This window comes from Paenibacillus sabinae T27, from assembly GCF_000612505.1.
Lineage (GTDB): Bacteria > Bacillota > Bacilli > Paenibacillales > Paenibacillaceae > Paenibacillus_AQ > Paenibacillus_AQ sabinae.
This window is the reverse complement of the sequence record NZ_CP004078.1, coordinates 4,372,936-4,488,278: the sequence shown is the minus strand read 5'-3', so window position 1 is coordinate 4,488,278 and position 115,343 is coordinate 4,372,936. Positions and strand designations below refer to the sequence as shown.

Here is a 115,343-nt window from a genome sequence, read left to right as displayed (position 1 = left end):
TAGAAAGAACACGCTCACCTTCGAAGATGTTACTCCGCAAGCCCAACCGGTTTATGCCGTCGACGACTTCGATAGCGCTATGGATTTATTTTTGCGCGACGGTAAAATCCGGAATATTAGCCCGCATACACTCGGATTCTACCGACAGGAACTCGGTAAGTTCCGGCGTATCCTCGACAAGCAACGTATGCCCACCGATCCAAGCAAGATAACGGAGAAGACCGTAAAAGAAAACGTAATCCTCTATTTGATGGACGACGGCCAGAAAGAAACGTCTATTAATTGCGTACTCCGGGCCGCCCGTGCGTTGTTCAACTTCCTCGTACGGGAGGGTTATTTAACGCAGAGCCCTATGCGCAAGATGACGCTAATTAAGCAGAAGAAGACCGTCGTCGCTACGTTTACCCCGGACCAGCTTCGCCTATTAATCGCGCAGCCGGACCAGAAGACGTTCGTCGGCGTTCGGGACCGTACGATGATTATGCTATTTGCGGAAACCGGCGTCCGCGTCCGCGAGCTTACCGAAATCAAGACGACCGATATTAACTGGCGTGACGGCGTAATCAAGATCGACGGAAAGGGCTATAAGCAGCGCCTCGTACCGTTTCAGGCGACCATGCGTAAAGAACTTGCGAGGTATCTAAATCTACGCGGAACGCTTGAGCACGACAACCTTTTCGTCACGATCGATAACACTCCGCTGACCGTACGACAGGTGCAGGAACAAGTCGCGTTCTACGGGCGTAGAGCGGGCATTAAAGGAGTCCGGTGCTCACCACATACCCTGCGCCATACGTTCGCTAAAATGAGTGTTCAGAACGGCGCTGATGTGTTCGCGCTGCAGGCTGTGCTCGGCCATGCTACGTTAGACCAGGTGCGTACGTACGTGAACCTATTTAGTAATGAGGTGCGTGACGAGCATCGGAAATTCAGTCCGCTTGAGCGGATGTACTAAGTATGAAAAGTCGAAATGGTAAGCGTCTAACAGACCGCCTTTGCTACTATACCGGAAAACTTGAACAGTACGGCGGCCGACTCCGTGCTGACCGTAATTATGACGCTAATTATATGCGGCGGTCCCGTCTAATGAGTTACCGTAACCGAACGTTTAAGCTACTGAATCTGGAAAAGGTGCGGGAGCTTAGAAAGGCGCGAAGGGAGGGGCGGTATTGAACGTTATATTACGCGAACTGACCGCGTTAATGCCGGGCGAAACGCGTATCATTTTCGTATACGGTCGGGCGATAGCGGTCAAATTGGCAGACGAAACTGATATTAAGGAAGTGTTACAAGAATGGATTACAAAGAAAAAAGAAAAATGATACTTGAAACGCGGGGAGCGAAAGAAAAGCTAGACATGCAGTCCGCTACCAATATGTTTATTAGATCACGCAAACTCAAAAACCTGACCGGAAACACGGTAGCATCCTATGAGCAAGCTCTAGCAAAGTTTAACGCTTTTATGGATGAGAATGATATTGGAAAAGTTAATGACGTAATCCTAGAAGACATCCAAGAGTTTATACAAACGAGGCATGACGAGGGGAACAGCGCACCAACAATCAATAAGTATATCCGAAGTTTGCGCGCATTCTTTAATTTCTTATTGAGTTCAGGGTACCTATCAGAGAATCCAATGGAGGCAATCGATAAGCTCGTCGAGGAGAAACGGATATTGCGTACGTTGAGCCGCGAGCAAGTTATGGCTCTCCTTGAGGCCCCAAACCGATCAACGCCCGCAGGCTACCGTAATTACGTTTTCATACTGCTGTTGTTGGATACGGGTATGCGCCTAGAAGAAGCGCTGACTTTCCGCGTAAACGATGTATTTTGGCAGGAGCGCGTAATCCAGGTCTTCGGAAAATGGCGCCGAGAGCGTTTAATTCCGTTTAGTGACGTGCTGTCCGTTCATTTACGAGAGTACCTGGAACTGCGCGGTGATTCCGAAAATGACGTATTCTTCTTAAACGTAGACGGGCAGCCGCTAAAACGCCGGACCGTACAGGAGGAGATATCGGATTATGGAAAATTGGCGGGGATCAAGGGCGTCCGCGTGTCGTGTCATACGTTACGTTATACATTCGCGCGAAATTACGTACTCAATTCTGGAGACGTAGTAAGCCTAATGCGGATCATGGGTCATAAATCGCTACATATGGCCCAACTCTACACAGAGATGTTCCAGACCGATATCTCAAAGCAACACGATAAATTTTCACCAGTCAGTTCGATCTTTAATTAACGTAAATAGCAGCACAAAACTATAACAATAGCGCTCGGTCCTTCGCGGATCGGGCGCTATTTTTGCGTAATCCCTTTATCTCCCGTACAATCAACGTTGGTATGTAAGGGAGGAGACAACGTGGACAGACGAATAGGTAAACGTTACAAATTTAATCGGGACACGAAGGGAGCGGATAAGCAGCTAGACGATTTATTTGCAATTTTTATTAATGCCAAAGCTTCCGAAGGTCGGTCTAAGCGTACTATTGAATCTTATACGGAATATTACCGTTACTTCTGCAATTATATGGATAGTGTAGGAATTGAGCGGACATTTACGGCCGTAACGCCGAACGCGTTGCGGGCGTACATGAACTGGATGCTGCACGGACAACGGAAGTGGGAAGGCCACCCACACAAGTCGGAAGAGAATATGACGCTGGGGCTGTCTCCAGTCACCGTCAACACGAAGATGAAGGCGATTAAAGCGATGTTCCGCTTTCTGCATGAGGAGGGCGTTATCGACTATAATCCGGCCGCGAGAATCGGGAAAGTTCCGGAGCCTGAAAAGAAGATACGGATACTCACCGTAGATGAGATGCAGCGATTACTTGATGCGCCAGATAAGCGGACTTATGCCGGCTTTCGGGACTATACTGCGATGCACGTCCTTATTGATTCGTTCGCGCGCGTTGGAGAGTTATTGTCGCTCCGCGAGTCGAGTATCGACTTCAAGATCGGGATGGTTCACTTTGACGCGGAGATCGTTAAGACGCGGAGGGGGCGGTCGGTCCCGGTTTCCGACTACACGCTGCGATTGCTAAAAGAGCTTATCAAAGAGAACGCGGACTTTGAATCGGATTATCTATTTTTGTCCAACTACGGCGAGCCTTTGCGGGATGACCGGCTGCGCGACCGAATCAAACAGCACGCGAAAAAGGCCGGCATTGACGCCAACGTGTTTTTGCACCTGTTCCGCCATACATCCGCGACAATATTCATGGAGAAGGGCGGTTCACTTCGCCATTTGGCCGCGATATTGGGCCATACGGACCCGCGATCGACGATGCGCTATACAACGCCGTCTGACCGGGCATTGAAGGCGCAGCATAACGCGTTTTCACCGTTAAATGACGTCCTGAGTCCGCTCAAAAAGCCCCGCAAGACCAAACGTAAGCAATAACGAAAATAGCCGGAAAGCCCCGCGAGGAGCCGACCGGCTTTTTCTTCGTTTAAGGGGCGTATACGTTGACGGTTATAACGCGCTCTACTGCTCGTCGTTATCGACATTGTCTTTAATATTAATAATCCCAAAATTTCTGATGTATTCTTTAAGAAGTGGGTCAACAAATGCGTAAACGCCTTTGTCAACACGAGTAATCGTTTCTCTTTCGATCAAATTAGATATATTTGTGCTAAATTGTTTTTGATCGTAGCCTATGTGTCGAGATATGAAATCTAATGGAACATAAGGCCCTTCATACTTTGCCATCGCTTCAAGTATTTTTTGATATTTACCATAGCCTGCCTTTTCGAGCAGAGATTTTAGTTTATTCTTTTTCACGTCAGTTACAACTCGTTTTTTAGCCTTATTAAAAGTCTCTATGGTGATTTGCTTCGAACTAGCTTCAGACAGCATTTCGCTCCCAAGAATGTGAACCGGTTCTGGAAACCCCGATGAGAGTTCAAATACAGCATCGAGCACAATCCTGTCAAATGTAAATCCAACACCGCAGAACCCTGTGGAAAGAATATCAGAGGTTTCAGATTTAGTTAGTCTTGGGATTGGAACGTCTCTAAACGTTCTAAAAACAGATCCGTGGTCTACCTCGAGTTTTTGGATAGCTCCCGTAATCCCTGCACAAAAGAACCCAACCTTTTTTATTCCTTCCCTACTAAGTTTCTCAGTAGCAAGCTTAAAGAATGTCGCTATCCCAGAGTCTGGGCGTACCCTATCCAGTTCATCAATGAAAAGTATTATCCCCTGTTTTTTGCCGTCTATTACTGCCTTATAGCTTTTCTTTATAATGTCGCAAAAGTCATTGACTAGGTCTGCCACAGTCTTTTCCTTCTGAACAGATGATCCTACTTTGAGACCATATAAATCAAGTTCAAGATTGAACTTACCGAATAGCTTTGAAATATTTCCTTCGAGGTCTCTCAGTAGTCCAGATACGATATGCTCAGGTGTTTGATCATAGTTAGCGTCGTGCCACGCGATAATGTAATTAAAAGCATCATAACCAATATCGATATCAAGCTTATTAACGAGGCGGTTGTCACCTGTCGCAAGCATCCGCGTCTGTAATAGGAGTGAACTTTTTCCCATTCCCCGATCGCCTGTGATAATGGTGTGTTTTGGGTTGCTGTTCGCAATCTGAAAAAGTGAATCGGCGACTTCATCGACTTGGATTTCTCTTCCAGAAAATCTATCGGGATCGTCAACAGGCCTATTTGGGAAAAAAGGATCAACGAATCTTTTCTTATGCATTTTCTGCGCTCCTATAATATTGGATTCACTGCTATTACTTCTATTATACAACATTTTATTTCTATAAAAATACAATTGGTAGTGTCGAAATAGTTTCGGATATGTATTAACAATTTAACGAGAGTCAGGCGCTTTTCGTCGTTATATTACCGTTGATTTTCCGTTGAATTAGCCGCGTACAGCCTTCCGGAGTATTAGCAGAAGGGTGAGGAGTATAGTCGCTGATTTCACAGTGATTCTACGCAAAAAGACCGTCCGTTAATCGGCGCGGTCCTCTTCGTCTTCTATGTATTCGATCAAATCGCCGGGCTTAACTTTCAACTTGCGGCATAGTTTGTCAAGCGTCGGAAAGTCAATACGATTGTTCGCGTTGTTTGCGAGCGCCTTGACCGTGTTCCGATTAATCTCGGTGATCTCCACAATATCCTTCTGTTCTAATCCCCGCGCCTTCATCAGCTTATCCAACGAAAATCTAATCACAGAAATTCCTCCAATAAATTAGCGTAAACTAGTTGACAACATTACGAATAGGCGTTAAGATGATATCAAGTTAACAAGTAATCTAGTTTACATGATATCTTGTCAAATAGTTATACGCCGATTGTACCATAAGGTTTCACCATTATAAAGGAGGATTCCGCAATGCCTAATCTTATCTCAATTCTGACTGCTGTCGAAGTCTCCCCGTCACCTAGCCGTGCCTATTCCCGCGTAGCCATACGTAACCGCCGCTCCGCACTCAAGTCCGCGTTATGGTTAGTCCTCAAGGCGTCAGCAACGTTGTCCGCCGTATTTGTCCGTGAATTATTCCTTTAATAACGGAGGTAAAACGCATGAAACTCGAACTTGATTTCGCGCTCGAATCGATTCGTAAAGCAACGCCAGACTGCCGCGCAGCCGCGCTCGGAGTGATTACGGCAGTTGTCAACGCGGACCATTCGCCATTTGCGAAGGTGAGTAACGTTAAGACCGTACTGGCCGCGCTCGATACTGTACTGGCGGAGAACAGACGGAGTCAGAAGGTCGCGCAATGAGCATAAAGCCCATAACGCTGACCTACGTTTACAACGACGAAGAGGAGCCGCTGACCGAAACGCTGCCCGCGTACCTTATCGGAGAGGACCGCGCGATGTTCGTGTCCGACCGGTTGCTATGGGCGCTAGAAGTACGCCAGAGCGATACTGATCCGGATACATACGTCGGAGGTGACGCGGATGCCAGCTTGATTATCGCGGAGGACGTAGAGGGCTCGGCCGCCGACGTTATATTGCCGCTGATTGAACGGTGGAGCGGGATGACTGCGCTGGATTTCATTTTACGCGACCTGATTGACGCGCCGCTTCTGGAACTGGGGCTGCAGATATGAAGCCGTCTAGCGACCGCTTTCACGCAGATTGACACCGCCTGATGAGTCCGCAGCGGAGCGGACGAAACCGGGGCTAGCGCTTCCGGTCGCGGACTTACCGCAAATCATATTATAGCCGACGGGCTCAAAACGCTAGGAGGTCATCTTGGAACGAACGTTTGGGATTTCATTTTACCGTCAACCTCGTCTTGATCGTCACTTCATCGTACGCTACGCCCACGAACAAATCGCAATCCCCGCGGACTTCTTCTTCGGCGCTCTGCCTGACGTAGACATGTGCGCCACAACTGGTTTCACCACCGTAACCGCTTCGCAACTCCTCGAACTCGGCCTTGGCCTACCGGCCGGCAGCGTTAAGTATTTCCGTGTGTTCCCCGCTGATGCCGCCGATCGCTCACTATATTTCGCCCATCTATCCGGAACAAAACAGAATATCGTTGTAAGCCGCGCAGCCCTCGCTAAAACGGTTGGCATTACCGGTTTTGCTGACGTTGGCGTTACGCCAGCCTTGAGCACAGCGCAGGTTTATGACGTTGGGTTCGCGGTGCCAACCGCAGAAATGGAGGTCGCCGCCAATGACTGCGCCATTCCAGCCTAAAACGTTCCAATGGGTAAGCGGCAGCAATCCGGAGGACAACGATTTCTTTACGGGTATCATTGTCTCCGAGTTCAACGGACAACTAGCCGGACTCTACCGTGTACAAGACGGTAATGCCGAAATTGCCGTTGTTGAGCCGACTGCGACTGCTGGCCTCTACCGTATTGTAGGCGCTGGCCTCATTTTGCAGACGCGCGAACCACTGGATACGCTGGCTGCACGCCTGCGTAATCTCTCCGCGCTCGATATGCTCGCCTTTACGCTTGCGCCGTGCTACGACATGCCGGCGGAAATACCGGTCCCATCCGCTTACGCCGCGATTGAGTCCGTACAACTCGTAAGCTAAACCGTATTCCCTCGATTAAACTCGGGGTCGACGTCGACCCGAAGGCGCGCCAACGATTGACGGTGTGCTTAACTTTCAGCAGACCCATGTCCGCGACTTCCGGTTGCCGCCGGAGGATAAGCCTCGCGGACCGATTCACACCGCCGATTTACGCAAACACTTCGGCAAACAACGTAACACTCCGGCCTTTAGCGCCAACTATTGGCCGGACCCAATTACGCTTACTCCTGCGGCTGCGGGTTTCTAGGGCCCGTTCAGGCACAGCCGCGTTATTGATAGAGGCGGACGACTTCGACATGGCAACGTGGTCGTCCGCTTTGTGTTATACCGTTAAATACGGAACGAGTGTTCGATTGGTTTCAATCTTTTCAAGATTTTTGCGGTAAAGTGTGCGAAACAGCGTCCGAGTGGCGGATATATAAGTGTACAACAAAGCGAAAGGCGCTGACGCACGCATGAACAAACGCACACCGCTACCAAACGGCAAACAAACACTGATCGCCGGACGTGTTGTACACAGAATAGACATAATTATCGTAATAACAACGTACCTAAGTACGAAATTAGCGTCCGTATCTAATTATACGGATAAAGTTTCCGCAAATGGTGCGGGGAGCCGATCTGATTACCAATAAGGAAGGGTAGAACGAAAAAAGTTCTGCGGTAAGTGTGCGAAACGCTATCGGACGTCGTTGAAGTAGGTAGACGTGTGGGATTCCGCTTGACTATAAAATTTGAAACGATAAGGGAGACGATCGACGTGACAATCATCTCTAAAGGTGAAAATGGTGTTACAACATGAAAGGAGTTGACACACATGAACGGACGAGGGCCGCTTCCTAACGATAAACAAACGCTGCTCGACGGACCCGGCGGATTTGAAGTCTATAACCGCGAACTCGTCCGAAAGGTATTCCCGCGCATCATCCGAGAAGTTTACGACGACGTATATGCAGACGCACGCCGTAAGCCTGAAATACGCGACCTATACGCGTTCTACTTCACGTTGCAGTCGTATATCGACGGAAACTACCTTCGGGCTGATGGAACGGTAAATGACCGTTTTGGGGCGTGCTTCATCGCGTACGACATGCTGACGAGTACGCTACGTATCGATCGCAACCGGATTAAGTTTCTCGCGGACGTGCTTGAAACTAACGGGATTATCCGGACGGCTACGCATTACGAAAGGCTGCGGCGCTTCAAATGGTATTTTCCGTCGTACTGTCCGCGAATAACGGATGACGGATACATTGTCGACGAGGACGGCGCGATTGTTACGCCGGACTTCGGAGTCTACCGGAAGAAGGCGGCCTAGCACGGTAGTATGTCCAGGACGGACTTACCGTAGTATGCGCAGGACATACGAAGCTTAGTATGTCCTAGACGGACTGTAAAGATAGAAAGGTTGTAAAAGAGAAAGGTGTAAGAGAGAAACAAAACATTACGCGTCGTCATTCAGTCGCTAACGCTCCTTCATTCCTAGCGGCCGACAATACCTAATACATTTTGAGCGCGTAAAATAGTTCGGACGCGTAAGCGGACGATGAGGAACGAAGTGACGAAGCAGAACGAGAACGCGAGTAATATCCAAAGGTTAATAATCGGGAAATGCGCTGTTCTGCATCCCGTTAACATAGATCATTAAACAAAAAGGAGGATTACCAGTTGCTTGACGTACTAGAACGGCCGACCGAGATTCACTATGTACCGCCGTCATCACTTGTTGAACATCCGGAAGCCTGGCGCATCCCGGAAATGTCTCCGGAGGAATGGGCGGATTTCAACGAAAGTGTACGAAGCCGTGGCGCAGTCACAGACCCGGTATTCGCGTTGCCGGACGGGCGCGTTTTTGACGGAAGGCACCGTCTGCGCGCCGCGAAAGAAAACGAACTGCCCACGCTTCCCGTGATTACGTGGGACATAACGGAAGACAATGCGTTAGATCGGATGCGTCAGTCAGCCACAGAGAGGAGGTCGTTACTTACCGGGCAGAAGGTAATGATTAATCTTGAATTTGGGGAACTTCTCCAAAGACTCAGGGAAGAGGCAAGAAACCGCCAAGGGGAGCGGACCGACTTGTCTGCAGTATTGCGGGGAAGTTCGGGAGATAGCGACGAGCGTACGAGCGAGGTGGCGGAGCACATTGCGCAGTTGTCAGGCACCTCGGCGCGAAACGTCTACAAGGCGCAGGCGGTATTACGCGAGGCTCCCGATTTGGCGGAGCGCATCAAGTCCGGAGAAATCACGATCAATCGCGCGGAGACGGAGTTACGCAAACGGAAGCAGTCGGAGCAACCGGCTGACGAACCAAAGCCCCCTCCCAAAGCCCCGAGGTCGCCCGAGCACGAGAAGCTCGGAAAGATTGGACGGGAAATAGAAGCGCTAGGCACGCTGCAGCCTATTCCCGGCGAGTCACCGCTCAGCCCGAGCAACCTCGTTCGATACCACCTGGACAACGACGTACTGGCGTTTGCCCGGGGCATGTGCGTAAGTTTCGAGGCATTCTACGACGGCGTCGACGATGAGACTACGGAACAATACGTCACACGTATTAAACGCATAATGCTCGGCTGTTCGCTAATCGTGAGCAAGTTTGATAACGACGAGACTGTGCGCGCTCTGTACGAGCAACTGGCGTATTTGGTAGAGGGTACGTGTTCAGACGAAGGTACCGCCGCAATTACAAAAACCATAACCGAAGGGAGAAAACAAAATGAAGAACGAGAGAATGGCTGAGGGAATCTTTAGGGATTTTGAAAAGAGAGTCGAGGACAAAACTAAGACGAGCTTCGCCTTAGTAGCAGAGTCTACGGCTTCCGATTTGGTGCTAAACTCCCCTTACGTATCTGATCACTTCGTTAAACACGGTCTCTTTGACAGAGGGGAGCATACGCGATTCGCACCGGTATTTTCAGCTAATCTGTATACGCAGCTCTACGGAACGAGCGAAGGGCGTGGACATAAACTCACGACAGTTACCGCTAACAAAAGAGCGGAAGCCGTCACGGGGCACGCGTTAAGAAATTTCCGAACGCTTACAGCCAAAGTGAAGGCCCGGCGTAAAACGGATAACGACCTTTACCTCGGAATACGTGACGCTGCCCTCGTAGAGAGCATTCAATGCGACTTTATCGCAGGCACGCCGCTCAGCGAACAGGCGGAGGCGGCGGCCGGTATATCACTAATGCGTCGTTTCTCGCGCGAACTACCGAAATTCCGCCAGTTCTTAGCGTTGCTGGGCGTCGACACCCGCGATGCAGCGGCCTTACGGCAATTTGCGAGCGAGGGTAAACTGCGCGAATACCTGCAGTATTTCTACAGTGATTCGCTGTACTTCCAACGTCGTCAGGGAATCCTCGTACAGAAAGAAGCACTCGCGGATACGACCGATACTGCGATCGCCCTACGCAGAACCAAAGGCGCGATCTTTACGGAGGGAGCGATTGCCCACGCAATAGACAAGCTGGGGCTTAGCCATGACGCGATATTTGAGCGGTTGGAAAGCCGCCGCGCGGCGTAGCTCGGTTAGCGCTGAATAACATCTGCCGGCGAGAGCCGTTAACATAGATAACAAACCTAAAGGAGCGATTTTTAATGAACAAAACGATTACAGAGACGATGACCATTCAGGAACACGAAGCGCGTGAGGCAGCGGTGGCACAAGCGTATGCTGCGCAGGATGACTATTTCGTGCTTGGGGAGTGTATCGTCGGTTTCATTCACGATAAAGGGTTAGGGGATGAGTTCTTGGCCTACCTAGCATCTAGGGACGGGCGAACTGATGGCGTAGTCGTGCCGGCTGACCTGTTGTCCAACATTGCGGAGGCACTACTAGTGTGCGCAGAAGAGAGCAAGAAGTAGCCTGTTAAAACGAGGGGTCTCTGCGGATTCGCGGATACCCCTACTATGTAATTCGGAAGAATGCGCCTGACTAACCGGGAGTGGACGCCGACGGCTGCGGACTTACTACGGGAGATTAGCGCAGGAAAGCGTGAGGATGGCGTAGGGTATCGGATCAGCGCGAAGGGTGGACGTAAGGTAACGGTGATAGCGGACGAGAGCGGGCGGCTTGCGTATGTGGAGGCGTGGCATTTAAGACCGGAGTGATCGAAGTCCCATAACTTACCGTCTCTCCCCGGTGCACCAACGCGCTATAATCGGAGTGGAGGCGGTTTTATGTTCATATCCCCGATGTTACTCGAAACAGCGGTCGCCCCGTTCTCAGACTCGCGCTATATTTTCGAGCCGAAGATTGACGGACACCGCTTAATATACTCGCAAGATACCGGCAACGTGCGCCTATATACACGCCATAACAACGAATGTACACGCCAATATCCGGAAATAAACGGCTCTACCGGCACACTATTCCCGTATGATGTACTACTTGACGGTGAAATCGCGTGCGTAGATCCGCTGACCGGCGCGGTTGACTTCGAATCCGTAATGTCGCGTTTCCAGGCGAAACGGGCGGATAAGATACGGCAGCTCACGAAGGAATTGCCGGTCACGTTCGTTGTATTCGATATTCTGCGCTATAAAGGCGAAGACGTGCGTAACTTACCGCTTCTGGAACGGAAGGCCATACTCGCTAGGCTATCGTTGCCTAGCGCTAATTTCGGCGTGATCCCATACGTTGAGGGAGCGGGCGAGGCGCTGTTTGCACAGATGCAGGCGCGCAACATGGAAGGCGTGGTCGCCAAGCGGAAGGACAGCGTATATGTCAGCCGCCGGCACTCCGCGTGGCAAAAGGTCATTAACTGGACGTACGCCGACGTATTCATAACGGGCTACCGTAAGGGTGATTTCGGATGGCTGGCGTCAGTTGCGGACGATCGCGGAAAGTTACGGCCCGCCGGCATAATCGAGTTTGGCGCGACGCCTACGCATAAGCGGGCGTTCTATGGCGTTGTGAAGCCGCTAATTACCGGCGAGGACCGTGAGTTTGTGCGCTTGGAGCCGCGCATACGGGCGCGTGTTAAGATACGTAATTGGACAAAAGCGGGGATGCTGCGTAGTCCGGTGTTTACGGAGTTTATCGTTTAAGCCCTTTATATTCGTATGGGATTGCGTTAGGGAAGGCGCGTTTCCACAGTTCGAACGTCTTAAAAAGATTCCTTTACATCGTTTTAAATTCGTACTCGCTGCGCATATAGTACGTGCCGGCCACTTTAACGCAATTTGGCGTATACTTCTCAATCACTCCGCTACGCTCCGGGGCTTCGTTACGCCCGTCCTTCTCGCGCACAGTGACGCGGGCTTGCGCTAGGGCTGCCGCAAATAGTTCGATAAAACCGTCCTTTCTGCGGTTGTATTACGTTAAATATTCGCTGTGATGACGCTAGGCTCCTTCCGGGAGACGGCGTCTTTTTTGCGTTGTAGGGAACGGATGAGGTTGCATTTTATGCAATCTCAAAGCTATATAGGCGAGGCCCGGTAAAATCCGGGCACAACCCGTTTGGGCTTTGCGCCCGAACTTGTGAGGCTTACGAACGACGCGGGTAGACTCCGGTTGCCCTTACGAATATTTGAGAGGAGAGTGCGAAGATGAAATATGCTATCAAGGTGATTGACGCTAAAGGAAACGAATTTTTGCTGTGCGAAGAGGGGAAAGATTCGTTCCAGACGTTCGAGGAGTATGCCGACGCTGACGATTTTAACTACGACTTTGAGCAGACGCTTGATTCCGAAATGAGCAGCGTTGTTGTCGAGTTTAACTAAGGGAGGGCTTACGTATGGGAAACGCTTATCTTTACTGCTATTCGCCCGCTATGTTCCACTTTCTACGAGCGGCCGGACACCGATATATCTGCGTAGGGCTAAACGAGAAGACTGGCGGACGCTTCTGGCTGTTCGCAAAGGACGACGCGGTTAGACGAACGCTTGACGAATATGACGCAAATAAGTAACGGATAAATTTACGTGGAGTGTGGAGTATGAGTAAACAATTCCGCGCGTTGGCCGAAGAAGCCGCGCATAAAAAATCAACGTGTCTGGACCGTGGGCATTACGCTCCGGTCCCGCACGACCTGTTCCGCCGGTTAATACCGATCGCGCGCGAGTACGATAAAGGCAACGTTCACATGGCGGCGCTGTATACGTACCTGCTAGCGATGGTTAACGGACAGCCGGACAATGACCGGTACATGAGCGCGTTCCCGTCCGTACAGCGTATTGCTGACGAGACAGGGATCGGGCGTAACCGGATTAAACCGTTGTGTGACGTGCTGGAAGCGGTCGGGCTCGTTAAGTCTGCGATGGACTATACGTCGAACAAGCGCGACAAGCTGTATTATCCGCAGTATTATAGCGCTCTGACTGACGAGGAGATTCGCGCCAATTTAGACGTTCTATACGGTCATTCACCGGAGAGTGATTTACCTAATGCACTGTAGAGTGAATTACCTAAATCACCGGAGAGTGACGGTAATAAGAACTAACGTAATAATAACGAACATGTAAGAACAAACAAAACATTACGCGTCGTCATTCAGTCGCTTACGCTCCTTCATTCCTAGCGGCCGGTAAGTAATAGTAATTTAGTGCGCATAAAAGATATTCCGAAGGAATGTAAGTGACTGAGGGGATGAGGGCAAAGCCCGAATCCAAGGAAGTTAAGAGGAAACCTTTGTTAGCAATATACATGAGGATTATTCAAGGAAGTATCTCATGTAGGCAAAGACAAAGAATAGCGCAGATAAAGAAACGGAGGAACGCGTAATGTACTACGTATGGGTAGCGTTATGTATCGTTCACGCTGCGTTAGCTGCAGCGGGATTATACGCAGACTTACGCTTTAGACTGCGGTACAAGGAGCGCGTAGATTACTTTAATCTAGCGTTTATATGCGTACTGCCTGCGTTATATTGGGCGCTTGTGTACGTGTTTAGTCGTTACAAAGGCGGATGGATTTAAAGCGTTAATATACGTCGTTCTTACGCTTTGCCTGAGCGTGAGAGCGGCGCTTTAATAGCGCGGAAGTATAAACGTTAGAGTCACGTACATGAACGCTAATACACAGCGATAGAAAGCGTCAGTGTAACGTAGTCAATAAGTATAGCGTTTATACTTGCGCATTATTAGAAGGAACGCGACTAAGCGGGGAGAGCGTAGGGGTTCCGTTCGGTAACGAGTAAGTAGCTAACGACTGCTGGCGGCTCCGGCCGGACGCCCTACGAAAACTCACGGGGTCATAGAAAAGAGCGCCTTATTGACGCTCCTTCAACGCTCTATATAACGTAGCCTTTGTCACGCCGGTCATTTCCGTTATCTCCGTTACTGTGTGCGCTTGAGTATCGTACAGCTTAACGGCTTGCGCTACCTTCTTGCGGTCCGTCTTCGGGCGTCCACCGTTACGGCCGCGTGCTCTACTGGCGGCTAGGCCGGCGCGAGTACGTTCAACGATTACGTTGCGCTCGAACTCGGCGAATACAGCGAGCATACCGAAGAACGCGCGTCCTACAGCGGTAGATGTATCGATATTATCGTTGAGGCTGACGAACTCGGCACCGCGCCTTTGTATCTCATCTAGCGTTGATATTAGCTTAACGGTTGAGCGCGCTAGTCGGTCGAGTTTATATACGACAATCATGTCGCCGGCTCGCAGTAAGTCCATTACACGCGCTAGTTCTACGCGATCATCCTTTGAGCCTGAAGCTTTCTCCGTATAGACGCGTTCACATCCGGCAGCGGTCAACGCATCTATTTGCATATCTAACGATTGGTCAGCGGTTGATACCCGAGCATATCCGATCTTCACTATGTATCGCCTCCGTAAATGTATCGTATCATAAACACGTATGGGAATGCAACGTATATATTGATACGGGTATTGAAACGATTATAGTACGCGATGGCACGCTTATTGGGCGTGTTTATTTTCGTTGCATATACGCTCGTTTTTGGAACGTTATAAACGCCTGCTTTAGTACGGTGACGCCCCCAAGCGGTACAGTGATAACGCCCCGACTGCCGTTCAGAATTTGCGCACAAAATTTTTAACTCGGGCAGCAACGGAGCCCCACCGCTCACGCTCCGCATTTCTGCCGTAAATCCACGTCAAATTAGCGCGTTTCGTACGTTCTGGGACTATTCGTACTCCCACGTACGCAAGGCGCTAATTTCACGTTAAAAATCAACGAAGGAGGAACGCAGTATGTCCGATAAGAAAAAGGCCGCTCTCGAATCGCGCTTAGATGGCCGCCAAATCAAGGCCGCGCTACTGTGTGTAGAGCGCGAATTTTCCGCCGAAGAAGACCGCTTAACATTCGATGAGATCGCGGCTGAAATCGGCGTATCCCGCAAGACGCTGCACCAATGGCGGACGCAGAAACGTGCCTTTATCGATTACGTCAACTATCTAGCGGATGACTTTTTAGCGGCGGATCGCGCGAAAGTATACCGCCAACTCATGCGCGCTATTGACGGACAGCAACCGTCGATCAAGGCGATTGACCTTTTCTTCCGCAGATTCGGCCTTATTACGCAGCAGGTCGCAGTCGAAACGAAAGAGGCCGGTAGCGCTCGGTCAAACGAGGAACTGGCGGCTGAACTTGACGAGCTTGACGAATTGCTCGGAGAGACACCGGAAAATTAACGAAGGAGGTGCGTTCGCATCGCATGGGTAAACGATGAGTGGCTCGATAAACTGGCGCGTGCCGAACGCATCAAACTCGTATCGGAACGCGCTAAGAAACTGCGCGAACTCGTACGGACCGGTCGCGCAACAACGTATCACGAAGAGTCATTGCGGGCGGATATCGCGGAATTAAAGCGGTTGAAACGGATTGACCGCGCAGAGGATGACGTCGCTTACTTTACGTACGAGTACCTATCGGACTCCGGAAACCCGGATAACGAGGACAACATCGTACGCAACGGGGAGGACGGAACGCCCCACGATTCGCTCGATGAAATAGCACCGATACACGCGGAGTTCTTTGCGCTATGTAATCACGTCGATCACGTTGAGCGTAATGCGCGTTTAGCAATCGCGGCGGCGCGGGGTCATTCTAAGTCCGGCATGTTCTCGAACTCGTTTCCGCTGCATCAGGCCGCTTACCGAAAGCGGCGATACATACTTGTCATATCGGAAACGGACACGCTATCGAAAAAGCTGATTGGCTGGATAAACAAGCAGCTTAAATTTAACGAAAAACTGCGCGCTGACTTTGGGCCGCTCCTCCACGAGCGCAATAATCAAAACGAGAAGGACAACGAAGAGGCGTTCATTACGTTATCCGGTACGCTCGTTGAGGCGTCATCTTCTGGCAAACAACTACGCGGTAAGCGTCACGGCTCCTACCGTCCAGACCTCGTTATCGTCGACGATCCATCCTCGCAAAATAACGAAAGCACGAAGGAAGCGCGCGAGAAGTTGATTCACTGGTTCAACTCCGTAGTGGTTCCGATCGGAACGAAAGCGACCGCAATTATACTCGTCGGAACGATGGTTAGCGCGACCGGCCTGCTTAATCACGTTCTCAAGCGCCGCGACTTTGAATCGTCATTTCACGGTGCGGTCGTATCGGAGCCGGAAAATCCGCAACTTTGGGAGCAGTATTGCGAAATATACGCACGCTGCGAAGACATGGCGGAGGCCGACACATTCTACGCGGAGAACAGGGAAGCGCTCGAAGCTGGCGTCGAACTGGCGTGGCCTTGGCGCTGGACCTATCGTGCGCTCATGCACGAAAAGGTTAACATGGGTACGCGCGCTTATAATAGCGAATTTCGAAACCTGGCGTTCAGCGAAGACGAGCAATTCTTCTTCCCGGACACGTACGGCTACTATCGGTTTGAATACGAAGGTGGACACCGATATATCCGGTACGAAGACCTACGCATACCGGTCGAAGACTTAACGGTATCAGGTGCGTGGGATATTGCGCAAGGGAAGAACGCGCGGTCCTGTTACAACGCGGTGATTACGGTCGGCCGTCACGAAAAGACCGGACATATTTTTGTCTTGGACGAATACGCGTCGAAAGAGCAGCCGCATAAATATATCGACTTAATCATCGAGAAGATGCGCGAGTTTAAGCACGCGGTATTCTCGGTAGAAACGATAAACGCGCAGCACGAATTTTACCGGCAACTACAGGAGCGCATGAGGACCGAAGGCATTTACAGAACGAGGCTCAACGATATCAAATCCTATAAATCCTCGAAGGAGGAGCGGATTGAATCGTTAGAGCCTCTTTTTCATAACAAAACGCTAATCCTCAACGCCGGACATACGATGCTTATCGATCAACTCGCGCAATATCCGCACGGTGATTATGTGGATTCCTGTGATGCTCTGCAGCTTTCTGTCGAGAACGTAGCCAAGGCGAGACGGAGAGTCCGCAATAAGCCCGCATGGGCCTAACACATAGCGAAGGAGGAACGCAGATTTGGCGAAGTTATTCGAAACGGGCGGTATCTACCCTCCGCCTTCACATATTCCGCGCCTGGCCCGCTATAAGCGCGGACGAACGATATTTGACGGCCGGCATCCGGAAATATACGAACGGGCGTCGTCGCTGCTCAAGGATACGCCGCACGCTGCGCAGCTCAAAACGTTATTCATCGCGGTGAATTTGATGGACATTTTGCTGACGAAGCCGGCGGACTTGCTAACCGGTGAGCCCCCGACGTACGAGAGCGGCAAAGGACCGGGCTCACGTGAACAGGAACGCCTCGACTCGATCGTTGAGGAGAACGACCTGACGCAAATGACGCACGAACTCGTCATCGGCGGCGGCTATCGCGGCGACTCGTTTATAAAAGCGTATTACGCAGCGCGGGCGGACACCAGCGAGACGGAAGCCATTGCGGAGGAACTCGGCCTGACCGCGCCTGAATCGCGTCCTGAACCGATTATCGAAGCGGTCCCGGCGAACATCGTGTTTCCGGAGTTGTCCGTAGGCTCCCGTAAGAAATTCCGCGCGATTAACGTTGCCTGGATCGATTGGGTCGAAGAGCCCGGCGGAAAAGTTGTGCGGTGGATTTACGGTAAGGCCGAATCGTATGTACCTTATCTCGTAGTCGAGCGGTACATTCCGGGCTATATCATTTACGAGCGCTATAAGCTTTCGGAGGGTCACGTCGATACCGAATGGGGCGTGCCGATTTCAACGTATACGATCGGCGAGCAGGTCGCAACCGGCCGCGAGGTCGACGTAGTTGAGACAGGAACGCCCGAGTTGCTTATCCGGCATATTCCGTACAAGTCCGTTGATGACCGTTGGGAAGGAATTAACGGAGTAGAGAAGCTGGAAAGCGTATTGAGCGCGATTAACGAGCGCTTGGCTCAGATCGACTACATCCTCTGGAAGCACAGCGACCCTACATCGTACGGACCGGACGTTGACGACGGCGGGGATACTACGCGCTTCGGCGGACGCTACCTGCCGCTCGAAAAGGACGACGTGACTCCCGGGTACATGACGTGGGACGGGCAACTAGACGCCGCTTTCCGCGAACTCGATATACTCCTCGGCCTCGTCTACCAAATGTCGGAAACCCCGCAATGGCTATTCGGCACGACGCTCGCCAACGATAAGGGCGGAACCGGCACGTCACACACGGACAGCGGCGCTATTAAAGCCCGCTTCATGCCGATCCTGGCGAAAGTCAACCGTATCCGGGCGCACGTTGACCGCGCTCTCCGTGACGCCATCTGGACCGCGATGCAGCTCGAAAACTTCGCGAATAAAGGCGTTGACGGATTCGAGCCGTACGAGCCTATTTATCCGCGTATCAACTGGCGCGATGGCATCCCGATCGATGAAAAAGAAGCGGCCGAAGTTGCGAACATCCGTACGGGCGGCAAGCCGACGCAATCCGTACTCGATGCAATCAAAACGCTTGACGGCGTTGATGAAGCGATGGCGTCCGAAATGATAACGCGTATTGACGCGGACGAAGAGCGGACAATGGGAACGGTCGACGCTTCGGTATTTAACGATGTGGGCGGAGGAACAACCGGAGGGGCTGCGTAGTGGCCGCGCCTATTCCCGATCCGGACTACGATTACGACGTTAACCTGCTCGTTAAAGCGTTTAAGGACGCACTCTTAGCGATAGCCGGCGAGTTATCGCGCTTAGATTTAACGGGAATCTCCCGCGCTAATGCGAAGGCCGCACTCGCCGAGGTTGCGGCTATTTTGCGTGGGCTTAACACTGAGTCGGCGGCATGGGTCGAGAAACACGTACCAAAAGCGGCAACCGACGGAGTTATCCGCGCTATCGTAGACCTCGGCGCAGTGGAAACGGTAGAGGAAGCGGAGAAGATTGCGAAGTTTAATCGGATCAATCGCGAGTTTGTAGCGGCAGCCGTTGCGGATACACAAGCGGACATCTTGGCCGTTACCCAAAACGTAGACCGCCGCGTTAAGCAGGCCGTACGCCAGGCAACCGCTGAATCCTTGCGCGCTAATCTGACGAAAGGCGTTAACGGCCAACGCACCCTAAACGCCGACATGCTGCAGCGGATGAGGAAAACGTTAGGTAGCGCGATTGATACCGGGATTGTGGATAGCGCCTCGCGTCGGTGGTCGCCTGAAAATTATGTTCAGATGCTGACACGGACAAAAATGTCGCAGACACACCGCGAAGCTACAACGAACGAGGCCGTTTCTCGCGGCGCTTATTATGCAGTGGTATCAAGGCATGGCGCTAAGGATGCATGCTCTAAGTATGAAGGAACAATCGTCAAACTAACTCCTGACGCACCGGGTTCCTATCCGTACGTCGGAGACATACCACGACGCGAGCTTTTTCACCCGTGCTGCCGGCACACTTTAAGCCCAATAAGAGATCCGAAGGAGGTTCGTAGGCTTGAAGAAGAGATGGGACGCTCAAATGGTATTACGAGAATTTAGTCTTTTCGTACTATCCGGGGAATCAATCACGCCCAAAAATATGAAAGCCAAACGTAACGACCTTCTAGTCCAAATACGCAGAAAGTTTGGTAGTTACCAGTCCTTCGTTGAGCGCCTCGGGTATGACTACGAGGAGGTTATCGGTTTCACTGTTTGGTCTAAGGACCGCATAGCAATGGAGATACAGGCTCGGCAGGAAGAAGGTAAAAGCGTTAAGCGGGCGGACATGGAAAAAGAATGCCCCGCACTTCTGAGCGCTGCAATCAAGTATTTCGGCTCCTTCAAGGCCGCCACGGAAGCGTGCGGCCTTCCTTATGAGGAGAACCTCGGGTTTACCTGGTGGGATCGAGGCAAGGTTATTCGAGAGTTCTTACAAATGTACGGAGACGAATCCGTTACCACGGTAAGCCAACTCAGGGACAAGAATCGCGGGCTGGACCATGCCATTAGAAAGATTTTTGGAACGTATGACGCGATCTGCGAGGAGTTAGGTCTCGACGTAACAAAAATCAGGCCGGAGGTATACGAGTGGTCAGCGGAGGACTTGCTTCGTGTTCTTAAAGACTGCCGGAGTAAGGGAATGCCTTTGAACGTCATGAGCGTTCATTCCGTTTTTCCAAGCGCTGTAAAGGTAGCGACAAGACACTTCGGCAGTTATGCAGCAGCTCTATCCGAAATAGGGGAGGAATACCCACTTCACGCGGAGGATCACTTGCGAACTTCCGCAATGGGCCACGAATTTGAAAGTCTGCTGGCGGAGGCATTCACATTAATTAGACCTGACTTCCAGTATCACTACCGTGGATTTGCCGGAATCGTTCCTGACTTTTACGGTGCTGCAACGAGACAGATAGTAGACGCAAAATTGTCGTCTTGGTCGATATTTAACTGCGACACGGTGAAAAAATACACGCCGTACTGTACAGACTTGACGGTTGTGTATCTTCGTGGCCCGGATATTAAGCATGGAATTGACAACCTGACGTTAGTCCCCGTGAGTGATTATTACGAGGAACTGAACGCAGCAGGTCACGCTGGCATGGTAGCTAAGTTTGAACGCATCCGTCGCACGATCCCGGAATGCGCAGCCACTCCGGAACTTATCGCAGCTTAATAGGAGCGCTAGGCTCCCGTCCAGACGTGAACGACACTAAACTTTACGGATACTATGCGCTACGCGGCGCTTAAACGCGGAAGGAGAAACGCTATGAAAAACGATAACGAACGCTATAGATATCCGCTTAATCTGCAACTGTTTGCGGAGGGCGATCCCGACCCGGACCATAATCCGCCAGCCGATCCGCAAGACCCGCCAAAGACGTTTACGCAGGACGAACTCGACCGTATTGTAGCGGACCGAATCGCGCGTGAACGTAAGAAAACGGAGAAATTCGCAGATTACGACGATATCAAAGCGAAGTTGTCCGAATTTGAAAAGTCCGAAGCCGAGCGCCAGAAAGCGGAAATGTCCGCTACCGAACGCTTGGAAGCGGAAAAAGCAGAAGCGCTGAAAAAGGCGCAGGAAGCGGAAGAACGCGGTAACGCCGCACTTACCGCAGCGAATCAGCGCCTGGTTAACGCGGAGTTTAAGGCGCTGGCCCGCGACGCTAACGTGCCTGCTGACCGCTTGGCCGCTGCGCTGAAACTGGCGGACTTGAGCGAAGTAACGGTCGATGACGAAGGGAATCCGCAAGGAGTAGAGGACGCGGTAAAGGCGTTGATTGAGGCTAATCCGTACCTGGTGGCGGAGACGAAACCGAAGGAGATCGGCAAGCCTAGCGGCGGCGCTGATCCGCAAGACAAAACGAAGGAGCAATTGCTCAAGGAAGCCGCAGAAAAGGCGCGGAAGACCGGACGGATTGAAGACCGAATGGCGTACTCGGCGCTCAAGGACGAACTGAACAAGTAAGCAATTAAATAACGGAAATAAAGTCGCGGGCATTTGGCGGCTTATTTTATTGCGCGGAAATTCCGCAGCACTTATTAACAGGGGGAAATACAAACAATGGCTAAAATTTATGACGCATCTATGGTCGGAAAAAAGGAATCAGTGGTAGATGAACTTCTGCTACTCAATCCGCATCAAACTCCGTTGCTGAACATGCTTGGTTTTGCTGATCCAGTTACAGCGGTAGAGCATATTTGGTTCGAAGATGAAATGTTTCCGGACGAAACGGTAACTACCGCATCCGCGCTGATTGACGCTACTTCCGTCGTGGTAGCGGACGTAACTCCTTTCCGTGTCGGTTCCGTAATCAAGATCGGCGACGAGCTGCTGTACGTTTCCGCAATCGACCCCGGTACTAAAACGCTGACTGTTACGCGGGCATACGCTTCGACTACGGCCGCTGCGGTATCGTCTGGCGCTAAAGTCGAGTTCCTGTTCGACGAAGGCGTAGAAGGCGCGGACGCTCGCGCAGCCCGTTACAAAGCGCGCGTACGTAAGTCCAACCTTACGCAAATCTTCACGGATTCGGTTGAGCTTTCCGGAACCGCAAAAGCCGTCGCTCAGTACGGAATTAGCAATCTGTACGAGTACGAGAAACAGAAGAAACTGCTTGAGCTTGCGCTGCAGGTGGAAAAGGCCGCGATTAACGGCGTTTCTTACGAATCCGGCCAAGTTCGTCAAATGAAAGGTATACGCCAATTCATCACAACCAACGTTACCAACGTAGGCGGAGCGCTTACACTTTCTGCGATCAATACCTTGGCACAGACAGTATACGACGCCGGCGGTTTTGCGAACGGTGGGAACTACAAAATTATGGTTCCAGCTAAGCAAAAGGTCGCTCTTTCCGCTGCGGATGCGAACAAAGTAACCTTGACTCGCGGTGAAAACACTCGCGGACAAGTCGTAGACTTCGTCGTAACTGATTTTGGACAGTTTGAGGTTGCCCTTAACCAAAATCTCTCCCCTGACGAGCTTTTCCTTGTAGACGCTAACCGCATTGCCATTCGCCCGCTGGTAACGCGTGACTTCACGCATACCTATCTTGGCGTGAAGGGGGATTATGAGACGGGCCAAATCGTCGGCGAGTACACACTGCAACTTGAACAAGAGAAAGCGCACGGCCGTCTGAAAGGTCTGTCGTAATAAAACGGAGGTATACGATGGCAACTTACGAATCACCGCGCTATAAAGAACTCGGATTTTACGTAGACGGAGGCTTCCGCAGATTTAGCGGGGGCCTTTTTCATACGGATAATCCCGCTGAAATAGCCGTGCTCGACGCGCTTGTTGACGTCGTACGGCAACCGGAGGAGCCGCAAGCAGTTGCGGAGGTAAAAGAAAAGCCCGCGTCTAAACCGCGTAAAACCTCCGCTAAATAAACGGAGGTGTAGCGCATGGCAATTACGGTAGAGGACGCAAACACGTATATCAACACAAATTGTATTGATGTTGACGACTGGACTAGCGCAGACGAGGCGAAAAAACTACGAATAGTAAACGTCGCATCTCGCGATCTCGCTCGGTACTACTCGCAATATACGATACCGGACGCGGCTGTATACGAATTTGCGAACGTGCTGGCAGCGGTTTATAGCGATACGACGGGCATAGCGCAAAAAGGCGTTATCTCAACGTCGGTCGGCGGAAGGGTGTCCGTCAGCTTTAAGGACAGCGCGGTTACGGGTCCGGGCGGAAGTACACGGCGATTTGTACCGCAGGCTGCGCTCGACCTCATAGGCGCAGAGAACGGCGTCACGCTTTCGAAGCGCGGCGTTAAATGGACAGTCTTATGACGGGAGTGATGTAAATGGCGTTCATACCGATGCGTCAGACCGCCGTTATCTCGCCGTTCACCGGTAACGACCCGGACTATAACGAGCCGCAATACGGGGCCGACTACACGCTGAAATGCCGCTTTGACGAGGGCGTAAAACTCGTCCGCAACCGCAACGGAGAGGAAGTCGTCAGCGTTGGCGCATTCCTTTTCGATAAGCTCGCGGCCATTTCGATTAACGACCGCCTCACGTTTACCAACGAATTAGGCGCGGCCACGACCTACGATCCATTAGCAATCGCTGTGATACGGGATTTGAGCGGTCGGCCGATCTTAACGGAGGTGAGCGTGTAATGGCGAACAGTATCGAATTTGACATTAGCGCGTTTGAGAAAAAGCTTACGGCATCTAAAGCGGAATTACTGGCGGGCGCTATTTCCGGAATGCACGACGCTACCGACCATTTACTAGCGGTCAGCCGCGATGAGGCTCCGCTAAAGTCGAGTACATTGCGGACAACGGCCGGGAAGGAAGTAACGGTCGATGGCGATACGGTAACGGGCGAAGTTTATTACAGCGCCACGGAGACGGACACGAACGGCGAGCGGTATAACTACGCGCTCCGTGTCCACGAAATGGGCGAGTATAAGAGTCCAACAACGCCCGGTACTCGTCCGAAATTCTTATCGCGCCCACTCAAGGTTAACGCGAAACTTTACCGGCGGATGCTTATAGCCGGCATGAAGCGGGGAGGTGGCGGCCACGATCACCATAGCGGACACTAACGCGCTGCTTCGCGTACTGGTTCCCGGATTCACCTTCGTCGGACTTGAGTTCGCGACAGGCAATCCGGATGACTGCGCATATACGCGGATAAACGGAGGCGACGCGCCGAGCGAATGGACGCCGAAATCCTACCCGTCGATTCAGATCGTATTGCGTGCGAAATTGGCTGCGACGGCTGAAACGAAGGCTAACGCGATTTATGCGGCGCTGCACGGTAAGACCGAGTTTACTATCGGAACGCAGCGCGTAGTTAAATGCGTGGCCGAACAGAGTGCGCCGTGGTATCTCGGCAAAGACGATAGCGCGCGGTCAATGTATTCGCTCAATTTTACGTTAACGACAATTTAATAACGATTCACTCAAGGTTGTCCGATTACGGGCGGCCTTTTTACATTCCAAAGGGGGAAATAAAATTGGCTCAAAATATCGAGAAGATCGAGCTTGGACCGGCAATCGTCGAGTTCGGAACAGGCGTAGACATGGTAACGTTCGAAACTACGATCGGCGGCGTAGTCCTGACGACCGAAACGGCGTACCGCGAGCAGCGTACGGACCAAACCGGAGAGACTGTCGTAGGCAAGCGTGTCACAGGACGGAACGTCAGCGTAACGATTCCGTTCGGAGAATACGATCTCCCCACGATTCCGAAGATCATGGTCGGCGCGGAAGCCGTAACGGACGGAACCGATACGAAGATTATCGTTAAGACTGGCGTCGGGCTGAACCTGCTGGACTCCGCTAAGAAAGCGATCATCAAGCCGATTGCGCACAAGACGGACGCTAACTATTGGGTAACGTTGCCGCTCGCGTATCCGGAAACGGACCTGTCGTATTCGTACAACAACGAGAACGAACGCATCACCAACGTTACGCTCCGGTCGACTCCGGACGCTGACGATATCGTAGCTATCCTCGGTGACGAGACGGTTACAGCAACACCGTAATTTAACGGGCGGGCTTCGGTCCGCCTTCTTTATTTACACGATAAGGAGCGATAAGAATGCAGCTATTTAAGCGCACGGAAAAAGCGGTAATTCCGACACCTGCGTTACCCGGTACGGTAATCTTCGGCGAAGGCAGCGCGCAGCCCAAAACGGTACAGGTGCGCAAGATTGTGATCGCACAGTGGCGGGAGCTTTTTGGCGCAATCCAAACGTTGCCGCAACTGTTGATTAGCGTAATCTCCGCACCGGCAGATCAGCGGGTAGCCTTCGCACTCGTCGCGCTTGAGCAGTCGCTTAGCGATTTCGTACGCATCGTATCCGTACTGACGGGGATTGACGCGGAATGGATCGACGAGAACGCGTCCGTTGACGAAATACTGGCGTATCTTACGGCGGTGGCGAGCGTGAACAACTTTGGCGAAATGCTAAAAAACGTGCAAGGCGTCCTGAGCCTGGGAATACCGAAAGCAGCGGAAGCGGCGGAACAGGGCGCGGCGTAACAGCGGAACAGTTTTTTATCGATGCGGCAATTAAACTCGGAAAAACGCAGATCGAATTTGAGCGCGGCTATTACGTCATGGACATCCTCGACGTGATTGACGCAGCCGACCGCTTTAACGCGCAGCGGCAGCTAGCGGACTTGAATAACGCGGTGATGGCGCAAACAACGAACGTTGAGGACTTCCGGAAGTATACGGGGGCTCTGCAACAGCGGGCCGGATACGGTGAGGTGCCGGATAAGCCTGCGTTCGATAAGACGGGATTTGAACGCATGAAAATGAAAATGAAACTCGGAATATAGCGCCTTTAACGGGCGCTTTTATTTTTGCCCGGAGAGGTGATTACGATAGATACCGCAGCAACAGAAGTCGCCGGCATTAGGGCGGTCATAACCGCTGATATCTCGCAATACACAGCCGGCGTAGAGCAGGCGAAGAAGAAGGCGTCAGAACTCGGCCACTCTGCGCACCAGGCGGAAGCGTCGTTCATGGGCCTTAATATGGCGCTCAAGGATGTCGGTGCATCTTCCGCTCAGATTACGAAAATTAACGATGCTCTCCGCCGGTCGAATCCGGAATTACTCCGCAAACAGATCGCAGCCGTTACGGACGAGATGCGTAAGCTTGGCGCAAGCGCAGCGGAAATCGATAAGGTCGCGAAGGAGATCGAACGGAACGCACTATCCACACACCGGACAGCGAACGAAGTCAAAGCGTTAGGCGCGGCCTATATCGGACTTGCCGTTGCGATGGCGGCGATTATTACGAAGTCCGTTCAGACAGCGGCGTCGTTCGAGCAGGCAATGGCGAAGGTCAAGGCGATTACGCAGGCGACCGGAGCAGAGTTCGAGCGGCTACGTGAGCAGGCGATACAACTCGGAGCGTCAACGGTATTTAGCGCTTCGCAAGCGGCAGATGCGCAGGCCCTCTTAGCACAGGCGGGATTTAAAACGAATGACGTTATGACGGCGCTGCCTGGCGTACTGTCGTTAGCTGCCGCTGGTCAAATGGACCTTGCGACAACGGCTGGCATTGCGTCAAGCGTCCTGAACGGGTTCCGCTTAGAAACGGAAGAGACAGGGCGCGTCGTTGACGTACTGGCGAAGGCGTCAATCGACTCTAACGCAGACATTTCGGACCTGGGCCTAAGCATGAAGTACGTCGCACCGGTTGCTGCAAATATGGGCCTGTCCATCGAAGAAGCGTCGGCAGCAGTCGAGGCGCTATCCAACGCCGGTATTCGCGGTGAGCAAGCGGGCACGTCATTACGCGCTATCCTTCTGCAACTCGCGTCGCCGTCCGAAGAGGCTGCGTTTTACATGGATAAACTCGGCGTTTCAATCCAAGACAGCGCCGGAAACGTCCTCCCATTCGCACAGATCATCGGTCAGATGCAAGGGGCCTTTTCCCGTCTGACTCAAGCGCAGCAAGCGGACGTCGCCGCAACGCTCGTCGGCCAAGAGGCGGCAAGCGGATTCCTAACGTTGATTTCTAACGGCCAGTCAACGCTCGAGTCGTACACGGCATCGCTTCAAAACGCAGGCGGTACGGCCGAACAAGTCGCCGGAACGCAAATGGACACGCTCAAAGGCGCGGCTAACGAGATGCAGTCCGCGCTCGAATCCGCCGGTATCACGGTGGGCGATAAGTTTGCGCCAGCCGTCCGGTTGGTCGTCGAGCAGATTACGGGCCTAATCAACGGATTTACGAATCTGAATACGCCGATGCAGGGCGCAATCATCGCGTTTACTACAGCGGGACCGATTATAGGCGGGTTGATAGCGGCTGGGGTTTCGCTCGTTGCCGTATTGAAAGAGGTTGCAGCTTCCGCAACTATTGCGGGAGTCGGTATGCGGGCTTTTACCGCAAGCATCCCGATTATCGGCGCAATCTCAATCGCCATTTCCGCGTTAGCAGCGGGCGCAGCAGCACTCGCGGGCAAATACGCAGAGACGAAAAAGGCTGCGGAAGACTTTGCGGCAGCACAAACGTCTCTGAACGATGCGCTCAGTAAGTCGCCGTTAACGCGAACAACTGGCGATCTCGAAGACTTGCGCGGCAGAATCGAAGAAACTACGCAGGCACTACGCGACCGTGAAGCGATCGAGCGGAGGATTGCGAACCTGAAAGGCGGAAATACCGGAAAGGACTGGCGGGCCGGAGCTGCGGAACTCTCGAAGCTGAACGATGAGCTCGACGCTGCGGACAAGAGATTGCGCGATTTGGGGTACGCGAGCGGCGAGGACGCAGCGGGCGGGATTGCGAAGATGAACAAGGCGATTAACGACTCGGTTCCGGCGTTATTGCAGGAGGAGCGCGCCAATTTGCAGGCAGCAGCCGCGAGTAACGAACGGTTAACCTCGATTGAATCGAACATCGCTACGTATAAGAAGCTCTCTAATGCGCAGAAACTCGACGCCGGCCAAAAAGAACAATTACAAGCCGCTACCGCTGCGTTAATCAAGCAGTACCCCGGACTACACACGGTAATGGACGAAGAGGGCAACATCCGTATTACGAATATCAATCTAGCGGAGACACAGGCGAATGCCGAACGCAGCTTACTCGATGGTACGCTTAAAGTCGAAAAGGCACGCATAGAGCAGATGGAACGTACGACGAAAGCGCAGAAAGCCGCTATCGAGGCGCAAATCGCGAACTATCAAGCGCTGCTAAAAACGATGAACGCCGTTATTAGCGCATCCGGAAGTTCAGCGCTAACCCATCCGGACTCGCTCGCGTCTGAGAAAGTATACGCTCGCGGGCAGCAACGACTCAACGCGCTATATCCGGAACAGAACCAAGTACAATCGGCGCTTAACGAATTGGAAGCGCAGAGGTCCGCACTAACGAGCGGAAACTTGGACGCATTTTCCGGCAGAACGACCGGGGCTGGCGTTGACCTATCGAAGCCGAAAAAGCAGAGAACAACGAAGCCCAAAACGGGTAAGACGCCGGAAGAGCTCGCAGCCGAAGCGCGTAAGGCCGCGTACGAAGCCGATCTTAAAACGGTACAGTTCCAATCGGAGTTTTACGATTTATCCGCTGATGCGCAGATAAAGAAATATGAAGAACTGCGGAAGAAACACGCACAATTCCTCAAAGAGTCCGTTGACGATGCGCGAACACTGACGCTTCAAATCAAGAAGCTGCAGGAAGACAGCGTCCAATCGCGCTATGACTTCTCGGCAACGTGGATCGATGCGGAGGAAAAGCGTATGGAGGACAGCGGTAAGACCGAGCTCCAAATCGCAGAAACAAAGCTCGCAAGTTGGACGCGTCTCCGTAACCGCTACGGTAAGGACTCCGAATATTACAAGAAAGCGGACGAACAAGTGCGCCAATCCCGTAAGGACGTAGCGGCCGCGCAGGAAAAGGAAGCGCAGGACCAGTACGATGCTTCTGCGAAGTTTATTGATGCAGAGGAACGCCGCATGACAGACGCCGGCAAGTCCGAATCGGAAGTCGCGCAAATGAAGATCGATGCGTGGACTCGGGTTCGAAACAAATACGCCGCGAACACGGAGTATTACGAACAGGCCGATAAGGAGCTGTACGAAGCGCGCAAAGACCTGGCGCAGCAGCGTATGGAAGTCGTTAACGCCCTCGTTGACGCGGAAAAGAAAGCGATCGATAAGGCGAAGCAAGCGGACATCGACGCAATTGAAAAGCGCAAGAAGGCGGCACTCGACGATTACGACGCGCGCATTAACGCTATCCAGAAGCTACGCGATGCTAACAAAACGATCAATTCGGACGCCGACTATGCGACGCAGCTTGCGGAGAAAAACGCACGCCTCTCCGAATTGCAGTCCGCAGTCGGTCAGCCGGGCATCGATGAACGCGACGCGCTGCTTAAAGAGATCGCGCAAATGCAGCTCGAACACGACCGCGACTTAGCGGACCGCACGCTCGAAACGCAGCAGCAAGCGCTCAAGGACGAAAAGGATGCGCAAGAGGCCGCGTTCGACAAGGAGAAATCCGATACCGAAGCGCAGTACGACGCGCTCATGGCCGCCTTTGACTCGTATAGCGGCGATATCAAAACGATTGAAGCGGGCATCTCGGCGTTCCGCGTGTCTTCCGCCGCCAGCGCTAATGCGGATATTCTTACGGGACTCGACGCTTTCGTAACGGAATACAGCGCGAAGATGGCGGTAATAACGGCCGCCCGAGCCGAGGCGCAGGAAGCGCTAGACATCACGGAGTATAACGCGAACAAGGATGCGTATAACGCGGCGAAAGCGGCCGGCAACACGGCGGAAATGGCGAGGTTATCGGCGCGGAATGCGGAGTTACGCGCGAAGTACAGCGTTACGAAGGACACCGGTAAGCTGCAGCACTTCGCGGACGGCGGCGTTGTTAAGGGTGCGTACGGCCAGGCGGTTCCAGTCATCGCGCACGCACAAGAACTTATATTAACGCCGCAACAACAGAGTGTGCTATTCAGCATGCTCTCCGTTCCTAAACTAGCAGCGCAGGCTCCCGCAGCACCGACATATATTACGAATAATATCGACATGGGGGCTAACGAGGTTGTTCTTACGGATAAGGTCGATGTTCAGACGTTTTACGACGAACGCGTCCGGGCTGCTTCGAGGCTGCAGTCGATGGGAATCAAAGATGTTTAATGAGCACGGGTAGGGACGCTAGAAGTAGCGTCTCTTTTCTTGTCCGAAATGCGCGTAACCTGGCGCGACTATGTATAGGAGGGAGGCGGATCGGTGGGAGGTTGGAATCGTGTCCAAACCGTGACACTGACTGTGGACGGGAAGGAGTTAATCGGAAAGACGTGCACTAAGTGCGCTGTAGTAAGACCTCTTAGTGACTTTGGTCCGCGAAAAGAAGGATCGGGAGGTAGGGCCTCTGTGTGCAGGGGGTGTCTGCGCAAGCCGGGGGCTCGAAAAAAGGCGACGTGGACAAGCGAGGCATACGCACGGCATGTTGAAACCAGCACTGGGGGAGAGTATGTACTTGTGGGTCCGTATATCGGCTATGGTACTAAAACCGCGCACAGACATACCGCCTGCGGAGAAGTATGGGACGCGACACCTAACAGCTTTCTAAGAGGGCACGGCTGCCCTCGGTGCCACACAAACGCGATGAGGTCGACGGCTCAGTTCGAGGAGGAAGTCGCAGCGCTTGAAGGCGACGCATACTCGGTACTGGGCGAATACGCAGGCGCACGTACGCCAATCTTGATGCGCCATAATGTTTGCGGCTATGATTACACAACTCCTCCGGGGCATTTTCGTGCAGGAAGACGTTGCCCCGCTTGCGCAGGAAATTTAAAAAAGACAACGGAACAGTTTAAACAAGAAGTCTTCGCGGCAGTTGTAGACGAGTACACGGTCTCCGGAGAGTATAAAAATGCCCATACAAAAATAACACTTCGGCACAGTACGTGCGGACGCAAATACCAAGCAAGTCCACACGAATTCCTCGGAGGGAATCGTTGTCCATACTGTGCTTCGTCGCGCGGGGAGCTTTCTATCCGGGCATACCTTGTAGATCGAGGATATACGTTCACCGAGCAGCACAAGGTTGCTGATTGCCGCGACAAACACCCACTACCGTTCGATTTCTCCGTGTGTCTCAAAGATTACGATATACTCATCGAGTACGATGGAGAGCAGCACTTCCGTCCGGTGGATTTCGCTGGAAGAGGTGCAGACTGGGCAGAGAGACAGCACCTGGCTACGAAACGCAGGGACGCAATTAAAACCGCTTACTGCATGGCGCACGGAATCCCGTTAATTCGTATTTCCTACGTAGATTTCGACCGGATCGACGTCATCTTAGACGAAGCCTTGGCGCGGTATTCCACCAACACGTCGGAGGTGGCGGCCGCATGAACTACGACGTTGCGGTTAATGGCGTTTGGCTATCAACGCAAGGGGCAGCGCTCTATGAACGGAAATTGCCCGTCCTGCCGGAAATGGACGACAATACCGTGAAGATCGCTGGCACAGACGGCGTTATCGATTTCGGCGGGTCGTACAGCGCTCGGCTATTGAATCTTACGTTCGAGATAACGGTAAGTGGTGCGGACTTTCACCGGACCGTGGCGTATCTGGCGCGAACGTTTAACGCCAAGCGCGGCGAGATTACGCTAGAGTTTTCGGACATGCCCGGAAAGTATTATCGCGCGATTTATGCCGGGACGTTGGCGCTAGGCGAGACGGGCAGCCGCTTGATTGACGTAAGCCTGCGAATGAACGACCCGTGGCCGACCGGCGACGAAGTTGTAACGGAGTTTATGATAACCGCGTCTCCTACTGCGGTCCAGATCGAATCAGAAGCGGACGTAAGGGCGCAACCGGTTATCACGGTTACAAATACCGGCTGGAACACGGTCAACGGATTTACGGTAACGAACGAATACGAATATCAATAAAACAACGTGCAGACAGGCGCTCGGTCATTACGGCCAAGCGTCTTTTTCATGCGCCAAAAAGGAGAACGAATATATGTCGATGCAAATTTCGAATTGGCTTTCCGCTCAACTACTTAACGCTGCTCTGCGCAATGTAACGTTTGATGGGCCGGACACCGTCTATATCGCGCTTTACACGTCAGACCCAACGCAGGCGGATACAGGAACGGAAGTAAGCGGAGGTTCTTACGCAAGGCAAACGATCGCGTTCGGCGTGCCTGCGGTTATCAGCGGCAAGCAAACGGTCAGTAATAGCGCGGAGATCGTATTCCCCGTTGCGACTGCGGACTGGGGCCTCGTAACGCACATCGGATTACGTACGGCGGTATCAGGCGGTAATCTGCTGTGGTCGAAGGCGCTGGATAATCCGCGTACGTTGCTGACTGGCGACCGTCCGCGCTTTGCTGTCGATGCTGTATCGGTCAAATTTACGCAGTAATTACGAGAGGGGGACGAATAGATGGCGCAATTACCTATGTACGCGGCGGCACCGAATAGCCCCGCGACTGAACTAGCGGCGGCAATTACGGACGTCGCGACGACAATCACCGTCCTGGATGCGTCGAAGCTACCAGACGCTCCGAACCTCGCGACGATTGGCGTAGATGAGACGGCGGAAACCGTGCTGTATACGGGAAAATCCGGAAATGACCTAACGGGATGTACGCGCGGATTTAGCGGGACGGTAGCGAAGGCGTGGGCGATGGGAGCGCAGGTGGCGCGGTATTTTACGTCGTACGATGCGGATGCTATGCGCGGGAATATCGAGGAGCATAGCGCGCAGTTGGCGGAAACGGCGACTCGTTTCAAGACCAAGCAAGCAGTATTTAGCAGCAGTAAAATTCAAAGACCGTTATGTACTATTATTGATGACGACGGCCATTTGTTTACATTAACAAACCTAAAGCCTCTGCTAGACACGTATGGATTTCCGGGGTGTGCTGCTATTGTCACTGACTATGCGGCAACAAGCAGTAATCACATGAACTTTAGCCAGATCATCGGTCTACAAGCCGCAGGCTGGGAAATTATGTCTCATAGCAAGACGCACCCGCATTTGCCGGACTTGTCAGAAGCACAGATCATTTCGGAAATCAGTCAGTCGAAGGCGGAACTGATTTCGAATGGTTTGGATGTCAAGGGGATTGTATACCCATATGGCAGCAATAACGGACTGGTAAGGACGTTATCTAAAGAATACTACGAATATGGATTCGCACAATATGGTATAAACTATCCGCCTCTACACTCCATGCGAATTACGCGCATTACGCTCGGAGAAGACGAAAACTTAACACTAGCAAATTTCAAAGGCTATGTCGACACAGCAATTGCCAATAATGGATGGTTCGTACTCTGCTTGCATTCTTATTCTGTTAGTGAAACACAATGGGATAACTTAATCGGGTTGATAGATTACCTTGACGAAAAACGCGCAGAGATAGACGTTGTTACCGCAAATGAAGCGATGTCGGCATTTGGAAACGTCGTCGAAGCTTGGAACGAAGAGACTGATGATTACTTTGCTGTCGGGGCTAACGGAGAGGCTTACAGCAATGCGATCTATAAAAACTTTCAAACAAAGTATAACACCGGGCTTACAGCGAGCAGCCCTATATCTTCGTTTGATCATGACAAAGTAACGGTGACCACCTTTCTGAATGCAGATAATAGCGGGTTCCCCAAACAATCAGCCGGGATACTGTACACCTATCGAGATGTGAGATACGATGATTTTTCGTACCAGAAGTGGTATCCCCTAGGACAAAACTCTGTATACGTTAGATTCTGGAATAACGTATCAAATGCGTGGCAGAACTGGAAAGAGTACGGGGCGGGTGTTTTCACAACAATAGATACGATTAACGCTAGAACGGCCAGTGATTTAGCCTCTGCATATCCCGCAGGAGCCATTACTCACACGGTTATTTCAGGAGTTGGACAAGGGTTCCCCACATCCTCCGGGAGACTCGTCACCGATAGGATTGATTCAGCAGACAACGGATTCCAATATCAGTACTGGTACCCAGCAGGGTCTACAGATATCCAATTTAGGGTTACTAATTTCAGTGGGGCGTGGACGAGCTGGGAAACGATCGCCACAAAACGCAGTGCTACGCAGAACATCGCTTCTACAATCATTCCTGCTCATAGCAGTGTAGATAAAGTTGTTACGGCAAACGGCACGACGATTAATAGCTTGATCCAAGCACATCCTGTTGGGGGGTTAGAGGCGGGACTTGTGTTCAGCGCCTATTACTACAGTGATGGTAACGTCGTTATAAGACTTGCGAATATAACAACGGCCAGCATTACAACAGCGGCGCGGGATTGGCAGATTGTTAATGGGTAGGACCCTACTGTGCAGCAACACGCACACCCACACGCAAGCCCTTCGCTCTCACGCGCGGGGCTTTTTCTGCTGCGCAGATTTACGTTATTCCACACGAAAGGAGCACGCACACATGTCGTTCATCGGCGCATTCAACCGCGCGCCCTTCAGCCGCCCTTACGTAATCCAAACGTTCTTCAACGTTACAATCGAATCTGCAACGGAACCGACCGCACGTCTCAACGCAGACTTTGCGGTTTTTATTTTGTACGAATCGGCCACGGAATTTAACGGGGCGCCCACACGTGATACCCCGGCGGCTGCAACGTTCGAATCTGCTACGGAACTGCTGACGTCAATGATCCGCGATCGACTCCACGCAGCCGGCTTCGAAACGGCTACGGAGTTTATTCCGAAAGTCCGCTATATGCACGTCGATTCCCTTACGTTTACGGGCGATTTGGACCCGGGAGACAAACTCGTTATTGATACGAAGAAGCAGACGATCAAGCTGAACGGAGTCAACGCGATCCACTTACTTGACGGAGACTTTTTCGAACTCGGACTCGGAATGAACGAAGTAACGTACACGGATAACGAATCAGCGCGCCAACTTCTAACGCGGATTACGCACCGTGACCGCTATCTCTATTAACCGTAAAGGAGGTGATTGCGATCATTAACGGAAACGCCGCTACACTACAATCGTACGACCGCCATTTCCAGCGGATCGGAATCTTACGCGACGCTTACGATATTACGCGGACCAGGCGGATTAACGCAGACGATACTTTAACGTTCTCGGTCCCGATGTCATCCGATGACTTCCGCGATAAATTACCGCTCAAAGGTCACGTTAAGGACGAGCGCGGCCAGTATTACGTTATCAATAGCCGCCAGCGTAACCGTGAGGACCGTAAGCTGACCGCTCAGATATCGTGTTCTCACGTTATGTTCAAACTGGCGGATTACAAGTTTCCGTACGCGTCCTACATGGCGGAAGGGTACGGTATCCATATCACGCAATTAACAGCGCTCATCCAGTCCGCAACGGGTGGGCGCTTTTCTATTGCGGTCGATGACACGTTCGACCTAGCGGACGTCAAGGCGTTCGGCGGCGGCAATTGTCTCGAATCACTCAACGCAGTCCTGACGCTATACGGAGCGGAAGTCGAACCGGATAACTTTACGCTGCATGTCCGCAAGAAGATCGGAGACTCCGCGTCGGATTACCGCGTCCAGGTTACACGTAATCTGCTGACCGCTTCATTTACGGACAGCGGCGCTTCTTTGTGTACGCGATTATTCTGCGAAATGAAAGACTCGCGGACTTGGATCGGACAGCCTGCGTCAATTTTAACGCCGGAAGAACGGTCGCGTTTAGAGGCGATACCGGGCGCAATCGACGGCGCAGGCAATCTAGCGGTCAACTATCTTGTATCGCAATATGCTGCGGATTGGTCATCGGATAGCGTTCCGTATTATGACGATTTATTGACGGAGCAAGACGTTACCGATCCGCTAAAACTGCTCGAGGCGGCGCGCTTACGCTTGGCTGAACGCGAAGTACCGGCGCTCGAAGTCAACGTATCGGCTGCAGATTTATTCAAGATCGATAAGGACGAAGCGCGGCCGGGCCTCGGTGATACCGTTACGCTCGTCGATCCTGCGCTCGGCCTGACCGGAATTACAGCGCGAATCACGGAGATGACAGAATATCCGTACGCGGCCGACCAGCATACGCAGCTTACCGTTGCGAACGTCATGCGGCGAGATTTTACGCAGATTCTAGCGGACTTGGAGACGAGTAGACGGACGGTCGACAACGTGTTCAGCGGTGGGCGGATTCGGGCGGACGTGTTCGAAGAGTTCGCTCGGTTGGCGGTAATAGACGTGACCGCGTCTAAAACGGAGGTCAAGTATGATACGCGCGGGATCGTCCTGCAGTCGACAGCGGACGCGAACGACCTCGTACTATTAACGTCGAACGGCATCGTTATTTCGACGGACGGCGGAGCTACGGCCCGGACAGCAATTACGGCTAACGGAGTCGCAGCGGAACAGGTTATCGGCCAACTCGGTAACTTCGTCAGCATGGTTATCGGCGCAGACAATAACGTAGTCAAGATCAACACGAACGGAATTAGCGCAGGCCATGCAGACTTCAACAGCGCACCGTTCCGCTTGGACATGGCCGGAAACCTAACCGCGAACAGCCTGACCGCCAACTATGCGCATATCAATTCGTCAAACTTTACGGACGGTGCGATCGTCGGTTCGTCGATTAACGTCGGCAGCGGTATGTTCACCGTTACAAGCGGCGGAATCATGAGCGCGGTAGACGGTAACTTTAGCGGGTCGATATCAGCGTCAACGATTAGCGGCGGTACAATAACCGGGGCACACATCAGGACGGCGGCTGGCGGTGTCTATCCATGCGCTGAGATCAGTAACACCGATAATTTATTCGCGGCATATCGAGACGCAAGCAACTACGTCAAGATCGAGACGGATATATCGGGAGCGCCGGGCGTACGCTTTGTAGCTGGCGGAGTGGTCATCGGATCACTGGCGACTTATCCGGGTTACCTCGATATATGGGGACCGGAGACATTATCGTTAAGAGCTCCGAATGTCTTAATAAACGGCAGTAACGCGGTTAACGAACCGATGCTCGAACCCATTTACGAAGAGTTAGATAACGTTAACAGCCTCGCGACCGGAATCCAGTACAGCGCCGGCGTTAACCTATCCTACGATCCTTCGACCGGTAATTTAAAGATGTACAACACATTCGGAGACCAAATCGCAATGGTCAACATACCGTCAGCCTAACGAAGAAAGGACGTAATTAAATGAAAGCACGCGCACTACTTGAATGTACGATCGATACCGCAAGCCCAGCCGCAGAACTATCCGCGACCATTAGCGCAGTTCTGGCGGTCCTACCATCCGCTGAACAACGCCTATCCGTTCTGCGCTCGCTCGATGACGAAATCGGCCGGGCCTTGGCGGAGTTTGAAGCGGCGAGTAAACCGCAAGAAACGGAGGATGCCGCTTAATGGACGCAGTATGGGCCGAAGTAACAAAGAACGGAATATTTGCGATTGCGGCCGCTGTTATCGGTGTCGCGCTATGGAAGCAGATGCAACGCATATCGGACGAAGCACGGGCGCGGGAAGAGCGTATAAGCGCGGAAGCCAAGGCGGAGCGCGAACTTATGCACGCGGAGGCGATTGCGCGAGAAGACCGCTTGATGAAACTGGCGGAGGGTCTGACGGACAGGTTCGAAGCGCTGGCCGGCCAATACGAAAGCCTGGCGCTGGATGTTCACGATATCAAAGCGAATTTGAACGGAAAGGATGCTGCGTAAAATGGGCGATAAATTAACACTCGAACAAGTACGCGCCAAGTCCGCTAGTAAGTTGAGCGGGCTTCTTTGCGCTGACCGGGCGGCAGCCGAGGCGCTGATTGACTTTGCGTACGCGTGCGGAGTGCCTATCGTAATCACGCAGGGCCTACGGACAATCGACGAACAAAACGCACTCTATGCGCAGGGGCGGACAACGCGCGGCCAGATCGTAACCAATGCGCGCGGCGGCTATTCGTACCACAACTTCGGAGTTGCGATCGACTTCGCGCTGCTGCTTCCGGACGGCGGCGTAAGTTGGGACACGAAGCGCGACGGAGACTGCGACGGACTGGCGGACTGGGGCGAAGTTGTTGCGCAGGCAAAGCGCCTCGGATGGGATTGGGGCGGAGACTGGCGTTCGTTTACGGACCTGCCGCACTTCGAAATGACATTCGGACTGTCGACCGCAGATTATCGCGCCGGCAAACGACCGACACAGGCGCAGCTTGACGCGGCCCTAGCGCGGGTTAAGGCGCTCAAAGAAACCGAAGGAGAAGATGACGAAATGACCACGGAAGAAAAGGCGAAGATCGCGGAGCAATTTAAGGCGCTGCAAGAAACGGTAGAGACGCAGACTAAACGGATTGAAACGCTCGAAGCCCGCGCGAAGATGGGCGCTATTCCTACGTGGGCTCTGCCCGCGTGTGAGAACGCGAAGAAAGCGGGCTTTATCGATACGACTGCGGACGGTAGCTACGATTTCTACCGGTTGGTGACGCTGCTGGATCGCGCCGGCATGTTCGTAAAGAAGGGAGCGTAATATAATGAAGAAACGTTTACTCAATCCGGTATTTATCGCAGCGGTGGCGGGCCTGACGTATCAACTCCTCGTTAAGTACGGGGCGGCCCCGGAAGCTGGCGTGTACCAGGCGGCCGTCGATATCGTAACGTATGCGGTGATTGGCGTCGGGATATATAAAACGTTCCCGGCGGAGGATGCGAAGTAAAACGTAGGGAATAAAAGTGCAGTCTTAGCGGATAGGGTTCCGTTAGGGCTGCGCTTTTTTTCGTTTATTGTTAGTTACGAAGAGGTATTATTAAGTTCATTCGCCATATCTCTAAAAATTGCGTTGGTATTTTCTTTTAGTTCTGCTAGCTGTGGTCGGTAAGTTTGGTAAAGAAGAGCAAATCTATCACAGTAATAATTAAATAAAACATTTTCCCTAAAACTTTGGATAAACGAAAGACTTAACAACTCATCATCTTGACATAGAGCATTCAAAATATAGCCAAAATTACTGATCTCATCTATGGTCTCTAGAAGCAGTGCAGGGTATGCTATAGAAACATCCCCGTACATATGCTTAAGTTCTCCGTCTAAATTGAAGGTGAAGTGTGTAGAAAAGGCAGCATTAAACGATGAATGCAGTGATTCAGATAGGAATCTCTGTTGATACTCACGTCTGTTATCAAATTCCGCTACAAACTCATCGTCTGCGCCTAATACTCTGTAAAGTTGATGGATATACTTTCTAATCTTATTGCCTTTGCCCTTTCTGTACCAAAAATCGTTATTGTCATAAACTTCGGTAGTATTTCCATATTCTTTTGAAAAATCGGGATTGATAAGGCTAGTATAAAAAGTATCAAAAGATTCTAAAAGCGGGCGTAATAAACACTTATACGAATCGGATGAGCCTGAAAATAACACACTCCTCATACCTAGCATTAGTGAAAATATCTTGGAGCTAAGTACGAGGAAGGTTATGTTCTCGTGGTTTGATTTTGCATCTGACTCGAAGGTTTTATAGATAGTTTCAATCAGTTGTAATGAGCTGTCAAACAGTACGAGGCCGTCTTGTAAATGCTTATTTAACGATTCTAAAATTTTTTCCCCATGTTTTTGTAGAACCTCTGAATAATTAATAATAGGATTAATTCCTGTAGTTTTGTAGAAGGCATCGTCATATAGGTGTGCAGCTATCAATGCGGTAATTTTCTGATCCATTATCGCCTCTCCTAGTAAAAGTGATTTTCAAACAAACAGATCGCATATGTTATGAATTTAAAGTCGAGACTAACTTTTGAAGGTACTACTCATGCACAGATTCCTGTATTTTTATTTAAGTCCGTACTGCGCTTTTGAAACGACCTTACCGTCCGTATATGTAATTATTGCGTTAGCCCCTAAATCACCTACGCCTTCATAAGAGTATATCTCTGTCCCGTATCCTTCCGATAGAAGTTCGCCCGTGCCGCCTACTATTTTCACCACGTCATATAGCCGCATCCCTTCCTTAATACTTAAAAAGTCGGCCATTGTCATTTTTGCGTTGTCGTCTACTGGTATCCAGTCGCTTGTATCTGTCGGCTGTGCGTCCGCAGGAGTGGGGGAAGGAGTTGGTGGAAAGTTGCCTTGTCTGATAGCTAATTTCTGCGCCTTTTCCTCAGCGCTGACTCCTTCTATAAACTCAATGGCCGACTTTGCCTCTTTGGCCTCTTTCGTCTCTGGATAGTTATTTAATATCTGATAAAACATTTTCCGAGCAGTCAACGGTCGGCCTTCGTTAAGTTCTGTTTTAGCGCTACGGAATAACTCGTCAGGTGGGAGGGAAGGTTCTGGAGATGGCGACGGGGATGGCACTACAATCGGTTTCGGCGAATGGCTGGGCGTTGGTGACGTTTGTTCTGTGACGTGTCCACAACCGGCCAAGAGAAGGAAAAAAATGAGCACGAACATACTACGTTTCATTGTTATCTCCTTTAGTTTTACAATGTTTCTAATATTATACGGAGATACGCTGTTTCAGTGTCAATGATATTTCCAGCTCATGCCGATAGACTGACCGGCGTAAGATACTCGCTATCATACCGCCAGCCAACGAACACGCGCGATCTCCAACGCCCCGGTTCAAGATTAGCGCACGAGGGGACGAAACAGGCCGTATTTTAGTTTGGTAACTCGAACGTCAGGTACTTCCGCATAAGAGATACCGCAATCTCCGCGATCTCCCTGTTTTCTAACGTCATTTCCCCGCCGCTGCCTCGATAATGGAACTTCACGACAATGCCACTGCCCGTCCGTTCGTTCTTGTATATATTAAGCCCGCGCTTCAAAGCTTCGTAGCGGGTCAGACGTGTCTCGTGGCACAGACGTTCACGGGCCGCATGTATCCAGTCGACGTACGGATCGGGTGAGCGTAGATTGAGGAAAACGCGAGTGTCGCGTTCGAATGCGTGAAGGACGAGCGGAAGGATTACGTACGGTTTGATTAGCGCCCGGTCTTCTTCCGTGATTGAGGTCGGTGTTTTCATATCGCAAGCCTCCGATAATAGCGAATATATGTTCGTATTATAACGTAGAGACGGGCGTTTATCAAGCGAACAACCTTTGCGCTGCGGGTGCGTCCGAGTTATACTTATCAGTACGTTGAGGTGCGCACGACCCGGAGGCGCATACGATTAGATTATCGTTGATTGACCGGATGATTGACCGTAGTTGTACGATTAAAACCGAATAATACGCGGTACAACAGCGTTAAAACCCTTATGTGACGGGAGGTGTGGCGGAACTGGCAGACGCGCGCGACTCAAAATCGTGAGGGAAACCGTGGAGGTTCGAGTCCTCTCACCGGCATCATTCAAATAGGCTCATAAGATTGCTTTAGCGATCTTATGAGCCTATTTATTTTTTTCTTTTTTTTGAAACTGATGAATGCTAAATAAATGAAAAATGTTATAAATGATGAGGATTAATTATGTTTAAATATAAATAGATATAAACTGTGTGATTGGAGGTTATCTGATGCATCATTCCGGCTTATTTGTTGAACCTGCTTGCGAGCACAATCATTGCCCGGATAAAATGGGCTGCTCCAGTCCCAAACCCGGGGAGCGGACACAACCCTGCGCTTTTCAGGGCTCACAGTCGGTATTGATGCCGATCTTGGATACGGCGCATCTGGTTCATGGCACGGCAAGCTGCCTCCAGAACGGTTGGGGAATGCTGAAGGCCCAGTCGCCTGGCGCATCTTTGTCCAAGCTTGTGTTTTCCATGGGAATGACGGAGGAAAATATCACGCTCGGCAGTGAGAAGAAACTTCTGCAAATGATTGGCCAAATCATCAGGAGGCACCATCCTCCCTGTATTTTTGTATATGCAACCTGCTCTACTGTTTTTGCTATGGAGAATTTAAATGCTGTGTGTGAACAGGCGGAGAAGACATGGGGGATTCCAGTCATCGCCGTTGATAATCCGGGATTATCCGGGGGGCCGAACATAGGGAACCGATATGCGGGGGAAGCCTTATTCAAGAAGGTGATCGGTGCGGCAGACGTTGAAGTCCAAGAATGTACTCCGTTTGATATCAATTTAATCGGCGGGTATCCGTTTGCGCAAGAGATGAAGGAAATTGAAGGCTTGCTGTCCGAGGCGGGAATCCGTGTAATGACGCGAATCGGGGGAGATTGTTCCTTTGATGAACTGCGTGCGGCACATCTTGCAAAGGTCAATATGCTTGTAGGCGGAAGGTCGATGCTGAATTTGGCCCGGCACATGAGGGATACGTTCGATATACCTTTTTGTGAGGGATCTTTCTTCGGGTCCAATGAAATCCGGTTCTCTCTGCGTCAGCTGGCGTATTATTTTCAGAATGCAGAGCTGGATGACAGGCTTCAACGGTATATGCGCAAGGAGGAGGCGCGGCTTCGCAAGGAAATATCTTTGACCTGCAAACCACTGAAGGGGAAAAAAGTCATGCTCTTTACGGAAGGGTCAGAGAGCTGGTTGTATATCTCTGCGCTGCATGAGCTCGGTCTGCGGATTACGGCTATAGGCACCCATTCGAATGCGAGGGAAGATGTATCGCGAATCAAGGAGAGAATCAAAGAGGATACGCTGATCCTAACGGAAATTGATGAAAAAAGCATGCTTAAGCTGTACGAGTCACGGCAGGCTGATCTGATGATCGTCAGCGGACGCAGCGCCTATGTGCCTTTGAAAGAGAAAATACCGTTTCTGGATATTGATGAAGATCGCCGGAAGACGTATTCGGGTTACGCCGGCTTGCGGAGAATGGCTGAAGACCTTATGGATATTTTGGAACAGCCAGTTTGGCAAACGGTCTGCCGCCGTCCGCCATGGGAGGTGTAAGCCATGTCTATACCATTCAGGTCGAGTGACGAACCGCTGCCAGACAATCTCCTGCTGGGTAACCAGACGATCGGCGGCGTGCTTGCCCTTCAGGGGATTTACCGCTCCCTGCCACTTCTGCACGGGGGCTCGGGATGTGCTGAAGCCATCCGGACCGTTATGTCACGCCACTTCAGGGAACCGGTGTCCATACAAAATATATCGATTCAGGATGCCGATGTCATCCTGGGCGGTAACAATGCGGTCTGTGAAGCGCTTCAGCATGCGATCGCAGGGGATAACCCGGATGTGATTGCGATTATCGGTACTTCGTTAACGGTTGCGGCCAGAGAGGACTTGGAGGAAATAACGAAGCGTTATTTGGATGAAAACTTGCAGGCTTTTGAAGACAAGCTGCTGTTGACCTTGTCGCTGCCGGATGGTGAGGGCTCGATGGAATCGGGCTACGCTCAGGTTGTCCAATCCGTGATCGAAGAAATCCTCCGTTCCCGTCCCAAAGCACTGCCCAAAAAACACCGTAACCGGATCAATCTCCTGCCTGGTCCTCACCTGACACCGGGAGACGTGATGGAATTAAAAGAAATCATCGCCTCGTTCGGCATGGAGGTGATCGTACTTCCCGACCTGTCCTCCTCGCTGACGGGCCATCTGCTGACAGGCCATACCTCATTATCCCGGGGTGGTGTTCCCTTGGACTATCTGAAGGAAATGCTCGGTTCCGGCTTCACCGTAGCGGTTGGACGATGCATGGAGCCCAGCGCCAAGCTGCTCCGCAAAGAGCTTAACATCCCTTATCGTGTATTCCAAGGAATAACCGGTCTGCAGGAGACGGATGAATTTTTTCAATTCCTGCTGGAGCTGAGCGGAAACGAGGTTCAGGTTAAATACCGCTGGCAGCGGCAGTTCCTGCTGGATTGTATGCTGGATACCTGCTCAACGTTTAGAGGCAAGAGAATAGTCGCGGCGCTAGAGGCCGACCATTTGCGCTCGCTGTCCCAGTGGCTTTCGGAAGTCGGTGTTAAGTCGTTTGAGCCGGTGTTTTCTTCGCCATTGTCCGCGCAAATCCACGACCGGCGGATATTGGAACAAGAACCGGTGCAGGCTGCCGATTTATGGGTCGGAAGTTCGTACAGCGAATCGATGGCGGAAGAATGGGGTATTCCTTTTATCCCCTTCGGCTTTCCCGTGTTTAACCGCTTTGGTTCGTCATTTCAGGTTAGTGTCGGCTACCGGGGGACGGCGGAATTGTTGAATTATTTCGGAAATGTTCTGTTGAATGGAAGAGAAATCATTCGATAAGCGCAGCCTTTGCGCTTTTCTTTTTAACAATGTAAGCGATTAATTAGAGAAATGAAAGCGCATCATCGCAGCTTTATGTGAGTTAATATGACGCAGTGTTTGAACGATTTGTCAAAGAGCAATGTATGCGCTTTAGCGTCATTGACAGCTTTTGTCTTCAAAGTCTAATATGGCTCTAACGAGTTAAACCAACTCTCGCAAAATGTTATGTAATATTACACGGGACTTCTGCAATGCTTGTCATTAACCTTTCTAAAGGAGGCGTTTCAGTGGAAACAATTGACGCCGCCGATGAATCGAGCCGTCAAACGGCTAAGAAGCAGCAGGCGGACGAAGGGCAGACGCCTAAAACGGCTGAGCTTCCGGCATCCGAACCTGCGGCGATCCGAATAGCTGTTGCAACACGGGGCGGCGGAAAAGTTAATGTGCACTTTGGTCACGCGAGCGAGTTTTGGATCTATGACGTCTTTGGACAAGAGACGAAGCAATTGGAAGTGCGCCAGGTTGAAGCGTATTGCACCGGAAGGATCGAGTGCAGCAGTCCGGATGACAAAAAGAAGATTTTTGACCATACGGCGGCTATGCTCGGGGATTGCCAAGTGCTATTGTGCTCGGGAATCGGCGATTCGCCGAGGCGCAAGCTTTTGCAAAAAGGGATTGTGGCACTTTCCGGTAAAGGCGGCATTGAAGAGCTGCTGCTGGAGAGCGTCGAGTTCTACAAGGATTTAGGGATTTGACGACGACGGCGGCTTCAGAAATTGGTATCAATAAAACAGTTTAAGTATTCTAATATATTGGAGGATGATTATTCATGAGTAAGAAACCAAGACAAATCGCGTTCTATGGTAAAGGCGGTATCGGTAAATCTACAACTTCCCAGAACACGCTGGCTCAGCTGGCAACGACTTTCGGTCAAAAAATCATGATCGTAGGCTGTGACCCTAAAGCCGACTCCACTCGTCTGATCCTGAACACGAAAGCTCAACAAACTGTACTTCACCTCGCTGCTGAAATGGGTTCGGTTGAAGATCTCGAACTCGAAGACGTAGTATCAACCGGCTTTGGCGACATCCTCTGCGTTGAGTCCGGCGGTCCGGAACCAGGCGTGGGCTGCGCAGGCCGCGGTATCATCACTTCCATCAACTTCCTGGAAGAGCAAGGCGCTTACGACGGTATGGACTTCATCTCCTATGACGTACTCGGTGACGTTGTATGCGGCGGTTTCGCAATGCCTATCCGCGAGAACAAAGCACAAGAGATTTACATCGTCTGCTCCGGTGAAATGATGGCTATGTACGCTGCCAACAACATCGCACGCGGTATCCTGAAATATGCGCAAAGCGGCGGCGTTCGTCTGGGCGGCCTGATCTGTAACTCCCGTAACACCGACCGTGAAGACGAGCTGATCATGGAACTTGCGCGTCGTCTGAACACGCAAATGATCCACTTCGTACCTCGCGACAACGTCGTACAACATGCCGAGCTGAGAAGAATGACAGTTACTCAATACAACCCTGAGCACAACCAAGCCAACGAATACAAACAACTGGCTGACAAAATCCTGCACAACGAAATGCTGACCATCCCAACTCCGATCGAAATGGACGAACTGGAACAACTGCTGATCGAGTTCGGTGTGGTAGAAGACGAAGAAACAGCTATCAAGAAGCTGGAAGAGAAAGAAGCAGCAGCCAACGCCTAAGCGAAGAGAAGCCCTAGGCTGAGTATGAAATCATAATATAATGAAACAGGCTTGTACAACGGCGAATCAGCCGTAGGTACAAGCCTGTTTGTTTTATTCGGTTAAGGTTATTTCTTCAGCCCGCAGGTGGTATAGGCCGGGATGGTGATGTTAAGCTGATCGCCGGCTTTCTTGATTTTCACTTCATTAGAAGTGGAGAATTCGAGCTTTCGGCCCTGCCATTCTTCGTTGGAGATTTGGATTGTTACGGTGTCTGCACTCAAATTATGCAGAACGAGTACGGAGTCATCCTCAAAGGTTCGGGTGTATCCCATAATGCGGCTGTCTCCAGTCGTCATCTCCTGAATGTCGCCTTTCATTAGAGCAGGACTCTCATGACGGAAGCGGATCAGCTCCTTGTAATGGGAGAGAAGGGAGTCCTTATCCTTCTCCTGCGACTCTACGGAGACGGCGTCCGGGCCTGTATTATCGCGGGAGGGCTCCCAATCCGTCTGTCCTTCTCCGCTTCCCGGGTACCACCGGAACGGCTCGCGGATATTCTCGTCCGGCTTCTCACCAAGCATACCGATTTCCTCTCCATAATAAATGAACGGGTTACCCGGCAGGGTGAGCAGGATGGAGGCGGCGGTTTTGGCTTTATTCACGTCCCCATTCAATAAGGACATTGTCCGTTCCTGATCGTGATTGGTCAGGAACGGAGCGTCGATAGGGTTATCGGCATATTTGCTGTACAAGTCCAGCGTATTCGAAGCAAAACCAGCAAGTCCGTTATCCGAGCCGCTTTGCACGGCGTCCAGAATCTTCGAGGACAGGTCGAAGTCGAAAGAAGAATCCAGCGCCTTGTAGTAAGGAGCGATATTGTTCGGGCGGTCCCACACCTCGCCGACCAGATAAACGTCCGGCTTGACCTCGGCCAGTCCCCGCTTGAATTCATCCCACCATGCAACGTTCTTGCTCACTTCATCAGGCTTGCTGTAGATGTGCATAGCTGCGTCGAGACGGAAACCGTCGACTCCCTGGTTCAGCCAATGCTTGCCGACATTGATCATTTCTTCACGTACTTTAGGATTATCAAAATTCAAATCTGGCATGAAATCAATAAACAGGGCGTAGTAGTAGTCCCCGGAACCCGGATAGGACTCGTGCCAGAGTTGCTGTCCCCACGGCCCTTTTTCATTCAGGTCGGTGTTCTCGTCAGCCCAGATATAATAATCCCGGTACGGACTGTTCTTGTCCTTGGCGGCTGCCTGAAACCACGGATGCTTGTTGCTCGTGTGGTTGAGCGCAAGGTCGATCGTCACCTTCATTCCCCGCTTATGCGCTTCTTGCGTCAGGCGGCGGAAGTCTTCCGTGGTGCCGTACGCCGGATCTACACTGTAGAAATCGGTTGTATCGTACTTATGGTAGCTGGGGGAAGAGCCGATCGGCATCAGCCACAGCGAATCGACGCCCAAATCTTTCTTCGTATGCGGATTTCCGTCATTGAGATAGTCCAGCTTTTGCAGGATGCCGTTCAGGTCGCCTTTACCGTCGTTGTTGGAATCAGAGAAGGAATTGACATAAATCTCATAATAGACGCCAAGGCCCGAGTCACTCTGAATTTGCGGTTTTGCAAGAGCACCGCTGGCGAAGCTGAACAGCAGGGGTAGGGTTAAGGCCATGGATGTAATTTTTTTCATCGTAGAAACCTCTCTTCCTTAAAAATAATGGGGTTATAATTGTTAATTTGCAGCGCCGTAATCGGCATCAATGATCGAATCCAGGGAATGTCCGCTTTCCGTTAGCGTTTCAACTACCGGCCCCAAATACAAATCGGTCTGCCAATACCCGGATTCCGGCAGGTCAACGTGAACGGTATGCGTTCCCGGTCCATAGGTTTCGGTCACATTATCGTACACATGCTGATTCTCGTAAGGCTTGCCGTCTTCCTGTGGAATGACGCCTTCCGGATAGGTGTAGCTGGAGAAGCTGATCTCGATTTTCCCGATGCCTTCAGGGACCGTAAATGTCGCCGTTCCGCCTTGAACATCGGAGTTGAAATACTGATCGAACGGACGCTCGGGCTGGTTTGATTCAGCGTCCACGCGGGTTTCTTCTACGGTAATGGAATCGCTCCACAATACGCCGGTTCCTGGATGGCCTGGACGCTGATAGGCTTTGAACATGTAGTTGCCCTGTTCGAGTACTGCCGGCGTGAAGGTCAGTTCCTGAGATTCGCCGGGAGCGAGTGCCCCGATTACGCCTGTGGCAACGACTTCGCCGTTCTTTGGATTACCGGTGTCGCTGCGGAATACCTCATAGACGGTTTCGCCCTGCATCCCGGAGCCGCCGTTTATAACGGTCGCCGAAATTCCGGCATAGGTCGTTTCTTGGACGGTAAAGTATAAGGTGCTTTTGTCCCATGCCGATTTAGCCGGTTGGGCCTTGCTGTTTAGCTGGCTTTTCGTTTGTCCGTTGTTGATTTTTTCAGCAGATGCGGTATGTACAGGTTGGACAAGCGGAAGGGTCAATAACGACAGGGAAAGGACTGCAGCGGTGATGGTTTTGGTATGCTTCAAATTAGGCACGCTCATTTCTTCGGATTCTGGCTCATGATGATGCGGCATCGCCTAAAGGATAGGAAAACGGGTGAAGCCGAAGATGCTTACCCGTTTTCCTTTTCTTCCGGCAATAACCGAGAAATCGTTATTATTGAATTTTTACGCTGTGGTTCTCATTGGCCGGGATCTTGACATACAGAACGCGTTCGGCCGAATCGAAGAAGTAACCACTTTCCTGTCCGTTCAATTGCTCCAAGCTGCCAGCTTGATCGTACTTGCTGCCGGCTGCCTGAACTTTCTGAGGCTGCTCGGCATCGTGCAGCTTAAGCGTGTAGGACTTGATGTCGGAAGCGTAGTTTTGAGCTTTCTTGTCCTGCTTGAACTCGATGTGGTTGCCTTTCTTGTCCACCTTGAATTCCGTGATATTGTATTCGCCTTGCTTGTAATCCAAAGTCTGAGCATCGTCTTCGTAGAAGCTGTAGCTGGCTTGATCATTCAGATAGGTGTCGAGGATCAGGTTTTCCAGCTTCTTCTCATTGGTGGATTGCTCCACTTCCTGACGAGGGATAATCGAATTGTTTTTCACGAAAATAGGTAGTGTTCCAAGAGCGGCGTTAACCGTGATCGACTGGTTGCCTTCATATTTTTTGCCTGTCCAGTAATCGACCCATGTCTCGCCGGCCGGCAGATACACTTCGCGGCTCGTTTGGCCTTCTTTGACTACAGGGGCAAGCATCAGCGAATCGCCGAACATAAACTGATCTTCGATGTTATACGTCTTCGCGTCGTCCTGGAACTGGTAAACGAGCGGTTGTTGAACCGGTTGACCGTTCTCCGCGGATTCCTTGAACTGGTTGTACAGGTAAGGCAGCAGCTCATAACGCATGGAGATGTATTTGCGGCTGATATCTTCAACCTCTTTGCCGAAATTCCAAGGCTCTTGTCCGCCTGCCAGTCCGGATTTCGCACTGTTGTCGTAGTGGTCGCGGGCAAACGGCAGGAAAGCGCCGACCTCGATCCATCTTGCGAACAACTCAGGCGTCGGAACATTGCCCGGCGATTTCGCAAAGCCGCCGATATCATTGCCGACAAACGGAACACCGGACAAGCCGACATTGGAGTTCATCGGAATCGACATTTGCAGATGCTCCCAGTTACTTACGTTGTCACCGGTCCAGAGTGCCGCGTAACGCTGCGTTCCTGCGTACATGTCGCGGGTTAACACGAACGGACGGGTGTTCGGTTTGTTTTTGAGGAAGCCGTTGTAGGTCGCTTCGGTTTCAAGATGTCCATAAAGATTGTGGACTTCCGTATGCAGCTTCTTCTCTCCGTTGTCGCCTTCGAACACGACATCCAGCGGCATCGTATGGAAAGGACCGTCAAATACGGCAGGCTCGTTCATATCATTCCAGATGCCGTCAACACCCTCATTCAAGAGTGTTCCGAGATTGTTCGCCCACCAAGTGCGGACATCCGACTTCAGGAAGTTCGGGAAAGCGGATCTGCCCGGCCATACATCGCCGAAGAAGGTAGTGCCGTCCGGATTTTTCGCCCAGTAATCGTTGGCGGTTCCTTCCTGATACATACGGTAATTCTCGTCCTGCTTGACGGCCGGGTCGTTGATAGTGATGGCGTGGAAGCCTTCATTTTTCAGCGTCTTCAGCGCTTGTTTGTACTGGTCGTTCCAGGTGAACACGCGGTATCCGTCCATGTAGTCGATATCAAAATGCATCGTGTCGAGCGGGATTTTTTTCTCGCGGTAGGTTTTGGCCACATCCACGAGTTCTTCCGGTGTATAGCCCCATTTACTTTGATGGAAGCCCAGGGACCACATTGGAGGCGTCTCGGATTTACCTGTCAGCTCGGTGTACCGGTCGATAACGTCGCCGATTTCCGGACCGTTGATGAAGTAGTAAGTCAGAGTGCCGCCGTTGGCGTAGAAGTAGTAATAGTCGTCTTTTTCGCTGGCCATTTCATAATAAGAGCGATTTGTATTGTCGAAGAAAATGCCATAGGCTTTTTTGTCCTTCAGGCCGATGAAGAATGGAATGGAGGTGTAAAGATACTTGGTGTTCTTGTTGTAGGAATAAGCGTCCGTGTTCCACATGCCAAGGCTTTTGCCGCGTTTGTTCAGCCCGCCGGACTGCTCGCCGAAACCGTAGAAGTTTTCACCGGAATCCGTCTTTTTGAACACATAAGGCTTGCCGTTTTCATAGCCGGTCCCTTGAGCCGCGTCTTCGTTGATCACGTTTCCTTGCTTGTCCAGGAATTTGACGCCGAAAGGCTGTTTGTTAATTTTTACGGTGAGCTCGCTGGTAGAAAGGATGTATTCTTTATCCGTTTCCTTGGTGCTGAATTTAGGCGTCTTCCAGTCTTTCTTGGCAATTCCCGGAGAGATGAACTCATCTTCACCGTTTTTAACGACCGAGATCTTGGCCATGTCCTCCGAGAAGAGGCGGATAAATCCCTGATAATCCCCCAGGTTCAGTTTAACCCCGTTCTCCAGGGCTTCTAGCGATTGTACGGATAATGGCTGAAGATTCTGTTTGTTTAACGGGGTATCAGCCTCAGGCTGGGTTTCCGCAAAAACCACATTGGCCGGCAGCACCGCAGATACCGTTCCCGTCAATAGACTGAGGCACACAGCTGCTTGCGCCAGTTTCTTCGACATCCGTGAAGCTTTTAACCTTTTACGCATACATTTCTCTCTCCCACTCCGAAATAGTTTTTGGACAGCAGGCCCTCCGAGGAGTGTTACGCTCCCGCTTTCCGGCTGCCCTTTTTCAAATTAGCAAGGAACAACTGTGTGAACAATGGGGAGAACCTCCTACAGGATTGTCGAAAAAACGGAAACGGCATTTATGAAATCGATTCCATAAATGGGGGGCGAAACTGCGAAAACCTTGCCGGACAAGGAGTTCAAGTTTTTTTCGCTTTTATTTTCCCCGCCGATGAATGATTCAATTTATTACCACTAATATGGAAAAATATGAATATTTATAGTTCCGCAGGTCTAAGGGACTGCAGCTTAGAAGCTCTGCCTGCGAAAGAGTCAACCTCTTAAATTATTGGATATGGTGAAATTGGACACTAAAACGGGCTGATCTTGCAAAGAATACACAATTTTCAATAAAAAAGTTCAATTTTTAAAAAATCAAGAGGGGGTGCAATATCTTTTGTGAATTCGTAAAAATAAGACACCACACAAAATTGTTAGCGCATACAATGTTGATATGACAACAAAAATGCGAATTGCCCGTTAAAAATCGCCATTTGATCTGAAGGAGGGTTTCCCGGATAATGAACAAAAACTATGAGAACAGGAAGTGGGAGAATGAAACGCGCCAGGTGGATGCGGATGGCCGGGGTTGCTGCGGTCTGCGCGGCTATAACGTTAACTTCGGCCTGCCAAAAAACTTGGAATACCGCCGAGACCCCGCCAAAGCATGTGGTCATTCATAAAGGCTCTCTACTGAAAGGATTATCCACGGATAAAGCGGCTTACTGGCCCGGAGAAGATGTCCGGTTTGAGCTGAAGTTCAAGCGGCCCGAACCGGGCGGAACCGCAAGTATCCGTTACCTGCATTTGGACAGGGTCATAAAGGAAGAGAAGCTGCAAGCTGAAGGGGACAAGCTGGTCTGGAGCTGGGAGCCGCCCCGGCAAGAGGGACAAGGCTATATGGCCGAAGTCGTATATGAGCGGGACGGTGAGGCGGATCAGATGAACATTGGTGTGGACGTATCGTCCGATTGGGGGAAATTCCCCCGGTACGGATATCTGGCCGATTTCTCAAACATGAACACAGGTGAGAAGTCGCGGGTCATCGAACGGTTGAACCGTTTTCATATTAATGGCATCCAGTTCTACGATTGGCAGTACAAGCATCAGGAACCGATTCGGTGGGAAGAAGGCAGGCCGGCGGCGGAATGGAAGGATATTGCCAACCGCTCCGTATCACTTAGTACGGTAAAAGACTACATCGATCTGGCTCACGGTCACGGCATGAAGGCCATGAACTATAACCTGCTGTTTGGCGCTTATGCGGACGCGGAGCAGGATGGCGTGAACAGAGACTGGGGCTTGTTTAAAGACCCGGGCGGCACCGAGCAGGATCATCACCCGCTTCCGGACGAATGGGCGAGCGATATTTATCTGTATGATCCCTCTAACCCGGATTGGCAGAATTACTTGATCGAAAAAGAAAAGAAAACGTTCGACACGCTTCCCTTTGACGGCTGGCATGTGGATCAGCTGGGAGACAGGGGGGCATTGTGGTCTCGTGACGGCAGAAGCGTCAATCTCGCCGCGACATATCCGTCGTTCCTGAATGCGGCCAAGGAGAAGCTTGATGTGGATTATGTGATGAACGCCGTCGGCCAGTTCGGTCAGGAATCCATCGCGAAGGAAGCGCCCGTCAAGTTTCTGTACACTGAAGTATGGGGCAACCATCCGCAGTACCGGAATTTAAAAGATATCATTGACGAGAATTCGAGATTCAGCGGAAACCTGCTGAACACGGTGCTTGCTGCTTATATGAATTATCATTTATCCGATGCGCCGGGAACGTTCAACACGCCGGGAATTCTGCTGACAGATGCGGTCATTTTTGCCTCGGGCGGGTCCCATCTGGAGCTGGGAGAGAATATGCTGTCCAAAGAATATTTTCCTCATAAAAATTTAAGCGTATCCCCGGAACTGGAAGAGCAGCTCGTTTCATACTACGATTTTCTGGTGGCGTATCAGAATCTGCTGCGGGATCACCCGGTAAAATCCAGCCTGAAAGCCGAAGGGACGAAAGAGGTCGCGATATCGGATCAAGCGGAGCAGGGCAAGGTGTGGTCTTTCTCCAAGCGTAAGGATGGAAAAGACATCGTTCAATTTATCAATTTCAGCGATGCTTCCGCCATGGACTGGAACGATGATCGCGGAACGCAGACGGAACCGGCGGAAAAACGGAACGTTGCCGTATCCGTCAGAACGGACCGCCCGGTATCCAGAGTATGGTTTGCTTCTCCGGATCATAACGGAGGATCGCCTCAGGCGCTGCCTTTCACGCAGCGGGGCGGCGTTGTGAAATGGAAGCTGCCAGCGCTGAAATACTGGGATATGGTCGTTATTGAATATAAGAAATAGAAGAGTTTCTTAATTTTCCTATATATAACATTGGTATTGGGCTTTACATCTAGTACACTTTTAGATAGAAACGAAATAGGAGAGGCTGTATGCTGCGAACACTGACAATTTCCAAAAGCTTCACCGCCAAAATCATCGTGGTTCTCCTGCTCGTTATTTTGATTCCGACCGTCTTCACAAGCTTGTCCTTCTACTGGGTGTCGGACTCCATTCTCAAAAAGAACGTTAGAGAATCCACGCTCCAGATTGCGGAGCAGACGGCGGATTCGCTCTCTTTTATATTAAATGTGGGGATTGATACCTCCGACTTTATTTCCAGCGATCCCAACATCCAGCGCGCCGCCTTGCAGGTGAACGGCGATCCAACCTATGAGGATAACTGGAATTATCAGTACATCAATACGCTGCTGAACAATTACGTGTATTCGAACTCTTTTGTCAAAATCGTGTATTTATTGAAGGAGGAAGGAAAGGGATGGGGCAGCGGAACCTTTTCGGACACCGAGCTTAAGCAGATCCGCCTGTCCGACGAGGATTGGGTGAAGGAAGTGAAGCGCAAGGACGGAGAGCTGGTGTGGCAGGGCCTTCAGTACGACCACTTCAGCGGCGGCGGAGAGAATACGGATCTGGTTCTGCCGGTGGGAAGAGTGCTGAAGGACTTTGACACGATGAACAATATCGGACTGGTGCAGGTTCATTTGGACGGGCAGTCGATCCTTGGAACGATCCGGAAGCTGAAGCTTGGGAATACAGGCAAGTTCTTCGTCGTCGATTCCGAAGGGAGGATCATGATTGATTCCAACCTTCAAATGATTAACAAGCGGGTGCAGAATCCCGATTTGTACAGTAGCATTGTGGACAATGACAGAGTTGAGTTCGAGTTCGAAATGGACGGCATCCCCTATTACGGGGTCAAGCAGCTGCTGACCAACGGCTGGATGCTTGTCGGAACCGTTCCTGTGAATGAAATCAGCGGGCAGCTCGAGCAGCTTCAGACCCGAATTCTGCTGACCTCAGCCTTATTCTCCATGATCGCCGTCGGCATCGGCCTTTTCGTGGCCGGGATGGTGACCAAACCTGTTAAGCAGCTTACCCAAAGCATGCTCCGCGTGCAGCAAGGCGATTTGGATACGAGGACGGACATCCGCACGGCCGATGAAATCGGATTTTTAAGCAAGCAGTTTAACAAAATGGTGCATGAAATCGGGAATTTGATGCGGCAGGTAGAGAATGAGCAGAACGAGAAGCACCACGCGGAGCTTCGGGCGGTCATGCACCGGATTCACCCGCATTTTCTGTTTAACACACTCAGCACGCTGCGGTGGCTTATTGATTCCGGCCAGAACAGCCGCGCATCCGAGGTGTTGTCGGCATTAAATCATCTGCTTGAGGCGAACATGGGCAAGAACGGCGTCATGATTACAGTGGATGAGGAGCTCGATATAATCCGTAAGTATCTGATCATTCTGGAGCTGCGTTATGAAAAGAACTTTCATCTGGAGCTGGACGTCCAGCCCGGGACGGAGAAGATCATGATTCCCCGCATGCTGCTGCAGCCGCTGGTGGAGAACGCCATCTTCCATGGAATCGTTCCGAAAAATACGGCTGGCAGAATCTCGATAACGATCCGAAAAGGCGCCGAGGGACTCGAATTCCGGGTGGAGGACGATGGCAGAGGGATTGGCGAGGAGAAGCTGAGGCAGTTAAATGAAGCAAAGGCTGCAGTGGACCAAGGTGGAACCGGCATCGGTCTGCGCCATATTTATGACACGCTGCGGCTGTATTACGATCAAAATTGGGAGTGTTCGATGGTCAGCGTTCCCGGGCAGGGAACGACCGTACACATTTTATTAAAAAAGCCGATAGAAACGACCTCTTAGAACCGGCAAAAAGCGGGAGGAGCACCATGTATAGAGTACTGATCGTAGATGACGAACCGGTAATCCGCCATGGAATCAGCGCGTTTATCGACTGGGAACAGGAAGGGATGTCTGCGGAGGACCACTACGCGAACGGTGCGGAGGCATTGGCTGCGCTGGAACGCGAGTCCTTCGATATACTGATTACGGATATCAAAATGCCCTTGATGAACGGCATAGACCTGATGAAGCAGGCACAGGCGCTTTGCCCTTGGATCAAGGTGGTTCTGATCAGCAATTACAGTGACTTTGAATATGTCAAAGAGGGGCTGAAGCTGGGCGCCGTCGATTATCTGCTAAAGCTGACTTTGAAAAAGGACGATCTTCTGGCCGTCCTGCACCGGAGCATTGCCATGCTGGAGGACGAGAGGAAGCAGGATTCCGAGCTGATCCAGTATCGGCAGAGCGCTCTTTATCTCGAAAGGAAGCGCGAGGAGCAGGAAATCAAGCGGTGGATCGTACAGGAGCAGATCACGCCGTCCGCCGCGGCGGGCGCCCCGGAGTGGCTGGAAGAACCCTATGCCGGTGTCTATCTTATGTTGGACGGAGCTGAGGACTGGAAAGAGAATAACGGCTATTTATATGTTCAGCTCTTGCTTGAGGACCTGCAGGAAGCGTTCTATGAGCGGATGGAGAAGGGAAGCGCACTGCTGGTCGCGGAGAACAGCCTGTTCCTGATCTTTCCGGAGCGCGAGGGAGAAGCGGTACGGCAGTTTCAAGTGTGGAAGCAGGGCGTCGAAGCGGAATGGAGCATTTCCACATCGGCAGGGCTGGCTATAGGTCAGGAAGCTGGTTGGCTTCTTCAGGGATATGCGGAGAGCCGCTTGGCCTGTCAGCAGCGTTTTTTCAAGGGGCTGGGCGGATGGTTTGAGAGCGGGAGACCGGAGAGCAAGCGTGAACTGTCGCCGCCGGACCTTGTACAGGCCGAGGATTGGGAACCGTTTTATGAGATGATCCGAGGCGGAGAACCGGCTTCCCATGCGATTGATTTCGCGCTTGAACGCTGGAAGAGCCGGCTCTTGAGCCCGGAGCAGGTTCAACAGGAGGCCTGTATGCTGCTTGCCGGTACTTACCGGCTGCAGGCGGGCGCCGAATCACTTCCTCCCGAAGAGCAGGAGCTGATCCGCAAGACGGAAACCTTGGAGCAGTTGGCCGCCTTCATGGTTGGCGAGCTGGAGCAGAACGGGATGTCCATGATTCCTCAATTGTCTGATAACGGTTACGGGGGACAGATAATCACGAGGGCACTGGAGCACATTGCCGCCCATTTCACCGAAAACTTGACGCTTCAGAGCGTGGCGGATACCGTGCATCTAAGCAAAAGCTATTTCAGTCTGTTATTCAAAAAACAAACCGGGCGAAACTTTATCGATTATGTGATCGAGCTGCGGATTCGGGAAGCCAAGCGGCTGCTTGCCCAGGATGACAGCCGGATCTATGATGTGGCCCAAGGCGCTGGATTTAAGGACGTTAAATACTTCAGCAAGGTGTTCAAAAAAGGAACAGGGCTCACTCCGGTGGAATACAGGGAAAGCCTGAAGTGCAGCGCTGAACCGTAAAGAGAGGGGGAGATTTCCGTCTTTGTATTCCGGTGGTTTATCTTTTTGACAACGATTGTGTTAACAGCCGGTTGCGCCGGCGCGTCCGTAATCTCGGAACCGGGCAAGGTCCAGACGCTTCATGGGAATGACAAAACGGTCATTACCTTCTGGCATACGTACAATGATAGGGAAACCCGTCTGCTGGTGAAGAAGCTCATCCCGGCTTTCGAGCGGAACAATCCCGATATACGGGTGAAATGCATCAATCTGGCTAATTCCAATGAACTGAAGTACAGCTTGATTGCGCGCGCCTCCTCCAACCGAGGTCCGGATGTGGTGCGGATGGATATTGCCTGGGTGCCGGAATTTGCGCATAAAGACCTCCTTGAGCCGCTGGAAGGATTTCCGGGGTTTGAGCAGCTTGAGTATGCGTTCTACAACAAAGGGCTCAGCATCGGTTTTTATCAAGATGAATACTATTCGTTGCCGCTTAACCTGTACACCAAGACGGCAATCTTTAACCGGAAGCTGCTGAGGCAGGCGGGGTATTCCGAGCCGCCCGGCACCATGGACGAAATTTTAGAGGTGGCCCGCGAGCACCGCTTTACGATTGGCCTGGGAGGATTGGACCCTTGGGACACGCTGCCCTATATCTACAGCCTTGGAGGTTCGTTCATGGACCCCGGGTTTACCGGGGCAACGGGTTATTTAAACAGTCCGGGCACCGTTCGTGCGGTAGAGAAGCTGACAGGCTTATATAAGGAAAAGCTTATTCATCTCTCGGCGGTTACGCTGAACAGCGATAACTGGGAGAAGGTGAGGAATGGAAATATGCTCATTACCGACGACGCACCGTGGTTCTACAGTTTATTGAAGCATTCGGAGCTTAATCTTGCTCTTGAGCAGACCTTGCCCGTTCCCTTCCCGCGCTCCATCGTCCCTTCCTCGATTATCGGCGGCGAGAATCTGGTCATTATGAAGGGCAGCCAGCATCCTGCCGAAGCTTGGGCATTTATTCAATGGATGACCAGCAAGGAAGCGCAGCTCATTATGTCCCGGTCGGGGTTAATCCCGGCGAACAGGGAAGCGCTTAAGGCGATGAAGGTCAGTCCGGATTCCTATCTTTATCCCTATGTTGAAGCTGTGGACGAGGGCTTTTTGCGTCCGACGGTCAAGAACTGGGACAAAATCGAACTGGTGTATACGTTATACCTGAACAAAATATTCCTGGGTGAATTACCCGTACAGCAAGGTCTTGACCTTGCGGCCGCCGAGATCGACGGCCTTTTGAAAGATACGGAATACTGAAGGGAGACCCTGCGAAGGGTCTTTTCGTATTATTAGGTCAGCCAGAAACTTCTGGTTGGCCTAATTTTGTAGTTGTTTTAAGATGGCGGTAGCCGGGAGAACGAGGGTCTTTTAGGGGAATATACCCCGGAGCAAAAACTGTTCTCCCACTGCCTCCAATGACCATGTTTGAGCTGGTAGGGGCAATGGACCCCGCATCACAAGCGAAGCTATGGGTTTGGAACCATCGTGGGAGTGCCGGCGAATACTGAAAGAGTGGAGGAAATTATGGAACCGGTTATTGGACTGGATGTTTCGAAGGGAAGTAGTGTATTTCAAGCCTTTACAGGGCGGAATGAAGCGTGGGGGGAAACCGAAGTCATGGTTCATGAAGCGAAAGGGTTTGGACGGTTGAAAGCATGCGTAGAGCAACTGCAGGAACAGACCAGCCAAGAGCCCGTGGTTATTCTGGAGGCGACGGGACATTACCACCGGGGACTAGTGAACTTTTTGGTACAGCAGGGAATCCGGCATTGTATCGTAAATCCCTTGCAGTCCAAAAGAGCGAGAGGAACCAAGCTCCGGAAAGTCAAGACGGATGCGGCGGATGCCTGGCATCTGGCCGAGATGTATTACCGGGGTGAAATCCTGCCTCACCGGACTCCGGAAGACGTTTATACCGAGCTTCAGCATGTAACCAGACAGCATGAATTTGTGACGGGTTTATATGTACAGGCGAAGCTCAATACTCGGGCCCTGCTGGATCAGGTGTTCCCTGCGTTCGAGGGAATATTTTATAATCTATACTCGGAAACGGCACTGCGAGTGCTGGAGTGTTGTTTGCGGGGTCAGGAAGACCGGGTGTACGAGACGATGGAGAAGACGGCAGGACAGTCACATGCCAAGTGGTGGGTGGAAGAAAAGGCTCAGCGTGTGGAGGAGGCCTTGAGTGAATGGCACCAGGTCAAAGTGAGTTCATCTCAAGTCTACATTCTAGAGGGGATGCTTTCCCTACTTCATTCCTTGCAAGAGCAGTTAAAGCGCTTAGAGAAGCAGATGCAGGAGCTTTCGATGGGAATGCCGGAAACAGAACTGCTGAGAACGATTCCCGGGATTGGAGAAAAACTGGCAGCTACGCTTGTAGCGGAATTGGGAGACATTCGGCAGTTTGAAAGCCCGAAACAGTTGGTGGCTTATGCAGGGCTGGACCCTGGGGTATTTAATTCAGGGAAATTCACCGCTTCCAGCAACCGAATTACCAAGCGAGGCTCCAAACGTCTGAGAAGGGCCTTGTATTTAGCTGTACAATGTAGTCTCAGGCGAGGCGACTGCTCTAAACTCAGACCTTATTACGACAAGAAAAAGAAAGAAGGCAAGCCCTACAAGGTCGCGGTGATTGCTTGCGCCAACAAGCTGCTTCATCACATATACGCGATCCTAAGAAAAGGCCAGCCTTACCAGGTATAATCCCATATTAATCCAGCAACTCTCCACGCCAATGGAGGTTTTTTTTGCTGTGCTCAAAAATAACTATACCAGCAATTTTTAAATTCTCCAAGACTGGATGCTTGACAAACATTAGCTGGTTTTTGCGTCCTGAGCTGTGTTCCGGGGCGCCTATCGCTGATTGAGGAACGGAAGTCTTAATGCCGCCCCGCCTTAGGTCCAGTTTCAAAAACCGTCCCCGGTCCGTTTTGAACGGCCCCGATTTTTCCTAAAATAAGAGCATAAGGAACAGGACATCGAAAGGCGGTGAGAAAGAATGCACAGAAACAGAGGAAACGGCCTCGCGTTCATACTGATTACCATCGGTGCGATTATGCTGCTGGGGTTGGCGCTTCCGCTAATCCACGGAATTTTCAGACTTCTCTTCCCGGTGCTGCTGGTGGTTCTCGGCTACTACGGAATCAAGAGCGGACGCAAGGTGATCGGCTGGATCGTGATGTTTATCGGCATCATGTCCCTGATCAGCAAGCTGGCCTGGCTGATTGGACCGCTGCTTGGCATAGCGCTGGTCGTGTGGGGAATATCGGTACTTAAAGGCAAGAGAAGCACGCATTATTAATAAATGAGAATTTAACTTAAGCGGCAAGGAGGGAGCAGTAGACAATGAGCGTTTTTCGACGAATGCGGGACATTACCGTAGCCAATTTAAATGAAAAGCTGGAACAAAGCCAGGACCCCGTGAAGCTGATCGATCAATTTCTGTATACGACCCGCGAGGAAATAAGCGAAGCCGAAAGATTGTATCAGCAGTACGCGAATCATACGAAGCAGCTTCAAAATCAGGTTGACCAGGCGGCTTCCATGAGGAACAAGCGGGAGGAGCAGGCGCTGCTGGCGCTCAAGGCGGGCGAGGATAATCTCGCCAAGCTGGCTCTGCAGGAGAAAATTATTTTTGAGGAAAAGCTGGAGCAGTACGGCGGTCTGCTGGAGCAGAGCCGGCAGTCTCTGCTGGAGCTGGAGCAGCAGCTCGGCGAACTGAAGCTGGAGTATCAGTCGGTGTACAGCAAGCGCCAGTATTATGCGGCCCGGATGGAGACGCTCCGGCTGCAGCAGCGGATGAATGAGCGGGCCGCCGCTTACGGAGGCGGTGACATTCCCAAAATGTTCGGACGTCTGGATGACCGGCTTGCCGACTGGGAGCTGGAGGCCAAAAGCCTGCGCGACCTGCGGCGGATGGGCCAGGAATACGCGGTCCAGGCGGGCGAGACGGTCGCCGGCGTTCTGGAACGGGAGCTGGCCAAGCTGAAGGATAAACTGAACAAGGAAGGAAAGGAGTAGCGTTATGACGAGGTTGTATCGATCTACCCGCGATAAAGTACTTACAGGTCTTACCGGCGGATTGGCGGAAGCGATCGGCATCGACTCCACGCTGCTGCGGATTGTGCTACTTATCAGCATTCCCTTTACGGGCGGCGCCGTTATACCGGTGTATTTCATCGCCGCGCTGATCTTTCCGAAGGAGCCGGGGCCTTATCCCCCTTACGGCTTCGGGCCCGAAATGGCGGACGGCGGCTATGGTCCGCATCACAGAGGCGACGGTGGTTACAGCCGCCGGGGCTGCGGACATCGAGGTCCATTCGGCCCGTCCGGGCCGCGGCCCTATGGCCGGGACGGCCATTATGATCCGCGGTACGGCCAATCCGGAGGCCATGCCGCGCAGGAATCCGCTCTGGACGACATGATGAAGGACATTGAGAAGAAAGCGATGCAGAAAGAAATCGAAGAGCTTAAACGCAAGCTGTCCAAATACGAAGACAAGAAGGGAGAAGTGTAAAACATGGGAGTTTTCAAAAGAATCAAAGATATGACCAAAGCATCCGTCAACGATCTGCTGGATAAGGTGGAAGACCCGATTGTTATGCTGAATCAGTATTTGCGCGATATGGAGGCCGAAATTCACGAAGCGGAAGTTACGGTTGCCAAGCAAATGGCAAATGAACGCCGGATGAAGCAGCGTGTGGACGAAGCAGCGAAGTTGTCCGGACAGCGCGGCGCCCAAGCCGAGCTTGCCTTGAAGAACGGCCAGGAGGAAGTGGCTCGCAAGCTTCTGGAAGAGAAAATTTACTTTGACCAAAAATTCGGTGAATACAACGAGCTGCATGCGCAGGCGGAAGTCCATGCCAAGGAACTGGTGCAGCAGCTGCATGACATGAAGGATGAATTCTACAAGCTGCGCAACAAGCGCAACGAGCTGGTGTCCCGGGCCCAAATGGCCAAGGCAAAGAAACAGATGTCGCAAATCAGCAGCGTGCACAGCATCGAGAGCGGCAGCGCGTCGCTTGGATTCCACCGCATGGAAGAGAAGATCATGCAGCTTGAAGCCGAGGCCGATGTGCTTCGCGCTCCGTACCGGCCTTCGGCCCCTGCCGCTTACAGCCCGATCGACGCCGAGAAGCAGCTCAAAGTGGAAGAGCAGCTGAACGCGCTGAAGAGCAAGCTGAACGGTTCGGCCGAAGCTTCGAAAGGCACGGAAGAATAATAACCGGGCATAGGCTGGGATCGGGATAATGCCTGTTCCATAAATACAGGCCGATATGATATGCTGTAACGAGAGGAAAGCCATACGGATGGATTACCATACCGGCATGGCTTTTCCGGCCGTTTGGTGCCGGGCCGCCCGAAGGTACGGCCGGCTAATCTAACCATAAAGGAGGTGCGAAATGGAAAAGCGAAACCGTTTGATAGCCATAGGACTGATCGCTGTCGGATGCTTGATGATTTTTGGCAGATGGATCGGTTTCCTTTCCATTGTCGCCCTTTTACTTCTGCTGCTGGGCATCTTCCGGACGAAATCGGGGAAGATCAAGCAGGGATATACGCTGCTGGGTATCGGCGCGGTGCTTCTGCTGCTGGATCATCTGGTGCTAGTGCTGGGCATTTGCCTGATCTCGCTGGGCATGTTCTTCGTCAAATCCAAAGGCTTGCAGCAGGGGAGAAATCATCTTCAGAAGCAGAATTTCTCCTCAAGCTTTAACTGGGACCGGTCACCCTGGGTGATGCACAGTCTGAGCGCCTGGCATGTGCTGGGCGAGACGGATCTGGATCTGTCGCTGGCGATGGCGGAAGACAAGGAGACGGTCATGCTGTTTCAGGGGATTTTTGGAGATGTGGATCTGCATTTGGCTGACGGTTACGGCGTGGAAATCGAAGCGTTCGTGCTGTTCGGCTCCATCGAATTCGGGAGTCAGCGCGATGCGGGGATGATGAACCGGCTGAACTGGAAGTCTCCGGGCTACGAAAGCAGCGAGCATCGGGTGAAGGTCAGCGTTTCTTATTTGATGGGTGATTTGGATGTAAGACTGCCATAGGCGGATAAGGAGGGAGAGCTCCGGATGGATCATAAAAAGAATGCCAATATCGTGTCGCGCAGCATGGGCGAAGGAGCTCTGTTCTCCTTTGTCCTGCTGCTCGTTATATTGTACATGATGTATACATACGGTTTTTTGCGTCCTTATGAAAGCCTGGACTTCGGGCTCAGGACGGTCTCGCTGCTGCTTCTGCCGATCGGCCTCGGCGTAGGATTCGGCTTCTATCAGAGCTTCCGCGTCAAGCGCAGGCTTGAGCGGATGCGGGAGACGCTGCTGCTGTGGGAAAAAGGCAACCTGACGCTGACTATGCCCACGCTTGGAGAGGACGAGCTTGGGCGGCTGGCGGAGCAATTGAATGTGATCGGAAGCAAATGGGAGGACCAGGTGACGACGCTTCAGCGCCTGTCGACGAATAACGCCCAGCTTGCCGAGCAGGCGAGGGTGTCGGCGATTGTGGAGGAGCGGCAGCGTTTGGCCCGGGAGCTGCATGATGCGGTCTCCCAGCAGCTGTTCGCCATTTCCATGACGGCGACTGCCGTCGGCCGGACGCTGGAGAAGGATTTCGACAAGGCCCAGCGCCAGATCGCACTCATCGAGGAAATGGCTGCGGTGGCCCAGTCGGAGATGAGGGCGCTGCTGCTGCATCTGCGTCCCGTCTATCTGGAAGGGAAGCGGCTCGAGCAGGGCATCCGGGAATTGATCAAGGAGCTGCAGGTGAAGGTGCCGATCGATATCCATTTTGAAATGGACTCTGGTGTGCAGCTTGTGAAGGGGATCGAGAACCACCTGTTCCGCATTGTGCAGGAGGCCATCTCCAATACGCTGAGGCATGCCAAGGCGGACAAAATGGAGATTCGCATCCACCGGCGGGGCGATACGGTTCGCATGACCATCCGCGACGACGGAATCGGCTTTGATATGGATGCCGGCAAGCAGACGTCCTACGGCCTGTCCAATATGCAGGAGCGCATTACCGAAACGGGCGGATCAATCCAGTTCATAACGGCGCCGGGCAAAGGCACGCGCATCGAGATTACGGTGCCGCTGCTCAGCGAGGATAAGGGGATTTAATCAGGGAGGGAACAACCATGGAGAATGGGGAACCGATTAAAGTGCTGCTTGTGGACGACCACGAGATGGTCCGAATCGGGCTGGCTGCTGTGCTTGGAACCGAGGATGGAATCGAGGTCGTCGGCGAAGCCGGGGGCGGCGAGGAAGGCGTTCGTCTGGCGCAGGAATACAAGCCGGATGTCGTGCTCATGGACCTCGTCATGGAAGGGATGGACGGTATCGAGACGACAAGGCAGATCATGAAGCTCTACCCGGAGTGTAAGGTGATTGTGCTGACGAGCTATTTGGACGATGAAAAAATGTATCCCGTAATCGAGGCCGGCGCATTCAGCTATCTGCTCAAGACCTCCCGCGCTACCGAAGTGGCCGATGCGATCCGTGCGGCGGCCCGGGGACAGTCCGTCCTCGTCTCGCAGGTCGCCTCCAAAATGATGAACCGGTTCCGGAGCGACGCCCGGATTGAGGCTCCGGCACATTCGGAGCTGACGGACCGGGAGATGGAGGTGCTGAAGCTGCTGGCGCAGGGCAAATCCAACCAGGATATTGCCGACCAGCTGATCATCGGCATCAAGACGGTGAAGTTCCACGTCACCAATATTCTCGCCAAGCTGGGCGTGGAAGACCGTACGCAGGCGGCCATTTACGCTTATAAGAACGGGCTGGCCGAGTAGCGATTACGGACAGGCGGTACATGTAGCGTGATATAGCGATAACCCCCGGTGTGGCTCCATGCCCGTTAAGGGTTAAACGCCGTGGTAGCAGCGGTATCGGCCGCTGTAGTTTTAGACAATCCAGCCTGTAGTACAGACTTAACGACAGCAGTCGGCGAACCAGCCGGCTTCTTTGCGTATTGCTGAGGCCTTAGCCTTTTCCGGCTTTCAGTATAAAATCTCTCAGGACCGGTTATCCTGTCTAGTAGATTGCTAGAACGGAACCGAAAGGGAGAGAGAAGCGATGGGTAACCGGGGAAGAGTAGGGAGCAAGGGAATGTTGCTGATGTTCGTTCTGTGCTGTGCTGCGGTGCTGCTGCTGGCTGGATTTCGCAGCGGAGCGGAAATCAGCCCGGCGGAATCGGGCGGCGCGGAGGCTGTGCGCCCTGGCGGAGCGGTCGTCCAAGGCTCTGCCGGCCGTGAAGAGCCGTCGGACTCGGTCGCGCTGCTCACTGAGCTTGGACGGAGCGTGACGGAGCCGGGCTCTCCGCTGCGTCTTGTTTTTAAATGGCAGGGCTCGTATACGGGAGAGGCCGGTTCCTTGCTCGAAGGTGCGAACTCGCTCGCGAAGTCGCTCGGACTGCCGGACGCTGTCCAGTCGTCCGAGGAAGGTCATGCCGCTTACCGCTCCTCCGCCAAGACCGGAGGCATGAAGATCTCTTTGTTTTGGAGTGAAATGGGAGAGGGCGCAAGCTATGTGATCGTTACACTGGAGACGAACGATCTGTCCCGCACTGAGGGAATGGCCGAGGCCGCCGATGAGGCCGGCAGCATCCTGGCATCTGCAGGCATTGCCGCCGACTGGAACGTCTCCCTGCAAGGCATGTCCAGGGAGCATGGAGAGGCCGGCCGGGCGCTGAAGCTGACGGAGCGGACGCTTGAAGGCAAGCTGCCGGGCATGAGCGCGGCCGAAACCTACACGGATGCGGCAACCGCAAGCACCTCCTATACGGTCCCTTCCCTTGAGCATACCGTGCAGAGCGGGAAACACAGCCTTGCTTTACAGGCGGCGGTACATCAGGATGATGTCCTCGGCGGCAACCGGGTGACCCTTGGACTCCCGCTGATTACGATTGAGTACTGATTTTCAGCCAGTATAAGTTCAGATATTAAATATGATAAAAAACAGTAATAGAACTTTGACGAATTCCGAGAGAAACTGTCAGGTAATCTAATAGCATCCTCATCCGGAATATGATAAAATGACATCACGTCGTTGTAACTTTCGATTTGACATTTGACGATGAGAACTGATTTCAATAAACTATTACTATGATTGCATAGAGAAAGATGAGGAGCCATGGCTGAAAATCAAACCTTTGATGAATTGAAAACACCCGGCGCTGTATTTTTTATTTTTGGTGCAACCGGCGACTTGGCCCGGCGCAAGCTTTTTCCGGCCATTTACAGCCTGTACCGTGAAGGGAAGCTTGCCGAGGATTTTGCGGTAATCGGCGTGGCACGCCGTCCACGGAGTCCCGAGGAGTTCAGGGAAGATGTGAAGGCCTCGATCCGCGAGTTCAGCCGTTATCAAGCCATTGATGACAATGAATGGACAGGATTCGTCAATCATTTTGAGTATAAATCGCTCGATATTAACAATATTGATGGTTTCCGCGAGTTGAGAGAGCAGACCGAAGGGCTGGAGGAGCGGTTCCGCATTCCGGGCAACCGCCTGTTCTACCTGGCGCTCGCTCCCGAGCTGTTCGGAAGCGTATCGTTCAACCTGAAAGCCGGAGGCATGCTGGATGGAGAAGGCTGGAATCGTCTCGTTATTGAAAAGCCGTTCGGTTACGATCTGGAGTCGGCCGAGAAGCTGAACGAGCAGATCCGCCAAGTCTTCCAGGAAGAAGAAATCTTCCGGATCGACCATTATCTCGGCAAGGAAATGGTACAGAATATCGAAGTGATCCGCTTCGCCAACGCCTTCTTTGAGCCGCTGTGGAACAAGCAGCACATCGCCAACATCCAGATTACGCTGGGTGAAACCGTCGGTGTCGAAGAGCGCGGCGGCTATTACGACCATGCCGGAGCGCTGCGGGATATGGCCCAGAACCATATGCTTCAGCTGCTGACCATGATCGCGATGGAGCCGCCAAGCCGTCTGCTTGCGGAGGATATCCGCGATGAGAAGGTCAAGGTGCTGCGCTCGCTCCGTCCATATTTGACCGGCGAAGAAGTGCGCAAGAACGTGGTTCGCGGGCAGTATACGCAGGGGCTGTTCAACGGCAAGACCCTGCCGGCTTACCGCCAGGAAGACAAGGTGAATCCGGAGTCAACGACGGAAACGTATTTTGCCGCCCGGGTATTCGTGGATAACTTCCGCTGGGCGGGCGTACCGTTCTACATCCGCACAGGCAAACGCCTGCCGGCCAAGACGACCGAGGTGGTTGTGGAGTTCAAGAGCATGCCTACCAATGTCTATTTGGGGCAGAAGCATAACCTGGAACCGAATCTGCTCGTTATCCGCGTTAACCCGATGGAAGGCATTTACGTGAAGATCAATGCCAAGAAGCCGGGCTCGGAATCGGAGATTCAGCCGCTGGCGATGGACTTCTGCCAGAGCTGTCTGATCGGCATCAACTCGCCGGAAGCCTATGAGCGTCTGCTGCATGATGCGGCGCGGGGCGATTCCACCTACTTCACCCGTTGGGATGAGGTATCCTCGGCATGGTCGTTCGTGGACCATATCGCCAAAGCCTGGAGAGAGGATTCCAGCGATCTGGCTTCCTATCCGGCAGGCACCTGGGGACCGGTTGAAGCGGCTGAGCTGCTTGAACAGGACGGCTTCCAGTGGTGGCCGGTCAACGGACAGAAGGAAAGTAATGTTGTATGGTCAGTGAACAATAATTAAAATCGTTAGTTCGATAGATGTTAAGAAATCTCCCTGCTTTACAGCGGGGAGATTTTTTTCACACTGGCTGGTTTTAGGTAGATAATGCCGCCCCAATTTTGATATACTTTAAAGGATGCCCGCGCGTTATGATGTCCTTTGGCTGTGGAGGCCGATAACTGCGGAGAGTCCCGTTAATCAGCTGACAGGAGCAATGAACAATGGCCATTATGCCGATTTGATACAGGCTTATTTTAAGCCATGATTACTTAAACGTGATGAATTCAGATATGAAGGGATATGTGCAATGAGTCAAACGATGGATCAGAACTTGCAGCAGGAAGTGGACAAACGCAGAACATTCGCGATTATTTCCCACCCTGACGCAGGCAAAACGACACTGACGGAGAAGCTGCTGCTGTTCGGCGGCGCGATCCGGCTGGCGGGAACGGTCAAGGCCCGCAAAGCAAGCAAGCACGCAACAAGCGACTGGATGGAAATCGAAAAGCAGCGCGGAATCTCCGTTACTTCCTCGGTGATGCAGTTCGATTATTCGGGTCACCGGATAAACATCCTGGATACTCCGGGTCACCAAGACTTCAGTGAGGACACCTACCGTACACTGACGGCCGCCGACAGCGCGGTCATGCTGATCGACGTCGCCAAAGGCGTCGAGGCCCAGACGATTAAGCTGTTTCAGGTATGCGCCAAGCGGGGCATTCCGATTTTCACATTCATCAACAAGCTCGACCGCGAGGGCCGCAGCCCGTTTGACCTGATGGAGGAGCTGGAGCAGGTGCTCGGCATCCGCTCGGTGCCGATGAACTGGCCAATCGGCTCTGGCCGCGACCTGTGCGGCGTCTATGACCGCATGATGAATCAGGTGGAGCTGTTCCAGGGCGACGACCATTCGGTTATCAAAGTGCAGAAGGTCGAGGATTACAATGATCCCGTCATTCGCGAGATGGCGGGCGATTACCTGCATGACCAGCTGTGCCAGGACCTGGAGCTGCTGGATGTCGCGGGCGATCCTTTCGATTACGAGAAGGTGCTGCGCGGCGAGCTGACGCCGGTCTTCTTCGGCAGCGCGATCAATAACTTCGGTGTGCAGACGTTCCTGGAGAACTTCCTGCAGCTTGCTCCAAAGCCGGAGCCGCGCCGCAGCACGGCGGGGATTGTGGAGCCGACGAACGAGAAGTTTACCGGCTACGTCTTCAAGATCCAGGCGAATATGAACCCGGCTCACCGGGACCGGATCGCCTTCCTGCGCATCGTCTCCGGCAAGTTCCAGCGGGGCATGAGCGTAAAGCATGTGCGGGCCGGCAAAGATATCAAGCTGTCCCAGCCGCAGCAGTTTCTAGCCCAGGACCGCGATATCGTCGAGGAGGCGTATCCGGGCGATATTATCGGTCTGTTCGACCCGGGCATCTTCCGGATAGGCGATTCGCTCAGTCAGGCGGGCGATGTCGTATTCGATGAGCTGCCTACCTTCTCGCCGGAAATATTCGCCAAGGTCAGCATCAAGAACGCGCTGAAATCGAAACAGTTCCAGAAGGGCATCGACCAGCTGACGGAGGAAGGCATGATTCAGGTGTTCCGTACGGTCAGCTTTGACGATATTATTCTGGGTGTGGTCGGTCAGCTGCAATTTGAAGTGTTCGAGTACCGGATGAAGGGTGAATACGGCGTGGATGTACAGCTTCAGCGGATGCCGTATCAGTTCGCGCGCTGGATTGTGGACGAGAACAAGCCGGACCCGGGCAAGTTCCGGATCAATTCCACGCTTGTTACGGATAAGAAGGGGAATTTCGTTGTGCTGTTCGAGAACGAGTATGCCATGCGGACGTCCATCGAGAAAAACCCGTCGGCGAAGTTTCTGGAAACGGCGCCTTAATGTGAATCAAGCCGGCAGGGGATACCGGCTAACCAACAAAAAGCCTTCGTCTTTCGCGCGCTTTTGCGCTAGAGACGGAGGCTTTTTCACACCATCATTTGCCGGTCGTTAGCGAGCCGGGAATTTCAGACTTCAGGTGTTCGTGCAGCAGCGAGACGATTTCATCTTTTTTGACGGGATCGAGGTCTTTCCAGATCATTTCGAACACGGCGCCGAGTCCCGGCAGAGCGGCCTCCGGGCCGTCGATCGAACCGTCGATCATTTCCCGCAGTTCCTCTTTGGATTGACCATGGACTTTATGGATGATCGCCTGGCGCAAGTCGAGTGTGATGGACATGATAACACCTCCTTTTTCAAAATGACGGAATATTGTTGAAGCACCGCCGCATCCGAAACCAATGCTTGCAGGACGCGGGCGCAGCCGGTTCTTCTCCAGTAGGCTGGGTATAATATGCCCTGTTACAGAACCTAAAATTCAAGTTTAATTCCCCATATGCTATACTGTTTTGAGACAATTGACAGCATACGGGGGGAGTAGAAATGCCCAAGAAGCAATTCGCCATCATCGGAATGGGCCGGTTCGGGTCCAGTGTGGCCAAGGCGCTGAGCGGCATGGGGTACGAAGTGCTGGCCATCGACTCGGACGAACAGCGCATACAGGAAATTTCCGAAATCGTGACGCATGCCGTGTCGGCGGATTCGACGGACGAGGAGGCGCTGCGGGCGCTGGGCATCCGCAATTTTGACGTAGTGGTGGTGGCGATCGGTGAGGATATTCAATCCAGCATTTTGACCACGCTTATTCTGAAGGATCTCGGAGTACCGGTCATTCTCGTCAAGGCCAAGAGCGAGCTGCATGGGAAGGTTCTGGGCAAGATCGGTGCGGACAAGGTGATTTACCCGGAAAGGGATATGGGGCTGCGGGTGGCGCATCATCTGGCCTCGCCAAATATTCTCGACTATATCGAGCTGTCGCCGGATTACAGTATTCTGGATATGAAGGTTCCCGAAGCGATGCTTGGCAAAAATCTCAAGGAACTCGATATCCGCGCCAAGTATGGATGCAACGTGATGGCGATCCGGCGGGGAGACCATATGAACATTACTCCGAACGCGGACGACCGGCTGACGAGCGGCGATGTGCTGGTCATTGTCGGACACAAGGATAACCTGAACCGGCTGGAGATAGCCTATCAATAACGGATTAATTAAGAATGAATGGACCGGAAAGGTTGAATTAGGATGGAAATCATGTCCCCGCAAAATGCGCGGGTTAAAGAATGGGCCGGACTGCTCGAGAAAAAACACCGCGACAAGAGCGGAAAATACATCATTGAAGGCGTTCATCTGGTGCAGGAGGCACTGCTGGCGGAAGCTAACGTCGAAATCCTGGCTTATGATATTGAGAAAGGCATGCCCGCGGAGCTGAACGGTCTGCTGCAGTCCGTTCCCGGCATGGAGACGATTGCGGTCTCACCCGCGGTCATTGCCAAATGCAGCAGCACCAACACGCCTCAGCCCGTGTTCGCGGTGGTGCGAAAGCCTCGGGAGAGCGCCGAAGCGGCGCTGGACAAGCCGGGCAGCCTCGTCGTCGTGCTGGACGGCGTGCAGGACCCCGGCAATGTCGGCACCATCATCCGCAGCGCCGACGCGGCGGGGGCGGACGGCGTCATCCTGGGCCGCGGCAGCGCCGATCTGTACAATCCGAAGACCATCCGCTCCACGATGGGCTCGATGTTCCATCTGCCGATAGTCGAGGCCGATCTGGCGGAGATCCTGCCGCAGGCGCGGCAGCGCGGCGTGCTGCTGGTCAGCACCTCGCTGCAGGGCGTGGACTCCTGCTACAGCCACGATTTCCGCAGCGGCAGCCAGTGGCTGGTGATCGGCAGCGAAGGCCGCGGCATCTCGCCGGAGACGGCGGCCCAGGTGGATAAGAGCATCATCATCCCGATGAAGGGCCGGGCCGAATCGCTGAACGCGGCGATGGCGGCGACGATTTTGTTGTTTGAGGCGATGCGGCAGCGGGGGGATTAAACAAGGCAATAGAGCGAAGACCCTCCTGGATTCGGGAGGGTCTTCGCTCTATTTCCAGGCCGTTCCAGCAGCAGCGCCATGCCGAGAGCTATGCGCTGGCGCTTATTGCGACAGTGAATATTTTCTCAATAAGCTGCAATGCGCCTCTGTAGCCGATGTAGCTTTTGTTCAGAACCACTTCATAGGACGCCGGAAATCCGACTTCGACAATTTTGCCCTTTAGTTCCTTGGCCGTGTCTCTTTCCCATGTTGTTCCAAAAATAATCGGAGGCTTATGACCGAAATCCGTCTCTCTCAATAATTTGCCGACGATATAGCCATCTTCAACAAAATCGACCGTGGTGGCGACATCATGAGCGAGCTTTTGATATTCTTGAGCGATGGCTTCTCTATATTTTTCCGGCGCATTATCGGTGATGATTTGTCTCCTTGGAATTAAGCCGAGCTGGTTCACCAGAAACTTGTTTAAGGCCAGATTGTACGTGCTGTCCCCGACTACGGCATAGGTTGCCGGCAGCCCCCACCAATATTCGGAGAAGAAATCATTGAAATGTTCCAGATAATAATAGTATTCTTTTTCTTCCTGCTCGATAAACGACTCGGCTGTTGCAGGGTCAATGCCCGCGTACTCAACGACCTGTCTAATAAATGCCGCTGTCTGCTGCGCACCGATCGGTAACACAGGGATGTGCAAATACGGCTGATTGTACTTTTGTTCCAGATGCTTGGCCGTTTTCAGACCGAGCCATGGCGACACGACCAGATTAAACTGGGCATGGGGGATCGTCTTCCATTCCTCGACTCCGCCCGATTTGCCGCCGAACAGAATATTGACTTTGAAACCGGCGCCCTCCAGAATACGCTTCAGCTCGGACAAATCTCCGCGCCAGAAGGTATTCTGATACGGCAGCTCCGACCAGACATTAATGAGTCCTTGTTCCTTGTGGTCCTTGTCAACCGCATATTTATCAACGTATTGATCAATGATGGCTGTCGTTATGATCTCATGGCCGACGAAGTTATTGCCCTTAAAGCCGCCGGTTTCGGCATACACAATGGGGACTCCCTGTTTCTGATATTTACTGACGACCGCTCCAACATCATCCCCGACCAATTCTCCGATGCACCCGTTCAGCACCACAAACAAGTCGCCCTCTATGATCTTAAGAGTGGATTTAATTAATTCGTCCAAGCGCTTCTCGCCGCCGAACACCACTTCTTTCTCACCGGCATTGACGCTTGGAGAGACTGAGCCTCCCGAATACCCGCTGCCCTGAAAGCCGTTGTAAAAGGCCAGGCTGGTGTATTGCTTGTCCATGCAGCCCGGTCCGCAGTGGCCGATGGGAACGGCGCCCGGAATGGATACGACGCTGTACAGGGCTCCGACGGCACAGCCGTAGCGAACTTGATTGATTGAATTGGTCTGCCCGTGCTCATTTTTGGTAACAGCCATGGTAGTTCTCCTTTTCTATGAAAATCATTGTTTACGCATCGATCAATTCCGGGTGCTTGGAGAGAATGTAGGGGTCTTTTTGTTCAAGCCACCACTGCTTGTAGGGGAGTTTTGCGTGCTTTTTCAGATCATCGTGAAATTTTTTATGGGCGAGAATGTTCAGAATCGCTTCACCCAGATTAATGATGCCTTCGTAGCCGATTGCGATATGTTCATCGCCCAGCGGGGCTGCGGGGATACCGAGCTTGGAAGCCAGCGGCGCGAGACCGTTATGTCTGATCAGGATAAAATCCGGCTTGACCTCCTGCAGCAAACCGTAAAATTGATACTGCTGCCTGTTGCTCACATTAAACGACGGGACCTCGCCGTAATGTTCAATCAGGTGCCCCAATGAATCCTCTCTGGCATCGCCGCTGTCATAAACGGGATCATGGTGGAACACCAGTGAGCCGTCTACCTGAATATCCAGCTCTCTCAGTACTTGAATCAGTCCGTGGGCGTAAGCGGAGCCTGTAGCTACGTATCCTTTTAACCCCTGAAGCTTCTTCTTGAGCTCGGCGATCTTCGGCTTCACTCTGGCGTGTTCCTTCGCGATGTACTGCTCTACAAGCTCTTCCCGATGGGTGACTTTTCCGAGCTCGCGAAGCCATGCATCGGTTCCGGCGAAGCCGTAGGGCATCGGAGCTTTGACTTCGGGCACGCCAAATTCCTGCTCCAGCGCCGCCGCCATATACGAAGAGAGCGTATAGCAGAAGCCTACAGTTGCCGCCGCTTCAGACAATTGCTCGAGATCGGAGACGGATGCCATATCGACAACATAATTGACTCTTAGATTAAACTCTTTGAACATAGGGGTGAAAATATCCGAACCCCAAAGACTGATGACATTGACAAGATCCTCTTGTTTTTTCGTGCTTTTTTTCACAATCTGGCGCAAAATGCCATGCTGGGTCGCGTCAAAGCCGGTACTCCAATGCTTCGATCTGAATCCTTCACAGAAAAGAGGAATGACGGGAATCCCCAGCTCCTCTTGTTTCTTCCTTGCAACACTCTCAATATCTTCGCCAATGATCCCGGTAGGGCAGGAGGTTCCGATGAAAATGGCTTTGGGTGAATACCTTTCCCACGCATCGTCAATGGATTGCTTGAGTTTGCCAAGCGCGCCAAATACCATATCCGTCTCCTGCAGGTTTGTATTGATAATTCTAATATTCTCGACTTTATGGCCTCTCATGGCCAATCCATTACGGTAGATTGAATTGTAGGGAACTTGTCCGGCACCGCAGCCGATCGGTGAATGCTGGATCAGCACCGCATCTCTGACATTGCCTGCCTGACATTCAACCATTTGCTCGCTGCATACCGAGCCTTGAGTGAAAGGTCCTTTGGCTTCGCACAGCCGGCATCCATCCTTATTGCTTTTACATCCGCTTCCTCTTTGCTGATAGCCTGATTGCGTGTGCAGATCCGATGCTGTTCCGTTCCAGGCGATGATGGTGCCGAGCCGCCGCTCACGATTCTGAACTTCAGCCATCCTCAAATTGATCTTGCCCATTCGCTATCCATCCTCTCTTATCTCATTTGACGCAAGGTGATTTGTAATGGCAGTAGTCACAGTAATATTTCATACTAAATAGCTAGGTTTTATATACAATGATCAAAGTATATATTTTGCGTTTATATTCTGTCAATATATTCTATGTCTTATTTTGTAAGAACAAGGCAGCCGTTCCTACTTGCGTTCAGCCCCTCCAATGTGAGAAATAAAGTACAAATTGCATATTGAAAGTGCTTCCATTCTTTTTTAAAATAGGTTGGGGAGTCCGTGGTATGGGACTTTGACCCACAATTTTGCAAACGATTACATATATGGGAAGGGGGGCATATCCCAGCATACAAACAGCGAATGAAAGATTTCGGCAGTGAATAGGATGATTAACGTGTCAAAGTAATGTCCACATTTGCAGGGAAAGGTGTTGATTCCACTTTGAGTAAAAAGGGAAAAACGCTAGCCGCTTTAACACTAACGCTTGCCTTGGCATTTCCGGCTGGCTTGACCGCTAACGCTTCCGGCCAGGCCGCGGACTCAGACTATTACAACGAGGTTCACCGAAATCAGTTTCACTTCTCACCTCAAGCGAACTGGATGAATGACCCGAACGGAATGATTTATTTCGAGGGAGAGTATCATCAGTTTTTCCAATATGACCCTTACGAGAAGACCCAAGGCCCCATGCATTGGGGGCACGCGGTCAGCAAGGACCTTATTCATTGGGAGCAGCTGCCATTTGCTCTGGCTCCGGATGAAAACGGTGTCATTTTCTCGGGGAGTGCAGTCATCGATTATAACAATACCGCTGGGTTCGGCAAAAATGCCATGGTGGCCATCTTCACTCACGCCAATGGACCAAGGCAGGTTCAAAGTCTAGCCTACAGCACGGACAGAGGCCGGACCTGGACAAAGTATGAAGGCAACCCTGTCATGCCGAATCCGCCTGTTGCCGACTGGCGCGATCCGAACGTCTTCTGGCATGAAGAATCGAACCAGTGGGTGATGACTCTCGCAGCCAAAGACAGAATCATGTTCTATACGTCGCCCAACTTGAAAGACTGGACCTATCAGAGCGAATTCGGCCCGGACGGCGGCATCCAGGGAACCGGGCAAGCCGGGGGATACTCCTTTGCCATATCAACGCAGCGCGGGCAGTCGTTTGTGTACGAAGCCGACGTGATGCCTATTGAGAACAACACGCTGATCGGTACGGGAGGACTGGTATTCCGCGCGGACCCGGAGATGAAGAGCGGCTATGTCGCTATGCTGAATACAGAAACCGATGAATTAACGCTCGGAAAAATTGGAAACGATTCAATTACGGAAATTGTCTCCAAACCCGCCGATCTCCGTGCTTCCACGACGTATCATGTAAAAGTCGAAACGATAGACGAACGGGTGAAAATATATGTGGACGATAAGCTGGTTATCGACCAGCAGGATTCGTCTTTCGGAAGCGGCTACTTCGGACTGTCGTCCTGGAACTCGTCCGCGGTCTTCCGGAACGTAAAGTTTACCAACACCGCAAATTTTGTGACCAATATTTCCGGCTGGACGCCCCTTTCGGGAACATGGTCAAACAATAACTCCGGAAAGCTCGGAAGCTCCAAAGACGATGCCTACACCATGAGCGGAGAGACCGCTTCCGATTTCAGTTATGAAACCGATCTGAGTATTTCTCAAAATGACGGCGCCTCCGGCTTTGGCTCGCTTGTATTCCGTGCGGACGCGGACGGGAAAAACGGCTATGAAGCCGTGCTCGATGACGCGAACGACAAGGTACGGCTGATCCAAATGGTAAACGGCGCAAGCAAGGTTATCAAGGAGAAAGAGGCGGTCGTCGAATCAGGAAAAGCATACCATCTGAAAACAAGCGCAGCCGGCGGCGCGATTAAAGTGTTTCTGAATGGTACGCCGGTTATTGACGCGGAGGATGCGGCCTACTCCACAGGCCTGCTCGGTCTGCACGCTTCGAAGGCTTCAGTCCAATTCCAGGGCGTGTTTAAGACAAAGTATATTGTCACGGAAGCTTCCGAGATTGAGAACCATGATTTTGAGACTGGCGATTTGACGGGCTGGAAAAGTGTAAGAGGAGACGCTTTTACGGACGCGCATGTCTCCGAAGCGACGGAATATTGGGGCGGACCTTTCGGGCAGCAGGGCAACAGCCATTTATGGGGAGCGGCGGTTCCTCCTTATGACGCTTTGACAGGTGAGCTCCATTCCAGCTATTTCAAGCTGGGCGGTTCGGGTGAAATCAACCTGATGATCGGAGGGGGCAATGATATCAATACCCGGTATGTTGCTTTGGTGAGAGCTTCCGACGATAAGGAGCTGATCCGGCAAGAGAACAAATACTGGGCGGACGATGAAAAATATTGCCGATTCGTCTGGGACGCTTCGGACTATTTGGGCGAGGTTCTGTACATCAAGATCGTTGATAATGCGACCGGCGGCTGGGGGCATATCAATGTTGACGACGTCAATGTCTACAACACGGGAACGATTCCCGCGGCAGTCGATAATAAAGCCCAAGAACCGAAGGAACCGGAGCAGTACGAGAGCGGTACAATTACCGAGTGGAAAGGAATCGTCGGAGAGTGGGTTCCTTCGACGAACGGCAGGGTGGCAGGCGTTTGGGAATGTCCGGCATTGTTTACCCTCCCGGTCGACGGCAATCCGAGCAACAAAAAGTGGGTGCTGCTGGTCAGTCTGCAAAACGGCTCGATCGGCGGCGGGGCCGGCATGCAGTATTTCATCGGGGATTTCGACGGCAAGCGGTTTGTGAACGACAATCCGGCGGATCAGGTGCTGTGGGCGGACTATGGCGCGGACTTCTATGCCGGTATCCCGTACAACAACATAGAAGGGAAGAACGGGGAGCGGTACTGGCTCGCTTGGATGAGCAATTGGCAGTACGCCAAAAAAACGCCGACCACGACGTGGAGAAGCTCTTTGACGCTTCCGAGAGAGATGGAGCTGACCCGGACCGAAGACGGGCTTCGGCTCAAGCAAACACAGGTCAGTCTGGAGAAAATCCGTGACCACAGCGGCAAAATCACGATGGAAAACCAGCTGATTTCGACCGGAACCTCAAATGCCGTTTCCAAGACCTCGGATGTGTACGAAATCCTAGCCGAGTTCGATGTGTCCCAGTCTACGGCTTCCGAATTCGGCTTTAAAGTGCACAAGGGCACGATCAAGCACGGAGACACTCCTGAACAGACCGTGGTCGGGTATGATACGGCCAAGCAAAACCTGTTCGTCGACCGCTCGAAATCCGGCAACTTCAATTACGGCATCCATGTAAAAGGCAAACATGAGGCGCCGCTGCGGCCGGAGAATGATACGGTCAAGATGCATCTCTTCGTGGATCGTTCCGCGATTGAAGTATTCGGCAATAACGGTACCGCTGCCATTACCGATCAGGTCTTCCCCGACCCGCGCAGCACCGGGCTGGAAATATACAGTGTCGGCGGGGACGTGAAGCTGAAATCGCTAGACATCTACCCGCTGAAATCGGTTTGGGGCAAGTCCCCGGTCAAAACGAACCTGAGCGGATGGACCACGATAAACGGCATGTGGGCGGATACCCTCTATGGCAAACAGGGAGAAACGGCCGGTATGGACGCCATCACGATTTCGGGAAATACAGGCGGCGACTCTTCGTATGAAGCCGATATCCGGATTCTCGATACCGACTCTCATCCGAATGACCCGAATCAGGACTATGTCCCGAATCCGGTCGGCTCCGGAGATTTGATATTCCGTTCCGACAGGCTGGGAGAGAACGCGTACATGGCAAGATTAGATGTCCGGACCAACACGGTGAAATTGATCAAATTGGCCGGAGGCCAATCGGTGTCCCTCGCCGTTTATGGCGCGGAAGACGGGCTCAACCTGACAGCCAACAAGACGTACAACCTGAAAGTAGTAACGGAGAAAGATTCTATTCAGGTTTATCTGGATAAGGCACGGATTATCACGGCCAGCGATCCTTCATTCACGGGCGGATATTTCGGTTTGGGCGTATCGGGCTCCACAACCGCATTTGATAACATCATTTATAAGAACAAAACGGATTTTGAGCCGGCTCCTCCGAAGCCCGTTGATACGACCGCTACAGATTTGATTAATCCGGATTTTGAAACGGGCGACCTGACCGGATGGACGGTAGTCAGCGGCAATGCGTTCAGCGACAAGCATGTTTCGCAGGAGAAAACATTCTTTGGCGTTCTTCCCTTCAACCACAGCGGCACTTATCATCTTTGGGGATACAATGGGGAAGCGGGCGGCGACGCCGCGACCGGCGTCCTGAAATCAAACAATTTCAAGCTGTCAGGAAGCGGGGAGATTAGCTTCCTGATGGGCGGCGGAAACGACTATGAGAACTTATATGTCGCTCTTGTAAGAGCGTCGGATGATCAGGTCCTGCTGAAAACGACGAACGTCGGTTTTGAGGATGACGAGACCTACCGCAGAATGACGCTGGACGCTTCCGCCTATCTGGGCGAAGTCGTATATATCAAGCTGGTCGATACCGCCACCGGCGGTTGGGGCCATCTGAACGTCGACGATTTTAAGGTACAATAAAGTCCGGTATTACTGCATACGACTGAAAGGAATTCTTCGGGGACATCGGTATTCTTAAAGAACAAATAAGCGCCCTCTACCTTATGCAGGTTCAGGCGCTTATTTTTTATTTTACTTGGATCTCCGAAAGAGAATGGATTAAAAAGTCCGCATGCGGAGATAAATCCTTTTCCGAACCTTCGTACGTAATGAGACCGATTCCGATGCTGCCGGCAGCTTTCGCCATTTGGACATCCGCCACAGAATCACCAACAATGGCCAGCTCCCCGGGTGAAATCTTCAGCATCGCGCAAGCTTTAGTCACCATTTCCGGGTCAGGTTTTCCTTTGCTTACTTGCTCGGGGGTTATGACAAAATCCAGCACATGATCGACTTTCAGCATCTGCATGAGCCGTGATGTGCGTTCGTAAGCATCCGATGTCATGATCCCGACGGATATTCCGTGGGAGTGCAAATGATGAAATATATCAGGCACGTTATCCGTCGAGTGGAAAGCATGCTCCAATTGAAGCTGCCGGTCGGCGTTCGCGAAAATTTGCTGCGCCTTTTGCTTGCATTCGAACCAGGACCATCCCTTCAGACGATAAAGGAGCCCTGCAGTCAGAATGATTTCCTCCAGCGTCGTGGCTACCGCAAGCACCCCGGTGTAGTCAACGTGATCCGGCTGCGTAAACCCCATCATGGCGCTCCACTCATCACCGTATTCGGGACCTGTAAGACGTGTAAATTCGTTCTTTCTCAATTCATCAATGTAGGACCAGAACTTCACGGAATCGAACAAGGTGCCGTCTTTGTCGAAAGCTACCGCCCGAACATGTAAGACTTCAGAACCAACCCATATTTTTTTGCCATCCTGCATCTAAACTCATGCCTCCTTATGCTACTTGATGTGTGTCTGCAGATGCTGTTCGATGCGTTCTTTATCTCCACTGCGAATCAGTTGAAGCATTTCGCGGTGTTCTTCCACTACGGTCTGTAAGGAGGAATGGCTGTAGCCCTGAATGAGAAAACGTGCGTGGAGCTTGCCTGAGATGCTGTTCCAGATGCGGAACATGGCAGGTGAAACACATTGTTCTACAATCCGTTCGTGAAATTTCAGATCCAGATTCGAGAGACGGTCCAGATCATCCTGGTCGCTTGCTTCCTGCATATTCAGAATAATGTTGTCCAAATAGGCAAAATCGTCGGCTGTCAGCACGCTGGCAGCCTTCTGCGCCGCGAACAATTCGAAATTGCGCCGGGTAGGCACGAGCAAATGAATGACTTCCTCTTCGGAAAGGTCAACAACAACCGTTTCCCGGTAAGGATGGGAAATGACCAAGCCTTCTTGCTCCAAAATTCGGATTGCCTCGCGAATCGGACCACGGCTAACGTTCATCTGCTTTGAAATCTCCATTTCGCGTATTCGGGCCCCCGGCTCGAGATGCCCCTTGATAATGGCTTCGCGAATTTCCTGGTAAACAAACTGACGCAAAGAAACGGTATCATTTTTTTTAAATTGAAAGTTCTCAAAATCGTTAGGACTTGTCATAAAGAATCTCCGATCTGGTTATTGTTTACAATAAACAATGTACTTGCTTCAATAAAATATTGTCAACTAGATTCATTACCCTGTGAACGTTGATAAGCATATTATACACCAGAATAAATTGTTGACAATCTACAATCGACATTTTATATTATTGTCATGAAACATCACACCCAGCAGGAGGAGATATGACGTGAAGATTACGAAGGTTGAAGCAATCCCCGTAAGACAAGGCAATACGATTGAATTAATCAATGATAGCGCCCAGGATGGAATCATTATCAAAGTCCACACGGATGAAGGAATTACCGGGATTGGCGAAGTGGATTCGGCTCCGTGGGTGGTCAAATCGATTATCGATACGCCTTCCTCCCACCGTATTTGCCAAGGGCTCGGAGAAATGCTCATCGGAGAGAATCCATTCGAAATCGAACGTATCTGGGAGAAGCTGTATGTGGGAAGCACCTTCTATGGAAGAAGGGGAGTTGTCATCCATGCCATCAGCGGGATTGATATTGCGCTGTGGGATATTATGGGCAAGGCACTCAATCTGCCGGTGTACAAGCTGCTTGGCGGCGCGCAGCGCGGCAAGGTTCGGGCGTATGCAAGCACTTTGATGCCCTATACCCCGCAGGAAGCATATGACGAAACGAAGAAGTGGGTTGAGCACGGCTACACGGCGATCAAACTGGGCTGGGGTGGATTTGAACAGGGTAACCGGGAGATTGTAGAGCTGGTAAAAGCTTGCCGTGAAGCAGCGGGCCCGAACATTGATTTGCTGTTCGACCTCGGCTTTATTCCCTCCGACGACCACCCGATCGACGCCGCCTCGCGTATGGCGCTCGCCAAAGAGCTTGAGCCTTTCACTCCTTACTGGATCGAAGAACCGCTCTTTGCCGACGATTACGAAGGATACCGCAAATTGGCGGAATCAACCTCTATCCGCATTGCCGGAGGAGAGAATGAAACGACGCGCTACGGCTTCAAAGAACTGATCGAGCAAGGCGGAGTCGACATTGTTCAGCCGGATGTGACCCGCTGCGGAGGCTTAAGCGAAGCGAAGAGAATTGCCCAGCTTGCCCAAGCGCATCATATTACCTGTGTGCCCCATGCCTGGAGCAGCGGAATCGTTGTGGCCGCCTCCCTGCATTTGGTCACGGCCATACCGAACGGCGCTTTGCTGGAATACTGTGTAGCCGAAACGCCAATCCGTCAGGAAATGCTGCTCAGCGACGTTACCGTCAAGGACGGGTATGCCGAAATTTCCGACAAGCCCGGTTTGGGCGTTGAGTTGAATGAAGAGGCGCTGGAGAAATACCGCTGTGACCGATAGAACCAGGGGCTTATTTCCGTAAAAGCGTCAATTGAAAGCCAGAATGCCAATGGAGGAGATATAATGGCGGGCATGATGAGAGCACTTATATGGGAAGGGGATGGGATTCTGGCTCTAAGAGAGGTCCCGATTCCCGAGATTCGTCCCACCGAGGTACTGGTTCGTGTAAGCTATACCGGTGTCTGCGCCACGGATGTTGAAATCATAAAGGGCAAGTTCCCCTATTCCCCGCCTTATATATTAGGCCATGAAATAACTGGGAAAGTAATTGAGACGGGCAGTAATGTCAAAGAATTGAAAGAGGGAGACAGGGTCGTAATTGATCCGGGAGTGCCCTGCGGCGAATGTTTTTTCTGCAAAGCTTCACAGCCGGAATTTTGTGCGAATTATTGTGAGCTGGGGATCAACGAAAACGGCGGATGGGCCGATTACGTCAGGGTTCCGGCAAAAAGCGCACACAAAATTCCGATTGAGCTGAGCGATGTTTCGGCTGCGATTTTCGAACCCATGGCTTGTCCCTTTGGAGCTGTGGACAACGCAGGCCTCCTGCCAGGGGAACATGTGCTCATTTACGGAGACGGTCCCGCCGCCTTGTATTTTACGCAAATCGCCAAAATGATGGGAGCCGGACGCATCTGCGTAGTTTACAAACTTCCGGAGCGCACGGAATTACTCCAAAGATTCGGAGCAGACGACCTGATCCCATTCGACGGGCAGGACGCTGCGCTCAAAGAGCATCCGAGCATACGTGACAGAGGTGGCTTTCAATTGGTTATCGACGCCGTCGGTTTGTCGGATACCGTGAAAGATGCAGTTCGATATGCCAGCACAGGCGGAAGGATTATCTTGTACGGTTTTAATGATAGTCATACCGATCATTTTCCGCACAGAGAAATCATTTTTAAAGGCATCCGTATTTACGGTCGGACCAATTCTCCTGCCATCTGGTCCAGGGCGATCGAATGCGTGGCACGTAATCAAATAAAGTTGAATCCATTGGTCGAACGGGTGGTATCTCCGGAAGAGGCGAAAGAGATTCTGCTTGCCGGCAACCTTACCGGTCTAAAGACAATCATTTCTTGGGCAGATTAATTAAGGGAGGAAGAACATGAAACTGAAACATGTACTGATTGTTCTGATGTCTGTAGTCATTCTGGTTGGGCTCAGCGGATGTGTCGGCAGCGCAAGCTCCACAAATTCAGGCGCCGGAACGGCAAGCTCTGCTGCTCCCTCAAATGGCGGCGAGGATCTGGCGAAGTTCAAAGGTGAAACGATTAATGTGCTGTCCTGGGAAGGATATCAGGAAGATGAATGGGTGAAGCCTTTTGAGCAAAAATACGGCGTAACCGTTAAAGTCACTTATGCCGGCAGCGTTGATGAAATGTTCGCCAAAGCAGCGTCCGGTTCTGTAAAGTACGACCTGATTTTCATGGATGGCGGGTCCGTGAACCGTTACTTCAAAATGAATTTGATTCAACCGATTGACTTGGCGAAGCTCAAGAATACAAATCAGCTAATCGCAAATATGAAGTCGCTCAACGATAAACACGTAGTAAAGGACGGAAAGACCTATGCGGTTCCGTTTGCCTGGGGTTCGCTGCCTATGATGGTCAACACGGATAAAATCAAAGAACCGATTGACTCCTGGAACGCATTGTGGGATCCGAAGTACAGCGGAAAGATCGTTACCCTGGACGATGCGGCCAATCAAACGGCAATGACAGCGATGCTTCTTGGCTTCAAAGATCCGTATAACCTGACTGATGCGCAGCTGGATCAAGTGAAGAGCAAATTGCTCGAACAGAAACCGCTGGTTCGTACCTATTACGCCGGCTTTGAAGACGGGAAGAATCTGATGGCAAGCGACGAAGGCTGGATCGGCTTCTCTATGGGACCGACAATGATTACAGATCTTCAAAAAGAAGGAAAGAATGTCGTGGAAGTGATTCCGAAGGAAGGGGCTTTGGTGTGGATCGACAATGCGGTCATCGGCAAGGATGCCAAAGATCCCGAACTGGTCCACGTATATATCGATTATCTGATTTCGTCGGAAGTTCAGGCGCAGCTGATCAAGAAGACGAGCTACGGCGGGGTGAATGCCGACTCGGCAAACAAGCTGACAGATGAGGAGAAAAAGGTTTCGCATATGGATGATCCTAATTATTTCAACAATCTTGTGTACGTAGCCTTCCCGGAAAGCTTTGAAAAACGCGTGAAGCTGTGGAATGAAGTCAAAGCGGCTCAATAACCGAATCATCTGCATGGAAGGGTGCGGCTTAGCGGCCGCAGCCTTGCTTTGGAAAGGAGAGACCTCATGATCAATCAAGAACAGGCTGTAGTGGAGCTGCGCCAGGTATCGAAACGATTTGGCAATTACGAGGCAATCAAAGATTTAAACTTGTCGATCAGAAGAGGAGAATTTTTTTCCATTGTGGGACCGAGTGGTTGCGGTAAAACGACAACGCTGAAAATGATAGCGGGATTTGATCATGCGACCGAGGGGGCGGTGTATCTATCCGGAACCTCGGCTAACCATATTCCTCCCTACAAGCGGAATGTGAATACCGTGTTTCAAAACTATGCCCTTTTTCCCCATATGACAGTCTATGATAACGTGGCCTATCCTCTAAAACTCAGGAAGGTGCCGAAGAATGAGATTCGTTCCCGAGTGATCGAAAGCATGAAGATGGTAAGTATGGACCCCTTTCTTGACCGTTCTCCGAATCAGCTCAGCGGCGGACAGAAGCAGCGTGTCGCGTTAGCCCGGGCACTCATTTCCAAACCGGAAGTTCTGCTGCTGGATGAGCCGCTTTCCGCGCTCGATTTTCATCTAAGGCAAGAAATGCAGCGGGTGCTGAAGCATCTGCAAAGGGAAGTGGACATCACTTTCGTGTACATCACGCATGATCAGGGGGAAGCGCTGAGCCTGTCGGACCGTATTGCCGTAATGAAGAACGGCGTGCTGCATCAAGTGGGTTCGCCAGAGGAGATTTACGAAATGCCCCAAACGAGCTTCGTTGCCGGTTTTATCGGAAAATCCAATCTGATTAAAGGAAGAATGGAAGGGCCAACCCACTTTGTGAGTGATGCCGGGCTTCAAGCGATGACAAATGAGGCTTCGGATCTCTCGGGAGAGCCGCATGTTTACATTTCGGTCCGTCCGGAGAAGCTCCGGATCTCCAAAGACGATGAACGGTATATTAACCGTCTCAGCGCGGTCTTCGTGGAAGAAACCTATTATGGCGCGGATAGAGAGTTGACGTTCAGAGAGGCTGGAGGAACACATATTCTGATGAAGCAGCAGAAGGACGACGGGAACGTGAAATTCTCGGAGGGTGAGAGCGTGGATCTGTTCTTCCGTCCGGAGGATGCGGTTATCGTCAAAGAGTGGGGGAGCTAAGATGTACGGGAAAAACCTGATGCTGATTATGATTTCCATATGGGTACTCTTGTTCATCGTCCTGCCTGTTTCTGCGATGCTGCTGTTCAGCTTCTGGAGTATTGATAATTTCCAGATCGTTCACAGCTTTAGTATTCAAAATTACTCGAAAATTTTCCAAGACCCGATATACTTGTCATTGCTTTGGAAAACGATCAAGCTGGCTTTGATTGTCGCGGTGCTGTCGGCGCTTATAAGCTATCCGTTGGCATTGTTCGTCAATCACCGGAGAGGAACCATGAAGACGATCCTGTTTCTTGGGGTGCTGGCTCCTTTGTGGGTGGGGTATTTAGTGCGGATCTATTCCTGGAGGTCGATTTTGGGAGAATCCGGGTTCATTAACTCGCTCTTGGTATTGACGGGGATTTTAAAACAGCCTTCCTCGTCGCTGTTGTTCAACAGCTCCGCGGTCGTCATCACGATGCTGTGCATCGCGATACCGTTCACTTTTATTCCGATCTATAGTGCCATCGAGAAAATTCCCGGCAATCTGCTGCAGGCCGCGGCAGATTTGGGAGCAAGCGGATCAAGGGCGTTCTGGACAGTTGTCTTTCCACTCAGTATGCCGGGTGTCGTGACGGGGTTTATGTTCGCCTTCATCACCTCGTTCGGAGACTACATGACACCCTCGCTGGTCGGAGGCACATCGGGAATCATGTATGGAAATATGATTCAAACGCAATTCGGCAACAGTTATAACTGGCCGCTCGGCGCTGCGCTTTCGATGATTATGCTGCTGTTCCTATTGGCGGTCATTGCGGCAACGCGCAGAATCGGGAACGTACAGGCTATCTTTGAGGAGTAAGGAGGCTGTTCATGAAGTATTTGAAATATGTGGGGGCGCTGCTATTTGCGTTCATCGTATACACCTTCTTGTATCTTCCGATTCTGGTGACGATCCTGTTCTCCTTCAATGAATCGAAAGTCCAGGTGCTCCCGATCAAGAAGCTGACATTTGATTGGTACAGGGGGTTGTTCTCGAATACGGAGCTCTGGGTTGCCGCGAAAAACAGTTTATTGGTTAGCCTGCCTGCCACGCTATGCGCAATTGTATTTGGTACACTGGCGGCCTACTTGTTTCAGCGGTACCGGATACGCGGGGGATCATTCCTGCAATTTTTGATTCTTCTTCCTTACATTTTGCCGGGAATTATTATTGGGACATCGCTCAATCTGCTGTTCAAGTTTCTGCAGGTGGATGCTTCTCTGATGACTGTCATTATCGGGCATATCACGTTTATTACACCAGTTGTAATGTTTCTGGTTATGGACCGTTTGAAAAGATTTGATCGGAATCTGGAGTTTGCATCTATGGATCTGGGCGCCTCGCCGATGCGGACCTTTCTGCTCATTACACTCCCGAATATCAGAAGCGCGGTGCTGGCCGGAGCACTGCTCGGGCTGACGATTTCGTTCGACGAAGTGATTGTATCCTTCTTTCTGATTGGAACGGACAATACCCTACCTATGCTCATCTGGTCCATGATCCGTCACGGCTATTCGCCGCAGATTAATGCGGTCTATACGTTGATCGTCTTATTCTCGTTAGGCTTGATCGCGATTGCGGGCAGCAGACTGTTTGCGCAGCGGAATTCGAAGGCTATTACTGAGGAATAACTTGCGAGGGGTTCATAATGGCAGAGCTATGCGTGCGGCCCATTATTTATGGGAACTATGGAAAATGTGTGGAAGTTACAAACGGCACGATAAGCCTCGTCGCAACGGTAGAGTTCGGACCGAGAATTATCCGCTTTGGCTTTACTGGCGGCGATAATGTATTCTTTGAAGATACCGAGCGGCAGTTTAAAGAAGCAGTCGAGGACTTCTCGGTTGTCGGCGGAGGCGAATGGCATATTTACGGAGGACACCGGCTGTGGACGAGCCCGGAGTCTGTCCCTCGAACGACATACCCGGATAATGGACCCGTACGGTGGCGAGCGGCCGGAAATGGCATTGTGCTGATCCCTGATGCGGAAACCTGGACCCATGTGCAAAAAGAGATTGAGGTGCAGATGAATCCCGAAAGCGGCGAAGTTACGATTCATCATCGTATTACCAATACGGGGGCCTGGCCGGTCACCTTTGCTCCTTGGGCCTTGTCGGTCATGGCTGAGGGCGGTAAAGCGATTATTCCCCAGGCGAGACGAGAGACGCTCGTACTTCCAAATCGAGTGCTCGCTTTATGGCCCGAAAGTCAAATGAACGACCATCGTGTCTATTGGGGAGAGCGTTATATCCTGCTGCAGCAGGATGAAACAGCGAAACCTTTTAAATTCGGAACCAATAATGATGAGGGCTGGGCCGCCTATTTCAACAAGGGCCAATTATTTATCAAAACCTACCGGCACAACGTTCAAGCGGTTTATCCGGATTATGGAGTTTCGTTTGAATGCTATACGAATCATCTTTTTCTGGAATTGGAGACGCTGGGTGAATTAAAGACCGTAGCACCGCTCGAGACGGTATCGCATACGGAAAGATGGAAATTGATTGGAAATGCAAGCTTGTCCATGGACAATGAAAACGAATTGGAATCGGCGATCCGTCCGTATTTGAACAATGAATATAACAATGGCTCGGAACCAAAGAATCCGGATTAACAATAACCTGCTGCAAACCGCAAGCGTGAATGCCGTAAGAAGGCTAAGCCATGTGGAGTGCGGTAGGTATTTTTATTGTTTTATTAATGCACAATTTGATTTACATTTAGTGTGCATTAATTTGTCATTATTGTTATTAACATTGAATTTAATTAGGTGAATCGATGGATTAGTCCTTGTTCATATTGCATACATTGGAATTAGACTGACATGATTATGCTTTTTTATAAACATTTTAATTGTCAAATGAACAATTTATTTTTACAAAACGTATTGACGTTAGGTGTGTAATTTGGTAAATTGTAAATGCAGAAAGAAATAAGTGGATATGAAAGCCCTTTAATTACTCTTGCTGCATCAAATATAAAACTTTACAAGAATGGAGGTAAAGGCGTTGCAAAACTCAGTCGAAGTGGATTACAGAAAACCGGTGATCAGCCAAAAGAGCTCCGCATTTGAATATATAAAGAAGCACTACTTTCTTTATTTAATGCTCGCTCCGGCTTTGATCCTGACCCTAATTTTTAAATACGGCCCTATGTATGGTGCAATTATCGCCTTTAAGGATTTCAGTCCGATCAGAGGGATATTGGGAAGTGATTGGGTAGGTTTTTATAACTTCGAGAAGTTCCTGTCATCCCCCAATTTCACAGATATATTTATGAATACGCTTAAATTGAGTCTTTTCGGCTTGCTGTTGGGCTTCCCCGTTCCTATCCTGCTTGCCTTAATGCTGAATCAGGTGCGCAGGGCCGGCGTTAAAAAGAACATCCAATTAATGCTGTACGCCCCTAACTTCATTTCCGTCGTTGTCGTGGTTGGGATGCTGTTTATCTTCCTGTCCCCTACAGGACCGATCAACCAGCTGTTCAGCTTGATTACCAATGAGCCGATTATGTTCATGTCCAAACCGGAGTACTTCCGCTGGATCTATATTCTTTCGGATATTTGGACAGGGGCCGGCTGGGCATCGATTATCTATGTGGCCGCACTTGCCAACGTCGATCCCGAGCTGCATAATGCGGCCAACCTGGATGGCGCCAATCTTCTTCAACGAATCCGCCATATTGATCTTCCAACCATTCGCCCGATTATGGCCATTGTCTTTATCCTTGCGGCTGGCAGCATCATGTCGATTGGATTTGAGAAAGCCTACCTGATGCAAACGGCAACGAATTTGCCGACAGCCGAAATCATTCCGACTTACGTGTACAAAATCGGTTTGCAAAAAGGCGACTATGCTTACTCGTCCGCGGTTGGATTGTTTAACTCGGTCATCAACGTTGTCCTGCTCGTTACGGTTAACTTCGTTGTGAAGAAACTGAATGAGGGTGAAGGTCTTTACTAAGAAAGGAGTCGCAAGTCATGTTCATCAAACATTCCCGGCTGGACCGATTTATTCTCATGCTGAACACCACCTTTTTGATTCTTGCCGTACTGATGGTGCTTCTGCCACTGATTTATGTAGTGATCGCATCATTTATGGACCCGTCGGTGCTGCTCAACCAAGGATTGTCGTTCCACATCTCCGATTGGACATTGGAAGGATACAAGAAGATTCTTACTAATCCAGCCATGATTCGAGGATTTGGAAACGCTATATTTTACGCTTCCGCATTTGCTCTTCTCACCGTTATGGTTTCGATTTGCGCAGGATACGCCTTGTCGGATGAGAGATTAAAGGGAAGAAGCCTCTTTATGACCTTGTTCCTCATTACGATGTTCTTTGGCGGCGGACTTGTTCCGACTTACCTGCTGGTCAAGAATCTGGGTCTGCTTAACACGGTTTGGGCCGTGATCATTCCCGGAGCGGTCAACGTATGGAACATTATTTTGTCCAGAACCTTCTTTAAAGGAGTGCCCAAAGAACTGAGGGAAGCAGCCAATGTGGACGGGGCGTCGGAGATGAAGATATTCCTCAGCGTTGTGCTGCCGCTCTCCAAACCCATTATCTTCGTGCTTGCGCTGTATGCCTTTGTCGGCCAGTGGAATTCCTACTTTGATGCCATGATCTATTTAGATAATCCGAACCTTCATCCGCTGCAGCTCGTTCTGCGTTCCATCCTGATTCAGAATCAGGTCGATCCAAGCATGATCAGTGATCAGCTCGCCATGGCGGAAATGAAAAAATTGTCTGAAATCATCAAGTATGCCGCGATTGTTGTGTCGAGTTTGCCGCTCCTTGTAATGTATCCGTTCTTCCAAAAGTATTTTGAAAAAGGTGTCATGGTCGGTTCCCTTAAATAGGAAACGAACTGCACATAGATGAAATATTTATATCCATACTAATCTGGAGGTCATATCCTATGAAAAGGCTGAAAAGATCAAGAGTATTAGCAAAAGCAGCTTCGGCTTCTGTAATCGCTTCCCTCGTTCTCCTTACGGCATGCAGCAGTGGAGGGGGAGGAAATTCGGCTAGCAAAGAACAGGATCCAAACGGTAAAGTAACCTTGAATGTCATTACACAAAGCTCTCCGCTGGCACCGGCCGATCCCAATGAAAAGCTGATCAATAAACGTCTCGAAGAAAAAACGAATGTTCATATTAACTGGAAGAACTTCACCAAAGACGTGTTCGTGGAAAAAAGAAACCTGGCGGTAGCAAGCGGCGATCTTCCCGATGCGATTTTCAATGCGGACTACAGCGATTATGAGCTGCTGAAGCTTGCCAAAGACGGCACCATCATTCCGCTGAATGATCTGATTGATAAAAATATGCCGAACTTGAAAAAAGTGCTGGAAGAAGCCCCAGAATACAAGAGCATGATTACGGCGCCGGACGGAAAAATTTATGGATTCCCATGGATTGAAGAGCTGGGTGAAGGAAAAGAACGTATTCAGGCTGTAGACAGCATGCCTTGGATCAATGTGGATTGGCTCAAGAAGCTTGGGCTAAAAATGCCGACAACAACGGAAGAACTGAAGAAAGTGCTGATCGCGTTCAAGACTCAAGACCCGAACGGCAACGGTCAAGCGGATGAAATTCCTTTGTCCTTTATTAACAAGCCGGGTGCGGAAGATCTGACATATCTCTTTGCCGCTTTCGGAGAAGGCGAGAACCCTGACCATGCGGTTGTAAGCAATGACGGTAAAGTAATCTTTACGCCGGCAGAGGAAGGCTATAAGAACGCAGTTTCCTATATCAATGAGCTGTATAAAGAGGGCTTGATTGATGTGGAAGCGTATACACAAGACTGGAGCACTTACCTGGCCAAAGGTAAAGCCCAAAGATACGGTCTCTACTTCTCCTGGGATAAAGCCAACATCTCCGGAGCGAACGATTCTTACCAAGTATTGCCGCCGCTCGCAGGTCCCGATGGTCAAATTAACGTAACCCGTACCAACGGTCTTGGCCTTGCCCGCGGTAAAATGGTTGTTACAAGCGCGAATAAGAACCTGGAAGCGACTGCAAAATGGGTCGATCAGATGTATGAGCCGGTTCAGTCCGTACAGGACAACTGGGGAACTTATGGAGACACCACGCAGCAGAATATCTTTGAATTTGATGAAGCCAAAGGCATGCTGAAGCATCTGCCGCTCGAAGGCGCGGCTCCGGTTGAGCTTCGTGAGAAAACGAGCATCGGCGGACCGCTGGCTGTCCTTAACTCCTACTATGGCAAGTACACGACTGTACCGGATGACGCCAAAGGCAGAATGGATATCATCAAGAACGTCATGGCGCCGCACATGAAAGAGGAAAACGTAATGCCAAGCGTATTCAACTCGATTGAAGAGCTGGACCGCCTGACGACGATTGAAGCCGACCTGTTCGCCTATGTCCTCAGAATGCGTACCGAATGGTACCAGAACGGCAAAGTGAATGAGCAGTGGGGCGATTACCAGAAAGAGCTGAAACGTCTCGGCCTCGATGAATGGCTGAAGATTAAACAGGACGGCTACGACAGAGCCACGAAATAATAAGCGATAAACGGCAAAGGCCGTGTTCCATGCAGTTAACCTGCAGGACACGGCCTTTTTCTATACATGAACGGTCCTATCATCAAGTCAATTTCATGGTGGAAATACAGGTGTTGTCGCCTTCAAATGTAGAGATGTCGGATTCGCTGCTTTTGCCGCCTTGCTCAATTTGAACATGGAACTTTTGGTCGCGCGGGAGCCAAAAATCGATGAATCCATTGTCAAACGTTTCAAATACATCTTTAATGACGACCTTGCCGTCTGCATCGGTTATCGTCACATTGAATTTCTCCTTCTCCATTTCTCCCTGGCAGCCGGTCAGGCTATGCGTGGCGCAGGGATGCGTCTTGTTCACATAGGGAGCAATGGACACGAAAAACTCATCTTCAGGCAGGCTGTAGGTCGTTTTGTTATTGTTCTCGGCAGTTACGGTAAGCTTGCTCGAAGTAATTGATGCGGATTTGGCTTCCAGCTTCCCCGCGCTGTAATCGTTAACCAATTGTTTGATGTTCGGAACCGTCTGATTGGCGCTCTCCTTTGTTTTGCCCCCGCCCCCGATGGCATATGCACCCACAAAGACGACAATTAAAGCCCCGGTAATCAAAAGCTTTTTTCTCATGTTTGAACTCCTTGTCTATTTTAGCTGAACAGAATTTATAGTCCTCTCAAGGCACCGCTAATACCTGCTCAAAATTGTAAGTTAGACGGGGGCATTTTTGCAATGATCTTAATTATTCATGACTGTATGAGCCGGGAAATGGCCGATTCAGACGGATGAAGACGCCACATGAAAAGACCCTGGCCGATATGTAGGAATTTAAAGCTTGAGGGTCAACTACATGTTATAAAAAGAGTAAGCCGACCGGCTTGGAGTCATCTGGGATGACTTTTTATACGAAAATGCAAGTCCCCAAAAGCACTAAAAGACACTCTCCCCCAAAATCATGAGGTTTCGGTATGATTCCAACTTCACGTGAATCCCTGCTCCTCAATTTTTTAAATCCAGTATCTCACCGAGGATGGAGTAGAAGTTAAATAGTCCCAGCCTGCTTCAAGATAAGGTACTCTGTCTTTAAGCACACGATAGATGGTTCATAGTATTAGATGGGCTGTCACTATCGTTGCCTTTTTTTGCCCCCGTCTTTTCTGTATGCGACAAAAGAAGGAGCAAGCCGAGTCCAAACCGGCTTCCAATATACACCTATGCTCTCCATGGCAACATGTTTGCATTTCCATTCACTTACCAATCATAGAGTGCCAGAAGTCCCTTCGTCGTTGTAGAGAAAGTACGAATTTCTTGCGTAGGTTTACGATCTAAGTTCTCATACAACACAAAAGCAACCACTGTCTCTTGATGAACATCCAGCCTAGCACACCGTTCCAAAATCGCCTCCATCTCACAATCACTCCTGAAATTGACTTAGGTGCAGGTCGTGTACCCTCAGATATATATATTTTTATACACGTGCTCGTAGCAACAATTGGTGGTACTCGTGGGATACAGTCGGCCAGTTGGGACCCAGAGTGTTTTTCCTACCAAAAAAGTAACGGCCTGTGACCTGCAGTTCCATTTTGGAACACACAGATTCACAGGCCAAGTTCATTTTCATTCCCATTCCTGGTTGTGGCTGTCAGGCCATGTTAGTTTGGAACACCCTCTTCTAGGTCGGGGAGACAGTTATGTATCCTCGAGAAAGTTGAATTTCATAAGACTTTTGCAGGTGCTTTCAACTTGTGGGTCTTTTTTTAAAAAAAAGTATTAACCGGCGTTATAGTCTCTGCTATATTCAATATTTTTTGGCTTTTTAGTGTTGTTGACATAAGTGTACCCAGCAACTTCAGCTTGTCTTCCTTCGTAGATGCTACCGAGATAATAGTCATAATAGTCATACTTTACAACCGTAATATTATAGAGGTCATAATCAATTGCCCCATAATAATCGCGAGTGTTGTACGGAGAGCCTTCAGGTGGGCCGATCCATGTATCACTTGTGGTGTAGGTTTTGGAAACCGTTCCTGACGCCGTAAGTTGCAAGGATTCTTTAACTAATTTTAAAACATTAACATCAAAACTACCTTGTACTTGCAGTGAACCGGTTATAGTTAAACTGCTCGTTCTTTGGGCTGTATGTCCTCTTGCTACACTGATAAGAAACGCTTGATTATTAATTGGACCTACGTTGTATCCAGCAATCTGCAGAGCACCGAGAGCATATTCGCTTTTTACATAAACACGCGTTTCTCCAGCTCGAGGGGACACCAAATTTTGTTTGGGTTGTAGCGACAACTTATTTTGTTCAGCCAATTTCGAATCAATAAACTCCACCCTGGCATCTGGATTTACTCCAGTATCATAGGACTTATAACTGGAAATAACGCCTTTCTCTCCAGAAATAGAATTTAATGAGGCAGGAATTGACACCTGAGAAATTGCGGAAGGAGAAATTTCTTCCGCAAAAGTACTAGTGACAACTGAGGAAAATCCGATAGCAGTTGCGACAACAACACTTGCAACTCTCTTCTTTTTCAATACAATACCTCCAATAGTAAAATTTTTTAATTCGATACATATATTTCTATAAAGACATATTAAAATCCTGCTGTATTCAAAAAAAATTGGGAATTATTTTTATTTAATGGTACAATATTGGAAAAGGAGGATGGGAATTTGAATAAAAATTCGATTTGGATTTTCTTACTTTCAGTTATCCTTTTGTGTGGAACCCTAATTGTATGTACGTCTATCTATGCTAAGGATGAAAAAAATTCGTCTCCATCTTTGTCTGATGCCTCAGATTATTCAATATCTCAAAATACAGTGTTGAGTCTTAATGAAGCTGCTGATTATTTGCGAATTTCAACAGATGATTTAAAGACAATTATTAAGCAAGATGAAGAAAAGCGAACATCACGTGGGCCTACTAATGCTTACGATCTCATTCCTTATGTTAATCTAAATGGAAATTTGATTTTTTATCGTCCCTCTCTAGATAAATGGATTGAGTATAATACATTAAATAAATAAAGCTTCTAAAAAATACAGACATTGCGAATATTTTCTGAGACATGACCCATAAGAGGGAATCTTTGAACAAGCGACCCTCTTGTGGGTCATTTGTGTTTGGGGCCTAGAATGTTTGTCCTACCAAAAAAGTCTCGGCCTGTAACCTGCAGTTCCGTTATGGAACACACAGATTCACAGATCAAGACATTTTCATTCCTGGTGGTGGCTGTCAGGACATATTAGGTTAGGACGCCCCCTGCTTGCTTTCGGGGATGCGAAGCGAAGTTAGCCTAACTGGCAGATGAAGAGGGAAAAGCTCCCTCTAATTTATAAGAAATCAGGCTGTTGAACGGCTTAACTGGAAAAACTCCATCTAATTCACGGGTTCCACCCGTTCGGTTGATGAAACGCCCCAATTAGCTGGATGTTTTCCTTATAATTCGGATATCAGCCTGTTGTCCCACTGAATTAATGGAGGAATTCCGCTTAGCCGTCTCTAAGGCTGCCCGTAAGGGCTGGTTCCCGACCGGGGAGTCAAATGGGGTCATCCTCAAGTCATCCAGGATGACTTAGGGGACAGCCCCTTTTTGCAAATAACTGGCGGGATTCGAATAGCTCTGGCTTAGCTCCTGTCAGAAAAAGAGATTGCGGTTTAGGCTGCCGAACGCTGAACTTGGAGCGTCCTAGTTCGCCAGCCGCAGGGTCTGCTGCTGACCGTTGACGCTGTAGCGGTTAAAGGTTACTTTGCCTTCCAGGGTGACGATCCGCAGGGTATGGTCGCCGTCTGGAAGATTGTTTTTCTCGAATACGACTTTATTATACCCTTCGAGATCGGCGGAGGTCAGGTCAATGGTGTCCTGCAGCATGTTGTCGATATAGACCTCCGCTCTGCCCAAATTGCTCTGCACATTCGCCAGCCAGCGGACGCCGGTTCCCGTGAAACTGAAGGATGCGATCTCCGCGGGCACCTCGGTTTCGTTCCAGCTTCCGTTGTCATTGGTCTCAATGCCCGAAGAATAATAGACGCCCGCATCGTTAAAGGCGTAATCATGCCAGCTGGAATCCACCGTTAACGACTCTTTGGGAGTGAGCTCCGCGAAGTCGATATTTACGCCTCCCGTATTGCTGCCGTCATGCCGCAGCATGATCGTGTTCGGCCCGTCCTCCAGTGTGACATCGGCCGTGATACTCTTGTAGGCTCCGATACCTGAGTTCTTGCCGGTTGAAGCGAAGGTCAGCTTCTTGATCATCTTGCCGTTGACATACAGATTGAGCGTGGCATCCGCCGAGGTGGCGTATCCGATGCGGAACGAATAGCTGCCGGCGCCCGGCATGATATTGATAATGCTGATGCTCGATCCGTTGCCGTGCATGTCGCGGACATAGCTGCCGCCGGAGGCGGCGGGGTCCAGCGATGTTTTGGCGATGCCGCCAAGCTGCGCCTTCTCGGCCTCATACAGCGGACCGCCGGGGGTAACCGGCATATCCGGCACGATGAGCTGCACCGGGTCGCTCGGAGCGGAGACGTTGCCGGAATCGTCGACCGCCCGAACCGTATACGCGTAGGTGCGGTCGTAGCCGATCGACGTATCCGTGAACCGCGTCACCGGGGACGGCAGCGCCGCGATTTCCTCTCCGTCGCGGTACAGGCGGTAGCCGGTCGTCGCCCGATTGTCGGCCGCTTCGTTCCAGTCAATCGAAGCGGAATTCCATGACGCCATTGCTGCGCCGGCCATGACCGGTTTCTCCGGCGCCTGGTCTTCCTTCGGCGTTAAATAGAGCTGGACCGCTTCACCGGCTGCTACGGTCAGGTCAAGGTCCAGGTAGGGCGACACGCTTCGGTCGTCCACCGAATAGGCGGCGCCGAGCGTGCTGCCGTCCCGGTACTGCTCCACCCGGTACGTGCCGCTCTCCGGCAGCGTGACCCGGACGCTCACATGGCGCGCCGGGGTGCCGGCCGGCTCGAAGTTTACGACGCTGATAATCCGCTTGTCGGACGAGGCGCCGACCGGAGACGCGCCGAGCGCGCGCGTATCGACAGCGCGGACATAGATCTTGCGGCCGGCGGATTCGTCGCCGCTGACGAAGGTGTAGGGCAGCGGCGCGCCGTGCGTCGCATACGCCGCCGCCAGGCGGCGGAAGGTGCGCAGCCGCGTCTCGCCGCCCTCCGCCGAATTGGCCGCCCAGGCCGCCGTGTCGGCCGCCCGGTGCGTGCTCCAATTGGCCGGACGGGCGAACAGCGCGTAGTTCGGGGAAGACGAATCGAATGCAGTATGCTGCATGATATGATCCGCATAGCCGATGTCCCCCCGCATTTCCCGGTCGAAGACGGCGGCGAATTTATATGCCGATGCGCCGAATTTGCTCTGGTCGGCATGCAGATCGTTCGCTCCCGATTCGGTCATGACCATTTCCTTCGGCAGCCCTTCTTCCGTTCCGCCGTTATAGGTGAGCAGATTCTCGTTCAAGGCGCCGCCGCGGCCCTGCGCAAGTCCGGACAGCCCGTAGCTGTGGCCGTTTGTCAGGTCCGTCAGCGCTTCAATCGGCCGCCGCTGCGCGGGGTCCCGCTCCCAGCCGTAGGGCGTTCCCTTGCTCGGCCAGTAGGCCCAGCCGGGAGCAACCATCTTGACCCACGGGGTGTTGGCCTGCTCCGACTTCAGGAACTGGGCCAGCTCTACGAGCGACGCTTGGTTATGATTGAACACGCCGGGCTCATTGTCCATTTCAATATATGAGAAATAGGAGCCATAATCAGCCATGAACTGGCGGTAATAAGTCTTCATGCTGTCCGGCACGTGACCGGCCATCATGTCGGCGCTGTTCATAAAGTCCGTGCCGAAGATCCCGGTCACGGGCTGAAGGTTCAGATCCTTCAGGGTCTGCAGGTAAGAGACGATTCCGCTTTGCCACAGCTTCCTTGTGTCGGACCAGAAGCCTGTCCGCATCATGTTTCCGCTGTAGGCAATGCCGAGCCATTCCGTCAAATCGGGGAGAAGCCGGGTCACATCGTCGTTGATCACGAACGAGTTGGTGATGGCGGTACCCAGATGGACATACCGGCCGTGGATCGGCTCGGAGGCCGGGGCGGAGAGCGCGGTCATCGACAGCTCGTCCCACTCGTACCACAGGTACCCGTCTCCCGAAGTGTTGGAATAGGAGCCGGCGTATACCTCCAGCTTCAGCGTGTTGTCTCCGGCCTTCAGCAGCTCATTCGGTATATACAGACGGTAAAGGTCGCGGTAAGCGTAGGCCCCGCCGCTGCCGGCTGTTCCGGCAATTTGCAGGAGCCCCGCCAGCCTGCCGTTCGAATAGACGGCCATTTGGGGGACGGAAATATAGGCGTTCAGGATGTGAACGTCGAACTCAAGCCCGTATGCGGGCAGACTTGGCAGCGAGTAATTAAGGCTGACCGTTTTGTTGACGCTGGCCTTCATCCCTTTCGGGAACGACTTCCAATTGCCGGACTCGGCATCCGGCGAATAGACGGCATAAGAAGCGGTCATCGCTTTGAAATCGGAAAATTCGGCGGAGCTTCCGTCATGGACGCCGATGGTCCAGAGCGTTCCGGCAGGTACGGACTCCGGCTCTGTGACGGCTGCGGAATCACCGTACACGTCTTGCGAAACAGACACAGGCGCGGAGCCGGTAGGCTGCTGATCGGCGAAGACGATGCCGGCTGGATTGGACGGGCTGCCGATGGCAATCCCCAGCGCAAGCAGCGCGGTGATGCCTTTGGCGAGGATGTGGGAGCGGAAACGTGAAGCCTTTCTTGGGGTTTTTTCGGGTAATTCGGGGACGGGTTGACACTTTGATTGGCATTGGTTCATCATGGTGAATTCTCCTCCGGTTCAAAATATCCCTTTACGCCGCCGGTTTGCTCGGGTAAGCAGACCAGCGCCCGGATTGGGCGGAGGAGGAATAACTTTTAACAAACGCGGCAATTCGTTCAAACGGCAGCAATCGTTCAAAAAGCTCTTCCCCCGGAATGCCAGGCTGCCGCGCTCCATAATAGGCGCAGCGATCCAAGGACATTCTTTTTTCCGGCAGCACGGCTGCCACCTTCGCCCTCCGCATGACGGGGAACGAAGAAGGCCCTATGGCTTTGCGTCCTTGCCTTTCGACAAGTTTGCCTTTGTCACAATGGGTGAAGCTAGAATGATGCAAAAGATGTGAAACTAAGGACCTGCGCGTCAGGCGGCAAGATCATTGTGGAAAACAGCTGCGGTTGCGGCTGTATAGGCGGGAGGGAAGAGAATAGTGGGAAAAAAGGTCTGATATTTGTGGGACAATGATAGCCGATACAGCCTATATAAACCTTCCAGCAGTTCAATAGTAGTATCGGACCAGTGCAGAGGAATTGTTAGTCATTAACAAGGAATGGTTCTTTTTAACCTGTCGAAAAATGTAGTAGGTAGGTATAAAGGACTATGTAGTCTCCCGTTTCACCAGGCTGAACGAGAGCGGCTGGAGCTGCGGATTTCGCCCGAGCAGTGCCGGAGCCAGCAATAGAAAAGCGTTCTCCGCCTGACCCGCGATCGGATTCCGGACGGTGGTTATTCCTAGAGTTCGCGACAGCTCCGAATCGTCGAAACCGACGATGGCCAGACCCCGGGGCACGTCCAGCCGCTGCCTGCGCGCCTCGCTGAGAACGCCCGCGGCGACCAAATCATTGGCGCACAGAATCGCATCGGGCCGATCCGTTCCCTCCACTAGGGACTGCACCACCCGTTCGCCGTCGCGAATGCTGTAAATGGAGGAGTAATACCATTTCTCGGCAGCGGGAAGACTGTGCTTAGACATGATGTGCTCATAGGCCAGCCGTCGGCTCCGGGTATTGATGCTGCCTGGGCGTCCGAAAGCATTGGCAATACGCGTATAGCCCCGCTCGATCAAATGCTCGAGGGCGAGGGCATAACCGTCATATTGATTCATGGCGACCGACGGTATTTCCGGATGGTCCATGCGCTGCCACGAGACAATCGGCCCGTATTTGCAGTACGAAGCAATGATGTTCGTATCGTTCACGGAGGTCAGAATGAGCAGGGCGTCGACTCTTTTTCTTTTGAGATCCTCGAAGGCCTGAAGCTCCTTCTGCTGATCTCCGCCGGTGGTATAGATAATCGTCTGGAATCCGTTCCTTCCGGAGAGTTCAACAAAGCTGTTCATAAATCGCAGGATAAGCTCGCTGAGGTCCATGGTGATCATGCCGATTTGCTGGGTTTGGCCTTTGGATAAAGAAATGGCGTTCCGGTTGGGCACATAGTCCTTCTCCTTCATGATGGCGAGGATTTTCTCCCGGGTTTCCGGGCTGACGTGGGGGGATTGATTCAGGACCCGGGACACTGTGGCTTTGGAATAACCTGACAGCTTGGCAATCTCGTCAAGTGTGGGCATAGGACTTGTTCTCCTTCGCAAGAAAGTGCTTGACATGTAACGCGTTCCAAGGTTTAGGATGCGGAAATAGAGCAGTATTTCTATCTTATCACAACAGAAAAGGCGGGAAGAAACATGAGCTTGCAATTTCCGGAAGGCTTTTTATGGGGCGGCGCGGTTGCCGCGAACCAGCTGGAGGGGGCTTATCAGAAAGACGGCAAAGGGTGGTCCACTCAGGACGTCATGCCGCATGGAGTCAAGACGCCTCCCACGGAAGTCCCTACAGACGATAATATGAAGCTGATCGGGATCGATTTTTATCACCGGTATAAAGAGGATATCAAGCTGTTTGCCGAAATGGGCTTCAAGGTGTTCCGGACGTCCATCGCCTGGTCCCGGATTTTCCCGAAAGGGGACGAGCTGGAGCCGAACGAACAAGGCCTGCAGTTCTACGACGCCCTGTTCGACGAGTGTCATCGGTACGGCATCGAGCCGCTGGTCACCATTTCTCATTATGAGACCCCGCTGCACCTCGCAAGAGAATACGACGGATGGGTGAACCGCAAGCTGGTCGATTTTTATGCGCGTTATGCGAGAACGATTTTTACCCGTTACAAGGACAAGGTGAAATATTGGCTGACCTTTAACGAGATCAATTCCATTCTGGAATTTCCGTTTATGAGCGGCGGAATCAGCACCCCGAAAGAGAAGCTGGGCAAGCAGGAGCTGTACCAGGCGATTCACCATGAGTTCGTGGCCAGCGCCCTGGCCGTAAAGATCGGGCATGAGATCAATCCGGATTTCCAAATCGGGTGCATGGTGCTCAGCATGCCGATTTATCCGCTTACTCCGCATCCGGACGATGTGATCAAGACCATGGAGAGCGATCACAAAAATACGTTCTTTGCCGACATCCACGCCAGAGGCTATTACCCGGGCTATATGAAGCGTTTCTTCAAAGAGAACGGCATCCAAATTCATTTCGAGCCGGGAGACGAAGCGATTCTGAAGCATACCGTGGATTTCATTTCGTTCAGCTATTATATGAGCATCTGCGAAACGGCCGACCCGGAAAAACAGATCCGGGGGGAAGGCAACCTTCTAGGCGGGGTCCCGAATCCGTATCTGGAAGCCAGCGATTGGGGCTGGCAGATTGACCCCAAGGGTCTGCGCTGCATCATGAACGCGTTCTACGACCGGTACCAGAAGCCGCTGTTTGTCGTCGAGAACGGGCTTGGCGCCGTCGACCGGCTCGTAACGGATGAGAATGGCGACAAGACGGTGGAGGACGGTTACCGTATTCAATATTTGCGGGATCATCTCGTTCAGGTCGCTGAAGCCATTGCCGACGGCGTGGAGGTCCTAGGGTATACGAGCTGGGGCTGCATCGATCTTGTCAGCGCGTCAAGCGCCGAACTGAAGAAACGCTACGGCTTCATCTATGTGGACCGTCATGACGACGGCTCGGGAACGCTTGAGAGATACCGCAAGAAGTCGTTTCACTGGTACAAGGAAGTGATAGCAACGAATGGGCAGAGCCTGTTCAAATGAGAGCGATAGGCCGGCTTTTAAAAGGCAGGGGATTGGCTGGATACTTTAGCCGGTCTCTTTTTTTTGCAGCAAACCTCATTGATTGGCCAGAGCAGGAGGTAGACCTATCCCGCGCGCCTCAACCTTTGGGCCGGTAATAAGACGGACTCTTGCCTTCAACGGTTTTGAAAAAGCGGCTGAACGCGTGAATACTGGAAAATCCCATGTTCTCGGCGATGACGGTCAGCGGATCGGCGGTGAACTGGATCATATGCCTCGCGGCGTGGGCGCGCATGAGCTGGTGGTACTGAATGGGACTCATGCCGAAGGCCTGCTGAAACAGGCGGACCAGATAGTGCTTGCTGATTCCGGACATTTTGGCGATTTCATCCAGACTGACTTTGCGGTTCGTATTATGCATCAAATATTGTTTAATGTGCATCAGGGAGTGCATATTGGTCTCGACATGGGAGTTGAGGCTCCAGTAATTTTCGCGGAGCAGCTGAATCCAGAGCTGGATGAACAACCCTTTGACCTTGAACTCGTAGTAGGGCATTTTCGTTTCGTATTCGTAGATGATGTCCAGCAGCATTTTTTCAATCAGCACCGGGTTCTTCAGCCGCAGGTGGCTGGATAGGGGGACGGGCATCTCATCGAGAATATCCGGCCGGAAGTAGGCCAATTCCTCGGGTTCAATCTCTTCGATCGGCCGAAACGACACCTTTACCTTCTCGCTGTCCTCCGTATAGAAGAAGTCAAAATGGATATGGGGCTGGCGCAGGCGCTGCTTGCCGACCTTAGTGATTTTATGCCGCTGCTTCGGACGGAACAGAAAAATATCGCCGCGAACGCCTTCATACACCGTATCCTCGATCGTCACATTCACCGTGCCTTCCATAATGTACAGCAGCTCATAATCGAACAACTGCCTCTCTTTAATCACCCAGGAACGACCTTCCACGATATTGTCCATGGCGACGCGAATGTAAGGCGAAATCTGATGCAGGATCATGATAATCAAGCCCTCCCCTCTATAAATGAAAGCGTATCACAAAAGCAAGAAATGATAAATAAAAAATAAGCTATGCTAAATACGCGGCATAAAAAAGGGGTTACGATAAGGATGTACTTCAAAGGCAGAAGCAATATTTGCCATCTTGAAGAATTCGATACAGAGGGGGACATGCGAGCTATGAAGAAAAGATTTCTGATTGTTCTGATGGCATGTTTGTTGATTCTCGGTTTGGCAGCCTGCGGAAGCAATAGCACTCCCAAAAATGAAAACGCTTCATCCAAGGCGGGTCCAGTCACGATATCGATCGCCATGCACGTAGCCAACGTTAAGGAACAAGAGCCTTATATGTACGGCATTATTCAAAAATTCCAGGAGAAATACCCCGATATCAAGATCGACCTTACGGGTGCGGAAACCCAGGAGCATGTCAAGAAAATGAAAATGATGTCCCAGTCAGGCAACCTTCCGGATATATTCTGGATGCTGCCGGCCCCGGCCAAGGAAATGAATCAGGCCGGACTGCTGCTGGATTTGACCGATTTCCTGAAGAGCAATCCTGATATTGCTTCAAGCATCGATTCCCAAATGGTAAGCGATTACCAGGATGGGGGCAAGCAGTTCGGGCTGCCGTATCAGGCGCTCGTGACCGGATTATGGTACAACAAGGCGTTGTTCGATCAATACAAAGTCAAAGTGCCGGAAACGTACGAGGAGCTGCTGGCGGCGGCAAAAGTATTCAAAGCGAACAACGTCGTTACCATTGCGAAGGGCTCGAAGGATACGTTCAGCACATGGGCTTTCCTCGGCATGCTGACCCGGTATGGATTCTTTGACAAAATCGGCGACATCGAGAGCGGCAAAGAGAAATTCAACAATCCCGACTTCTTGAAGTTGTTCAACAAGATTGACGAGCTTCGGGTGAACGGGGCTTTCCCGGAAAATGTCTCGACGCTGTCCTACTTCCAGGCAGTCGAAATGTTCACCGGCGGCAAGGCCGCCATGCTGGATGCCGGCGTGTGGGAGACGAAGAAGATTGAAGGCAGCCCAATCGGCAAAACGGCCGGCTTCTCCTGGGGTCCGACCTTCTCCGACGGCGTCGGCAACCAGAAGATTGCCATGGCTGTCGCCGCGGCTCCGCTGGTCGCAAGCGCCAAAGTCAAGGACGACCCGGCCAAGTATGACGCGGTTCAGAAGTTCTTTGCCTACTTCTACAGCCAGGAAGGCGCGGCGGTGATGGCCGAGAACGAGGCGCCGCCGGTCGTGAAATATACGGGAACTGTGGACAAGGCGAAGTATCCGGTATACGCGGAAGTAATCAGCAAGCTGAATGAGCCGGGCTGGGAGCGGGCGAAGGCGCAGCCCGATCTGGTGGTAAGCGAGGCGGTGGCCAACCAGCTTAACGACAGCATTTACGGCGTCATCAACGGCATTTACAAGCCGGAACAAGCGCTCGATCTGATTGACCAGAAAGTCGCGAAGTAATGGATAAGCACAGGCTGCCGCCAAGCGCTCCGGCGCCTAAGCGGCAGCCGATACCAAACCTTCGGAAAGGCGGTTGATGTCATGATTGGAAGCTTTACTCTGGGCGCGCTGATCCTTCTGCTGATTGTCTCGGCAAGTTCCGTAAGGTCCGAAGCCATTTCAGAATATAACGGCAAGCCGGCTACGGGAAGCGGAACAACCTCTGTCGGATGGGGGAGAAAGAAATGATCTGGCTCAGTAAACGAAGAACCATTTTTTTCATGCTGATTCCTACAATGATTGTCTATTTGGGCTACATCATCATGCCCGTGCTCATTTCCTTCTACTACAGCCTGACTGAATATACGGGCATCGGCACGGCGAAATTTATCGGTCTGGATAATTTCAGCAGGCTTATGAATGATTCCCTGTTCTGGATTTCGCTAAAGAACACACTGATTGTTCTGGCCGTCTCCCTGCTGCTCCTTCTGCCCGGAGCTTTCCTGCTCGCCCTGATGCTCAATGTCAAGGTGAAAGCGGGTAACGCCGTCAAAGCGCTGAATTTTGCGCCAAGCATTGTCGCTCCGATCCTGGTAGGCCTGATCTGGGTGTTCATTCTCGACCCGCAGATGGGGTTGATCAACGTTATTTTGACCAAGCTGGGTCTCGGGCAGTTCGCCCTGTCCTGGATTGGCGGCAAAACCTTGACTCCGTATTCGATCGGCATTGTGTTTACCTGGCAGATGATTGGCTTTCTGGCGACGATCTTTCTGGCCGGACTCAAGATGATTCCAAGGGACGTCTACGAATCGAGCTCCATGGACGGGGCGAACAAGATTCAGCAGATGTTCCGGATCACCATTCCGATGATGAACGAGACGGTCAAGATTAATGTCGTTCTTATTATTACGGGTGTGTTCAAAATTTTTGAAACTGTGCTGCTGCTGACGAATGGAGGCCCCAATCATTTATCCGAGGTCATGGTTACCTACATGTACAATATCACCTTTACCTCGGGCGAATACGGTTACGGCATGGCCATTGCCACGGTTACCTTTCTGCTAACCCTGATCTTTTCCCTGATCTATATGACCCTGAGCAGAAAGAGCATTGAGGAATAGGGGGAGAGTTCAATGAGTTATGTATCGGGTACCGCAACAGGCTCCGCTGTGAAAGAGGCGAAAGTCATGAAGAAGGGCCGCATGAACGGAAGTGCCGGCATGAACCTGCTCGCTTATCTCGTCACCCTTATCGTTCTGCTGCCTTTTCTGTGGATGCTTCTGTTGTCATTCAAAACAAACAGCGACATTCTGAACAATCCGTTCAGTCTGCCCAAGACGCTGAGCTTTGACAATTACGAGCGGGCGTTTACGACGCTGAATATGGGGCTGCTGTATAAAAATACATTCATCATCGCCGTCATCACGATCGTGATTGAAGTGCTGATTACGTTCATGAGCTCCTATGCCTTGACTCGGATGGTATTCCGCTCCGAACGCTTGAGAAATTCCTTGACCGCGTTCCTGCTGGCCGGGTTAGCCATACCGGCGTTCATCCTGCTGTTCCCGGTATACCGGCTGACCTTGTCCTTCGGGCTGCTCAACACGTACGCTTCGCTGGTCATTCCCTATATCGCGACCTCGATTTCCTTCAATACGCTGCTCTTTACCGGCTTTCTCCGCGGATTTCCAAGGGAGGTGGAGGAAGCGGCGATTATCGACGGATGCGGTCTCTTCACGCTGGGCAGATCGGTTGTATTCCCGATTATTATGCCGGTGGTCGCCACGGTGTTCATTTTCAACATGCTGTATATCTGGAATGAGTTCCCGTTCGCGGTAACCTTGATCAGCGATGAAACGATGACTACGATTTCGCTTGGCATTTCCCAGTTCAAAGGCCGCTTCAACATTGATTACGGCGGCATTATCGCGGCAAGCACGCTACTTATTATTCCGCAGCTGGTGTTCTTCGCCGTCTTTCAAAGATTCATTATCGAAGGTATGACGGCCGGGGCTGTAAAGGGTTAAGCGGGCAAGGCTTAAGCGGCAACAATTTTTTTATATAGAAAATATTATTTCACGCTAAAAAGGAGAGATTACGCATGCATACTCAATCGTTGAACCTGCTTGGAAACTTGACCCAGGTGAAGGAGGTCCGCACGGCGCGCGTTTCCAGCTGGGATCAGGACGGGCGAAATCAGGACTACTGGATGATTCCGGCCGGCGGCACCGTCGTGCTTGGCGATATGGAAGGACCCGGCAGCATCAATCATATCTGGATGACCTCGTTCTGCCGCCGCGTGCATGGGCCGAGCGTAATGAACCCCGAGTGGGGCGGCAAAATCGCGCCGGTCAACGAAATTCACAACGCGCTCGGCGTGACCTGGGAATCGGCCGATCCGGCCTGGTACCGCAAGGTGCTGATTCGTATGACTTGGGATGACCAATCCTATCCCAGCGTGCTTGTGCCGTACGGCGACTTCTTCTGCATCGGCCATTCCATGCCCGGCAACTTCGCCTCCCTTCCGTTCACCGTTTCGGTAAAGCCGGAGGAGCAGTTCAAATTCGGCGGCGTGGCTTCGGTCAACTGCTATCTGCCGATGCCGTTTGGCAAACGGGCCAAGATCGAGATTATTAACGAGAACGATGTGCCGTTCGGCTTGTATTTCCACATCGACTACGAGCTGTATAAGCAGCCGCTTGGCGATGAGACCGCTTATTTCCATGCGCAGTGGCGGCGCGAAAATACATGCGACGGCTGGGGGCCGGATCTTCAGGTGAACACGCCGGAGGTCAACCGGGTCGCCAATCTGGATGGTGAGGGCAACTACGTCATTCTGGAGGCGGAAGGCAAAGGCCACTATATTGGCTGCAACCTCTCCGTTACCCATTTCCAGGGCAGCTGGTGGGGCGAGGGTGACGATATGATCTTCATTGACGGAGAGAAGCTGCCGAGCATCGTCGGCACCGGCGCCGAGGATTATTTCAACCATGCCTGGGGGATGCAAAAAAATGCATTCCCGTTCCACGGCTCCATTGTGCATGAGAGCGATGTGCCGGGCTATCAGGTCTCCTACCGGTTCCATATCACCGACCCGGTTCATTTCTCGGAGAGCCTCAAGGTGACGATTGAGCACGGCCATGCCAATCACCTGTCCGACGACTGGTCGTCGACCGCTTACTGGTATCAGACACTGCCTTCCAAGCCGTTCGGCATTCTGCCGGTGGAGGAGCGGATTCAGCGGATGCCGCAATTCCCGAGCCCCGGGCCGCTTAAGCCGGCCACTCTGAACGAAGAAATGGCGGAATCCTTCAGATTGGCCGCAGAACGGATGGAGGGCTATGCCAAAGGACGCGAAGAGCAGGTTCATATTAAAACGGACCGGGTGTCCTGGCATTCCGAAGGCAATATCCTGCAAAGTAAAAGCGTACGCGATTCGTTCTTGTCCAAATAAGAGAGGGTGGAGGGATACTAGTGGAACTGCCAACTCAAGGAGCATTGCTGCACCGGGAAGCGTTGTTAAAAGCGGAACAGTCCATCTCAAGGATCAAGGACACCGCCGGCAAAGACCCGGGCCGGCTGAAATATCATTTTATGGCGCCGGCCTATTGGATTAACGATCCGAACGGCCTGATTTTTTACAAAGCCGAATATCATCTGTTCTATCAGCATTATCCTTACGCCGCTGAGTGGGGCGCCATGCACTGGGGCCACGCCAAAAGCAAAGATCTCGTCCACTGGGAGCATCTGCCGATCGCCCTTGCCCCAAGTGAGCCTTATGATCTGCATGAACGGGGCGGTGTCTTTTCGGGCAGCGCGGTCGACGACAACGGCATTTTGTCCGTTCTCTATACGGGGACGGTCATTAAAGACGGCGTTCTGATCCAGTCCCAGTGCCTGGCTACCAGCCAGGACGGGATCACCTTCGAGAAGTATGAGGGTAACCCGGTCATTCCCGGTCCGCCGGAGGACGGCTCCGCCGATTTCCGCGACCCGAAAGTGTGGAAGCATAACGGAACGTGGTATATGGTCGTCGGCTCGAGCAAGGACGGAATTGGCAAAGCGCTGCTTTACAAATCACCGGACCTTCGCGCGTGGAACTACGTCGGCGTTCTTGCCGAAAGCGACGGAACGATGGGAACGATGTGGGAGTGCCCGGATTTCTTCCCGCTGGATGGCCGCTACGTGCTGCTGTTCTCGCCGATGGGCATGGGAGAACGCAAAACCATCTATCTGGTCGGGGACATGGACTATGAGACCGGCCGGTTCACCTGGGACACGATGGGCGATGTGGATCACGGCTTTGAATACTACGCTCCGCAGTCCTTCCTGGACGGTCAGGGCAGACGGATCATTATCGCCTGGCTGAACGCCTGGGACTGGATGCCGTGGTTCAAGGACTTCGGACCGACCGACGTCAATCACTGGTGCGGTGCCATGTCGGCGCCCCGGACCGTGGAGCTGGACAGCGACAGCCGGCTGATATTTAAGCCGGTCAAGGAACTGGAAGTGCTGCGGCGGGAGCATTTCCATATCGGGCAGACCGAGGTTACGCCGGGAGCTTCGGTAATCCCCAAATATGTGGGAAGCGACTGCCTGGAGATCAAGGCGGAGTTCGAGATGTCCGGCTGCACCGCCGAAGAAATCGGATTCGTGCTGCGGGGCGCAGGTGACGGCTCGCAGCAGACGCTGCTCGTCTACAATACGAAGACCGGCGTTCTGCGCTTTGACCGGACCCGCTCCGACGGCTGGAGCGAGGGCGTCCGCACGGCAGCTTTGGAAAGAACAGGCGAAGAGCCGCTGAAACTGCATATTTTTGTCGACACCAGTGTAGTGGAACTGTATACCGATAACTACCGTACGGCCATGACGAATAATATCTATCCCGAGCCTGCCAGCATTGCGCTGGAAGTCTTCGCAAGCGGCGGCAGCGCGAATATCGCGTCGCTGGATATTTGGAAGCTGCGGTCGGCGTGGTAATCGGACAATAGTTACAGTAGGGGCTGTCCCTAAGTCATCCAAGATGACTTGGGGATCGCCCTTTTTTCATTTTGTAAAACAAAAAGATACCATTCCTTGGTAAAATGGAATGGGATAACAAATTACCAATACTTCAACTGGAGGGCTTTAAATTGAAGAGAAAAACAATGTTTTGTATTATGATAACTTTTTTGTTGGTTGGTTCCGTTGCTTGGGCGGATAGTAATTTTAAAGTTTATTGGGGTAAAGAAGAATTAAATCAAACATCAGGGAAACCATTAATTATCAATAATAGACTATATGTTCCTGTTTATCTTTTAAAACAAGCTAATATCTCTGTATATAAGCAGGACAATTCTTGGTACCTGTCAGATAACCGAAAAAAATACATAAATAATTTATATTTATTGGACCTATACAGAAGGGGGTTCATGGATTCAATAAATGAATTGGACAAGGAATCATTAAATATTTTGGGTGATGTTCTTCTTAATAAAAATGTAGATGGTTCAAAATTAAAGGAGTTAATAAACGAGGCCCAAACTTCTACGAGAGAATCATATAAATATATTGATAAGTTAGCGATAATTGGTGATAAACCGGAAGGATTTTTACAATCACTTACATGTGCAGAGAATTATAATATTGCTGTCAGTCATTTATTAAAATACAATGAGACACGCGATTTGAACGAACTGGAATTGTTTTACGATAATCGGCTTAAAGCAATAGAAGCATTTGATGCTGTTAAAAATGAATATGATAGATATATTAATTTGAGTTTCGATAAAGCATTTCGTTGATGCTGTTATACGTTCGTGGTTGTATAATTGAATGTACCGTACAATCTCTTCAAAACAGGCAGTCTTCCTAAAGGCAAGGCTCGTACTGGGGGGTCTTTCCAGCTATGAGCCTTTTAAGTTCAGCAAAAACATGTAGTAGACCCAAATACAAAGCCGGTCAGTCAAGGATGAACTCTTGACAGACCGGCTTGCTGTTTTTTCAAGATATATTGTTATCCCGGTTCTTATTTATACGTCTTGGCGATCGCGTTGGCTGTGACAATCGCGTTATACACATCCTCCGGTTCAACCGGGAACGGCATATTGCCCATCGTGTCCCCCGCTGCGCAGGCGGCTTCCGCTACCTGACGCCATTCGGACTCGATGAATTTCGTGCATTAGAAATGCGACAAACCTTATAGCTTCTGAAAATCAATCTCCGGATCATCCGCATGAGGTCCGTTGATGAGCTCGCCTGAGCCTCCCTTTAAATATTTATCGAAGAAATCCAGAACGTACCGGTTCACAAGATAAGCCCCTCTGTACCCGTCAATGCTGCCGGTCATGCCCAAATATTTGATCAAAGGCGAATAGAATTGCATATCCGTAAAATTAAAATGGGCCGTTCCCTTGATATGGATGATTTGACCTCCGTGTAAGGCGACATGGCGGATAATCTGCGTCTCTTTAGTGATCCTTTCCCTGATTTCTTCAGGAACCGCAGGATCGTCCAAGGCTTCAGTTATCTTCGCGGAAGCATCGGACTGTAAGAACATAAACGGCTTGTTCAATTGGTCCTGGTCCAAATCAATCAGCGTCCCGTCCATATTAATCCCGGCTTTGATTTTGCCGATCGTATAAGCTGCGTTATATGCGGTTGCTCCGCCGAACGAATGGCCCATGATGCCCGTGTTGTTCATATCGATTTTGCCTGTAAAATCACTTTCGATCCGTCCCGCATTCAGCGAATCCAATTGATTCAGCACAAACTTCACATCCTGAGTCCAAATCTCTCCGATAACGCGGGCCTTATCATAGATATCCTCGGCAGAGAGTTCTGTTGTGAACCCTGTGATCCTGCCGTCGGAAAATGCCGTCGCCGCCGTGCTGTACGTATGGTCGATAGCGGCTACGATGTACCCGTGGCTTGCCAGATTTTCGGCTTGTGAAGCATGAAGCATTCGGCTGGTGCCCAGGCCATGGCTTATGATGACCAAGGGATAAGGTTTGGGGGAGGGGAGGACGGGCGCATCTTGAAAGGAATGACTGCGCGCATACTTCCAGTAATCCAGGGCAAACGCAGGCAAATGAAGCCCCTCGGCAAAAGCTGATATGTAATTGTGAAAGATTTGCGGGTCCTGGGGAAAAAGAAACTGAGGCTCCCCGGATGATTTTTCCGCCGGGTACCATACTTGGACGACGAGCTCGCGTTTATCTCCCGGATCGGCGGTGAGCGTCTCCTCGCGGCTTCCGTCGGTCCAATCAAAGGTAACTGTGCCAACCGCGTCTGCTCCGTCCGGTTTAGGTAAATCCATAACCGGCAGGGCCGCGGCCAGACCGGCGGAAAGTATAACCAGCCCGCTCAGCGCAAGGCCGCTTACATACCGGGGAACACGCCGTTTTTTAAACATCGGAACCGGTCTAAATAGTCTAAGCAGAATGCTTGCCAGCAGGATGAGAGTCACGAAATAAAGGGGGACCAGCTGCCACCGGTAGCCTTCCAGAAACAGCTGCAGCACCGGAATCGTGAGCAATCCGGCGCCAATCAGCAGATTCGTTATTTTGCGGGGAGAGGTTGACTTGCCAATAACAAAAAAATAGATCAACACCAATAAATCCAGCGCCGCCAGGGTCATTTCCAACATACGCATTGCATAATCTCCTCAATTCATCTGGTTTGACAATATCATAACGAATCAAGGTTAATTCAGCGGGCAGGTTTTGTTTAAAATTGGGTTAAGTCTTTGGCCTGACGGCTCTTGTTTATATATTCTCTCCGGTATTCGCGCGGTGGCATGCCAAAGCATTTGGTAAACACTTTTGCAAAATATTTGGTGTCCGGATACCCTATGCTTTCGCATATTTCATACTGCTTCAGCTCAGGGTTTTTCAGCAGCAGGCACGCCTTTTCCATACGGAGTCCTGTGAGATAATTGACAAACGTCTCTCCGGTCACCGTTTTAAATACTTGTCCGAAATAATGGGGGGTGAGATGAACCTCCTCTGCCGTTCTTTTTAAAGAAAGGGGTTTGTCCAGGTTTGTTTTCATATAGGTGATCGCCCGTTCCACAATGGCCTCGTGATACGTTTTGGGAGACTCGGCATCGCCAGATTCTTCTCCCTTTTTGGTTTCCGCGTCCAGAAGGCTGTCCACAATGGAGAATAACTCATCGGTATCAATCGGCTTTGTTACATATCCTTTTGCCTGATACCGCAGGGCGGTACACGCATAGGTAAACTCCTCGTACCCGCTGATGAGAATGACGCTGATCCCCGGCTTGGTTTCATAAAGACGCTGCAGCAGCTCCAGGCCGCTCATGTCCGGCATATGGATATCTGTCAGGATCATATCCAGGTCTTCCTGTTCCACCCACTGCAAGGCTTCCCGTCCGCTGGCCGCCGTGCCGACCACCTCAATGTTCCGCTCTTTCCACTCCTCCATCGAGCGCAAGCTGTCAGAGATCATCCACTCATCGTCCACGATCAACAGTTTACTTGTTCTCATTGGCGAACCTCCTAGGCAGTTTAATGGTCACATTCATGCCCTGCTGGGGAACACTGTCCACGGACAGCCCGTACGCCTCTCCAAAGTGGAGACGGATTCGCGACTGAACGTTAAGTATGCCCACTTTTTCCCCATACTTGGTGAGCTTCTCGGAGTGATACTCCAGGTTGTGGCGCAGCTCTTTCAGCGCTGTTTTGTCCAGGCCTACACCGTAATCTCTCACCTGCAGGTAGACGGCGTCCTGCTCCAGCCAGCCTTTGATCTCAATGCGTCCGCTGACCTCTTCACTAGCAATGGGGTCCAATCCGTGCAGAACCGCGTTCTCCACGATCGGCTGAATAATCCATTTCACCGTAAATAAGCTTCGGATCTCTTCGTCGATATCGATAGAATACTGAATAGGTTTTTTCAGGCGGATTTGATGCAGTTCCAGGTAGCAGGCCGCGTATTCCAGCTCTCTCCAGATCGGAATCATCGTATCGAACGTACTGATCGAGGCCCTCAGCAGCTTGCCTAAGAGAACGATCATCTTACTGATCTGTGGCTCTTTCCGCTTACGCGCCAGACTGTTGATAGACTCCAGTGTGTTGTACAGGAAATGCGGGTTGATCTGGGACTGCAGCGCGGTCACCTCGGCGTCACGCTTCTTGCTTTGTTCTTCATAAACGAGCTGAATCAGCTCCTTGATCTTCCCCACCATATGGTTAAACCCGAGCCCCAGCTGGCCGATCTCGTCCTTACGCTTCAACTGGAACAGAGAATAAAACTCCCCCCGGCCCACCTTTCCCATCAGGTACTGCAAATAACGGATCGGGCCGGATATGCGGTGGGATAAGTAGAAGGAGACCAGCAGGCAAAAGGCAATGCTTGGCAGGATGATCCAATAGACGGAATTGCGGATACGGTGGATGGGCTCATACAGCTTGTCTTCCTGAAAGTAGCCCGTTAATATCAAGCCTGTTTCATTGTTTGTCCGGGTAACCAGCCGATACACATTGCCGCTTAGATCGGTGATCCGTTCCGCCTGATTCAAGTTCTTGAGCTCTTCCGGACGAAACCGCCCGGTATCTTGGGGATATAGCAATTGACCGCTGCGGTTGGTGATCAGCAGGCCGATTTCCGTTTCTCCAGGGACGCTATCCGAAAGGGAGGAGCTTTGAAACAAGCTTGCCAGCACATCACGCTTAAAATCGATAATCAGCAGCCCTTTGGCTTTCAGATCCCTGCTGAACACCTGCTGCACGTAAGAAAACACCTGCTCTTGCGGTTCTTGGTTACTATACGGTCGATCGTGCAGAGGGGTCAGCCTGTGCTCCATGGATAACGGGGGCAGATGCGGAATCCAATGGTAGTTGTAGAAGCCGCTGTGCTCCCGATTCAATGAATAACCATAGGTATAGACATAGCCCTGCTCGTTTATCAGAGTGATCCCCGCGTTTTCAGGCCGGATGACATGAATGCCGGTAAACACTTGATCCAGCGGGAGAAAGGAACGCAGATAGTTATCGTAATCCTTGTTTTTCAGAAAGTCGGAGACCGTGGGGCTTGTATTTGAAATCTCGCCCATTCGTATCAAGTCGTTGAGATAAAAGGTCAGCACCTTGGAATGCTGCTCTAACACGGAGGAGGCATCCTTATTCAATTTCCGGGTCAGTAAATCGGAGACATTGCTGTAGGTCAGAAGCCCCGCCAACGTCAAAGGAACGATCGACAACAGCAGAAAGCAGATTAAAAGTTTAAAAAAAATCGAGTGGATGAAGGGCACTGCTGCCGGTCTTCCTTTCAAGGATTCCACTTTTTCGCCCCCTTTTTCCACGATTTGAACCATTGTTTATCATCCAAATTATTTTAAAATTTAGATAAGACGACGGCCGTCAATAAAACTAACATCAGGGAGTGGATTTCATGCTAATTAGAAACCTTAAAAAAATTTTGGCGACTGCCTCCGTTTCGTTACTCTTGGTAGCCGGGTGCTCTTCACCCACGGGCTCTAGCTCCAATGCCCCGGCGGAGAATAAAGAGCCGGCCGCAGCTGCAGCCGCGGATAATAAGCAATTAAGCTTGCTGATTCCTAACTTTTTCAACGATACGGAAAAGCATCAATGGGAAAGTGTAGTGAACAAATTCAAAGAATTAAACCCTGGTGTTGAAGTGACTTTGT

108 protein-coding genes, 1 tRNA gene, 1 pseudogene and 1 riboswitch (2 of these 111 only partly in view) are annotated in these 115,343 nt (G+C 51.4%); of the genes and pseudogenes, 86 read left to right on the top strand and 24 right to left on the bottom strand.

Annotated features, from left to right (window positions below; translation table 11 throughout):
- The 4 genes from PSAB_RS20595 to PSAB_RS20585 all read left to right on the top strand — a co-directional run.
- Positions 1–955: the 3' portion of a tyrosine-type recombinase/integrase gene (locus PSAB_RS20595; protein WP_025336476.1), read on the top strand. It extends 8 nt beyond the left edge of the window; 955 of the gene's 963 nt are visible here — the last part of the coding sequence; its start codon lies beyond the left edge, outside the window; its stop codon occupies positions 953–955.
- Between the two features lie 214 nt (positions 956–1,169).
- Entirely contained in the window at positions 1,170–1,322 is a 153-nt protein-coding gene (locus tag PSAB_RS25850; protein WP_158442611.1) for a hypothetical protein, read from the top strand.
- Positions 1,295–2,242, top strand: coding sequence for a tyrosine-type recombinase/integrase (locus PSAB_RS20590; protein ID WP_084266584.1), 948 nt, complete (start codon positions 1,295–1,297; stop codon positions 2,240–2,242). The genes PSAB_RS25850 and PSAB_RS20590 overlap by 28 nt, the downstream gene beginning before the upstream one ends.
- Before the next feature lie 120 nt (positions 2,243–2,362).
- On the top strand, positions 2,363–3,406 hold the full coding sequence (locus PSAB_RS20585; RefSeq protein WP_025336474.1) for a tyrosine-type recombinase/integrase: 1,044 nt from the start codon (positions 2,363–2,365) through the stop codon (positions 3,404–3,406).
- Between the two features lie 84 nt (positions 3,407–3,490).
- Here the strand turns inward: PSAB_RS20585 and PSAB_RS20580 are convergent, their stop codons facing one another.
- The gene (locus PSAB_RS20580; RefSeq protein WP_025336473.1) at positions 3,491–4,714 is read right to left on the bottom strand and encodes an ATP-binding protein; all 1,224 of its coding nucleotides are present in this window, start codon (positions 4,712–4,714) and stop codon (positions 3,491–3,493) included.
- Between the two features lie 258 nt (positions 4,715–4,972).
- Entirely contained in the window at positions 4,973–5,194 is a 222-nt protein-coding gene (locus PSAB_RS20575) for a helix-turn-helix domain-containing protein (RefSeq protein WP_025336472.1), read from the bottom strand.
- Between the two features lie 353 nt (positions 5,195–5,547).
- On the opposite strand from PSAB_RS20575, the gene PSAB_RS20570 reads away from it, so the two are divergent.
- From PSAB_RS20570 to PSAB_RS20525, 13 genes are all read left to right on the top strand, one after another.
- A complete protein-coding gene (locus PSAB_RS20570; protein ID WP_025336471.1) occupies positions 5,548–5,748 on the top strand; it encodes a hypothetical protein in 201 nt (66 codons plus the stop codon).
- Positions 5,745–6,080: a hypothetical protein gene (locus PSAB_RS20565; protein ID WP_025336470.1), complete on the top strand. Its 336-nt coding sequence runs from the start codon at positions 5,745–5,747 to the stop codon at positions 6,078–6,080. Before PSAB_RS20570 ends, PSAB_RS20565 begins: the two co-directional genes overlap by 4 nt.
- 145 nt (positions 6,081–6,225) lie before the next feature.
- Positions 6,226–6,678: a hypothetical protein gene (locus tag PSAB_RS20560; RefSeq protein WP_025336469.1), complete on the top strand. Its 453-nt coding sequence runs from the start codon at positions 6,226–6,228 to the stop codon at positions 6,676–6,678.
- Positions 6,656–7,024, top strand: a complete 369-nt coding sequence (locus tag PSAB_RS20555; RefSeq protein ID WP_025336468.1) for a hypothetical protein — start codon at positions 6,656–6,658, stop codon at positions 7,022–7,024. The genes PSAB_RS20560 and PSAB_RS20555 overlap by 23 nt, the downstream gene beginning before the upstream one ends.
- Positions 7,025–7,841: 817 nt before the next feature.
- Complete coding sequence (locus PSAB_RS20550; RefSeq protein ID WP_025336467.1) at positions 7,842–8,342, top strand: hypothetical protein; 501 nt, start codon at positions 7,842–7,844, stop codon at positions 8,340–8,342.
- Positions 8,343–8,692: 350 nt separating this feature from the next.
- Positions 8,693–9,763 (top strand): ParB N-terminal domain-containing protein, encoded by a 1,071-nt coding sequence (locus tag PSAB_RS20545; protein ID WP_025336466.1) that lies wholly within the window; start codon positions 8,693–8,695, stop codon positions 9,761–9,763.
- Positions 9,741–10,547 (top strand): hypothetical protein, encoded by an 807-nt coding sequence (locus tag PSAB_RS20540; protein WP_025336465.1) that lies wholly within the window; start codon positions 9,741–9,743, stop codon positions 10,545–10,547. The genes PSAB_RS20545 and PSAB_RS20540 overlap by 23 nt, the downstream gene beginning before the upstream one ends.
- A 74-nt stretch (positions 10,548–10,621) precedes the next feature.
- Complete coding sequence (locus PSAB_RS20535; RefSeq protein ID WP_025336464.1) at positions 10,622–10,888, top strand: hypothetical protein; 267 nt, start codon at positions 10,622–10,624, stop codon at positions 10,886–10,888.
- A 60-nt stretch (positions 10,889–10,948) separates the two neighbouring features.
- Positions 10,949–11,134 carry a hypothetical protein gene (locus PSAB_RS25585; protein ID WP_144240558.1) on the top strand — a complete coding sequence of 62 codons (186 nt, stop codon included), beginning with the start codon at positions 10,949–10,951 and terminating at the stop codon, positions 11,132–11,134.
- A gap of 69 nt (positions 11,135–11,203) precedes the next feature.
- Entirely contained in the window at positions 11,204–12,073 is an 870-nt protein-coding gene (locus PSAB_RS20530) for an ATP-dependent DNA ligase (protein WP_025336463.1), read from the top strand.
- A gap of 501 nt (positions 12,074–12,574) precedes the next feature.
- The gene (locus PSAB_RS26010) at positions 12,575–12,748 is read left to right on the top strand and encodes a hypothetical protein (protein ID WP_193373909.1); all 174 of its coding nucleotides are present in this window, start codon (positions 12,575–12,577) and stop codon (positions 12,746–12,748) included.
- Positions 12,749–12,762: 14 nt separating this feature from the next.
- Positions 12,763–12,936: a hypothetical protein gene (locus tag PSAB_RS26005; protein WP_193373908.1), complete on the top strand. Its 174-nt coding sequence runs from the start codon at positions 12,763–12,765 to the stop codon at positions 12,934–12,936.
- A gap of 27 nt (positions 12,937–12,963) precedes the next feature.
- Positions 12,964–13,422, top strand: a complete 459-nt coding sequence (locus PSAB_RS20525; protein WP_025336462.1) for a hypothetical protein — start codon at positions 12,964–12,966, stop codon at positions 13,420–13,422.
- Between the two features lie 812 nt (positions 13,423–14,234).
- Here the strand turns inward: PSAB_RS20525 and PSAB_RS20515 are convergent.
- Positions 14,235–14,786: a recombinase family protein gene (locus PSAB_RS20515; protein ID WP_025336460.1), complete on the bottom strand. Its 552-nt coding sequence runs from the start codon at positions 14,784–14,786 to the stop codon at positions 14,235–14,237.
- Positions 14,787–15,182: 396 nt separating this feature from the next.
- Between PSAB_RS20515 and PSAB_RS20510 the strand changes: the two genes are divergently transcribed.
- The 26 genes from PSAB_RS20510 (at position 15,183) to PSAB_RS20385 (ending at position 38,974) form a co-directional block, all read left to right on the top strand.
- A complete protein-coding gene (locus tag PSAB_RS20510; protein ID WP_025336459.1) occupies positions 15,183–15,623 on the top strand; it encodes a phBC6A51 family helix-turn-helix protein in 441 nt (146 codons plus the stop codon).
- A gap of 18 nt (positions 15,624–15,641) precedes the next feature.
- Complete coding sequence (gene terL, locus PSAB_RS20505) at positions 15,642–17,396, top strand: phage terminase large subunit (protein ID WP_025336458.1); 1,755 nt, start codon at positions 15,642–15,644, stop codon at positions 17,394–17,396.
- 25 nt (positions 17,397–17,421) lie between these two features.
- On the top strand, positions 17,422–19,011 hold the full coding sequence (locus tag PSAB_RS20500; protein ID WP_025336457.1) for a phage portal protein: 1,590 nt from the start codon (positions 17,422–17,424) through the stop codon (positions 19,009–19,011).
- Complete coding sequence (locus tag PSAB_RS20495) at positions 19,011–19,892, top strand: phage minor capsid protein (protein ID WP_025336456.1); 882 nt, start codon at positions 19,011–19,013, stop codon at positions 19,890–19,892. Before PSAB_RS20500 ends, PSAB_RS20495 begins: the two co-directional genes overlap by 1 nt.
- A complete protein-coding gene (locus PSAB_RS20490; protein WP_025336455.1) occupies positions 19,849–21,006 on the top strand; it encodes a hypothetical protein in 1,158 nt (385 codons plus the stop codon). The genes PSAB_RS20495 and PSAB_RS20490 overlap by 44 nt, the downstream gene beginning before the upstream one ends.
- Before the next feature lie 93 nt (positions 21,007–21,099).
- Positions 21,100–21,801, top strand: coding sequence for a phage scaffolding protein (locus tag PSAB_RS20485; protein WP_193373907.1), 702 nt, complete (start codon positions 21,100–21,102; stop codon positions 21,799–21,801).
- A 96-nt stretch (positions 21,802–21,897) separates the two neighbouring features.
- Positions 21,898–22,986, top strand: a complete 1,089-nt coding sequence (locus PSAB_RS20480; protein WP_025336453.1) for an SU10 major capsid protein — start codon at positions 21,898–21,900, stop codon at positions 22,984–22,986.
- Between the two features lie 17 nt (positions 22,987–23,003).
- Positions 23,004–23,222 carry a hypothetical protein gene (locus tag PSAB_RS20475; protein WP_025336452.1) on the top strand — a complete coding sequence of 73 codons (219 nt, stop codon included), beginning with the start codon at positions 23,004–23,006 and terminating at the stop codon, positions 23,220–23,222.
- A 15-nt stretch (positions 23,223–23,237) separates the two neighbouring features.
- Positions 23,238–23,636 carry a hypothetical protein gene (locus PSAB_RS20470; protein WP_025336451.1) on the top strand — a complete coding sequence of 133 codons (399 nt, stop codon included), beginning with the start codon at positions 23,238–23,240 and terminating at the stop codon, positions 23,634–23,636.
- 14 nt (positions 23,637–23,650) lie between these two features.
- The gene (locus tag PSAB_RS20465; RefSeq protein WP_025336450.1) at positions 23,651–23,971 is read left to right on the top strand and encodes a hypothetical protein; all 321 of its coding nucleotides are present in this window, start codon (positions 23,651–23,653) and stop codon (positions 23,969–23,971) included.
- Complete coding sequence (locus tag PSAB_RS20460) at positions 23,971–24,402, top strand: hypothetical protein (RefSeq protein WP_025336449.1); 432 nt, start codon at positions 23,971–23,973, stop codon at positions 24,400–24,402. The genes PSAB_RS20465 and PSAB_RS20460 overlap by 1 nt, the downstream gene beginning before the upstream one ends.
- Positions 24,371–24,751, top strand: coding sequence for a minor capsid protein (locus PSAB_RS20455; protein WP_025336448.1), 381 nt, complete (start codon positions 24,371–24,373; stop codon positions 24,749–24,751). The genes PSAB_RS20460 and PSAB_RS20455 overlap by 32 nt, the downstream gene beginning before the upstream one ends.
- Positions 24,752–24,816: 65 nt before the next feature.
- Positions 24,817–25,347 carry a hypothetical protein gene (locus tag PSAB_RS20450; protein WP_025336447.1) on the top strand — a complete coding sequence of 177 codons (531 nt, stop codon included), beginning with the start codon at positions 24,817–24,819 and terminating at the stop codon, positions 25,345–25,347.
- Between the two features lie 56 nt (positions 25,348–25,403).
- Complete coding sequence (locus PSAB_RS20445; RefSeq protein WP_025336446.1) at positions 25,404–25,847, top strand: hypothetical protein; 444 nt, start codon at positions 25,404–25,406, stop codon at positions 25,845–25,847.
- A 77-nt stretch (positions 25,848–25,924) separates the two neighbouring features.
- Complete coding sequence (locus tag PSAB_RS20440) at positions 25,925–26,149, top strand: hypothetical protein (protein ID WP_025336445.1); 225 nt, start codon at positions 25,925–25,927, stop codon at positions 26,147–26,149.
- A gap of 36 nt (positions 26,150–26,185) precedes the next feature.
- Entirely contained in the window at positions 26,186–30,478 is a 4,293-nt protein-coding gene (locus tag PSAB_RS24750) for a phage tail tape measure protein (RefSeq protein ID WP_025336444.1), read from the top strand.
- A gap of 471 nt (positions 30,479–30,949) precedes the next feature.
- Positions 30,950–31,702, top strand: a complete 753-nt coding sequence (locus PSAB_RS24745; protein ID WP_144240557.1) for a PDDEXK family nuclease — start codon at positions 30,950–30,952, stop codon at positions 31,700–31,702.
- Positions 31,699–32,244: a phage tail domain-containing protein gene (locus PSAB_RS20425; RefSeq protein WP_025336442.1), complete on the top strand. Its 546-nt coding sequence runs from the start codon at positions 31,699–31,701 to the stop codon at positions 32,242–32,244. Before PSAB_RS24745 ends, PSAB_RS20425 begins: the two co-directional genes overlap by 4 nt.
- A gap of 79 nt (positions 32,245–32,323) precedes the next feature.
- Complete coding sequence (locus PSAB_RS20420; protein ID WP_025336441.1) at positions 32,324–32,722, top strand: phage tail fiber protein; 399 nt, start codon at positions 32,324–32,326, stop codon at positions 32,720–32,722.
- 21 nt (positions 32,723–32,743) lie between these two features.
- Complete coding sequence (locus PSAB_RS20415) at positions 32,744–34,636, top strand: polysaccharide deacetylase family protein (protein ID WP_025336440.1); 1,893 nt, start codon at positions 32,744–32,746, stop codon at positions 34,634–34,636.
- Positions 34,637–34,748: 112 nt separating this feature from the next.
- Positions 34,749–35,270, top strand: coding sequence for a phage distal tail protein (locus tag PSAB_RS24740; RefSeq protein ID WP_025336439.1), 522 nt, complete (start codon positions 34,749–34,751; stop codon positions 35,268–35,270).
- Positions 35,271–35,281: 11 nt separating this feature from the next.
- Positions 35,282–37,450 (top strand): phage tail protein, encoded by a 2,169-nt coding sequence (locus PSAB_RS20405; RefSeq protein ID WP_025336438.1) that lies wholly within the window; start codon positions 35,282–35,284, stop codon positions 37,448–37,450.
- 20 nt (positions 37,451–37,470) lie between these two features.
- On the top strand, positions 37,471–37,677 hold the full coding sequence (locus PSAB_RS20400; protein ID WP_025336437.1) for a hypothetical protein: 207 nt from the start codon (positions 37,471–37,473) through the stop codon (positions 37,675–37,677).
- Positions 37,677–37,988: an SPFH domain-containing protein gene (locus PSAB_RS20395; protein ID WP_025336436.1), complete on the top strand. Its 312-nt coding sequence runs from the start codon at positions 37,677–37,679 to the stop codon at positions 37,986–37,988. Before PSAB_RS20400 ends, PSAB_RS20395 begins: the two co-directional genes overlap by 1 nt.
- A gap of 1 nt (position 37,989) precedes the next feature.
- A complete protein-coding gene (locus PSAB_RS20390) occupies positions 37,990–38,787 on the top strand; it encodes a M15 family metallopeptidase (RefSeq protein ID WP_025336435.1) in 798 nt (265 codons plus the stop codon).
- A gap of 4 nt (positions 38,788–38,791) precedes the next feature.
- The gene (locus PSAB_RS20385; RefSeq protein ID WP_025336434.1) at positions 38,792–38,974 is read left to right on the top strand and encodes a hypothetical protein; all 183 of its coding nucleotides are present in this window, start codon (positions 38,792–38,794) and stop codon (positions 38,972–38,974) included.
- Positions 38,975–39,048: 74 nt separating this feature from the next.
- On the opposite strand, the gene PSAB_RS20380 is transcribed toward PSAB_RS20385, so the two are convergent.
- From PSAB_RS20380 to PSAB_RS20370, 3 genes are all read right to left on the bottom strand, one after another.
- Positions 39,049–39,975: a hypothetical protein gene (locus PSAB_RS20380; protein ID WP_025336433.1), complete on the bottom strand. Its 927-nt coding sequence runs from the start codon at positions 39,973–39,975 to the stop codon at positions 39,049–39,051.
- A 111-nt stretch (positions 39,976–40,086) separates the two neighbouring features.
- Positions 40,087–40,719 carry an outer membrane protein assembly factor BamD gene (locus PSAB_RS24735; RefSeq protein ID WP_025336432.1) on the bottom strand — a complete coding sequence of 211 codons (633 nt, stop codon included), beginning with the start codon at positions 40,717–40,719 and terminating at the stop codon, positions 40,087–40,089.
- Between the two features lie 197 nt (positions 40,720–40,916).
- The gene (locus PSAB_RS20370; protein ID WP_025336431.1) at positions 40,917–41,282 is read right to left on the bottom strand and encodes a YhjD family protein; all 366 of its coding nucleotides are present in this window, start codon (positions 41,280–41,282) and stop codon (positions 40,917–40,919) included.
- 242 nt (positions 41,283–41,524) lie between these two features.
- Here PSAB_RS20370 and PSAB_RS20365 point away from each other — a divergent pair.
- The 5 genes from PSAB_RS20365 to nifH all read left to right on the top strand — a co-directional run bounded on the left by PSAB_RS20365 (position 41,525) and on the right by nifH (position 46,120).
- Positions 41,525–41,604 (top strand) — tRNA-Leu (locus PSAB_RS20365).
- A 168-nt stretch (positions 41,605–41,772) separates the two neighbouring features.
- Positions 41,773–43,119 (top strand): nitrogenase component 1, encoded by a 1,347-nt coding sequence (locus PSAB_RS20360; RefSeq protein WP_025336430.1) that lies wholly within the window; start codon positions 41,773–41,775, stop codon positions 43,117–43,119.
- A 3-nt stretch (positions 43,120–43,122) separates the two neighbouring features.
- Complete coding sequence (locus tag PSAB_RS20355) at positions 43,123–44,418, top strand: nitrogenase component 1 (protein WP_025336429.1); 1,296 nt, start codon at positions 43,123–43,125, stop codon at positions 44,416–44,418.
- Between the two features lie 269 nt (positions 44,419–44,687).
- A complete protein-coding gene (locus PSAB_RS20350; RefSeq protein WP_025336428.1) occupies positions 44,688–45,155 on the top strand; it encodes a NifB/NifX family molybdenum-iron cluster-binding protein in 468 nt (155 codons plus the stop codon).
- A gap of 74 nt (positions 45,156–45,229) precedes the next feature.
- A complete protein-coding gene (gene nifH, locus PSAB_RS20345; protein ID WP_025336427.1) occupies positions 45,230–46,120 on the top strand; it encodes a nitrogenase iron protein in 891 nt (296 codons plus the stop codon).
- 107 nt (positions 46,121–46,227) lie between these two features.
- On the opposite strand, the gene PSAB_RS20340 is transcribed toward nifH, so the two are convergent.
- The 3 genes from PSAB_RS20340 to PSAB_RS20330 all read right to left on the bottom strand — a co-directional run bounded on the left by PSAB_RS20340 (position 46,228) and on the right by PSAB_RS20330 (position 51,358).
- Positions 46,228–47,799 (bottom strand): alpha-amylase family glycosyl hydrolase, encoded by a 1,572-nt coding sequence (locus tag PSAB_RS20340; RefSeq protein ID WP_025336426.1) that lies wholly within the window; start codon positions 47,797–47,799, stop codon positions 46,228–46,230.
- 42 nt (positions 47,800–47,841) lie between these two features.
- The gene (locus PSAB_RS20335) at positions 47,842–48,678 is read right to left on the bottom strand and encodes a hypothetical protein (protein WP_158442610.1); all 837 of its coding nucleotides are present in this window, start codon (positions 48,676–48,678) and stop codon (positions 47,842–47,844) included.
- 130 nt (positions 48,679–48,808) lie between these two features.
- Positions 48,809–51,358, bottom strand: a complete 2,550-nt coding sequence (locus tag PSAB_RS20330) for a glycoside hydrolase family 31 protein (RefSeq protein ID WP_025336424.1) — start codon at positions 51,356–51,358, stop codon at positions 48,809–48,811.
- Positions 51,359–51,994: 636 nt separating this feature from the next.
- Here PSAB_RS20330 and PSAB_RS20325 point away from each other — a divergent pair.
- The 15 genes from PSAB_RS20325 to PSAB_RS20255 all read left to right on the top strand — a co-directional run bounded on the left by PSAB_RS20325 (position 51,995) and on the right by PSAB_RS20255 (position 69,863).
- Complete coding sequence (locus PSAB_RS20325) at positions 51,995–53,794, top strand: glycoside hydrolase family 66 protein (RefSeq protein ID WP_051529797.1); 1,800 nt, start codon at positions 51,995–51,997, stop codon at positions 53,792–53,794.
- Positions 53,795–53,883: 89 nt separating this feature from the next.
- The gene (locus PSAB_RS20320) at positions 53,884–55,674 is read left to right on the top strand and encodes a cache domain-containing sensor histidine kinase (RefSeq protein ID WP_025336422.1); all 1,791 of its coding nucleotides are present in this window, start codon (positions 53,884–53,886) and stop codon (positions 55,672–55,674) included.
- Positions 55,675–55,700: 26 nt separating this feature from the next.
- Complete coding sequence (locus PSAB_RS20315) at positions 55,701–57,272, top strand: response regulator transcription factor (RefSeq protein ID WP_025336421.1); 1,572 nt, start codon at positions 55,701–55,703, stop codon at positions 57,270–57,272.
- Positions 57,273–57,317: 45 nt separating this feature from the next.
- Positions 57,318–58,562 (top strand): extracellular solute-binding protein, encoded by a 1,245-nt coding sequence (locus tag PSAB_RS20310; protein WP_025336420.1) that lies wholly within the window; start codon positions 57,318–57,320, stop codon positions 58,560–58,562.
- Between the two features lie 267 nt (positions 58,563–58,829).
- A complete protein-coding gene (locus tag PSAB_RS20305) occupies positions 58,830–60,008 on the top strand; it encodes an IS110 family RNA-guided transposase (RefSeq protein WP_025335161.1) in 1,179 nt (392 codons plus the stop codon).
- 295 nt (positions 60,009–60,303) lie between these two features.
- Positions 60,304–60,606: a hypothetical protein gene (locus PSAB_RS20300; RefSeq protein WP_025336419.1), complete on the top strand. Its 303-nt coding sequence runs from the start codon at positions 60,304–60,306 to the stop codon at positions 60,604–60,606.
- Between the two features lie 44 nt (positions 60,607–60,650).
- The gene (locus tag PSAB_RS20295) at positions 60,651–61,325 is read left to right on the top strand and encodes a PspA/IM30 family protein (RefSeq protein WP_025336418.1); all 675 of its coding nucleotides are present in this window, start codon (positions 60,651–60,653) and stop codon (positions 61,323–61,325) included.
- A gap of 4 nt (positions 61,326–61,329) precedes the next feature.
- Complete coding sequence (locus tag PSAB_RS20290) at positions 61,330–61,821, top strand: PspC domain-containing protein (protein ID WP_025336417.1); 492 nt, start codon at positions 61,330–61,332, stop codon at positions 61,819–61,821.
- A gap of 3 nt (positions 61,822–61,824) precedes the next feature.
- Positions 61,825–62,526: a PspA/IM30 family protein gene (locus PSAB_RS20285; RefSeq protein WP_025336416.1), complete on the top strand. Its 702-nt coding sequence runs from the start codon at positions 61,825–61,827 to the stop codon at positions 62,524–62,526.
- Between the two features lie 181 nt (positions 62,527–62,707).
- Positions 62,708–63,355: a cell wall-active antibiotics response protein LiaF gene (gene liaF, locus PSAB_RS20280; RefSeq protein ID WP_025336415.1), complete on the top strand. Its 648-nt coding sequence runs from the start codon at positions 62,708–62,710 to the stop codon at positions 63,353–63,355.
- A gap of 24 nt (positions 63,356–63,379) precedes the next feature.
- Positions 63,380–64,426: a sensor histidine kinase gene (locus PSAB_RS20275; protein WP_025336414.1), complete on the top strand. Its 1,047-nt coding sequence runs from the start codon at positions 63,380–63,382 to the stop codon at positions 64,424–64,426.
- 17 nt (positions 64,427–64,443) lie between these two features.
- The gene (locus tag PSAB_RS20270) at positions 64,444–65,097 is read left to right on the top strand and encodes a response regulator (RefSeq protein WP_025336413.1); all 654 of its coding nucleotides are present in this window, start codon (positions 64,444–64,446) and stop codon (positions 65,095–65,097) included.
- A gap of 283 nt (positions 65,098–65,380) precedes the next feature.
- Positions 65,381–66,220 carry a YwmB family TATA-box binding protein gene (locus PSAB_RS20265; protein ID WP_025336412.1) on the top strand — a complete coding sequence of 280 codons (840 nt, stop codon included), beginning with the start codon at positions 65,381–65,383 and terminating at the stop codon, positions 66,218–66,220.
- Between the two features lie 216 nt (positions 66,221–66,436).
- Positions 66,437–67,990 carry a glucose-6-phosphate dehydrogenase gene (gene zwf / locus PSAB_RS20260; RefSeq protein WP_025336411.1) on the top strand — a complete coding sequence of 518 codons (1,554 nt, stop codon included), beginning with the start codon at positions 66,437–66,439 and terminating at the stop codon, positions 67,988–67,990.
- A 286-nt stretch (positions 67,991–68,276) separates the two neighbouring features.
- Positions 68,277–69,863: a peptide chain release factor 3 gene (locus PSAB_RS20255; RefSeq protein WP_025336410.1), complete on the top strand. Its 1,587-nt coding sequence runs from the start codon at positions 68,277–68,279 to the stop codon at positions 69,861–69,863.
- A 94-nt stretch (positions 69,864–69,957) separates the two neighbouring features.
- Here PSAB_RS20255 and PSAB_RS20250 read toward each other — a convergent pair whose 3' ends face one another.
- Positions 69,958–70,200 carry a small acid-soluble spore protein SspI gene (locus PSAB_RS20250; protein ID WP_025336409.1) on the bottom strand — a complete coding sequence of 81 codons (243 nt, stop codon included), beginning with the start codon at positions 70,198–70,200 and terminating at the stop codon, positions 69,958–69,960.
- Positions 70,201–70,403: 203 nt separating this feature from the next.
- On the opposite strand from PSAB_RS20250, the gene PSAB_RS20245 reads away from it, so the two are divergent.
- Together PSAB_RS20245 and PSAB_RS20240 are read left to right on the top strand one after the other, a co-directional pair.
- A complete protein-coding gene (locus PSAB_RS20245) occupies positions 70,404–71,063 on the top strand; it encodes a potassium channel family protein (protein WP_025336408.1) in 660 nt (219 codons plus the stop codon).
- Between the two features lie 42 nt (positions 71,064–71,105).
- Positions 71,106–71,897: a TrmH family RNA methyltransferase gene (locus PSAB_RS20240; protein ID WP_025336407.1), complete on the top strand. Its 792-nt coding sequence runs from the start codon at positions 71,106–71,108 to the stop codon at positions 71,895–71,897.
- A gap of 88 nt (positions 71,898–71,985) precedes the next feature.
- On the opposite strand, the gene PSAB_RS20235 is transcribed toward PSAB_RS20240, so the two are convergent.
- Both PSAB_RS20235 and PSAB_RS20230 read right to left on the bottom strand, forming a co-directional pair.
- A complete protein-coding gene (locus PSAB_RS20235) occupies positions 71,986–73,350 on the bottom strand; it encodes a nitrogenase component 1 (RefSeq protein ID WP_025336406.1) in 1,365 nt (454 codons plus the stop codon).
- Positions 73,351–73,381: 31 nt separating this feature from the next.
- Entirely contained in the window at positions 73,382–74,905 is a 1,524-nt protein-coding gene (locus tag PSAB_RS20230) for a nitrogenase component 1 (RefSeq protein ID WP_025336405.1), read from the bottom strand.
- Between the two features lie 432 nt (positions 74,906–75,337).
- Here PSAB_RS20230 and PSAB_RS26245 point away from each other — a divergent pair, with 432 nt between their 5' ends.
- Positions 75,338–79,495 (top strand): GH32 C-terminal domain-containing protein, encoded by a 4,158-nt coding sequence (locus tag PSAB_RS26245; protein WP_051529796.1) that lies wholly within the window; start codon positions 75,338–75,340, stop codon positions 79,493–79,495.
- Between the two features lie 106 nt (positions 79,496–79,601).
- On the opposite strand, the gene PSAB_RS20220 is transcribed toward PSAB_RS26245, so the two are convergent.
- Both PSAB_RS20220 and PSAB_RS20215 read right to left on the bottom strand, forming a co-directional pair.
- Entirely contained in the window at positions 79,602–80,354 is a 753-nt protein-coding gene (locus PSAB_RS20220) for an HAD family hydrolase (protein WP_025336403.1), read from the bottom strand.
- Positions 80,355–80,375: 21 nt separating this feature from the next.
- Positions 80,376–81,026, bottom strand: a complete 651-nt coding sequence (locus PSAB_RS20215) for a GntR family transcriptional regulator (RefSeq protein ID WP_025336402.1) — start codon at positions 81,024–81,026, stop codon at positions 80,376–80,378.
- A 190-nt stretch (positions 81,027–81,216) separates the two neighbouring features.
- Here PSAB_RS20215 and PSAB_RS20210 point away from each other — a divergent pair, with 190 nt between their 5' ends.
- The 10 genes from PSAB_RS20210 to PSAB_RS20165 all read left to right on the top strand — a co-directional run bounded on the left by PSAB_RS20210 (position 81,217) and on the right by PSAB_RS20165 (position 92,312).
- A complete protein-coding gene (locus PSAB_RS20210) occupies positions 81,217–82,356 on the top strand; it encodes a mandelate racemase/muconate lactonizing enzyme family protein (RefSeq protein ID WP_025336401.1) in 1,140 nt (379 codons plus the stop codon).
- A gap of 63 nt (positions 82,357–82,419) precedes the next feature.
- Complete coding sequence (locus tag PSAB_RS20205) at positions 82,420–83,448, top strand: zinc-dependent alcohol dehydrogenase (protein ID WP_025336400.1); 1,029 nt, start codon at positions 82,420–82,422, stop codon at positions 83,446–83,448.
- Between the two features lie 16 nt (positions 83,449–83,464).
- Positions 83,465–84,604 (top strand): ABC transporter substrate-binding protein, encoded by a 1,140-nt coding sequence (locus PSAB_RS20200; RefSeq protein WP_025336399.1) that lies wholly within the window; start codon positions 83,465–83,467, stop codon positions 84,602–84,604.
- A gap of 66 nt (positions 84,605–84,670) precedes the next feature.
- Positions 84,671–85,756, top strand: a complete 1,086-nt coding sequence (locus tag PSAB_RS20195; RefSeq protein ID WP_025336398.1) for an ABC transporter ATP-binding protein — start codon at positions 84,671–84,673, stop codon at positions 85,754–85,756.
- A 1-nt stretch (position 85,757) separates the two neighbouring features.
- Positions 85,758–86,600, top strand: a complete 843-nt coding sequence (locus PSAB_RS20190) for an ABC transporter permease (protein WP_025336397.1) — start codon at positions 85,758–85,760, stop codon at positions 86,598–86,600.
- A gap of 11 nt (positions 86,601–86,611) precedes the next feature.
- Positions 86,612–87,412 (top strand): ABC transporter permease, encoded by an 801-nt coding sequence (locus PSAB_RS20185; RefSeq protein WP_038596147.1) that lies wholly within the window; start codon positions 86,612–86,614, stop codon positions 87,410–87,412.
- A gap of 17 nt (positions 87,413–87,429) precedes the next feature.
- On the top strand, positions 87,430–88,395 hold the full coding sequence (locus PSAB_RS20180) for a hypothetical protein (RefSeq protein ID WP_051529795.1): 966 nt from the start codon (positions 87,430–87,432) through the stop codon (positions 88,393–88,395).
- Between the two features lie 490 nt (positions 88,396–88,885).
- On the top strand, positions 88,886–89,743 hold the full coding sequence (locus PSAB_RS20175; RefSeq protein ID WP_226991838.1) for an ABC transporter permease: 858 nt from the start codon (positions 88,886–88,888) through the stop codon (positions 89,741–89,743).
- A 17-nt stretch (positions 89,744–89,760) separates the two neighbouring features.
- Positions 89,761–90,642: a carbohydrate ABC transporter permease gene (locus tag PSAB_RS20170; protein WP_025336395.1), complete on the top strand. Its 882-nt coding sequence runs from the start codon at positions 89,761–89,763 to the stop codon at positions 90,640–90,642.
- A 59-nt stretch (positions 90,643–90,701) separates the two neighbouring features.
- On the top strand, positions 90,702–92,312 hold the full coding sequence (locus PSAB_RS20165) for an ABC transporter substrate-binding protein (protein ID WP_025336394.1): 1,611 nt from the start codon (positions 90,702–90,704) through the stop codon (positions 92,310–92,312).
- An 82-nt stretch (positions 92,313–92,394) separates the two neighbouring features.
- Here PSAB_RS20165 and PSAB_RS20160 read toward each other — a convergent pair whose 3' ends face one another.
- On the bottom strand, positions 92,395–92,931 hold the full coding sequence (locus PSAB_RS20160) for a CueP family metal-binding protein (RefSeq protein WP_025336393.1): 537 nt from the start codon (positions 92,929–92,931) through the stop codon (positions 92,395–92,397).
- A gap of 1,140 nt (positions 92,932–94,071) precedes the next feature.
- The gene (locus PSAB_RS20155; RefSeq protein ID WP_025336392.1) at positions 94,072–94,842 is read right to left on the bottom strand and encodes a hypothetical protein; all 771 of its coding nucleotides are present in this window, start codon (positions 94,840–94,842) and stop codon (positions 94,072–94,074) included.
- Between the two features lie 138 nt (positions 94,843–94,980).
- Here PSAB_RS20155 and PSAB_RS25580 point away from each other — a divergent pair, with 138 nt between their 5' ends.
- A complete protein-coding gene (locus PSAB_RS25580) occupies positions 94,981–95,337 on the top strand; it encodes a helix-turn-helix domain-containing protein (RefSeq protein WP_144240555.1) in 357 nt (118 codons plus the stop codon).
- A 662-nt stretch (positions 95,338–95,999) separates the two neighbouring features.
- Here the strand turns inward: PSAB_RS25580 and PSAB_RS24730 are convergent.
- The 3 genes from PSAB_RS24730 to PSAB_RS20140 form a co-directional block, all read right to left on the bottom strand.
- Positions 96,000–99,146 (bottom strand): polysaccharide lyase family protein, encoded by a 3,147-nt coding sequence (locus PSAB_RS24730; RefSeq protein WP_025336391.1) that lies wholly within the window; start codon positions 99,144–99,146, stop codon positions 96,000–96,002.
- A gap of 31 nt (positions 99,147–99,177) precedes the next feature.
- On the bottom strand, positions 99,178–99,375 hold the full coding sequence (locus PSAB_RS25630; protein WP_025336390.1) for a hypothetical protein: 198 nt from the start codon (positions 99,373–99,375) through the stop codon (positions 99,178–99,180).
- A riboswitch (cyclic di-GMP riboswitch) is annotated at positions 99,356–99,457 on the bottom strand. It overlaps the preceding gene by 20 nt.
- A gap of 284 nt (positions 99,458–99,741) precedes the next feature.
- Entirely contained in the window at positions 99,742–100,710 is a 969-nt protein-coding gene (locus tag PSAB_RS20140) for a LacI family DNA-binding transcriptional regulator (RefSeq protein ID WP_025336389.1), read from the bottom strand.
- 114 nt (positions 100,711–100,824) lie between these two features.
- On the opposite strand from PSAB_RS20140, the gene PSAB_RS20135 reads away from it, so the two are divergent.
- On the top strand, positions 100,825–102,240 hold the full coding sequence (locus PSAB_RS20135) for a glycoside hydrolase family 1 protein (protein ID WP_025336388.1): 1,416 nt from the start codon (positions 100,825–100,827) through the stop codon (positions 102,238–102,240).
- A 118-nt stretch (positions 102,241–102,358) separates the two neighbouring features.
- Here PSAB_RS20135 and PSAB_RS20130 read toward each other — a convergent pair whose 3' ends face one another.
- Positions 102,359–103,231: an AraC family transcriptional regulator gene (locus PSAB_RS20130; RefSeq protein WP_025336387.1), complete on the bottom strand. Its 873-nt coding sequence runs from the start codon at positions 103,229–103,231 to the stop codon at positions 102,359–102,361.
- 180 nt (positions 103,232–103,411) lie between these two features.
- On the opposite strand from PSAB_RS20130, the gene PSAB_RS20125 reads away from it, so the two are divergent.
- The 7 genes from PSAB_RS20125 (at position 103,412) to PSAB_RS20100 (ending at position 110,478) form a co-directional block, all read left to right on the top strand.
- Positions 103,412–104,716, top strand: a complete 1,305-nt coding sequence (locus tag PSAB_RS20125; RefSeq protein ID WP_038597463.1) for an ABC transporter substrate-binding protein — start codon at positions 103,412–103,414, stop codon at positions 104,714–104,716.
- 81 nt (positions 104,717–104,797) lie between these two features.
- Complete coding sequence (locus PSAB_RS25845; RefSeq protein WP_158442609.1) at positions 104,798–104,944, top strand: hypothetical protein; 147 nt, start codon at positions 104,798–104,800, stop codon at positions 104,942–104,944.
- Positions 104,941–105,816, top strand: coding sequence for a carbohydrate ABC transporter permease (locus PSAB_RS20120; RefSeq protein WP_025336385.1), 876 nt, complete (start codon positions 104,941–104,943; stop codon positions 105,814–105,816). Before PSAB_RS25845 ends, PSAB_RS20120 begins: the two co-directional genes overlap by 4 nt.
- 12 nt (positions 105,817–105,828) lie before the next feature.
- On the top strand, positions 105,829–106,722 hold the full coding sequence (locus PSAB_RS20115) for a carbohydrate ABC transporter permease (RefSeq protein WP_226991733.1): 894 nt from the start codon (positions 105,829–105,831) through the stop codon (positions 106,720–106,722).
- Positions 106,723–106,796: 74 nt separating this feature from the next.
- The gene (locus PSAB_RS20110; RefSeq protein WP_025336383.1) at positions 106,797–108,149 is read left to right on the top strand and encodes a glycoside hydrolase family 172 protein; all 1,353 of its coding nucleotides are present in this window, start codon (positions 106,797–106,799) and stop codon (positions 108,147–108,149) included.
- Between the two features lie 20 nt (positions 108,150–108,169).
- Complete coding sequence (locus tag PSAB_RS20105; RefSeq protein WP_025336382.1) at positions 108,170–109,675, top strand: glycoside hydrolase family 32 protein; 1,506 nt, start codon at positions 108,170–108,172, stop codon at positions 109,673–109,675.
- A 152-nt stretch (positions 109,676–109,827) separates the two neighbouring features.
- Positions 109,828–110,478: a hypothetical protein gene (locus PSAB_RS20100; RefSeq protein WP_025336381.1), complete on the top strand. Its 651-nt coding sequence runs from the start codon at positions 109,828–109,830 to the stop codon at positions 110,476–110,478.
- A gap of 224 nt (positions 110,479–110,702) precedes the next feature.
- Here PSAB_RS20100 and PSAB_RS26240 read toward each other — a convergent pair.
- From PSAB_RS26240 to PSAB_RS20085, 4 genes and pseudogenes are all read right to left on the bottom strand, one after another.
- Positions 110,703–110,849: pseudogene (locus PSAB_RS26240) on the bottom strand (glycerol dehydrogenase); the annotation flags it as partial.
- Positions 110,850–110,873: 24 nt separating this feature from the next.
- On the bottom strand, positions 110,874–112,328 hold the full coding sequence (locus PSAB_RS20095; protein WP_025336380.1) for an alpha/beta hydrolase: 1,455 nt from the start codon (positions 112,326–112,328) through the stop codon (positions 110,874–110,876).
- Between the two features lie 74 nt (positions 112,329–112,402).
- Positions 112,403–113,182: a response regulator transcription factor gene (locus tag PSAB_RS20090; RefSeq protein ID WP_025336379.1), complete on the bottom strand. Its 780-nt coding sequence runs from the start codon at positions 113,180–113,182 to the stop codon at positions 112,403–112,405.
- A complete protein-coding gene (locus tag PSAB_RS20085) occupies positions 113,169–115,010 on the bottom strand; it encodes a cache domain-containing sensor histidine kinase (RefSeq protein WP_025336378.1) in 1,842 nt (613 codons plus the stop codon). The genes PSAB_RS20090 and PSAB_RS20085 overlap by 14 nt, the downstream gene beginning before the upstream one ends.
- Positions 115,011–115,087: 77 nt before the next feature.
- On the opposite strand from PSAB_RS20085, the gene PSAB_RS20080 reads away from it, so the two are divergent.
- Positions 115,088–115,343, top strand: partial view of an ABC transporter substrate-binding protein gene (locus PSAB_RS20080; RefSeq protein ID WP_084266577.1) — the start only. The gene runs 1,094 nt beyond the window's last position; only the first 256 of its 1,350 coding nucleotides appear in the window; its start codon is at positions 115,088–115,090; its stop codon lies beyond the right edge, outside the window.

What these genes read in the sequence shown, in the direction of transcription:
- PSAB_RS20440 (WP_025336445.1), top strand. Translation starts at nt 25,925, where the DNA reads ATGGACATCCTCGACGTGATTGACGCAGCCGACCGCTTTAACGCGCAG.
- PSAB_RS20460 (WP_025336449.1), top strand. Translation starts at nt 23,971, where the DNA reads ATGGCGAACAGTATCGAATTTGACATTAGCGCGTTTGAGAAAAAGCTT.
- PSAB_RS24730 (WP_025336391.1), bottom strand. Translation starts at nt 99,146, where the DNA reads ATGATGAACCAATGCCAATCAAAGTGTCAACCCGTCCCCGAATTACCC.
- PSAB_RS20295 (WP_025336418.1), top strand. Translation starts at nt 60,651, where the DNA reads ATGAGCGTTTTTCGACGAATGCGGGACATTACCGTAGCCAATTTAAAT.
- PSAB_RS20135 (WP_025336388.1), top strand. Translation starts at nt 100,825, where the DNA reads ATGAGCTTGCAATTTCCGGAAGGCTTTTTATGGGGCGGCGCGGTTGCC.
- PSAB_RS20085 (WP_025336378.1), bottom strand. Translation starts at nt 115,010, where the DNA reads ATGGTTCAAATCGTGGAAAAAGGGGGCGAAAAAGTGGAATCCTTGAAA.
- PSAB_RS20385 (WP_025336434.1), top strand. Translation starts at nt 38,792, where the DNA reads ATGAAGAAACGTTTACTCAATCCGGTATTTATCGCAGCGGTGGCGGGC.
- PSAB_RS20330 (WP_025336424.1), bottom strand. Translation starts at nt 51,358, where the DNA reads ATGCGTAAAAGGTTAAAAGCTTCACGGATGTCGAAGAAACTGGCGCAA.
- PSAB_RS20485 (WP_193373907.1), top strand. Translation starts at nt 21,100, where the DNA reads ATGAAAAACGATAACGAACGCTATAGATATCCGCTTAATCTGCAACTG.
- PSAB_RS20565 (WP_025336470.1), top strand. Translation starts at nt 5,745, where the DNA reads ATGAGCATAAAGCCCATAACGCTGACCTACGTTTACAACGACGAAGAG.
- PSAB_RS25845 (WP_158442609.1), top strand. Translation starts at nt 104,798, where the DNA reads ATGATTGGAAGCTTTACTCTGGGCGCGCTGATCCTTCTGCTGATTGTC.
- PSAB_RS20315 (WP_025336421.1), top strand. Translation starts at nt 55,701, where the DNA reads ATGTATAGAGTACTGATCGTAGATGACGAACCGGTAATCCGCCATGGA.
- PSAB_RS20185 (WP_038596147.1), top strand. Translation starts at nt 86,612, where the DNA reads ATGAAGTATTTGAAATATGTGGGGGCGCTGCTATTTGCGTTCATCGTA.
- PSAB_RS20125 (WP_038597463.1), top strand. Translation starts at nt 103,412, where the DNA reads ATGAAGAAAAGATTTCTGATTGTTCTGATGGCATGTTTGTTGATTCTC.
- PSAB_RS20530 (WP_025336463.1), top strand. Translation starts at nt 11,204, where the DNA reads ATGTTCATATCCCCGATGTTACTCGAAACAGCGGTCGCCCCGTTCTCA.
- PSAB_RS20355 (WP_025336429.1), top strand. Translation starts at nt 43,123, where the DNA reads ATGTCTATACCATTCAGGTCGAGTGACGAACCGCTGCCAGACAATCTC.
- PSAB_RS24740 (WP_025336439.1), top strand. Translation starts at nt 34,749, where the DNA reads ATGTCGTTCATCGGCGCATTCAACCGCGCGCCCTTCAGCCGCCCTTAC.
- PSAB_RS20305 (WP_025335161.1), top strand. Translation starts at nt 58,830, where the DNA reads ATGGAACCGGTTATTGGACTGGATGTTTCGAAGGGAAGTAGTGTATTT.
- PSAB_RS20275 (WP_025336414.1), top strand. Translation starts at nt 63,380, where the DNA reads ATGGATCATAAAAAGAATGCCAATATCGTGTCGCGCAGCATGGGCGAA.
- PSAB_RS20445 (WP_025336446.1), top strand. Translation starts at nt 25,404, where the DNA reads ATGCAGCTATTTAAGCGCACGGAAAAAGCGGTAATTCCGACACCTGCG.
- PSAB_RS20220 (WP_025336403.1), bottom strand. Translation starts at nt 80,354, where the DNA reads ATGCAGGATGGCAAAAAAATATGGGTTGGTTCTGAAGTCTTACATGTT.
- PSAB_RS20180 (WP_051529795.1), top strand. Translation starts at nt 87,430, where the DNA reads ATGGCAGAGCTATGCGTGCGGCCCATTATTTATGGGAACTATGGAAAA.
- PSAB_RS20475 (WP_025336452.1), top strand. Translation starts at nt 23,004, where the DNA reads ATGGCAACTTACGAATCACCGCGCTATAAAGAACTCGGATTTTACGTA.
- PSAB_RS26005 (WP_193373908.1), top strand. Translation starts at nt 12,763, where the DNA reads ATGGGAAACGCTTATCTTTACTGCTATTCGCCCGCTATGTTCCACTTT.
- PSAB_RS20570 (WP_025336471.1), top strand. Translation starts at nt 5,548, where the DNA reads ATGAAACTCGAACTTGATTTCGCGCTCGAATCGATTCGTAAAGCAACG.
- PSAB_RS20425 (WP_025336442.1), top strand. Translation starts at nt 31,699, where the DNA reads ATGAACTACGACGTTGCGGTTAATGGCGTTTGGCTATCAACGCAAGGG.
- PSAB_RS20535 (WP_025336464.1), top strand. Translation starts at nt 10,622, where the DNA reads ATGAACAAAACGATTACAGAGACGATGACCATTCAGGAACACGAAGCG.
- PSAB_RS20400 (WP_025336437.1), top strand. Translation starts at nt 37,471, where the DNA reads ATGAAAGCACGCGCACTACTTGAATGTACGATCGATACCGCAAGCCCA.
- PSAB_RS20480 (WP_025336453.1), top strand. Translation starts at nt 21,898, where the DNA reads ATGGCTAAAATTTATGACGCATCTATGGTCGGAAAAAAGGAATCAGTG.
- PSAB_RS20120 (WP_025336385.1), top strand. Translation starts at nt 104,941, where the DNA reads ATGATCTGGCTCAGTAAACGAAGAACCATTTTTTTCATGCTGATTCCT.
- PSAB_RS20165 (WP_025336394.1), top strand. Translation starts at nt 90,702, where the DNA reads ATGAAAAGGCTGAAAAGATCAAGAGTATTAGCAAAAGCAGCTTCGGCT.
- PSAB_RS20395 (WP_025336436.1), top strand. Translation starts at nt 37,677, where the DNA reads ATGGACGCAGTATGGGCCGAAGTAACAAAGAACGGAATATTTGCGATT.
- PSAB_RS20270 (WP_025336413.1), top strand. Translation starts at nt 64,444, where the DNA reads ATGGAGAATGGGGAACCGATTAAAGTGCTGCTTGTGGACGACCACGAG.
- PSAB_RS20095 (WP_025336380.1), bottom strand. Translation starts at nt 112,328, where the DNA reads ATGCGTATGTTGGAAATGACCCTGGCGGCGCTGGATTTATTGGTGTTG.
- PSAB_RS24735 (WP_025336432.1), bottom strand. Translation starts at nt 40,719, where the DNA reads ATGAAACGTAGTATGTTCGTGCTCATTTTTTTCCTTCTCTTGGCCGGT.
- PSAB_RS20205 (WP_025336400.1), top strand. Translation starts at nt 82,420, where the DNA reads ATGGCGGGCATGATGAGAGCACTTATATGGGAAGGGGATGGGATTCTG.
- PSAB_RS20215 (WP_025336402.1), bottom strand. Translation starts at nt 81,026, where the DNA reads ATGACAAGTCCTAACGATTTTGAGAACTTTCAATTTAAAAAAAATGAT.
- PSAB_RS20245 (WP_025336408.1), top strand. Translation starts at nt 70,404, where the DNA reads ATGCCCAAGAAGCAATTCGCCATCATCGGAATGGGCCGGTTCGGGTCC.
- PSAB_RS20550 (WP_025336467.1), top strand. Translation starts at nt 7,842, where the DNA reads ATGAACGGACGAGGGCCGCTTCCTAACGATAAACAAACGCTGCTCGAC.
- PSAB_RS20420 (WP_025336441.1), top strand. Translation starts at nt 32,324, where the DNA reads ATGCAAATTTCGAATTGGCTTTCCGCTCAACTACTTAACGCTGCTCTG.
- PSAB_RS20170 (WP_025336395.1), top strand. Translation starts at nt 89,761, where the DNA reads ATGTTCATCAAACATTCCCGGCTGGACCGATTTATTCTCATGCTGAAC.
- PSAB_RS20470 (WP_025336451.1), top strand. Translation starts at nt 23,238, where the DNA reads ATGGCAATTACGGTAGAGGACGCAAACACGTATATCAACACAAATTGT.
- nifH (WP_025336427.1), top strand. Translation starts at nt 45,230, where the DNA reads ATGAGTAAGAAACCAAGACAAATCGCGTTCTATGGTAAAGGCGGTATC.
- PSAB_RS20160 (WP_025336393.1), bottom strand. Translation starts at nt 92,931, where the DNA reads ATGAGAAAAAAGCTTTTGATTACCGGGGCTTTAATTGTCGTCTTTGTG.
- PSAB_RS20190 (WP_025336397.1), top strand. Translation starts at nt 85,758, where the DNA reads ATGTACGGGAAAAACCTGATGCTGATTATGATTTCCATATGGGTACTC.
- PSAB_RS20510 (WP_025336459.1), top strand. Translation starts at nt 15,183, where the DNA reads ATGTCCGATAAGAAAAAGGCCGCTCTCGAATCGCGCTTAGATGGCCGC.
- PSAB_RS20540 (WP_025336465.1), top strand. Translation starts at nt 9,741, where the DNA reads ATGAAGAACGAGAGAATGGCTGAGGGAATCTTTAGGGATTTTGAAAAG.
- PSAB_RS20325 (WP_051529797.1), top strand. Translation starts at nt 51,995, where the DNA reads ATGAAACGCGCCAGGTGGATGCGGATGGCCGGGGTTGCTGCGGTCTGC.
- PSAB_RS20115 (WP_226991733.1), top strand. Translation starts at nt 105,829, where the DNA reads ATGAGTTATGTATCGGGTACCGCAACAGGCTCCGCTGTGAAAGAGGCG.
- PSAB_RS20250 (WP_025336409.1), bottom strand. Translation starts at nt 70,200, where the DNA reads ATGTCCATCACACTCGACTTGCGCCAGGCGATCATCCATAAAGTCCAT.
- PSAB_RS20175 (WP_226991838.1), top strand. Translation starts at nt 88,886, where the DNA reads ATGCTCGCTCCGGCTTTGATCCTGACCCTAATTTTTAAATACGGCCCT.
- PSAB_RS20320 (WP_025336422.1), top strand. Translation starts at nt 53,884, where the DNA reads ATGCTGCGAACACTGACAATTTCCAAAAGCTTCACCGCCAAAATCATC.
- PSAB_RS20195 (WP_025336398.1), top strand. Translation starts at nt 84,671, where the DNA reads ATGATCAATCAAGAACAGGCTGTAGTGGAGCTGCGCCAGGTATCGAAA.
- PSAB_RS20555 (WP_025336468.1), top strand. Translation starts at nt 6,656, where the DNA reads ATGACTGCGCCATTCCAGCCTAAAACGTTCCAATGGGTAAGCGGCAGC.
- PSAB_RS20265 (WP_025336412.1), top strand. Translation starts at nt 65,381, where the DNA reads ATGGGTAACCGGGGAAGAGTAGGGAGCAAGGGAATGTTGCTGATGTTC.
- PSAB_RS20590 (WP_084266584.1), top strand. Translation starts at nt 1,295, where the DNA reads ATGGATTACAAAGAAAAAAGAAAAATGATACTTGAAACGCGGGGAGCG.
- PSAB_RS20230 (WP_025336405.1), bottom strand. Translation starts at nt 74,905, where the DNA reads ATGGGCAAGATCAATTTGAGGATGGCTGAAGTTCAGAATCGTGAGCGG.
- PSAB_RS20390 (WP_025336435.1), top strand. Translation starts at nt 37,990, where the DNA reads ATGGGCGATAAATTAACACTCGAACAAGTACGCGCCAAGTCCGCTAGT.
- PSAB_RS25585 (WP_144240558.1), top strand. Translation starts at nt 10,949, where the DNA reads ATGCGCCTGACTAACCGGGAGTGGACGCCGACGGCTGCGGACTTACTA.
- PSAB_RS20255 (WP_025336410.1), top strand. Translation starts at nt 68,277, where the DNA reads ATGAGTCAAACGATGGATCAGAACTTGCAGCAGGAAGTGGACAAACGC.
- PSAB_RS20285 (WP_025336416.1), top strand. Translation starts at nt 61,825, where the DNA reads ATGGGAGTTTTCAAAAGAATCAAAGATATGACCAAAGCATCCGTCAAC.
- PSAB_RS20415 (WP_025336440.1), top strand. Translation starts at nt 32,744, where the DNA reads ATGGCGCAATTACCTATGTACGCGGCGGCACCGAATAGCCCCGCGACT.
- PSAB_RS20235 (WP_025336406.1), bottom strand. Translation starts at nt 73,350, where the DNA reads ATGGCTGTTACCAAAAATGAGCACGGGCAGACCAATTCAATCAATCAA.
- PSAB_RS20110 (WP_025336383.1), top strand. Translation starts at nt 106,797, where the DNA reads ATGCATACTCAATCGTTGAACCTGCTTGGAAACTTGACCCAGGTGAAG.
- PSAB_RS20465 (WP_025336450.1), top strand. Translation starts at nt 23,651, where the DNA reads ATGGCGTTCATACCGATGCGTCAGACCGCCGTTATCTCGCCGTTCACC.
- PSAB_RS20360 (WP_025336430.1), top strand. Translation starts at nt 41,773, where the DNA reads ATGCATCATTCCGGCTTATTTGTTGAACCTGCTTGCGAGCACAATCAT.
- liaF (WP_025336415.1), top strand. Translation starts at nt 62,708, where the DNA reads ATGGAAAAGCGAAACCGTTTGATAGCCATAGGACTGATCGCTGTCGGA.
- PSAB_RS20130 (WP_025336387.1), bottom strand. Translation starts at nt 103,231, where the DNA reads ATGATCCTGCATCAGATTTCGCCTTACATTCGCGTCGCCATGGACAAT.
- PSAB_RS26010 (WP_193373909.1), top strand. Translation starts at nt 12,575, where the DNA reads ATGAAATATGCTATCAAGGTGATTGACGCTAAAGGAAACGAATTTTTG.
- PSAB_RS20300 (WP_025336419.1), top strand. Translation starts at nt 60,304, where the DNA reads ATGCACAGAAACAGAGGAAACGGCCTCGCGTTCATACTGATTACCATC.
- PSAB_RS24745 (WP_144240557.1), top strand. Translation starts at nt 30,950, where the DNA reads ATGAGGTCGACGGCTCAGTTCGAGGAGGAAGTCGCAGCGCTTGAAGGC.
- PSAB_RS20380 (WP_025336433.1), bottom strand. Translation starts at nt 39,975, where the DNA reads ATGGATCAGAAAATTACCGCATTGATAGCTGCACACCTATATGACGAT.
- PSAB_RS20370 (WP_025336431.1), bottom strand. Translation starts at nt 41,282, where the DNA reads ATGAAAACACCGACCTCAATCACGGAAGAAGACCGGGCGCTAATCAAA.
- PSAB_RS20290 (WP_025336417.1), top strand. Translation starts at nt 61,330, where the DNA reads ATGACGAGGTTGTATCGATCTACCCGCGATAAAGTACTTACAGGTCTT.
- PSAB_RS20525 (WP_025336462.1), top strand. Translation starts at nt 12,964, where the DNA reads ATGAGTAAACAATTCCGCGCGTTGGCCGAAGAAGCCGCGCATAAAAAA.
- zwf (WP_025336411.1), top strand. Translation starts at nt 66,437, where the DNA reads ATGGCTGAAAATCAAACCTTTGATGAATTGAAAACACCCGGCGCTGTA.
- PSAB_RS20090 (WP_025336379.1), bottom strand. Translation starts at nt 113,182, where the DNA reads ATGAGAACAAGTAAACTGTTGATCGTGGACGATGAGTGGATGATCTCT.
- PSAB_RS20200 (WP_025336399.1), top strand. Translation starts at nt 83,465, where the DNA reads ATGAAACTGAAACATGTACTGATTGTTCTGATGTCTGTAGTCATTCTG.
- PSAB_RS20240 (WP_025336407.1), top strand. Translation starts at nt 71,106, where the DNA reads ATGGAAATCATGTCCCCGCAAAATGCGCGGGTTAAAGAATGGGCCGGA.
- PSAB_RS20140 (WP_025336389.1), bottom strand. Translation starts at nt 100,710, where the DNA reads ATGCCCACACTTGACGAGATTGCCAAGCTGTCAGGTTATTCCAAAGCC.
- PSAB_RS20580 (WP_025336473.1), bottom strand. Translation starts at nt 4,714, where the DNA reads ATGCATAAGAAAAGATTCGTTGATCCTTTTTTCCCAAATAGGCCTGTT.
- PSAB_RS20340 (WP_025336426.1), bottom strand. Translation starts at nt 47,799, where the DNA reads ATGAAAAAAATTACATCCATGGCCTTAACCCTACCCCTGCTGTTCAGC.